87 protein-coding genes and 2 pseudogenes (2 of these 89 running past the window's edge) are annotated in these 115,343 nt (G+C 71.1%); 40 read left to right on the top strand and 49 right to left on the bottom strand.

Annotated features, from left to right (window positions below; all coding sequences use genetic code 11):
• A protein-coding gene (locus FHX81_RS34435) for a TRAFAC clade GTPase domain-containing protein (RefSeq protein ID WP_141982685.1) crosses the window boundary here: on the top strand, positions 1 to 1,024 show its 3' portion. It extends 371 nt beyond the left edge of the window; only the last 1,024 of its 1,395 coding nucleotides appear in the window; the start codon falls outside the window, past its left edge; its stop codon occupies positions 1,022 to 1,024.
• Positions 1,025 to 1,474: 450 nt separating this feature from the next.
• A complete protein-coding gene (locus FHX81_RS34430) occupies positions 1,475 to 3,445 on the top strand; it encodes an NB-ARC domain-containing protein (RefSeq protein ID WP_170232277.1) in 1,971 nt (656 codons plus the stop codon).
• Here FHX81_RS34430 and FHX81_RS34425 read toward each other — a convergent pair.
• The gene (locus FHX81_RS34425; protein WP_141982683.1) at positions 3,388 to 4,494 is read right to left on the bottom strand and encodes a HesA/MoeB/ThiF family protein; all 1,107 of its coding nucleotides are present in this window, start codon (positions 4,492 to 4,494) and stop codon (positions 3,388 to 3,390) included. The two genes, FHX81_RS34430 and FHX81_RS34425, sit on opposite strands and share 58 nt — an antisense overlap.
• A gap of 716 nt (positions 4,495 to 5,210) precedes the next feature.
• Between FHX81_RS34425 and FHX81_RS42720 the strand changes: the two genes are divergently transcribed.
• A complete protein-coding gene (locus FHX81_RS42720; protein WP_281291763.1) occupies positions 5,211 to 5,342 on the top strand; it encodes a hypothetical protein in 132 nt (43 codons plus the stop codon).
• A gap of 204 nt (positions 5,343 to 5,546) precedes the next feature.
• Here FHX81_RS42720 and FHX81_RS34420 read toward each other — a convergent pair whose 3' ends face one another.
• Genes FHX81_RS34420 through FHX81_RS34410 form a run of 3 tightly spaced genes read right to left on the bottom strand, consistent with a single transcriptional unit; the run spans position 5,547 to position 7,530 of the window.
• Positions 5,547 to 6,893 (bottom strand): ThiF family adenylyltransferase, encoded by a 1,347-nt coding sequence (locus tag FHX81_RS34420; RefSeq protein ID WP_246108114.1) that lies wholly within the window; start codon positions 6,891 to 6,893, stop codon positions 5,547 to 5,549.
• Positions 6,875 to 7,261, bottom strand: coding sequence for a hypothetical protein (locus FHX81_RS34415; protein WP_141982682.1), 387 nt, complete (start codon positions 7,259 to 7,261; stop codon positions 6,875 to 6,877). Before FHX81_RS34415 ends, FHX81_RS34420 begins: the two co-directional genes overlap by 19 nt.
• Positions 7,258 to 7,530, bottom strand: a complete 273-nt coding sequence (locus FHX81_RS34410; protein WP_141982681.1) for a multiubiquitin domain-containing protein — start codon at positions 7,528 to 7,530, stop codon at positions 7,258 to 7,260. Before FHX81_RS34410 ends, FHX81_RS34415 begins: the two co-directional genes overlap by 4 nt.
• Before the next feature lie 103 nt (positions 7,531 to 7,633).
• On the opposite strand from FHX81_RS34410, the gene FHX81_RS34405 reads away from it, so the two are divergent.
• On the top strand, positions 7,634 to 8,062 hold the full coding sequence (locus FHX81_RS34405) for a helix-turn-helix domain-containing protein (protein ID WP_211363637.1): 429 nt from the start codon (positions 7,634 to 7,636) through the stop codon (positions 8,060 to 8,062).
• Between the two features lie 37 nt (positions 8,063 to 8,099).
• Positions 8,100 to 8,651, top strand: a complete 552-nt coding sequence (locus tag FHX81_RS34400) for an ImmA/IrrE family metallo-endopeptidase (RefSeq protein ID WP_246108113.1) — start codon at positions 8,100 to 8,102, stop codon at positions 8,649 to 8,651.
• Between the two features lie 32 nt (positions 8,652 to 8,683).
• Here the strand turns inward: FHX81_RS34400 and FHX81_RS34395 are convergent, their stop codons facing one another.
• The 7 genes and pseudogenes from FHX81_RS34395 to FHX81_RS34370 all read right to left on the bottom strand — a co-directional run bounded on the left by FHX81_RS34395 (position 8,684) and on the right by FHX81_RS34370 (position 18,618).
• Positions 8,684 to 11,893: a P-loop domain-containing protein gene (locus FHX81_RS34395; protein ID WP_141982679.1), complete on the bottom strand. Its 3,210-nt coding sequence runs from the start codon at positions 11,891 to 11,893 to the stop codon at positions 8,684 to 8,686.
• A 475-nt stretch (positions 11,894 to 12,368) separates the two neighbouring features.
• The gene (locus FHX81_RS34390) at positions 12,369 to 13,310 is read right to left on the bottom strand and encodes a tyrosine-type recombinase/integrase (protein ID WP_211363636.1); all 942 of its coding nucleotides are present in this window, start codon (positions 13,308 to 13,310) and stop codon (positions 12,369 to 12,371) included.
• Positions 13,311 to 13,464: 154 nt separating this feature from the next.
• Positions 13,465 to 14,178, bottom strand: coding sequence for an IS3 family transposase (locus FHX81_RS34385; protein WP_246108333.1), 714 nt, complete (start codon positions 14,176 to 14,178; stop codon positions 13,465 to 13,467).
• A pseudogene (locus tag FHX81_RS42335) lies at positions 14,139 to 14,243 on the bottom strand (hypothetical protein); the annotation flags it as partial. The pseudogene FHX81_RS42335 and the gene FHX81_RS34385, both read right to left, overlap by 40 nt.
• A 484-nt stretch (positions 14,244 to 14,727) precedes the next feature.
• Positions 14,728 to 15,732: a pentapeptide repeat-containing protein gene (locus FHX81_RS34380; protein WP_141982677.1), complete on the bottom strand. Its 1,005-nt coding sequence runs from the start codon at positions 15,730 to 15,732 to the stop codon at positions 14,728 to 14,730.
• A gap of 620 nt (positions 15,733 to 16,352) precedes the next feature.
• Positions 16,353 to 17,858: an MFS transporter gene (locus FHX81_RS34375; protein WP_170232276.1), complete on the bottom strand. Its 1,506-nt coding sequence runs from the start codon at positions 17,856 to 17,858 to the stop codon at positions 16,353 to 16,355.
• Positions 17,848 to 18,618, bottom strand: coding sequence for a polyketide synthase dehydratase domain-containing protein (locus tag FHX81_RS34370; protein ID WP_170232275.1), 771 nt, complete (start codon positions 18,616 to 18,618; stop codon positions 17,848 to 17,850). The genes FHX81_RS34375 and FHX81_RS34370 overlap by 11 nt, the downstream gene beginning before the upstream one ends.
• Positions 18,619 to 18,864: 246 nt before the next feature.
• Between FHX81_RS34370 and FHX81_RS34365 the strand changes: the two genes are divergently transcribed.
• The 3 genes from FHX81_RS34365 to ahcY all read left to right on the top strand — a co-directional run bounded on the left by FHX81_RS34365 (position 18,865) and on the right by ahcY (position 22,400).
• Positions 18,865 to 19,602 (top strand): enoyl-CoA hydratase/isomerase family protein, encoded by a 738-nt coding sequence (locus tag FHX81_RS34365; RefSeq protein WP_141982674.1) that lies wholly within the window; start codon positions 18,865 to 18,867, stop codon positions 19,600 to 19,602.
• Positions 19,603 to 19,670: 68 nt separating this feature from the next.
• On the top strand, positions 19,671 to 20,870 hold the full coding sequence (metK, locus tag FHX81_RS34360; protein ID WP_141982673.1) for a methionine adenosyltransferase: 1,200 nt from the start codon (positions 19,671 to 19,673) through the stop codon (positions 20,868 to 20,870).
• A 57-nt stretch (positions 20,871 to 20,927) separates the two neighbouring features.
• On the top strand, positions 20,928 to 22,400 hold the full coding sequence (ahcY, locus tag FHX81_RS34355) for an adenosylhomocysteinase (protein ID WP_141982672.1): 1,473 nt from the start codon (positions 20,928 to 20,930) through the stop codon (positions 22,398 to 22,400).
• Positions 22,401 to 22,455: 55 nt separating this feature from the next.
• Here the strand turns inward: ahcY and FHX81_RS34350 are convergent, their stop codons facing one another.
• Positions 22,456 to 23,109, bottom strand: a complete 654-nt coding sequence (locus tag FHX81_RS34350; RefSeq protein WP_170232274.1) for a MerR family transcriptional regulator — start codon at positions 23,107 to 23,109, stop codon at positions 22,456 to 22,458.
• 86 nt (positions 23,110 to 23,195) lie between these two features.
• The gene (locus tag FHX81_RS34345) at positions 23,196 to 23,927 is read right to left on the bottom strand and encodes a class I SAM-dependent methyltransferase (RefSeq protein ID WP_141982670.1); all 732 of its coding nucleotides are present in this window, start codon (positions 23,925 to 23,927) and stop codon (positions 23,196 to 23,198) included.
• Positions 23,928 to 24,502: 575 nt separating this feature from the next.
• Between FHX81_RS34345 and FHX81_RS34340 the strand changes: the two genes are divergently transcribed.
• Positions 24,503 to 25,957 carry an APC family permease gene (locus tag FHX81_RS34340; RefSeq protein WP_141982669.1) on the top strand — a complete coding sequence of 485 codons (1,455 nt, stop codon included), beginning with the start codon at positions 24,503 to 24,505 and terminating at the stop codon, positions 25,955 to 25,957.
• A 55-nt stretch (positions 25,958 to 26,012) separates the two neighbouring features.
• Here the strand turns inward: FHX81_RS34340 and FHX81_RS34335 are convergent, their stop codons facing one another.
• Complete coding sequence (locus tag FHX81_RS34335) at positions 26,013 to 26,429, bottom strand: heavy metal-responsive transcriptional regulator (protein WP_211363635.1); 417 nt, start codon at positions 26,427 to 26,429, stop codon at positions 26,013 to 26,015.
• A gap of 180 nt (positions 26,430 to 26,609) precedes the next feature.
• Between FHX81_RS34335 and FHX81_RS34330 the strand changes: the two are divergent.
• Positions 26,610 to 26,930 (top strand): annotated as a pseudogene (locus tag FHX81_RS34330) (YnfA family protein); the annotation flags it as partial.
• 85 nt (positions 26,931 to 27,015) lie between these two features.
• Here the strand turns inward: FHX81_RS34330 and FHX81_RS34325 are convergent.
• The 3 genes from FHX81_RS34325 to fdxA form a co-directional block, all read right to left on the bottom strand.
• Positions 27,016 to 34,215: a type I polyketide synthase gene (locus FHX81_RS34325; protein WP_141982667.1), complete on the bottom strand. Its 7,200-nt coding sequence runs from the start codon at positions 34,213 to 34,215 to the stop codon at positions 27,016 to 27,018.
• Complete coding sequence (locus FHX81_RS34320) at positions 34,212 to 38,369, bottom strand: non-ribosomal peptide synthetase (protein ID WP_141982666.1); 4,158 nt, start codon at positions 38,367 to 38,369, stop codon at positions 34,212 to 34,214. The genes FHX81_RS34325 and FHX81_RS34320 overlap by 4 nt, the downstream gene beginning before the upstream one ends.
• A gap of 74 nt (positions 38,370 to 38,443) precedes the next feature.
• Entirely contained in the window at positions 38,444 to 38,770 is a 327-nt protein-coding gene (gene fdxA, locus FHX81_RS34315; protein ID WP_141982665.1) for a ferredoxin, read from the bottom strand.
• Between the two features lie 157 nt (positions 38,771 to 38,927).
• On the opposite strand from fdxA, the gene FHX81_RS34310 reads away from it, so the two are divergent.
• The 4 genes from FHX81_RS34310 (at position 38,928) to FHX81_RS34295 (ending at position 43,296) form a co-directional block, all read left to right on the top strand.
• The gene (locus FHX81_RS34310; RefSeq protein ID WP_141982664.1) at positions 38,928 to 41,387 is read left to right on the top strand and encodes a heavy metal translocating P-type ATPase; all 2,460 of its coding nucleotides are present in this window, start codon (positions 38,928 to 38,930) and stop codon (positions 41,385 to 41,387) included.
• 103 nt (positions 41,388 to 41,490) lie between these two features.
• Positions 41,491 to 41,916, top strand: a complete 426-nt coding sequence (locus FHX81_RS34305) for a carboxymuconolactone decarboxylase family protein (RefSeq protein ID WP_141982663.1) — start codon at positions 41,491 to 41,493, stop codon at positions 41,914 to 41,916.
• A 98-nt stretch (positions 41,917 to 42,014) separates the two neighbouring features.
• Positions 42,015 to 42,440 (top strand): hypothetical protein, encoded by a 426-nt coding sequence (locus tag FHX81_RS34300; protein WP_141982662.1) that lies wholly within the window; start codon positions 42,015 to 42,017, stop codon positions 42,438 to 42,440.
• A 337-nt stretch (positions 42,441 to 42,777) separates the two neighbouring features.
• The gene (locus FHX81_RS34295; RefSeq protein ID WP_170232273.1) at positions 42,778 to 43,296 is read left to right on the top strand and encodes a MerR family transcriptional regulator; all 519 of its coding nucleotides are present in this window, start codon (positions 42,778 to 42,780) and stop codon (positions 43,294 to 43,296) included.
• A gap of 13 nt (positions 43,297 to 43,309) precedes the next feature.
• Here the strand turns inward: FHX81_RS34295 and FHX81_RS34290 are convergent, their stop codons facing one another.
• Together FHX81_RS34290 and FHX81_RS34285 are read right to left on the bottom strand one after the other, a co-directional pair.
• Positions 43,310 to 43,711, bottom strand: coding sequence for a heavy metal-responsive transcriptional regulator (locus FHX81_RS34290; protein WP_141982660.1), 402 nt, complete (start codon positions 43,709 to 43,711; stop codon positions 43,310 to 43,312).
• 130 nt (positions 43,712 to 43,841) lie between these two features.
• Positions 43,842 to 45,356, bottom strand: a complete 1,515-nt coding sequence (locus FHX81_RS34285) for an MFS transporter (RefSeq protein ID WP_170232272.1) — start codon at positions 45,354 to 45,356, stop codon at positions 43,842 to 43,844.
• 410 nt (positions 45,357 to 45,766) lie between these two features.
• Between FHX81_RS34285 and FHX81_RS34280 the strand changes: the two genes are divergently transcribed.
• Positions 45,767 to 46,765: an arsenic resistance protein gene (locus tag FHX81_RS34280; RefSeq protein ID WP_141982658.1), complete on the top strand. Its 999-nt coding sequence runs from the start codon at positions 45,767 to 45,769 to the stop codon at positions 46,763 to 46,765.
• 4 nt (positions 46,766 to 46,769) lie between these two features.
• Here FHX81_RS34280 and FHX81_RS34275 read toward each other — a convergent pair whose 3' ends face one another.
• On the bottom strand, positions 46,770 to 48,665 hold the full coding sequence (locus tag FHX81_RS34275) for an ATP-dependent nuclease (protein WP_170232271.1): 1,896 nt from the start codon (positions 48,663 to 48,665) through the stop codon (positions 46,770 to 46,772).
• Between the two features lie 137 nt (positions 48,666 to 48,802).
• Here FHX81_RS34275 and FHX81_RS40930 point away from each other — a divergent pair, with 137 nt between their 5' ends.
• From FHX81_RS40930 to FHX81_RS34260, 4 genes are all read left to right on the top strand, one after another.
• A complete protein-coding gene (locus FHX81_RS40930) occupies positions 48,803 to 48,949 on the top strand; it encodes a hypothetical protein (protein WP_170232270.1) in 147 nt (48 codons plus the stop codon).
• Between the two features lie 218 nt (positions 48,950 to 49,167).
• Entirely contained in the window at positions 49,168 to 49,920 is a 753-nt protein-coding gene (locus FHX81_RS34270) for an alpha/beta hydrolase (RefSeq protein ID WP_342787241.1), read from the top strand.
• Positions 49,921 to 50,008: 88 nt separating this feature from the next.
• The gene (locus FHX81_RS34265) at positions 50,009 to 50,869 is read left to right on the top strand and encodes an alpha/beta fold hydrolase (protein WP_141982656.1); all 861 of its coding nucleotides are present in this window, start codon (positions 50,009 to 50,011) and stop codon (positions 50,867 to 50,869) included.
• A complete protein-coding gene (locus tag FHX81_RS34260; protein WP_141982655.1) occupies positions 50,866 to 51,660 on the top strand; it encodes an alpha/beta hydrolase in 795 nt (264 codons plus the stop codon). Before FHX81_RS34265 ends, FHX81_RS34260 begins: the two co-directional genes overlap by 4 nt.
• Positions 51,661 to 51,919: 259 nt before the next feature.
• Here FHX81_RS34260 and FHX81_RS40925 read toward each other — a convergent pair whose 3' ends face one another.
• Positions 51,920 to 52,549: an alpha/beta fold hydrolase gene (locus FHX81_RS40925; RefSeq protein WP_170232269.1), complete on the bottom strand. Its 630-nt coding sequence runs from the start codon at positions 52,547 to 52,549 to the stop codon at positions 51,920 to 51,922.
• Positions 52,550 to 52,715: 166 nt separating this feature from the next.
• Positions 52,716 to 55,325: an ATP-binding protein gene (locus FHX81_RS34250; RefSeq protein ID WP_170232268.1), complete on the bottom strand. Its 2,610-nt coding sequence runs from the start codon at positions 55,323 to 55,325 to the stop codon at positions 52,716 to 52,718.
• A gap of 65 nt (positions 55,326 to 55,390) precedes the next feature.
• On the opposite strand from FHX81_RS34250, the gene FHX81_RS34245 reads away from it, so the two are divergent.
• Positions 55,391 to 56,158 (top strand): alpha/beta fold hydrolase, encoded by a 768-nt coding sequence (locus tag FHX81_RS34245; protein ID WP_170232267.1) that lies wholly within the window; start codon positions 55,391 to 55,393, stop codon positions 56,156 to 56,158.
• Between the two features lie 144 nt (positions 56,159 to 56,302).
• Positions 56,303 to 57,238: a helix-turn-helix domain-containing protein gene (locus tag FHX81_RS34240; protein WP_141982652.1), complete on the top strand. Its 936-nt coding sequence runs from the start codon at positions 56,303 to 56,305 to the stop codon at positions 57,236 to 57,238.
• Positions 57,239 to 57,568: 330 nt separating this feature from the next.
• On the opposite strand, the gene FHX81_RS34235 is transcribed toward FHX81_RS34240, so the two are convergent.
• The 10 genes from FHX81_RS34235 to FHX81_RS34190 are packed head-to-tail and all read right to left on the bottom strand — an operon-like array spanning position 57,569 to position 76,450.
• Entirely contained in the window at positions 57,569 to 60,832 is a 3,264-nt protein-coding gene (locus tag FHX81_RS34235; protein WP_141982651.1) for a hypothetical protein, read from the bottom strand.
• Positions 60,829 to 61,812, bottom strand: a complete 984-nt coding sequence (locus tag FHX81_RS34230; protein WP_141982650.1) for a hypothetical protein — start codon at positions 61,810 to 61,812, stop codon at positions 60,829 to 60,831. Before FHX81_RS34230 ends, FHX81_RS34235 begins: the two co-directional genes overlap by 4 nt.
• A gap of 6 nt (positions 61,813 to 61,818) precedes the next feature.
• On the bottom strand, positions 61,819 to 62,736 hold the full coding sequence (locus FHX81_RS34225; protein ID WP_141982649.1) for an AAA family ATPase: 918 nt from the start codon (positions 62,734 to 62,736) through the stop codon (positions 61,819 to 61,821).
• Positions 62,733 to 64,004 carry a toll/interleukin-1 receptor domain-containing protein gene (locus tag FHX81_RS34220; protein WP_141982648.1) on the bottom strand — a complete coding sequence of 424 codons (1,272 nt, stop codon included), beginning with the start codon at positions 64,002 to 64,004 and terminating at the stop codon, positions 62,733 to 62,735. Before FHX81_RS34220 ends, FHX81_RS34225 begins: the two co-directional genes overlap by 4 nt.
• The gene (locus FHX81_RS34215) at positions 64,004 to 66,712 is read right to left on the bottom strand and encodes a DUF4231 domain-containing protein (protein WP_141982647.1); all 2,709 of its coding nucleotides are present in this window, start codon (positions 66,710 to 66,712) and stop codon (positions 64,004 to 64,006) included. Before FHX81_RS34215 ends, FHX81_RS34220 begins: the two co-directional genes overlap by 1 nt.
• Positions 66,709 to 67,794: a TRAFAC clade GTPase domain-containing protein gene (locus FHX81_RS34210; RefSeq protein ID WP_141982646.1), complete on the bottom strand. Its 1,086-nt coding sequence runs from the start codon at positions 67,792 to 67,794 to the stop codon at positions 66,709 to 66,711. The genes FHX81_RS34215 and FHX81_RS34210 overlap by 4 nt, the downstream gene beginning before the upstream one ends.
• Positions 67,794 to 68,837 (bottom strand): protein kinase family protein, encoded by a 1,044-nt coding sequence (locus FHX81_RS34205; protein WP_141982645.1) that lies wholly within the window; start codon positions 68,835 to 68,837, stop codon positions 67,794 to 67,796. The genes FHX81_RS34210 and FHX81_RS34205 overlap by 1 nt, the downstream gene beginning before the upstream one ends.
• Positions 68,834 to 71,014 (bottom strand): hypothetical protein, encoded by a 2,181-nt coding sequence (locus FHX81_RS34200; protein WP_141982644.1) that lies wholly within the window; start codon positions 71,012 to 71,014, stop codon positions 68,834 to 68,836. Before FHX81_RS34200 ends, FHX81_RS34205 begins: the two co-directional genes overlap by 4 nt.
• A complete protein-coding gene (locus FHX81_RS34195) occupies positions 71,011 to 74,169 on the bottom strand; it encodes a tubulin-like doman-containing protein (protein ID WP_141982643.1) in 3,159 nt (1,052 codons plus the stop codon). Before FHX81_RS34195 ends, FHX81_RS34200 begins: the two co-directional genes overlap by 4 nt.
• Before the next feature lie 25 nt (positions 74,170 to 74,194).
• Positions 74,195 to 76,450 carry a vWA domain-containing protein gene (locus FHX81_RS34190; RefSeq protein ID WP_170232266.1) on the bottom strand — a complete coding sequence of 752 codons (2,256 nt, stop codon included), beginning with the start codon at positions 76,448 to 76,450 and terminating at the stop codon, positions 74,195 to 74,197.
• A 247-nt stretch (positions 76,451 to 76,697) separates the two neighbouring features.
• On the opposite strand from FHX81_RS34190, the gene FHX81_RS34185 reads away from it, so the two are divergent.
• Together FHX81_RS34185 and FHX81_RS42330 are read left to right on the top strand one after the other, a co-directional pair.
• The gene (locus FHX81_RS34185; protein WP_141982641.1) at positions 76,698 to 77,777 is read left to right on the top strand and encodes a hypothetical protein; all 1,080 of its coding nucleotides are present in this window, start codon (positions 76,698 to 76,700) and stop codon (positions 77,775 to 77,777) included.
• A 523-nt stretch (positions 77,778 to 78,300) separates the two neighbouring features.
• Entirely contained in the window at positions 78,301 to 78,726 is a 426-nt protein-coding gene (locus FHX81_RS42330; RefSeq protein WP_141982640.1) for a ribonuclease domain-containing protein, read from the top strand.
• 66 nt (positions 78,727 to 78,792) lie between these two features.
• Here FHX81_RS42330 and FHX81_RS34175 read toward each other — a convergent pair whose 3' ends face one another.
• Together FHX81_RS34175 and FHX81_RS34170 are read right to left on the bottom strand one after the other, a co-directional pair.
• Positions 78,793 to 80,211, bottom strand: coding sequence for a flavin-containing monooxygenase (locus FHX81_RS34175; RefSeq protein WP_141982639.1), 1,419 nt, complete (start codon positions 80,209 to 80,211; stop codon positions 78,793 to 78,795).
• A complete protein-coding gene (locus FHX81_RS34170; protein WP_141982638.1) occupies positions 80,208 to 80,933 on the bottom strand; it encodes a hypothetical protein in 726 nt (241 codons plus the stop codon). Before FHX81_RS34170 ends, FHX81_RS34175 begins: the two co-directional genes overlap by 4 nt.
• A gap of 135 nt (positions 80,934 to 81,068) precedes the next feature.
• On the opposite strand from FHX81_RS34170, the gene FHX81_RS34165 reads away from it, so the two are divergent.
• Both FHX81_RS34165 and mtnK read left to right on the top strand, forming a co-directional pair.
• Complete coding sequence (locus FHX81_RS34165; protein WP_141982637.1) at positions 81,069 to 82,541, top strand: flavin monoamine oxidase family protein; 1,473 nt, start codon at positions 81,069 to 81,071, stop codon at positions 82,539 to 82,541.
• 28 nt (positions 82,542 to 82,569) lie between these two features.
• Positions 82,570 to 83,817 (top strand): S-methyl-5-thioribose kinase, encoded by a 1,248-nt coding sequence (gene mtnK / locus FHX81_RS34160; RefSeq protein WP_170232265.1) that lies wholly within the window; start codon positions 82,570 to 82,572, stop codon positions 83,815 to 83,817.
• A 118-nt stretch (positions 83,818 to 83,935) separates the two neighbouring features.
• Here mtnK and FHX81_RS34155 read toward each other — a convergent pair whose 3' ends face one another.
• Positions 83,936 to 86,059 (bottom strand): transglycosylase domain-containing protein, encoded by a 2,124-nt coding sequence (locus FHX81_RS34155; RefSeq protein WP_246108112.1) that lies wholly within the window; start codon positions 86,057 to 86,059, stop codon positions 83,936 to 83,938.
• Positions 86,056 to 86,541 carry an SPW repeat domain-containing protein gene (locus FHX81_RS34150; RefSeq protein ID WP_170232264.1) on the bottom strand — a complete coding sequence of 162 codons (486 nt, stop codon included), beginning with the start codon at positions 86,539 to 86,541 and terminating at the stop codon, positions 86,056 to 86,058. The genes FHX81_RS34155 and FHX81_RS34150 overlap by 4 nt, the downstream gene beginning before the upstream one ends.
• A gap of 361 nt (positions 86,542 to 86,902) precedes the next feature.
• Between FHX81_RS34150 and FHX81_RS34145 the strand changes: the two genes are divergently transcribed.
• The 5 genes from FHX81_RS34145 to FHX81_RS34125 all read left to right on the top strand — a co-directional run bounded on the left by FHX81_RS34145 (position 86,903) and on the right by FHX81_RS34125 (position 89,725).
• Positions 86,903 to 87,190, top strand: a complete 288-nt coding sequence (locus FHX81_RS34145) for a hypothetical protein (protein ID WP_141982633.1) — start codon at positions 86,903 to 86,905, stop codon at positions 87,188 to 87,190.
• 11 nt (positions 87,191 to 87,201) lie between these two features.
• A complete protein-coding gene (locus tag FHX81_RS34140; RefSeq protein WP_141982632.1) occupies positions 87,202 to 87,489 on the top strand; it encodes an iron-sulfur cluster biosynthesis protein in 288 nt (95 codons plus the stop codon).
• A 102-nt stretch (positions 87,490 to 87,591) separates the two neighbouring features.
• Complete coding sequence (locus tag FHX81_RS34135; RefSeq protein ID WP_141982631.1) at positions 87,592 to 88,140, top strand: response regulator transcription factor; 549 nt, start codon at positions 87,592 to 87,594, stop codon at positions 88,138 to 88,140.
• Complete coding sequence (locus tag FHX81_RS34130; RefSeq protein WP_141982630.1) at positions 88,140 to 89,507, top strand: sensor histidine kinase; 1,368 nt, start codon at positions 88,140 to 88,142, stop codon at positions 89,505 to 89,507. The genes FHX81_RS34135 and FHX81_RS34130 overlap by 1 nt, the downstream gene beginning before the upstream one ends.
• Positions 89,504 to 89,725: a hypothetical protein gene (locus tag FHX81_RS34125; RefSeq protein WP_141982629.1), complete on the top strand. Its 222-nt coding sequence runs from the start codon at positions 89,504 to 89,506 to the stop codon at positions 89,723 to 89,725. Before FHX81_RS34130 ends, FHX81_RS34125 begins: the two co-directional genes overlap by 4 nt.
• A 572-nt stretch (positions 89,726 to 90,297) precedes the next feature.
• Here FHX81_RS34125 and FHX81_RS34120 read toward each other — a convergent pair.
• The 3 genes from FHX81_RS34120 to FHX81_RS34110 all read right to left on the bottom strand — a co-directional run bounded on the left by FHX81_RS34120 (position 90,298) and on the right by FHX81_RS34110 (position 92,752).
• Positions 90,298 to 90,657 (bottom strand): hypothetical protein, encoded by a 360-nt coding sequence (locus FHX81_RS34120; RefSeq protein ID WP_141982628.1) that lies wholly within the window; start codon positions 90,655 to 90,657, stop codon positions 90,298 to 90,300.
• A 179-nt stretch (positions 90,658 to 90,836) separates the two neighbouring features.
• The gene (locus tag FHX81_RS34115; RefSeq protein ID WP_170232263.1) at positions 90,837 to 91,289 is read right to left on the bottom strand and encodes a copper chaperone PCu(A)C; all 453 of its coding nucleotides are present in this window, start codon (positions 91,287 to 91,289) and stop codon (positions 90,837 to 90,839) included.
• Positions 91,290 to 92,140: 851 nt separating this feature from the next.
• Entirely contained in the window at positions 92,141 to 92,752 is a 612-nt protein-coding gene (locus FHX81_RS34110) for a TetR/AcrR family transcriptional regulator (RefSeq protein WP_141982626.1), read from the bottom strand.
• A gap of 72 nt (positions 92,753 to 92,824) precedes the next feature.
• Between FHX81_RS34110 and FHX81_RS34105 the strand changes: the two genes are divergently transcribed.
• Positions 92,825 to 93,499, top strand: a complete 675-nt coding sequence (locus FHX81_RS34105; RefSeq protein WP_141982625.1) for a molybdopterin-dependent oxidoreductase — start codon at positions 92,825 to 92,827, stop codon at positions 93,497 to 93,499.
• Positions 93,500 to 93,677: 178 nt separating this feature from the next.
• Here the strand turns inward: FHX81_RS34105 and FHX81_RS34100 are convergent, their stop codons facing one another.
• Positions 93,678 to 95,255 carry an RICIN domain-containing protein gene (locus FHX81_RS34100; RefSeq protein WP_141982624.1) on the bottom strand — a complete coding sequence of 526 codons (1,578 nt, stop codon included), beginning with the start codon at positions 95,253 to 95,255 and terminating at the stop codon, positions 93,678 to 93,680.
• Positions 95,256 to 95,636: 381 nt separating this feature from the next.
• Positions 95,637 to 95,798: a hypothetical protein gene (locus FHX81_RS40920; RefSeq protein WP_170232262.1), complete on the bottom strand. Its 162-nt coding sequence runs from the start codon at positions 95,796 to 95,798 to the stop codon at positions 95,637 to 95,639.
• 154 nt (positions 95,799 to 95,952) lie between these two features.
• Between FHX81_RS40920 and FHX81_RS34095 the strand changes: the two genes are divergently transcribed.
• Positions 95,953 to 97,287 carry a GAF domain-containing protein gene (locus FHX81_RS34095; protein ID WP_141982623.1) on the top strand — a complete coding sequence of 445 codons (1,335 nt, stop codon included), beginning with the start codon at positions 95,953 to 95,955 and terminating at the stop codon, positions 97,285 to 97,287.
• 15 nt (positions 97,288 to 97,302) lie between these two features.
• Here the strand turns inward: FHX81_RS34095 and FHX81_RS34090 are convergent, their stop codons facing one another.
• Positions 97,303 to 98,247 (bottom strand): sensor histidine kinase, encoded by a 945-nt coding sequence (locus FHX81_RS34090; protein ID WP_141982622.1) that lies wholly within the window; start codon positions 98,245 to 98,247, stop codon positions 97,303 to 97,305.
• Positions 98,244 to 99,095, bottom strand: coding sequence for an MEDS domain-containing protein (locus FHX81_RS34085; protein WP_246108111.1), 852 nt, complete (start codon positions 99,093 to 99,095; stop codon positions 98,244 to 98,246). Before FHX81_RS34085 ends, FHX81_RS34090 begins: the two co-directional genes overlap by 4 nt.
• 464 nt (positions 99,096 to 99,559) lie before the next feature.
• Here FHX81_RS34085 and FHX81_RS34080 point away from each other — a divergent pair, with 464 nt between their 5' ends.
• Both FHX81_RS34080 and FHX81_RS34075 read left to right on the top strand, forming a co-directional pair.
• Positions 99,560 to 100,450, top strand: a complete 891-nt coding sequence (locus FHX81_RS34080; RefSeq protein WP_141982620.1) for an SDR family NAD(P)-dependent oxidoreductase — start codon at positions 99,560 to 99,562, stop codon at positions 100,448 to 100,450.
• A gap of 47 nt (positions 100,451 to 100,497) precedes the next feature.
• The gene (locus FHX81_RS34075) at positions 100,498 to 101,079 is read left to right on the top strand and encodes a TetR/AcrR family transcriptional regulator (protein ID WP_141982619.1); all 582 of its coding nucleotides are present in this window, start codon (positions 100,498 to 100,500) and stop codon (positions 101,077 to 101,079) included.
• 16 nt (positions 101,080 to 101,095) lie between these two features.
• Here FHX81_RS34075 and FHX81_RS34070 read toward each other — a convergent pair whose 3' ends face one another.
• A complete protein-coding gene (locus tag FHX81_RS34070; protein WP_170232261.1) occupies positions 101,096 to 101,551 on the bottom strand; it encodes a DUF1877 family protein in 456 nt (151 codons plus the stop codon).
• Positions 101,552 to 101,726: 175 nt separating this feature from the next.
• On the opposite strand from FHX81_RS34070, the gene FHX81_RS34065 reads away from it, so the two are divergent.
• The 5 genes from FHX81_RS34065 to FHX81_RS34045 all read left to right on the top strand — a co-directional run bounded on the left by FHX81_RS34065 (position 101,727) and on the right by FHX81_RS34045 (position 109,021).
• Entirely contained in the window at positions 101,727 to 102,545 is an 819-nt protein-coding gene (locus tag FHX81_RS34065; protein WP_141982617.1) for a lipase family protein, read from the top strand.
• A gap of 318 nt (positions 102,546 to 102,863) precedes the next feature.
• Positions 102,864 to 103,889, top strand: coding sequence for a hypothetical protein (locus tag FHX81_RS34060; RefSeq protein ID WP_141982616.1), 1,026 nt, complete (start codon positions 102,864 to 102,866; stop codon positions 103,887 to 103,889).
• A complete protein-coding gene (locus tag FHX81_RS34055; RefSeq protein WP_211363634.1) occupies positions 103,879 to 105,555 on the top strand; it encodes a polyprenyl synthetase family protein in 1,677 nt (558 codons plus the stop codon). The genes FHX81_RS34060 and FHX81_RS34055 overlap by 11 nt, the downstream gene beginning before the upstream one ends.
• Positions 105,552 to 108,251 carry a DUF11 domain-containing protein gene (locus FHX81_RS34050; protein ID WP_141982615.1) on the top strand — a complete coding sequence of 900 codons (2,700 nt, stop codon included), beginning with the start codon at positions 105,552 to 105,554 and terminating at the stop codon, positions 108,249 to 108,251. The genes FHX81_RS34055 and FHX81_RS34050 overlap by 4 nt, the downstream gene beginning before the upstream one ends.
• A gap of 197 nt (positions 108,252 to 108,448) precedes the next feature.
• Positions 108,449 to 109,021 carry a hypothetical protein gene (locus tag FHX81_RS34045; protein WP_141982614.1) on the top strand — a complete coding sequence of 191 codons (573 nt, stop codon included), beginning with the start codon at positions 108,449 to 108,451 and terminating at the stop codon, positions 109,019 to 109,021.
• Between the two features lie 14 nt (positions 109,022 to 109,035).
• Here FHX81_RS34045 and FHX81_RS34040 read toward each other — a convergent pair whose 3' ends face one another.
• From FHX81_RS34040 to FHX81_RS34020, 5 genes are all read right to left on the bottom strand, one after another.
• Positions 109,036 to 109,968 carry an RnfABCDGE type electron transport complex subunit D gene (locus tag FHX81_RS34040; protein WP_211363633.1) on the bottom strand — a complete coding sequence of 311 codons (933 nt, stop codon included), beginning with the start codon at positions 109,966 to 109,968 and terminating at the stop codon, positions 109,036 to 109,038.
• Positions 109,965 to 111,884, bottom strand: a complete 1,920-nt coding sequence (locus FHX81_RS34035) for a CRTAC1 family protein (protein WP_141982613.1) — start codon at positions 111,882 to 111,884, stop codon at positions 109,965 to 109,967. Before FHX81_RS34035 ends, FHX81_RS34040 begins: the two co-directional genes overlap by 4 nt.
• Entirely contained in the window at positions 111,881 to 113,155 is a 1,275-nt protein-coding gene (locus FHX81_RS34030; protein ID WP_141982612.1) for an ABC1 kinase family protein, read from the bottom strand. The genes FHX81_RS34035 and FHX81_RS34030 overlap by 4 nt, the downstream gene beginning before the upstream one ends.
• Before the next feature lie 476 nt (positions 113,156 to 113,631).
• Positions 113,632 to 114,483, bottom strand: a complete 852-nt coding sequence (locus tag FHX81_RS34025; protein ID WP_141982611.1) for a fibronectin type III domain-containing protein — start codon at positions 114,481 to 114,483, stop codon at positions 113,632 to 113,634.
• A gap of 223 nt (positions 114,484 to 114,706) precedes the next feature.
• On the bottom strand, positions 114,707 to 115,063 hold the full coding sequence (locus FHX81_RS34020; RefSeq protein ID WP_141982610.1) for an ArsR/SmtB family transcription factor: 357 nt from the start codon (positions 115,061 to 115,063) through the stop codon (positions 114,707 to 114,709).
• Positions 115,064 to 115,118: 55 nt separating this feature from the next.
• On the opposite strand from FHX81_RS34020, the gene FHX81_RS34015 reads away from it, so the two are divergent.
• Positions 115,119 to 115,343, top strand: the 5' end (the start) of a protein-coding gene (locus FHX81_RS34015) for an MFS transporter (protein WP_141984286.1). 1,110 nt of this gene lie beyond the right edge of the window; only the first 225 of its 1,335 coding nucleotides appear in the window; the start codon lies at positions 115,119 to 115,121; its stop codon lies off the right edge, out of view.

Below are 115,343 nucleotides of genomic sequence, written 5' to 3'. Positions count from 1 at the left end.
CACCGCCGCGGTAGCGGGTTTCCGACTTCTCGCCCTCGCCTTGTGGCTGTTCGAGTCCTTCTCCCTGATGTTGCGGGGAATCACGACGGAGTGCCCCCGCTGCCATGCCCGCCTCGCCCGCCCAGTGTTCGTCTGCCCCTGCGGGCGCGAGCATCGCGCGCTCATCCCGGGCGCGCAGGGCGCGTTCTTCCGCACCTGCCGCTGCGACCGGAGACTGCCCACACTGCTGATCGCCGGCAAGAGCGGTCTCTCACCGCGTTGCGGCGGCTGCGACGCCTCCCTGCCCTCCGCGACGCAGATGATGCCCACGCGCCACGTCCCGGTGGTCGGCGGCACCGGCGCCGGCAAGTCGGTGTTCCTGCACACCGCGGTCGCCCGCATGCGATCCGATCACGACGCCGTCCCCGCGGACCCGTTCACCGACAGCAGGCTGGCCGAAACCGGCGCACTCCTCGCCGACGGCCGGTTCCCACCGCGCACGCCGGTGAGCCAACCGGTCTCGCACACCCTTCAGGTGCGCAACCGGCTCCTCCACCTGTACGACGCGGCAGGCGAGATCGTGCAGGACGCCGACCGCATCGCCGACTCGGCCTTCCTCGCCCTCAGCGACGGCGTGGTCCTCGTCGTCGACCCGCTCGCCCTCCCAGCCGTCCGCGCCCGCGCCGACCCTGACGTCCTCGCCGGCACGCGCTCATCCGGCATCGACCCCAAGACCGTGCTCGACCTGCTCACCGAGACCCTCACCGAGCACCACACCGCCACGCCTCGCCGTATCGCCGTCGTGGTGACAAAGGGCGACACCCTCCCCTGCTCCACCCACCCCTACGCCACTCAGCCCCCGGACCGCCCGGCCGCAGTCCGCGCGTGGCTCATCACCCACGGCCATGCCGATCTCGTCCACTCCGCGGAACACCACTTCCCCCACGTCCACTACTTCGTGGTCACCTACCTCACCGCCTCCCACGACCCCCACGACGACCCCGCCGCTCCCATCCACTGGCTGCTGACAGGAACCACCCCATGACCTCATCGACCGACCGTGGCCGCGCTGTGGCCCGCGTACTCCTGCTCCTGTCCGCCATTGTTGCGATCGGCTTGTTAGCCCTCGCGGGCGCGGCTATCGTCTGACGACGAGGCCGCCGTCCGGACACCGCCAGGCTCGGCCCCACCAGGGCGAGCTCTAACTCTCTGGGTGATGTACCGGTTTAGCGGGCGCCGCTTCGTGGAAATGCAGCCATACTCAGGCCCCATGGCTGATGGTGGGGTCAGCAATGACATAGGCGGCGCGGTCCAGGGCACGGTGGTGCAGGCGGGCCGGATCGATCAGGTGGTACTGCCTGCTCCGGAAGTCGTAGTGGTGCCGCGACAGCTACCGGCCGCGGTACCCGATTTCTGCGGACGCCTCGCCCACGTCGCCACTCTCGACGCTCTGCTTGCGGCATCAGAGCGGAATCCCGGTGGCGGGGCGACGGTCGTGGCGTTGGACGGATCGGCGGGAGCGGGCAAGTCGACCTTGGCGGTGTGGTGGGCGCACCGCGTCCAGGACCGGTTCCCGGGTGGCACGTTGTTCGTGAACCTCCGCGGCTACGGCCCGAGCCGTCCGCTTCCCCCCCAAGTCGTGCTGACGGACTTCCTCACCGCCCTCGGTGTCGCGGAGCGGCGAATTCCCGAGGGCGTGGAGGCGCAGGGCGCGTTGTTCCGGTCGCTGGTAACGGTACGGCGGGCGCTGGTGGTGTTGGACAACGCCGGGTCCGCCGAGCAGGTGCGTCCGTTGTTGCCCGGTGCGACGGGTTCGCTGGCGTTGGTGACCAGCCGGGGCGCACTGTCGGAGTTGTTGGTGTCGGAGGCGGTTCGGCGGGTCGCGGTGGACGTCTTCGACGCCGTGGACGCCGTGCGTCTGGTGGAAAGCGTCGTGGGTGAGGACCGAACCGCTGCGGAGCCCGAAGCGGTGGAGGAGCTGGTGGAGGTGTGCGCGCGGTTGCCGTTGGCGGTGCGGGTGGCGGCGACGCGTGTGGCGTCGCGTCCGTTCCTGTCGGTGGCCGACGTGGTGGAGGAGATCCGGGAAGAACAGCGCGGCCTCATCGGCATGGACGGGCCGTGGCGCGGGTTGGGTGGGGTGCGGGCGGTGTTCGACTGGTCCTACGACCGGCTCGACCCGGTGCACGCACGGGTGTTCAGGTTGCTGGGGTTGCACCCGATGCCGGAGTTCGGCGCGCCTGCCGTAGCCGCTCTGGCCGCGCTCGACCTGCGCTCCGTGACGCATGTCCTGGAGGAGTTGGCGGAGCAGCACCTGGTCGAGCCGGTGGCTCGTCAGCGGTATCGGATGCACGACCTGTTGCACGACTACGCCGCCTACCGCGCCGACCTGGACGAGACACCGGTGGCGCGGGAGGAGGCGGTGACGCGCCTGCTGGGTTGGTACGCCGCAGTGGCGGACGCCGCGGATCGTTTCGTTTACCCGGTGTCGGCCCGAATACCCGTGGAACTTCCCGTTGTGCAGGCGCCGGTGCGCGACCGGGAGGAGGCGTTGGGGTGGTTGCGCTCGGAGCGGGCGGTGTTGTCCGCGGTGCAGCGCATGGCCCTCAAACAGGGCATGTACGAAGTGGTGATCGCATTGGCCTTGTCGTCGCGCCATCTGGGGCTGGGACCGCGGTCGTGGTGGCCGGAGGAGTTGGAGGCGAAGTCACGCGGGATCGAGGCGGCTCGGGTGTCGGGAGTCCGGGAGACCGAGGCGTTCCTCCGGGTCCTGCGTGGGCACAGTCACCGGAGTGCGGGTGACCAGGCGGCTGCGGAGGCCGACTTCCAGGACGTGGCGGAGTCAGCGGAGCGGTCCGGCGATCAAGTCCTGCGACGGCGGGCGTTGGCGGGCCTGGCGAGCCTGCGCGAGGCACAGCAGCGTTACGACGAAGCGGCGGAGTACCACCTGGCGGTGTGGGAGGCGACGAGGCAGGAGGGCGACTCCGCGGCCGAGGCCATCGCGTTGGGAAACCTGTGCCTGGTGAACGCGAAGCGTGGGCGGTTCGACGAGGCGTTGGGCTACGCGCAACGTGCTTGGGAGTTGCGCAGCCGCACCGGTGATCCGTTGATCACCGCCTACGCCGAGGACGACCTGGCACTCGCCCGGCAAGGGCTGGGCGAGCACGACACGGCCATCGGGTTGTGGGAGAAGGTCGTGGACATCTACGCACGGCACAGCGGCTCGGAATCGCATCTGGCTACAGCGCTGGAGGCGATGGCTGTCTCGCTGGTCGCCACCGGTCGGGACGACCGGGCCGTGCACGACCTGCGGCGGGCCGCCGCGATCCTCACGGACCTGGACGACCCGCGCGCCGATCTGGTCCGGCGACGTGCCGAGGATCTCGCCTCGGCACGCGCGAATGGGTCCGGTCAGTCGGCGGACCGCCCGCAGGCGGGGCAGTCCGGCTCCGGCTCCGACGATTCGTAGAACGTGCTGTGCTGCAGCGTGATGAGGTTGTACCCGATCTGGCGGTTCGTCGGCAGGCGGGGGATCCCGGTGATCAGGCTCATCACAGCGTGACCGGCCAGGTGCCCCGCGATCCCGGCTGACACGGCGTTGACCGCGTGCGTCCTGGTCGTCCCGCTCGTGCCCGGCCACGGGGTCGGCGGCGGTGCCGCGAGTTCTTCGCGCGCGGCGGCGGTGCGTGCGCAGTCGTAGCAGGGTCCGTTGCCGGGCACGAACAGCCCAACGCCCGCTCTGGGCCCGTGGTAGCCGCCGTGGACCCAAGCGGTGCCGGTGTCCAGGCATGCCCGGTTGGTCCACGACCGGATCTCGTGCGGGGTGTCGGCGGCCATCAGCAGCACATCGCACCCCGCCGCCAATCGCCGCAGCGTCCCCACGCCATCGACGATCGTCTCCTCGCCGGTGACCTCGACCTCGCCGTTGTGCCGGCGCAGCACCTCGACCGCGACGTCGGCCTTGGGGCGACCGAGGTCGTGCTCGGTGTAGAGGACCTGCCGGTTGAGGTTGGACAGCTCTACCAGGTCCGGTTCGACCAGGTGCAACCGCCCCACCCCGGACTGGACCAACGCGAGGGCCGCAGTGCTGCCGACCCCACCGACACCGACGACCGTGACCCGCGCCTGCCGCAGCGCCAACTGCGCGTGCCAACCGGTGGTGCGCGGGGCGGTGTCCATCCACCGCCACAACGCCCGACCACGCGCGAACCGCTCTCGCTGGGCCTCGGAGAGGGCCTCCGGTGGCGGCTCGTCGGCGTCCTCCAGATAGCCGGCGGCGGCCAGCGTGCCGATCGCCGTGTAGACCGTGTCGGGCGGCTCGTCGGGGTGGCGGTGGACCAGGTCGGCGACCACCTGGTCCACCGTGCGCGTCCCGTCGAGAAGTGTGAGCAGCGTCCACACCGTGCCGTCCGGGTCAGGGATCGTCGCGGCGACTCCCGGCAGGGAACCACCGATCTGCACGAGGTCGTCGCCGTGACGGACGGGCAGGTGCTCGTACTTGATACGTGGGCGGTGCATCACACACTTCTCCTGTCCACATCATGTCACGCTTCGTCCGATGTCTTCGGGTCGCACGGGAGCCGATCCACCGTGACCACGATGAACTTGATGACCATGCCCTCACCCCCTTCCCTGCCGGTCGAGGCGGAACAGGGCGGGGAAGGGCAAACACGGACGCGGCGGCTGCACCTCGTCCGGCGGTGGGACGTGGGACCTGAACGGGGTCATCCCTGGTCCTCCTCTCCTGTAGCGGCCGGCGGATGGCCGGCCGAGAAGAGGATGCGACGCACCCCGGGACAGAACCGGGGACAACTGGTGGGACAACACCGGGACAACAACTAACCCGAACGGGTGATCTTGTGTCCTGTGCCGCTCGGAAGTCATCGGCGCCGGAAGAGCGAGGCACCATCGTCTTCGGGAGCACGGCCGGGTGATCGTGTCCCTGCTGTACGAGGTGGCCCGGAGGTTGTTGTCCGCACCTGCGAACCGGTTCCGGTCCGCCGCCTTACCTGGGCTGGTTAATCGTCGCCGGTGGTGGGAAGTCTTCCGGTCACGCCGGGACTGGCGCGGTTTGGCCGCAAGACGAGGGGGTAGCAATCGGCCGAGAGGCGATCGCCCTGTGGGAGGTGCTCGCGGACGAGGACCCATCGAGGCACCTGACCGACCTGGCCGACGCGCGGCTCCTACTGGCCGCGGGGCAGGTGGCTCCCGGCGAACCGTCGTCCCACCTCCTAGTGGCGTTAGACGCCGCGATCGCCGCGCACGCCGTCTACCGGGAGCTCGCCGAGCGCGACCCGAGGCTGTTCAGCGAACCGCTGCTGCGAGCCCAGCGGCTGGTGGAGCAGATCCGCCAGGCCACTCGGTAGGACACGAACGCCAAACGTCCGAAAGGTTTCTGGGGCGCCCCCTCAATTCATAGGATTGCCCTGATCAGAAACTGACCTGCTAAAACGGCGTCAGCACTCTTCACGACGTGTCAGTTGATCGCAGTTCGGCACAGACAGGAACCGTTGCAGCACAACGAACTCTCCTCTCACCCACTCCTCCTCGCCTACTCCCCTTGACACGAATCAAGTGCGCTGACGGCACCTTGAGCACGTCGGGCACAGCGGGTTTCGTCGAGGGTTCTGCAGATCGCGGTCACGGCTTCGGGGGCGGTGGAGGACTGCCGCTTGGCCGGTGTCGTCGTGGTGCAGGTTGGTGACGGCGAGCATGAAGTGGTTGACGGCCTCGGCGGCGGCGAGGGTGTTGAGGGCGATCACGCTCGGTGCGGGTACACCGGCGACGTAGCGAGCCCGCTCGCGTTCAGCGTCGGGGAGCATGTCGATCGCTAGTTCGGTTGCGTCGATCAGCTCGTTGCACCACAGGCAGCCGCCATCGGGTGTGATCGGTCGGGTGACCGCATGGATCTGCCCGAGCGTGCCGTCGGCGTCCACCGGGATCTTGACCCCGATCTGCGTCGCCGGGATCAGGTGCTGGTGGACGGCTTCGTTGACCCAGTGGCGGGCGGCGTCGGTGTCCGCGGCGAGGAAGATCCAATCGCAGTAGGCGAGCGCGTCCCGCGCCCTTGGGGTCTGCACCTCCTGTTGGATCAAGGTCAGCATGACGTCGGGGTTGGCTTGCCGGGCGTTGCGCGCGGCCAGGCTGGTCTTCGGCCGGCCGACGTCGTCGTGTCGGGCGGCGATCAGGCGTGGCAGATTGGTGCGGGCCGCGTGGTCGGCGTCGATGAGGACCAGGTGTCCGACACCGAGCCGGGCGAGCAGCTCCACGACCACGCTGCCCACGCCGCCGAGCCCGACCACGGCCACGTGCAGTTGGCGCAACGTTTCCTGCCCTCGGTCCCCGAAGAGGCGGGACTGCCGGTCGTACTCGGGGTCTCGTGCCGCCGGTTCGGCGGGACGGGGTTGCAGTCGCAGGACGTTGTTGTCGGGAACGACGACTTCGGCCAGGGTGGTCCTGGTGCCGTCGGGCAGCCACAGGTCCCCGGCGGCGGCCTGCGAGGTGAATACCACGGCGCCGACGAGTTGCCTCGTGATCTGCCGCAAGGCCGGGTATCCCCGCTCGTGGCTGCTCAGGTCGACGATGGAGAAGCCGACCGTGGTGGTGCCGTAGTGGTTGTGGACAGCCAGGTAGGCGAGTCCTTCGTCGCGGGCGAGGACGGCGGCGTCGCGAACGAACTCGGCCCGCAGGGCGTGGTGCCCCGTGGTGCCCTCGACGTAATCGACGCCGTCTCCGGCGAGGATGAGTCTGCGGCCCAGCAGGCGAGGGCCTCGTGGGCCGCGGACGTGTTCGGCGAGGATCACGGCGCCGTGGCCCGCCCCGTCGGTGAACAGGTGGCGCGACAGGTCCGCCCACAGACCTGCGGGCAACGTGAGGCTCCACCCGTCCGCCGGCGGGTTCACTTCGCGGCGAACCACGTGATCACCTTCTCGGCTTTGAGCGCGGCGTTGTCGACCGCCGGGTTCCAGTGGTTGGACCGCCGGGACAGCTGCAGGGCGGGTCTGCCGCGCCACTCGGTATCGGTGACCGCTTCGCCCAGCGAACCCCCGTCGTGGCGGGCGATGCGCCCGATGTAGTGGGGGTACACGTCGGAGCGCGGGTAGGCCGCGTTGATCTGGAAGCCCAGCCAGGTCGTGGGCGGGGTGTACTGCCCACCGAGGTGCACCCCGTCGACGACGACGTACGCGCCGCCCGCGCCGTCCGGGACGACTTCGACCGGGTGGCCGGCGAAGTCGTCCCGGACGGCGTCGATGGCCGCCTGGACGGCCGGTGTCGGGGTGGTCACGAGTTGTCGTCCGGTGCCACGGCGAGGAACTCCAGACCCTCACGCACGGTGACCTCGTCGGTGTTGCCCACGACGTCGTAGTGCTTGCCCTGCTTCACCGAGAGCTGGAAGGTCTCGGTGATCGCGACACCCTGGGCGATCGCGGCGCGCTTGATCTCCAGCCCGGTCATCCGGCGGTCGTCCAGCATGACCTGCTGACCGTTCACCGTGACTTGCAGGTGGCGCGGCGGGCGGTGGGTGTCGCTGTTCTCCGCGGTGACGTCGGTCATGACCGACCTCCTGTTCTCCGCCGATCGACAGGACCGACGGGGCTTGTGCCGAGTTAGCAGCGGTGCTCGACATCTCGAACACCACGATCGGAGGATAGCATGAATGCTCGACTTGTCGAACACTGAGAAGAATCCGCTACACCTGAGGAGCGCCGTGCCCCGCACCAGCGTCGACGTGAACAGCCTCTACGCGGCCCTGGACGCCGCCCGAGAGGCCAAGAGCATGTCCTGGCGTCAACTGGCCAAGGAGATCGGCGTCAGCCCGTCCACGATGTCGAGGTTGGCCAACGACCTCAAGCCCGACGTCAACGCCTTCGCCGCCATGGTCACCTGGCTTGGCGTCCCTGCCGAGAGGTTCATGATCGATGAGGGCTCGGCGCAGCACCCCCGCCCAGAGGAACCACCCCTGATGGCTGAACTGGCGCCGCTGCTGCGTGCTCGGAGCGACCTGCGCCCCGAGGACGTTGAACACCTCGAGGAAATCATCAACTCGGCGGTGCGTCGCTTCGCCACCGAGCGCCCTGTTCAGTGACACTGGTCATGTGCACCGGCGGTGGACCCAGGCCCTGATGCGCGAAGTGGCCCAGGAGGAGCGCACTGCCCTCGACGTGCCCTCCAACGGCCCGCTCGACCCGTACCGGCTTGCCGCCGAGCACGGCATCCCCGTGTACCCGATCAACGAACTCACCGACGCTGGCTGCTCCGAGGCGGCAATCCGCCACTTCACAGAAATCAGCCCATCCGTGTGGTCAGCGGCCCTGCTCCCGGTCGGCCGTCGCCGCATCATCGTCGAGAACCCCGCTCACACCCTCGCCCGACGCCGGGCCAGCATCGCGCACGAGCTCGGGCATCACCTGCTCGAACACGTCTTCGACGAACTCCTGATCACCGACGACGGTTGCCGCCGCTTCGACCCCACGCAGGAGAAAGAGGCCAAGTTCATCTCCGCGGAGCTCCTCATCCCGGGCAAGGCCGCGCTCCGCGCAGCCTTCGCCGAGAAGACCAACGCACAGGTCGCCGGAGAGTTCGGAGTAAGCGAGCAGTTCGCCCAGATGTGCATGGCCGGGCCACGCATCGTGGCACGCCGCGCCCTCGCCAAGCAGAACCAGCTGAAAAGCTGAAAGGCGCGTTGAGAACATCTGCAGACCACACGTCAGATGCTATCAGGCTGAAGCCTTTCCAACTCAGAGACAATAGCAGCATAGACGCTGCTGTCCTCTTCTACGATTCGATCGACGACATCGATCCAACTGCCGATTGCGAGCGCTCTCGCGAGTTGTGTCCGAAACGACAGAGGGGACGAACCTGCCCACAATGGTGGTGCCCCGAAGCGCACTGCCGGCGCCGCTCCATCCATAGCCTCGATATCACGACGCGAATCTACTTTTTCGGCGAGCTCAGTGAGAGTTTCCATCCGTTCCGGGAGCACCACGTTACGCGTGTAACCACCGGCTTGGCGCACTTTCTCGGACAACTCATCCTGAATGGCGTGCACCCTTTTCAACAGGCGGCCCGATGCGGTCCGATCACCCATGTCAGCTGCGGTACGGAGTGCTGAACGAAGTATAATCGCCCGCTCTTCTGGATGCACTACATCGTCCGCCAGATCGATTACTTCGTCAAGCATTTGCCTATCATATGTGAACCTCGCTATGAAGTCGAGCGCCGTTGCACGCTGGACTGTGGAACTAGCCGCCCTGGCAAGTCTGACCGCTTCTCTTTTGTCACCACGAGCAAGAAGCACTCGGATCATTTCCATACGCGGTCGTCGTTGACGCGACGGTCGCGTTATCTCATTCAAGGCTGCTTCGAATCGACGGACGTCACCCGTCGCTGCAATCGCTTCAGCGAGCCGCTGCCAGGCCGCCGCACGAATTTCAACGTTTTGAAGCGAACGCACTACCGGCTCCGCGCGATTCACATCTCCGAAGTCAACCATGACATCGACCCATTGCAGCATTTTGTGTTCATCTGTGTCCGAAGATATTGAGCGGGCGGCCTGCTCGGTCGCTTCGATGAGTCGTTCGGCTCGTTTGGATTCCCCACGGCGCAGGAACGCAGCGGCCACTGACAGCACTCCGTCGAAGTCGCCTCCGGGAAGCAAATGCGCGAAGACTTTCTCTTCAGCCCGGTCGTAATGCCCAGTGTCTGCAGCGGCCACCGCAGTAGCGACAACCGCGAAACGCCGAAAATCGTCCGCACCAATGCCTTCGAGTATCGCTTCGGCGTCAACCCTAAGGCGATCGGCTCTCACAGGCTCACCGTCCCTGCCAGCGGCGACTGCGACAGCCGCGAGTCGCGCGCATCGGTGTTGCGCCGACTCGGCGGTTCGGGCAAGCGCTTCTGCCTCGTCGAGATCGCCGTTGTTCGACATCGCCTGCACGATGCATAGCAGCGCGTCTTCGCGATCCTCGATTTCGGTTCGAGCCTCAGCGACCGTCAGAGCGGCATCGACAAAACCGCCTCGCACCAAAATTCTCACTACCTCGCCTACGTCTCCCCGCGACCGCAGTTCGTAGGTCGACTTCGGATCAATGGCCGTAGCGACGAGTTTCGCCGCCTTTCGTTGATGCCCCAGAGCCGCTGCTGCGGCTGCCATCCTGGCGAAAACGCTAGCATCCTCTTTCGTATCAATTCCACCGAGCAGTGTGTCACGTGGAGGTCGCGACTCCAATGTTTCCTCGGCTTCAAGGTACCACTGCACGGCGCGTTCACGATCGAAGCTTGCCAAAGATGCACGAGCTGCCGAGGCACAAGCATCCGCTTTACCAACGGCGCTTTGGATACCGTCGATCACCCGACGTGCTCTTTCGTGGTCGCCGATTCGCACGGCCGCATGGACTAGCTCTCGATGCAACCACGTGCCCCAATACTGGTTGAACGTCGATGTCAACTGCTCGGCCGTATCGAGCATCCGAGCCGCCTGGTCCGGGTGGCCCGCAAAGTGCAACTCCAACGAAGTACCCATCAGTGCGCGGGTACGAGCAACGGGGTCGACGATCAATGTTAGAAGCGCTTGGGCGTGCTCGACTCGTCCTAACATGGCCCAGAACTGCGGCAGTAACACAGGGACCCAACCTCCGCTCCGCTGAAGGTTGGTCCGGTGCACGGCCAGCCGGGCCAAGACGACGAGGTCTGGTTCGTCATCGTCAAGAAACGTCGCCTGTGCGATCTCGATCTCGCGTATGGAGATGTGGTGATGACCGAATACTGTGTACGCGGCCTCGTGTCGGCGAGGGTCGATCACATGGTCGAGGAGACGTTGCCTGTCACCAGTCCCGGCCAACAGCGCGGTGTACCCCTGTAACAGGTACCGCGGTGTATTGGGTGGCCAGCCACGGGTGCGATATGTGATCGCCCACGCGTCGAGCTGCTCGTGATACGCATGCAACCGGGGGCCTAACATCTCCGACGCCAAGGTAGTCAGCTGTTCGTGTGCCAGGAGGTATACCGGCGGGTCGCCAGGACGGCGTGTGAAGCTGCGTCCAGCGGTGGTGCGTAGGTGGTCCTCCACCTGCCACGGGGATGCGCCCGTCAGTTCGGCCAGGTCTCGTACGGACAGCCCGCCGCCCGCGGCAGTTACGAAGCCGAGGAGGTCTTGCTGTACCTGACTGCCATGCAGCAGTAGTTTCAGATCCCTGATCATCACATCGCGCACGGCGCTGGCCTCCGGTGATGGGGACAGTTGTTCGACACGCGCAGAGATGCGCAGCGGATGGTCCATCGGCACGTCGTCGGGCAGGGTGGGGTCCGGTCGCCCAGCGACTATCACTCGCACCCCGTGGTGGGGGAGCAGCGCGGCGATGCTGTGAGCGTCGGGCGACCCGTCCACGCCGCGGTCCTCATCGAGTCCGTCGACCACCAACACGAGGTGTTCGCCCTGTTCGTGGACCTGTCGCGCCACGTCTACGAGCAGTCGCCGCAGGTATGGCTCGCGGGTGGCGTCGGTGAGATCGATGCGGGGAGGACGTTGGGCGAGGTCGTGCAGTTGGTCCAGCACGTTGTCCACAAAGCCGCGGCGGTCGTTCTGGCCCGGCAGCCGGGAGGTGATGAAGAACGACACCACATGTACGCCCGCGGGTGGGTGCAACACGAACCACGACAACAATGCGGACTTGCCCGACCATGCCTCGGCCTGCCACCACAGGTAGTTCTCAGCGGTCGACCTCGAGGAGCAGAACGCAGCCAAAGCGTTCAACTCGTCGTTCCTGCCTTCGATGCTGTTCGGTGCGAGTGCTTGGACCTGCGCTAAGTAGGCGGAACGTATCGGGCGCGCCGCATCCACACGGACGTCGCCCACCAGCACACCGACCTGCACCACGGGACCATCGACCCGGCCGGATACCTCGTTGGTCCACCCCACCCAGGGATCATCCCGCCGTCACCCGACCCGTGACAGAGACGTACGGGTGAGCTTCGATCCGACCACACCACGGCCTGATCTTCGACAACGCGCGGGTCAACGCTCGTTCAGGTGCATCTAGTTCGATCGCGCAGACATGATCTGACCTCGGACGTGCTCATGAGTCACCGACCTCGTCCGCTCAAGATCGAACGGCGATCTGGCGGTGACGGGAACGCGGTGCAATGCGCCGGAACTCGGTCTAATCGTGAGGAACGACCGGCTCTGACCTGCGCAACTCGAGAAACCGCAGGTCAGAGCCGGACACCTATGTCCTTGACACGGTAGGGGTCACTGGTTCAATCCCAGTATCGTCCACCAGCGATATACGCAGGTCAGATAGCCCGTCGGTGATCATCACCGACGGGCTATCCTGCTGTCGTGGGAGCAAATTGGGAGCAAACGATCTTGACGTGATCGTCGACACCGTATGTGGTCACCCCCGCCGGACCCGCAGGAGCGACCAGCGAACGCTCCCACCGACGCTGCAGTCCGTCAAGCATCGCGTCCACCATGACTTGGTCACATGCGAGTAGGTGCCCCGAACCCCTGCCATCCGATGCCCGAGCCGCTTGCACTGGAGGGTCTCCGGCACGCCGTCCTCGATGAGCCACGCCTTGTGCGTGTGACGTAGGTCATGGAAGTGCAGACCAGGGTGGATGGGTGCCCACCCTCGGGTCGGATCGCCGGTGACGAGGGGCAGCCAGACCCGCCGCTGGAAGTTCGGCCGGCGCAGCAGCCCTCCGTCCAGACCGGTGAAGACGTGGTCGTGCACCTGGCCGGCCCGGTGCTCGGTGAGCAGGTCCACCAGGAACGGCGGCAGGTGCACCGTGCGGATACCGGCCTTCGACTTCGGCGGCCCCAGCTCCAACCGGCCGCCTACCTCGTGCAGCGCACCCTTGTCCGGGTCGATCGTGATCACCCCGCGGGCCAGATCCACCCGACCCCATCGCAGCCCGGCCAGCTCACCCCGCCGCAGCCCCGTGTACGCCGCCGTGACCACCAACACGCCGTCCGCGGGTGAACACCGCTGCGCCATCGCCCGCACCTGCCACGGCGAAGCATGAGGCCGCTCGTCGTGATCACCCGTATTGATCCGCAACCGCCGACACGGGTTCGCCCCGATCAACCCCTCGTCGACCGCCTCGCCCGACAACATCGACAACATCGTTACGACATCGACCACGGTGCGCTCGGCCAGCGACCGCCGCAGCGTCTTGACCCAGCCCTTCACCGCGATCCGCGAGATCTCCTTCAACGGCACGTCACCGAACCGCGGCAACACGTGGTTGCGCAGGTGTGAGTCGTACTTCGCCCACGTCGTCGCACTCACATCGTGCGCGTCCGCCCACACCGGCACCCACTCCCCCAGCGGCATCACACCCACCGAAGGATCCACGAACGTCCCCCGACGCTGATCCGATTCGATGTCCCTTGCTCGGTCGACCGCCACCGACCGATCGGTGAACCCGGTCTCCAAACCCAGGGAACTGGGGTTGACCCGTTCTGACGGACAGGGTCGATGAGTGTGGTCAGGCTACCCGGTCCACCAGGTGGTGTCGGGTAACTTCGTAGGCGGCGGGGCTGAGGTAGCCGAGGCTGGAGTGCAGGCGGCGGGTGTTGTACCAGCCCTCGGTGTATTCGAAGATCACCTTGTGTGCCCTGGTTCTGGTGGACCAGGGCTGTCGGTCGAGCAGTTCGGCCTTGATGGTGGCGAAGAACGATTCCGCGACGGCGTTGTCCCAGCATTGGCCCCTGCGGCCGGTCGACAGTCGGACGCCCAGGTCGTCGGCGAGGGTGGCGAGCTGGGCGGATGTGTATTGACAGCCTCTGTCGGCATGGAAGATCACGCCGGGCTGGGGGCGCCGTTGGCGCACGGCGTTGTCGAGGGCCTGGGCGACGAGGTCGGTGCGCAGATGGTCGGCGGTGGCCCAGCCGACCACGCGTCGTGAGGCGATGTCGATGACGGTGGCCAGGTAGAGCCACCCCTCCCAAGTGTGGATGTAGGTGATGTCGCCGCACCATCGTGTGTCGATGTCCGTTGCGGCGCAGGAGAAGTCGCGGCGGATCAGGTCCGTGAGGACGGTCGCGGCGGGATCGGGGACGGTGGTGGTGCGCCACCTCTTCGGTGCACGTCCCGCACGTCCTTCCTGTCGTAGCAGCCGGGCGACGCGTTTGCGGGAATGCCGATGGCCTGGGCCCGCAGCTCGGTGTGCACCCTGGGTGCTCCGTAGGTGCCCTTGGATTCGTCGTGGATCGCAACGACCCGCGCGGCCAGGTCCGCGTCCTGTCGTGCGCGGTCGGTGGGCATGGCGGCGCGGTGGGCGTAGTAGGCGGACTGGGAGACCTTCAGCAGCGTGCACGCCCGATGGACGTTGCCGCCGCCCGCTTGCTCCGCCTCGATGAACGGGTAGACGTTCACCGGATCTCCTTGGCGAAGAAAGCCGTGGCGCGCTTGAGGATCTCCACGTCCTCGGTCAGGCGGCGGTTCTCCCGCCGCAGCCTCGCGAGCTCCTCCCGCTCGTCGGTGGTCAACCCGTCGCTCCGGGTGCCGGCGTCACGCTCGCCTGCACGACCCACTGCCGCACCGCGGTCCCGGTCAGGTCGAAGTCCTTCGCGACCTGACCCACCGACCGGTCACCCCGCCGGCACAGCTCCAAATCTCGGCCTTGAACTCCGGGGTGAACGACCGCCGAGGCCGCCGCTTCTTCCTGCCCATGGGCTCCATGACGGGACATCCCTCCGGGGACCCGCGTCCCCTGATCTCGGATGTCCGTCAGAACGGGTCAAGCCCTTCAGGAGACCTTCGCGGCGAGGCGTTCGAGCGCGGCGGCGATGTCGGCGAGTGCGAGTTCGACCGGTTTCGGTGGCACCTTGAAGTCGTGCCAAGGCTCGCTGCGCGGCCACGTCGTCGGATCGCTCGCGGTGACGTCTTCGAAGCCCGGATCGGTCCAGGCCGGCTTACGGCCTTCGTCTCGACGGTCGCCATCAAGGACGGTAACGCCGGCTTCTCGTGGGTCGAACCCGGCGGGCCACTTGGTTTTCTCGTTCGCGAAGGAGCCCGAGAGGTTGACGGCCGAGACAGCGGCTTGACGATTCGGGTCCAGATCGCGCGCCGCGAGAACAGCACCGGTGAGGTCCGCCCCATACAGCAAAGCGTTCGTCAACACCGCACCGAACAGCGGACTGCCGGCACACCGCCCGACGAGTCGCGCCCCGGTCAGATCGGCGTCGCTGAGATCCACGAGATTGAGATTGGTGTATCCCAGGTCCGCACCACGCAGGTCCGCCCTCCTCAGGTTCGCCAACTGCATCGACGAACCTCGCAAATCGGCCTCACGCAGGTCCGCACCGTCGAACACGGTGCCGTTGCCTTGACAGGCCGATAGCGTCGTTCCACGAAGGTCGGCCCCGGTGAAATCAGCCTGACTGACATCGCAGCTCAAGAACGCCGCTCTGCGCAGATCCGCTCCGGCGAACCGGGCACCGATCATACTTCTCGTACTGAACGTGACATCCTGCAGATCCTCACGCTCGAGCAGTACACCCGACAAGTCGTAGGTGGAGCCGATCCGACTCAACGTGTCCCGCCGACTTTCACGCTGAGCGGACCTCCTTTCGATGACCAGTATCGCGCCGGCGACGATAACCCCACCCATCAACGCCGTAGCGAGATCGGCCTGCTTGGTTTCGTCCCGCGCGTCGCTCCACAACAACACGGCTCCAACCAAGACGGAGAGCAGAAAGGGCACCATCACCACACCGGCACGGCCGGCGACGGCGCGAATCACGCGGTTCATCGAACCTTTTTATACCACGAGGCCGCCGCGAGCAAGAGCGTTACCATGAAGCCGGCAAGTCGTGAAGAACCGCCCGAGCGACCATTGCCCATCGTACCTCCATGAAAGGAGGGCAAGATGGAGTCACCCCGAAGACGCCATCTTCGGCATGTCTTGCACATGTTGTTGCATGATTGCAGTTCGTAGACAAGTTCCGCCGACAGCCGGCGCCCGATTAGTTGCGAAACTTGGTCGTGTCGGAACCTCGCTGTGCACGCCGCGTCGCCAGGCGACGAACGGCACCTGTGGACGGCCGAGCGGTTGTCGGTTCGTCAGTCCAGGTGAGGAGTGGCAGACCAGCCGGCACGCTTCCGCCCACTGCCCACGTCGTCTCCGGAAAAACCGAAAACCCCGCGCGAGCTGTACTCATACGACCACCCCGTTCGTTCTTGTCGTTGCGACCATCCGGCTTGTCCACACGTAGGACCAGAGATGCCGACCTGACAACCACGAGAACGACGGAGGCAAGCAAGAAGACGAGCCAATTCGGAATCGAACCGAAAACTCCGGCGAGGGGTGGAGACCACAACCCGCCGACTCTTGTTACTGGACTCGGTGTGCGACGTGACGAGGCCGCTGCATCACCGGGACGCGGCGGGGTCGTGCAGGGCACCGCGGTTGATGTAGGTGAAGGCGATCAGCGTGAAGATCGCACCTACTGTCAGGCAGACCACCGCAACGAAGCCCAGGGAGGCTGCGGACGCTTCGCGCACGATGCCGAACGCAGTGGCAGGCGTGTGCTCTGCGGTCAACTCCGCCACAGCGGTGGTGATGCCGCCTTGTTCGACGTACGTGAGGACGCGGTACTGGTAGAGGGCACCCAAGCCCGTGACACCCGCGGCGAGGCCGAGGTGGTGGCAGGTTTCGTTGATCCGGATCGCCACGCCTGCTTTCGACGGGGCGACCGAGCGGGTGGAGAGGTCGTAGCGGAGCGAAGTGCCCGTTCCCACGCCGGTGCCCAGCAGGATCATGCTGGGGAGGAGTGCCGGCCAGGTGCTGTCCGGGGTGACGAGGATGAGCAGCCCCGCGCCGAGGGTGACGAGCACGGCCGACATGCCGACGGCGACTCCGGGCGGAAGTTGTGTGACGAACTCACGGGTGAAGAGGCTCGTGCCGATCAGCGCGACAGTGAACGCCAGCAGGCATACGCCGGTAGCGAGAGATGAGTGTCCAAGCGTGGTCCGCAGGTGGTTGATCGCCAGGAACACGGTGCTCAGGCTGATGGCGCCGAACACGAACGTCGTCAGCGAGATGCCGAGGAAGGTGCGGTTGCCGAAGAGGGCCAGTTCGAGCACGGCACGATCGCCTCGGGCGCGCTGCGTCAGGAGGAACACGAACAGGAAGGCCGTCGCTGCGGTGAACATCGCCAGGACGGAGGTGCTGGTCCAACCGAGTGCCTGACCTCGGAGCAGACCGAGGACTACGAGAGCGACGCAGGCGCTGGACAAGGTGAACCCCAGCCAGTCCAGCGCAGCCGAGGCGGTCGGGCGGACTTCGCGCAGTCGGACTTTGCCGATGGCCTGCAGCAGCACCCCGGCGGGCAGGACGGACAGGAAGACCAGTCGCCAGTCGACCTCGGCTAGAAGACCTCCCACCGGTGGCCCGAGCGCCAAGCCCACGGCAGCGGCGGTGGACAGGAGACGGAGCGCCCTCGCGCGTGCCGGTCCGGGGAACCCGTGGGCCACGAGGGTCGAGGCCGTCGCGAGCAGGAAGGCGGAGCCGATGCCTTGGATCCCACGGGCGAGGGTGAGCACGAACAACGTCCCGGCGGCGCCTGCGGCCACCGCGCCTCCGGTGAACAACAGGGCTCCCAACCGGAACGCCGACCGGTGACCGAAGCGGTCCGCCAGTGCGCCGCCGGTCAACAGGAACGCAGCCGGCGGCACGGCATGGGCGGCGATGACCCACTGCTGTCCGCTGAAGTCGGCATTCAGTTCGGCACGCAGGTCGGGTAACACCGTCATCACCGCGGTGCTGTCGAGCATCACCAGGAAGGTGGCGGTGACCGCAGCGACCAGGGTCCACCTACGGGTGAGGTCCTGGGCGTCCAGTCCGGAGGTCCGTCTTGGAGTCGGCTCATCCGCCATCGCGCTCTCCCGTCGACCGTTTCCGGTTGGCGGCCCGCCCTGGCGTCTTGGCACCGGTCCGGTGGCGCCGCATGGTGGAGAGGTCACGGTTGGAGCTGACCACGCCGCGCAGTCGGACCAGGACCGTGCCGTCCGCGGTCGTCGCGGTGTACTGCTCGCCGTCTCTTGTGGAGTAGCGCCGAAGGTCGAGGTGCGCGCCCAGCAACCGTGCCAGCTCACGATCATCCGCTGGAACCGGGATGTCGATCGCCTGCACCGACGAGAGCGATTCCTGAGGACCCGCGGTGCGGAGCAGTGCTTCCAGTGCGTCGCCGGGGAGCAGGTAGCCGTTGAACCGGTTGTCCGCCGCGAGCTCCCGGTCGACGTCGTGCCAATCAGCCATTTCCGGCGTTTCGGGCACGCAGAGGTGGACGGACACCTGGGCGTACTCGACCGTCGGAACCGCGTTGACGGGCGGGCTGCCGATGGAGACGTCCACGTCGTCGCCTCTGCGCGTAGCGGTGACGTGGACGCGTCGCGGCCACCGTTCGGCCGGTGCGCGGAGCAGATGCGGTAACGAGAGGTTCGAGTAACGGACGGGTGCCAGGTCTCGGGCGAACGACGCAGCTGCCTCGGCCGCGATCTGCACCAACGACGCGGTGGGCGCGGTCGGTTGGCCCTTGACGAGGTGACGGCGGATGCCGTCGTGGCGGTCGAGGTCGATCTCGACGTGCCACAGCGCCGTGGTGCCGTCGTGCCGCTCGGGCTCCGGCAGGAACACGGCCGTCCTCGTCCACCGGTCTTCGTCGTGCGGAGTGGAGTGATTGGACATCGGGGCGTCCCGTCTCGGCGGGTCGGAGGGGAGGTGAGATGAAACCACGGATCGCTCTCCGCCGGAAACCGTGTGTCCACCCCCTTGCGCTCTCACGGGGTGTGCTTCGACCGATGAACTCCCTCCTCCTGTCGGCGGTACTCGCCGTTCCCGCCGGCTGTCAGGGTCGGGATCTCCGTCCCTTGAGGAGGTCCGATGCAGGCCACGCACGTCGAGGTGGGGCGGCACGATCGTGTCCGCGTGCTGCGGCTGAACCACGGCAAGGCCAACACGTTGACCCCCGAGGTCTGCCGGGAACTCACCGCCACGCTGGGAACCGCCGCGGCCGAAGGGGACGCGGTGGTGTTGACCGGTGCCGGGGCGATGTTCAGCGCGGGCATCGACCTGCACCACCTGTTGGCCGACACCGGCCGCATCGGCGAGTTCCGCACAGCACTGGTGGAGAGCTTCGCGGCGCTGTTCCACCATCCTCACCCGACGATCGCGGCGGTGAACGGCAACGCGGTAGGTGGTGGGGCGATCTACGCCGCAGCGTGCGACTACCGCATCATGGGCCGGGGCCGCGGCCGCATCGGCACGCCGGAGCTGCACGGGGGCATCCCGTTCCCCGACCTCGGCATTGAGATACTTCGGCATTCCGTAAGCCCCGGGGTGCTGGTCGAACTGGCCCTGCGAGGCGCTCTGTACAGCGCTGACCAGGCACGATCCATCGGTCTGGTCAACGAAGTGGTGGACCCGGACCAGCTGCTGGACGCCGCTCTCACGACGGCACGCGCGATGCGGCAAGCACCGGGCGCTCTGTACTCGTGGACCAAGCGGCAGTTGCGTGGTGACGCGGACCGGCCGGGTGTGACGGCGGTGTGGGACGACGACGCGGTCCTCGCGAGCATCACTTCCTACGTGGAAGGCCTGCGCTTCGGCGGCTTGACTTGAACTCGGCTTCAACGCCGAGACTGGCCGGAGTCCGGATGCCCCGCACGGTGTCGAACGCGAGGAGACGCATGCTCGAGCACGGCAGGCTGTTCACCAGTGAGTCGGTCACGGAGGGGCATCCGGACAAGATGTGCGACGCGATCAGCGATTCGATCCTCGACGCGTTGCTGGCCAAGGACCCGCGGTCGCGCGTCGCGGTGGAGACCATGGTCACCACGGGCCAGGTGCACGTGGCGGGCGAGGTCACGACCGAGGCCTACGCGGACATCCCGTCGATCGTGCGGGACAAGATCGTCGAGATCGGCTACGACTCGTCGGCCAAGGGCTTCGACGGTTACTCGTGCGGTGTGAACGTGGCGATCGGTTCGCAGTCGCCCGACATCGCGCAGGGTGTGGACACCGCGTTCGAGAAGCGGGTCGAGGGCGCCGAGGACGAGATCGCCAAGCAGGGCGCGGGTGACCAGGGCCTGATGTTCGGCTATGCCTGCACCGACACCCCCGAGCTGATGCCGTTGCCGATCGCGTTGGCGCACCGGTTGTCGCGCCGGTTGACCGCGGTGCGCAAGGATGGCACGGTGCCGTACCTGCGGCCGGACGGCAAGACGCAGGTGACGATCGAGTACGCGGGTGACCAGCCGGTGCGGTTGGACACGGTGGTGGTGTCGACGCAGCACGCGGACGGCATCGACCTGGAGAAGCTGCTGGGTGTGGACGTCCGGCGGCACGTGGTGGCGCCCGAGGTCGACGCGCTGGGTCTGGACACCACCGACGTGCGGTTGCTGGTCAACCCGACGGGTCGGTTCGTGATCGGTGGTCCGATGGGTGACGCGGGCCTGACCGGCCGCAAGATCATCGTGGACACCTACGGCGGTATGGCGCGGCACGGTGGTGGCGCGTTCTCGGGCAAGGACCCGTCGAAGGTGGACCGGTCGGCGGCGTACGCGATGCGCTGGGTGGCGAAGAACGCGGTGGCCGCGGGTCTGGCCACGCGGATCGAGGTGCAGGTGGCGTACGCGATCGGCAAGGCGGCTCCGGTGGGTCTGTTCGTGGAGACCTTCGGCACCGAGACCGTGGACCCGACGAAGATCCAGCAGGCGATCGGCGAGGTGTTCGACCTGCGTCCGGCCGCGATCATCCGCGACCTGGACCTGCTGCGCCCGATCTACGGCCCGACCGCCGCGTACGGCCACTTCGGCCGCACGGACGTCGAGCTGCCGTGGGAGAGCACCGACCGCGCCGACGCCCTGCGCGCCGACGCCGGCGCCTGAGCCATGGGCCTTCCACAGAGGACGGCCATCCACGCCGCCAACACCAGGGGGAACCGCGTGACCGAAGTGGCATCCGACAAGTTCACGACCCGCAACGGCATCGACTTCGCCGTGGCGGACCTCTCCCTGGCCGAGTTCGGCCGCAAAGAGATCCGGCTGGCCGAGCACGAGATGCCCGGACTGATGGCGCTGCGCCGCGAGTACTCGGAGGTCTACCCGCTCAAGGGCGCGCGGATCTCCGGCTCACTGCACATGACCGTGCAGACGGCCGTCCTGATCGAGACCCTGGTCGCCCTGGGCGCCGAGGTCCGCTGGGCGTCCTGCAACATCTTCTCCACCCAGGACCACGCCGCCGCCGCGGTCGTGGTCGGCCCGCACGGCACCCCCGAGGAGCCCAAGGGCATCCCGTGCTTCGCCTGGAAGGGCGAGACGCTGGAGGAGTACTGGTGGACCGCCGAGTCGATGCTGACCTGGCCCGACGGCGGCGGCCCGAACATGATCCTGGACGACGGCGGCGACGCGACGCTGCTGGTCCACAAGGGCGTGCAGTACGAGAAGGCCGGCGTCGTCCCGCAGCCCGAGGCCGACGACCCCGAGGAGTGGGTCCTGATCCTGGAGACGCTGCGCAAGTCGATCGCGGCCGACAACGGGAAGTGGACCAAGATCGCCGAGGGCATCCGCGGCGTCACCGAGGAGACCACCACCGGCGTCATGCGGCTGTACCAGCTGGCCGCGGCCGGTGAGCTGCTGTTCCCGGCGATCAACGTCAACGACGCGGTGACCAAGTCGAAGTTCGACAACCGCTACGGCATCCGGCACTCGCTGATCGACGGCATCAACCGCGGCACCGACGTGCTCATGGGCGGCAAGGTGGCCGTGATCTGCGGTTACGGTGACGTCGGCAAGGGCGCGGCGGACTCGCTGCGCGGCCAGGGCGCCCGCATCATCGTCACCGAGATCGACCCGATCTGCGCCCTGCAGGCCGCGATGGACGGCTACGAGGTGCAGACCCTCGAAGACGTGATCGGCAAGGCCGACATCGTCATCACCACGACCGGCAACAAGGACGTCGTGCGCATCGAGCACATGGCGGCCATGAAGCACCAGGCGATCGTGGGCAACATCGGCCACTTCGACAACGAGATCGACATGGCCGGCCTGGCCCGCTTCCCCGGCATCCGGCGGGTCAACATCAAGCCGCAGGTCGACGAGTGGGTGTTCCCCGACGGCCACTCGATCCTGGTGCTGTCCGAGGGCCGCCTGCTCAACCTGGGCAACGCCACCGGCCACCCCAGCTTCGTCATGTCCAACTCGTTCTCCAACCAGGTGATCGCGCAGGTCGAGCTGTTCACCAAGTTCCAGGAGTACGACAAGGAGGTGTACCGCCTGCCCAAGAAGCTGGACGAGAAGGTCGCGCGCATCCACCTGGAGGCGCTGGGCGGCAAGCTCACCAAGCTGACCAAGGACCAGGCCGAGTACATCGACGTCGACGTCGAGGGCCCCTACAAGCCCGAGCACTACCGCTACTAGCGACGGAGTCGGGGGCGAGGTCGCGCCATCGAAGCCGACCTCGCCCCCCGCTCGGCTACTCAACCGATGTCGACTCCCCTGACAAGTCGGCGATCAGCCGACGAGTCGCCTCTGCGGCGGCCACCTCCAGCACGGTGGTGTGGCCGGTGCAGCGCAGCAGGATCACCGCCGGTGCGCCACAACCGACCTCGTGTGCCACGAGGTCGGTCAGGACGGGCACCAGCGCCGGACCGCCCGGGAACGTGAAGGTGATCGAGTCATCACCGTGGCGGCGGGTGTGCGGGTGCGACAGCACCCGCGCCCAGTGCTCCCGGCACGTCGGTTCGACGGACACGCTGCCCGGCACGTGCTGCGAACGGACCGCCCACAACGTGCTCACGAGCTGTGCGGAGAACGTGGACAGCTCCGCGACCCGCTCGTTCACCTCGGTGATCCTCGTGCGAAGAGTGCCCAGCACCCGGCCGAGGTCCGCGGTGCCGAGGTCGTCGCCGCAGCTGTGGACCAGTTCGCGGATCTCGTCGAGCGCCAGGCCCATGTGCTTCCCGCGGGCGATGAACCGCAATCGGTCGACATCGCTGTCGTCGTAGACGCGATGGCCGCTGGACGTGCGGGACGCGGCGGGGAGCAGTCCCGTGTTCTCGTAGAACCGGATCGTGGCCGGGGTGAAGCCGGTGATCTCGGCGAGCCTGGTGATGCGGATCTTCGACACGGTGCCTCGACGCGTCCTTGGTCGAAGGTCTGGGGTGCGGTGCGGCGGGCCGCCCCGTGGGACGGCCCGCCGCAGTGCGAGTCAGGTCAGCAGTCGCAGTCCGCGTCCGCGTGCGCGTGGCCGTTGGAGGCGGTCGACACGGACAACGGCTTCGTGCCCGGGTTGAGCGGGCGCACCGCGCGGCCGATGACCATGGCCTCGATGAACTCCCACGCGCCCGGCATCTTGGTCTCCTGGAGGTCGGCGATCTCCAGCGACGAGTTCTGCAACGTCTGCACCGTCGGGCGGTTGCAGTGGCACTCGTTGCCGAACCAGTACCAACCCTTCTGGATGATGTCCTGCTTCCGCGCGACCTTCGGGTCCTTGTTGCGGACGTGCTCCAGGAACAGGTACTGCCCACCCGGCTTCAGCACGCGCTCGATCTCCCGCAACGCCGGCTGCGGATCGGGCACCGTGCACAGGATCATGGCCGCCGCGACCGTGTCGAAGTAGCCGTCCGGGTAGGGCAGCTTCTCCGCGCCCGCCACGACGAGCTGGATGCGCCGCGGGTCGTTGCGGGTCTTCTCCTCCAGCTTGGCCACCATGGGCGGGTACGGCTCGGTCAGGATCAACTCGTCGACGGTGTCCGGGTAGTGCGGCAGGTTCAACCCCGTGCCGGTGCCCAGCTCGATGGTCCGGCCGTACGCGGGCTTCAGGAACTCCGCGCGCTTCTCCGACAGCCCGTAGCCCTCCACCTTCGCCAGGAACTTGTCGTACATCCCGGCGAAGACGTACTTCCCCCACGTGGCGTCATAGGCCTTCTTCAGAAGGTTTGCCATGGCCAGCCTGCCCTCCAAGCTGTCGACGAGGCGCACTCCCCCAGTGGACGGGCGCGCGTGTTCGCGTCCGTTCGGTGACGAACGGAGGTGTCCGATGTGGTTCGCCGGTGGGTGTTCCTGCGGGACGTCCGCAGCGTCGTCCACCCGAGGCTGTGTCGGTTCCCGGTCGCGGCGGGAAACCGGTCAAGTCGTGTCGTGATCATCCGGGGTCACTTGCTGGTCGTAGTCTCGTAGTTGAACCCGGCTTCAAGTCAACCCCCGCCGCACGGCCGAACTCGCGGGTGGTGAGGCGCGGACGATCACCCTGGTGGAGCAGTCGCTGTGTCGTGATCGACGCTTTTCGGCTACAGAACCATTACAGGTGCCGCCGAACAAGTGAGTCCCGTGCCACAACGTTGCGGCGAGCGGGGGTTCGCCCTAGGTTCGCTACTCGACCGGAACCAGTCGCGGGTTTCGGCCACTGTGGACGTCCACGTCGTGCGCACGAGGTGACGACGCTCCACGAACGTGGGACATCCGGGGTTGTTGTGGCCGTCGATCGGCCTGCTCATCGCGCCCGCCCACGAGGAGGTCCCGTGTCCCGTGCACACGAAGGTTCGTTAACCGGCCGCACGACCATCGAACGGCCACGAGGTGGCACCGGCGTCGGCGAAGCGGTGTTCCCCGGCCGGAGCATGCTCCCGGTGACGGCGTCCTGGTGGACGTCGATCCTGGTCGCCGTCGGAGCGTCGCTCATGATCGCGGTGTCCATGGCCGAGATGGCCGCGGAGATCGGCAACGCGTCCATCTGGGTCTGGATCGGCACGGCGATCGTCGGCGCGTTGCAGTGCCTGCTGATCGCCGAGCTGGCGTCCAGGTTCACCGGACGCGCGGGCGGCACGGCGCAGTTCGCCTACCGCGCCACCGCCAAGGGGTCGCCGACGCTGGGGGCGCTGTCGTCCTGGGCGTACTGGTTCGCCTGGACCCCCGGCATCGCGGTCAACCTGATCCTGGCCGCGACCTACCTCAAGTCGCTGTTCTGGCCGAGCGGCAACGTCATCTTCTTGGCCGTCGTCATCGGCATCGCCCTGTACTGCGTCACCGCGCTCGGTTTGCGCTTGTCCACGATGGTCAACGCGGCGCTGGCGGTGGTCGCCCTCGGCGTCGTGTCCATTGTGGTTCTGACGCCGGTCTTCCACCCGGATTCCTTCGACGTGGCCCGGATCTTGCCGACCCGGCTGCCTGAGGACGCGCCGACCGGCGGGTGGGGTGTGGCCGGCATCGTGCTGAAGTGGATGTTCATCGCGACGTGGGCGGCCTACGCGGCGGAGATGGCGTCGACGGTGTGCGCGGAGATCAAGCGGCCCGAGCGGTACATGAAGCGCGTCATGTCGATCTCCGCGGGCATCGCGATCGCCGCCTTCACGCTGGTGCCGATCTCGATGTTCGGTGTCGTCGGCGTGGAAGGGCTGCAGCGCGACCCGTTCACGGTCTTCGCCGAGATCGGCGGGATCACCCTCGGCCCGGCCGGCGAGTACATCGTCGGGCTCGGCTTGGCGGCGGTCCTCGTGCTGGGCGCCGAGATCTTCATCATCGGGTCGTCCCGGACCATCCACCAGATGGCGCAGGACGGGAACCTGCCGAAGGTCTTCGGCCGGACGAACAAGCGGGGCGCGCCGGTCGGGTCCATCGCGTTCGACGCAGTGGTGATCATCATCATGCTGGTGGTCTTCGGGACCCGGGTGGTGAGCGTGGTGGCCGCGGCGACGTTCGGCTACTTGGTGGTGTTCGTCCTGCTGCCGATCGCCTACTTGACGCTGCGCCGGTTCCGGCGTGACGACGACGGAGGTTTCCGCCTGGGCAGGGCCTTCGTCGGGGTTGCCGTGGCGTTGTTCGCGTTCAACACCGTGCTGCTGGTGTTCGGTGGTCTCCAGTGGGGTGTCGACGTCATCATCGTCGGACTGGGCGTAACCCTGTCGGTGATCCCGATCTCGTACTTCACCCGCAAATCGCGGACCAAGGCGGCAGTGCGCGCCAGCGGAGAGGATTGATCACGTCAGGGGGCTCCGACCGGGTTCGGTCGGAGCCCCCTGAGGCATGTCCGGATCAGCCGGCGACTCGGACCGGTGGCCGCCACACACCCGGTTCGGGGTTCGGGCAGTCGGTGCTGGGGAGCTGACCGACCATCGCGGAGAGCTCGCTCTTCAGCGCCTGGAGGCGCTTCATCTCGTTGTCGATCTCTTCCATGCGCTCGCGCAGCAGGACCGCCGCGTCGCCGCAGGGGCACGTCCCGGTGTCGCGGATCGAGAGCAGGTCGTTGATCTCGCGCAGCCGGAGCCCCAGCCGTTGCGCCCCCTGGATGAACTGGAGCCGGTCGACGGCGTCCTCGCCGTACCGCCGGTAACCGGCTCCGGTGCGCGGCGGTTTCGGCAGCAGGCCGACACGTTCGTAATACCGGATGCTGTCGCTCGGAACCCCGGTGCGCCGGGACAATCCCGCGACCGTCATTTCTCCAGATTCCATGCCCTGATTCTACTCCACATCACCGCTGAATGAACGATCACGCGAGAGCACTTGGCGCATTGTCCCATTGTTCGAACGAAGGAACTCGGGCGCCCGATCGGAGCATGACACGGGCCACCTCGCACATCTCGAATACTGGGCGTGTCCGGCCGTCACTTCAGCGTGACCTATCATGGCGCCATGCCCATCAAGACCGTGGTCCTGTTCGCGCTGGCCGCGCTCGCCGAGATCGGTGGGACGTGGTTGATCTGGCAGGGCCTGCGGGAGCACCGCGGCCTGCTGTGGCTGGCGGGCGGTGTCGTGGTCCTCGGCTTCTACGGTTTCGTAGCCGCGCTGCAGCCGGACTCGAACTTCGGCCGGGTCCTCGCCGCTTACGGTGGCGTGTTCATCATCGGCGCGCTGATCTGGGGCGTGGTCGTGGACAAGTTCCGCCCGGACCGCTGGGACCTGATCGGTGTCGGGATCTGCCTGGTCGGCGTGCTCGTGATCATGTTCGGGCCCGATCGCCCGGTGGCCGATGCCCACGAGACCGAGCCCGCCCCGACTTCGGCGGACTCGCTCGTGGACACCGGTCACCGCTGATCGATCACAGTCGGACGACTTCCAGGTCGTCGGAGTCGGGGACTTCCTCCTCGCGCACGACAGCCTTCACCGCGATCTGCTTGCACAGGTCTTTCACGATGTCCCGGACGGTGCTGCCGTCGAAGAGCGCCTCGCCGGGCAGCGCGACCGACAGGCCGGTGAGCAACCGGTCTCGCAGTCGGACACCCATGAGGGAGTCCAGGCCGAGGTTGGTCAATCTGGTGTCGGCGAACCTCGCCCGCAGTTCCTCCCGGTCGACGGCGCTGAGCCCCAGCAGCACCGACGTTTCCCGGAGCAGGAGGTCGGTCACCTCGGCTTCCGCGCCTTCGGGGTCGGTCAGGACCAGTTCACTCACGTCCGGTGCCGTCGGCGTTGTCCGCTCAGTGGTCCCTCCGAGGGCCGAGAGCAGCGTGTTGTCGGCCGATCCGCCGTTGACGGCGAGGTAGCGGTCCCAGTCGACCTTGGCCAGACCGAGCCGGGTGTGGCCGCCGGCGAGCACCGCCGACAGCACGGACGCTCCTTCGTCGTCGCTGATGCCGTGCAGGCCGCCGCGGGCGAGTTTCTCCGCCAACCCTTCGCCGGTCGCGAGGCCACCGTCCGACCACGGCCCCCAGTTGACGCTGGTGCCGCGAAGCCCTTGTGCCTGCCGCACGTCCGCCAAGGCGTCCAGGAAGGCGTTGGCCACCACGTAGTTCGCCTGCCCGGCGGACCCGATCAACGAGGCGAACGACGAGAACACCACGAACAGGTCGAGCTGATCGCCCCGGGTGATCCGGTGCAGGTTCCACGCACCCCGGGCCTTGGCGGCCAGGACGTGCTCGAACCGGGACCAGTCGAGGTCGGCGAACGCCCCGTCGTCGGTGGTGCCCGCCGCGTGGACGACGCCGCGCAACGGCGGCATGTCCTCGGCGATCCTGGCCAGCGCGTTGTGCAGGTCGCCCTCATCGGTGACGTCGGCGGTCAGCAGCACGACCTCGGCCCGCTCGCGGAGTTCGACGACCCAGTCGGGGTCCGGCTCGGGCCTGCGCCTGCCCACCAGCGCGATGTGCCGCGCGCCGTGCTCGACCAGGTGCCGGGCGGTGACGCGGCCGAGCGCGCCCCAGCCACCGGTGATCATGAAGGTGCCGTCCGCGCGGAGTTGGAGGTCGACGGCGTCCGGCTCGGTGGCGCGCAACCGGGCTCGGAGCCACTCGCCGTCGCGCAGCGCGAGCCTGCCCGATCCGCCGAGGCCGGTGGCCCGGGACACCACGTCGGACGGCTCGGCGGTCCCGTCGTGGTCGACGTGGACCACCGGCAGGTCGGGGTACTCGGCGGTCAAGGCGGCGGCGACGCCGGCGAGCGCGGCACGCGCCACGCGCGGCACGTCGCCGGGAGTGCCGGCCGCGTGCTCGGTGCACAGGATGATCGTCGGACGCTGCGCGGCCAGTCCTGGCAGCACTTCCCTGAGGGGCAGGACGGCGCGCCGCGCGGACTCCTCGAACCCGGCCAGGTCGTCGCTGCGCGGTGTCGCCCCGATGACCACGATGCCGGTGACGTCGCCGGGCACATCGCGCCCTGTGTACCCGGATGCGGAGATGCCCTTGGCGCGCAGGCGCTCCTCCCAGTCCAGGGTGGTGTCGTCATCAGGTCCGACGAGCAGCCAACCCCCACCCGGGCGCGCGGGTTCGGGCAGCTCCGCCCGCACCCAGTCCACTGTGTACTGGCGCAGTGGTGCGTGGAGCGCGGTGCCGACAGGACGCAGGACGAGGCCGCGCAGCTCGGCGAGGACGGTGCCGGTGGTGGAGGTCAGCCGCACGTCGACGACGTGCTCGCCGGAGTCCCGCACGCCACGGGACTTGGCGTGGGACCACAGGTCGCCGGGCAGCGGGGCGTGCACCACGACCTGCTCGACCGCGACGGGCACCAGAGGGCTGGGCAGGTTGGGGATGAAGGCGGCGGCGACGTGCAGGCAGGCGTCGAGCACGACCGGGTGCAGGGTGTAGGACCTGTCTTCCGGGCGCCCGGTGTCCACGCTGATCCGCCCCACGGCCTCGTCACGCCCGAGCCACAGTTGCCTGACCCCGCGGAACGCGGGCCCGTAGGCCATTCCCGCGGCGGCGAAGCGTGAGTACAGCGCGTCCGGGTCTTGCCTGACCAGCTCCCACGCCAGTTCCTCCGCGGAACGGCCTGCTCCGGGCGCGACCGCACCGCGGCGCGCGGCACCGGCTCGCGCCCTGGGCGTCCAGCGGTCGTCGCCGTCGCGGCGGGCGTAGCAGTCGACCGCTCCCCCGGCCGGGTCGACGACCGCCTGGACGGTCGCGGTCCGACCGGGTTCGAGGGACAGTGCGCTGGTGAACCGGATGTCGTCGATGGTCCACGTGTCGCCGCCGAGCACGGCCTTCGCGGCGGCCGTGATCCACTCGGTCATCGCCGCGCCCGGCAGCAGGGCGGCTCCCCCGATCCGGTGCTGCTCGACGAACCACGGCCGGGTCGCGCCGATCTCGGCCGAGAACCACTCGCTGGGCGCGCCCGCGATGTCGACGCGATGACCGAGCAAGGGGTGACCGGGCGCTCGCCGGTCGCGGATCGCGCCGGGGGTGTACCAGTGGCGGTCCGCCCTCAAGGGGTGGCCCGGCAGTGCGGCCGGGTCGACGGGACCGTCGCCGGCCCGGGAGGCCACCGTGCCGCCGGAGCTGTGCCAGGCGGCCAGGGACAGCACCAGTCGCCGGTCGTCCTCGTCCTGTCGGTGGCCGCTGGTCAGCCAGGTCGCGTCGGGCACGCTGCGCGGCCCGAGCGGGGAGAGCACGGGTTCGGGGCTCATCTCGGCGAAGTGCCGGACGCCGAGCCGGCCGAGCGTCCTCAGGCCCTCGGCGAACCGGACGGGGCGGCGCAGTTGGTCGACCCAATGGGCACCGGTCGGCTCCGACGCGGGCAGCAGCTCGCCGCTGAGCGTCGAGACGATCGGGATGCGCGCTTCGTGGTGCCGGACGTGCCGCACCTGGTCGGCGAGGGCGTCGGCCACGGGTCCCATGAGCGGCGAGTGGAACGCTCGGTTGACGCTCAGCCTGGTCACCGTGGCACCGCGTTGCACCCAACGCGCCGCGCATTCCTCCGTCGCGCCTTCCGGGCCGGAGATCGTGATGTCCCCCGGGCTGTTGAACGCCGCGATCGCGACGTCACCGTCCTGGAGTTCATCCAGCAGTTCCTCGACGTGCTCGGTGCGCACGGCGTACATGGCGCCGGGCGGGGTCTGCTGCATGAGACGTGCGCGCAGCAGGACGAGGCCTGTGGCGTCTTCAAGGGTGAGCACGCCGGAGATCGCCGCGGCGGTGAACTCACCCAAGCTGTGACCGATGAGGTAATCGGGTTCGACGCCGAACTCACGCCACAACCGCGCCACGGCGTACTGGGTGGCGAACATGGCGGGCTGCCCGTAGCGGGTCTGCGCCAGGTCGACCAGCTCGCCTCCTTCGCCGGCGAGGGTCGGCAGCAGGGAGGCACCGAGGTCGGCCCGCACGATCGCGTCGACCTCGGCGAGGGCGTCGCGGAAGGCCTGGTGGCGCTGGTACAGCGGCCTGGCCATACCGGTGCGCGCGAACCCCTGGCCGGGGAACATCCAGGCGAGCGGTCCCGGTCCCGTGTCGGGCACGGTGCCGGTCAGGACGAACGCTGACGGTGTCCCGGACCGGTGCTCGCGCAGTGCTTCGAACGCTTCCGCGGCCGTGCGCGCGACGACGGTCGTGCGGTACGGGAAGCGGGTGCGCCGGTGAGCGACGCGGCACAGCGCGGCGAAGTCCGCGCCGCCTTCGGTCCGGTTGAGCACGTCGACCACGGCGTCGGTCAGTTCGGCCAGCGCGCGGTCGCTCTTGGCGTACAGCGGCAGCATCCGCCAGGTGCCCGAGTCGTCATCGGTCGGGCGGGGACGTTGTGGTGCCTGCCGGACGATCACGTGCGCGTTGGTGCCGCTGAAGCCGAACGAGCTGACGGCGGCCACGCGGGGACCTTCCTCGTCCGACCACGGTTGCGGTCGGGTCGGGATCCGGCACCGGGTGCCGTCCAGCGTGACGTGCGGGTTGAGCTGCTCGAAGTGCAGGTGGGGCGGCACGAGGCCGTGCTCGACCGCCAGGATCGCCTTGAGCAGGCCGGCGACACCGGCGGCGGCTTCCAGGTGGCCGAGGTTGGTCTTGGCCGATCCCACCCACAGCGGGCTCTTCGCCTCCGGCGCGCCGTAGACGGCGGCGATACCGGCCAGCTCGACGGGGTCACCGAGGCTCGTTCCCGTGCCGTGCGCCTCGACGTAGCCGACATCGCCCGGGGCCAGGCCGGAGTCGGCCAGCGCACGCCGCATGACCGCTTGCTGTGCCAGGGCGTTGGGCGCGGTGAGGGTGTTGCTGCGGCCGTCCTGGTTGACCGCCGAGCCCACGACCAGCGCCCGGATCCGGTCCTGGTCCCGTTCGGCGTCGGTCTGGCGCTTGAGCACGACCACGCCGCAGCCTTCGCCCCGCACGTACCCGTCGGCCGACGCGTCGAAAGTCTTGCAGCTCCCGGTCGGCGACATCATCCCGGCCTGGGAGAACGCCACCACGAGGTCGGGGTCGAGCAGCAGGTTGACGCCGCCGACGATCGCGGTGTCGCACTCACCCCGCCGCAGGCTCTCGCACGCGTTGTGCACGGCCACCAAAGACGACGAGCAGGCGGTGTCGGTGGACGCACTCGGCCCGGTGAGGTCGAGGAAGTAGGAGATGCGGCCCGCCGCGACGCTCAGCGAGGTCCCGGTGCCGGTGTAGGCGCCCGGTTCGACGTGGTCGCGGACCATGAGCCGGCTGTAGTCGGTGGTGCTGATGCCGGCGAAGACGCCCACGTTGGCACCCGCGATCGCGTCGGCCGGGACACCGGCGTCTTCGAGCGCCCGCCAAGCGGTGGTGAGGAGCAGTCGCTGCTGGGGGTCCATCGCCGCGGCCTCCTCGGTGGACACGCCGAAGAACCGCGCGTCGAACCCGGCGACGTCGGGCAGGAACCCTCCCCACTTGGTGGTGCTGTGTCCCGGGACCGGCGCTCCCTCGCGGTACCACGAGTCGGTGGACCAGCGGTCGGCCGGCACCTCGGTCACCGCGTCGCGTCCCTCGGACAACAATGACCAGTAGTCGTCGACCGAGTCCGCGCCGGGGAACGCGCAGGCCATGCCGACCACGGCGATCGACTCGGTCGACGCGACGGGTTCGGCGGTGGCGGGCGTCTTGACACCCGTGGTGAGCGCGACGGCCAAGCGGAGGATCGTCGGGTTGCCGTAGAGGGTCGCGGGGTCGACGGGCCGGCCGAGCCACGCGGCGAGGTCCCCGCTGAGGCCGAGGGCTTGAGCCGAGTCCAGCCCCAGGCCGCCGAAGGTCGCGTCCACCGGGACGTCGGCGGGCGTGAGGCCGGTCTTGGCCGCGACGCGGGCGCGCAGCCACTCGACGACGGACGCCGTGTCGCGGTCCGCGGTGGCCTCGGTGGGCGCAGCGGCCGTCACCGGACCGGAGGCGTGCTCGACCTTGAGCTCCCCGCGCAGGTAAGCCCGCTTGGTGAACTGCCTGCGGACCTTGCCGCTGGTGGTCACGGGCAGCGACGCGGGCCGGATGAACACGACGGTGTCGATGGCCACGTCGTGTTCTTCGGCGACGGCGCCGCGTACCTTCCGTGCGACTTCGGCCAGGTCGTGCTTGCCGCGTTCGGTGCGCTTGAGCTCCTGGACGACGACCAGGCGTTCCTCGCCGTCGACGTCGACGGAGAAGGCCACGCCGAGGCCGCGGTTGAGCGCGGGGTGGGCGTCGGTCATGGTCAGCTCGATGTCCTGCGGGTGGTGGTTGCGCCCCCGGATGATGATCAGGTCCTTGCGGCGGCTGGTGATGTAGGCCTCGCGGTCGATCAGCGTGCCGAGGTCACCGGTGCGCAGGTACGGGCCGGTGCCGTCGGCCAAGTGGGCGCCGAAGGTCTCGGCGGTGTCGTCCGGCCGGTTCCAGTAGCCGGCCGCGACCGTGCGACCGCCCAACCAGATCTCACCCTCGCGGCCCTCCGGCAAGGGTTCACGGGTTTCGGGGTCGACCACGATCATCCGGGTGTCGCCGAGGGACGGACCGTTGCTGAGCAGGCGCTGACGACGTGGTCCCGGCGTGCCGGCGGGGACGACGTCGACCCGTCCGTGCGCGAAGCCCTCGACGTCGACCTCGACGACCCTGAGCCCGTTGCGCGGTGGGTGCGTGGTGACCGCCAGCGTCGACTCGGCCATGCCGTAGGCGGTGCGGAACGAGTCGGGCCGGAACCCGCAGGAGGCGAACTCCTCGGCGAACCGGTCGACGGTGTCGGCCCGGATCGGCTCGGCACCCAGTGCGAGCACCCTCCAAGTGCTCAGGTCCAGCGTCGCCTTCTCCTCTTCGGTGATGCGCTCGCAGCACAGGTCCAAGGGGAAGTTCGGGCTGAACGACACCGTCGCTCGGTACTTGCTGACGGCGGCGAGCCAGCGCAGCGGTCGCTGCACGAACACCGGCGGCGGGATCATCACCGTGGTGGCGCCCAGCAGCAGTGGCATGAACAGCCCGGCGATCAGGCCGAAGTCGTGGAAGAGCGGCAGCCACGTGACGACGACTTCCCGCGAGTCCATGCCGAGGCCGGTGCTGAACAGCGCCGGCTGGTAGACGATGTTGTCGTGGGTGACCACCACACCGCGGGGCCGACTGGTGGATCCGGAGGTGTACTGCAGGTAGGCGACGTCGTCCGGGCTGGTCGCCGGAGGGCTCCAGTCATAGGCGGCGTACGCGGCGAGGTCTTCGACGGACCAGAGACTGCAGCCGTACTCCTCCGGCAGGTGCGCCATCGGCCCCTCGGTGGAGGCCACGATCGCCAACGCGGGTCGGCAGTCCTCCACGACGTGGTCGACGCGCTCGCGGTGGGTGCTCTTGGTGGGCGGGTTGAGCGGCACCGGCACCGCGCCCGCGTAAAGGCAGGCCAGCACGCTGACGACGTACTCGACGCTGGTGGGCAGCATGATGATCACCCGCTCGCCGGTCAGGCCGGTGTGCTGCATGCGTGCGGCGAGTTCGCGGACGCGGGCGTCGAGTTCGGCGTAGGTGAGCCGGGTGTGCTCGGTCTCGCCGTCGGCGAGCACGATCAGGGCGACGCCGTCGGCGCGCTTGACGGCGTGGTCGCGCAGCACGTCGACGAGCAGGGGGAAGTCGCGACTCACGATCATGCCTCCAGCACTGGTTCGAGGTGGTCGCGCACCGCGTCCGCGACGGGGATGACGTGCTGGTCGGTGAGCAGCGTGTAGTGGGTGCCCGGCAGGGCGACACCGGTCGCGGTGCCCGTGGTGAGGGTGCGCCACCCCCAGTCGGCGTCGGCGGCGTGCGGGTGGTCGGCGAACTCGCTCACCACGCCGTCGGCGGCTCGGACGACCAGCACGTCGGCGCCGATGACGGTGGGCTTGTGCCGTCGACAGGCGTGCACGACCCCGGTGAACACCGCGTACGTGTTGCGCAGGTGCGCCTCGTCGACCGCGACCGCGCGGCCGGTGCGGCGTTCGAGCATCTCCAGACCCGCGCGGAGCCGATCGTGCTCGGGAACGGCGAGCAGGGCGGCGCGTTCGTCCGCGGTCGCGTCGTCGGCGTGGAAACCCAGGTCGAGGTCTTCGAGGAACCACAGCAGCATCGACACCGGGTCGACCTCGGGCGCGGGCATCGGGGCGGGCGAGTCGAACACGAACAGGCGGCTCACGCGGTCGCCACCCAGTTCCAGCTTGTGCGCGACGTGCGCCGCGATCACCGCGCCTGACGACCAGCCGCCGAGGACGTAGGGCCCGTGCGGCTGTACGCGGCGGATCTCCTCCACGTAGCGGACGGCGAAGTCCTCCACCTCCACGGGCACCTCCTGGCCGGAGTCGGGCCCGGGCGCCTGCACGCCGTACCACTCGGCGTCGACGAGTTCGGCCAGCGGCCGGTAGGCCAGCACGCTGCCGCCGGCCGGGTGGACCAGGAAGACCCTGGGCGCGCCGGGGTTCTCGCGCAGCGGGACCAGCGTCGACCAGGTTCGGGCCTGGCTCAGGTGCTCGCACAGCGCCGCGACGGTGCGCCCGGACAGCAACGCACCCAACGACAGGCGCTTGCCGAGCTGCCGGGAGATCTGGCTGATCACCCGGAGGCCCGCGAAGGACTGGCCGCCGAGCTCGAAGAAGTCTTCGAACACACCGACCCGCGGCAACTCCAGCACCGATGCCCAGATGGCGGCCACCTCGGCTTCGAGGTCGGTGCGCGGCGCGACGTACTCCCGTGCGGGCTCGCTGTCGGCGGGGGCCAGTGCGTCGAGGGCACGTCGGTCGACTTTGCCGTTGGAGGTCAAGGGCAACCGGTCGAGGACGGTGACGTTGGCCGGCACCATGTACCTCGGCAGCCGCTCGGCCAGGAACTCGCGCACCTCCTCGCCGTCGACACCCGTCGCGGCGGCGAAGCCGACGAGCTGGCGGCCGGCGACGGTGTCGCGGACGGTGACCAGGGCCCTGGACACGGCCGGGTGCTGCGTCAGGACGTGCTCGATCTCGCCGAGTTCCACGCGGAAGCCCTGGATCTTGACCTGGAAGTCGGCGCGGCCGAGGAACTCGATCGTGCCGTCGGGCAGGTAGCGGCCCAGGTCGCCGGTCCGGTAGAGCCGCTCACCGGTCCGCGGGTGGGTGACGAAGGCGGCGTTGGTGCGCTCCTCGTCGTTGAAGTAACCGACGGCCACGCCGACGCCGCCGATGTGCAGGTGTCCGGGCACCCAGGTCGGCGCGTCGGCCCCACCCTCGTCCAGCACGTGCCAGGTCTGCCCGCCCAAGGGCTTGCCGTAGGGGACGCTGGTCCATGCCGGGTCGACCTCGTCGACGGGGTGGTGGATCGACCAGATCGACGCCTCCGTCGCGCCGCCCAGGCTGATGACGCGCGCGTTCGGCGCGACCCGGCGGATGCGGTCGGGCAGGTCGACGGGGATCCAGTCGCCGCTGAGCATGACCACCCGCAGCGATGGCATGGTCAGGCCGGTGGCCTCGGCCTCCTCGACCGCGAGTTGCATGAGCGCCGGGACCGAGTTCCACACCGTGACACCGGCCGACCTGATCGTGGACACCCAAGCGCGGGGATCGTGCAGCTCGGACGGGTCGGGCAGCACGAGCGTCGCGCCCGCCGCAACGGTGCCGAACACGTCGTAGACGGACAGGTCGAAGCACAGCGAGGAGATGCCGAAGACGACGTCCGCCGCGCCGATGCCGAACCGGTCGTTGATGTCGACGACGGTGTTCAGCGGTCCGCGGTGGTCGAGGGCGGCGCCCTTGGGCGTGCCGGTGGAACCAGAGGTGTAGATGACGTAGGCGAGGTCCAGCGGGTCCCGCCGGGGCACCGGCTCGACCGGAAGCTGGGTGACCTCCGTCCCGACCACGTGGACGGTCACGTCTCCGAGATCGGCGATGCGGTCGTGCAGGGCGTCGACGGTCACGACGTGCTCGGCTTCGCTCGCCTTGAACAGGTGCGCGATCCGATCGACCGGCCACTCGGGGTCGATGGGGACGTAGGCGCCGCCTGCCGACAGCACCCCCAGCACAGCGGCTGATTGCCGACACCCCTTCGGCAGCACGACCGGCACGAGCTGCCCAGGGGTCATACCCGCGTTCCGCAGTGACGCCGCCACGTGCGTGCTCTGCTCGTGCAACTCGCGGTACGTCACGGTGTTGGTCGGGGTGCGCACGGCGACTCGATCCGCCGAGTCGACGGCGCGCTCGGCCAGCGCGTCGTGCAGCAGGCCGTCAGGAACGTGGTGCGGCAGTTGATTGAGCGCGCGGCGCGCGGTGAGATCGCTGTCGGGGACGAGGTCGAAGGCGGTGCGCTGCCACCACGTGTCGTCACTCGCCAGGCCGACGACGAGCCGGTGGAAGGCGTCGAGCATGGCGTCGATGACGCCGTTCGGGAACATCGATTCGATGACGTCCCAGGCGATCCACATCGTGCCGTCGTCCTGCTCCCAGAACTGGCAGTCGAGCAGCACCTGCGGAGTTTCGAGGGTCGAGTAGGTGGGCCGGTCGAACTTGCCCATGAACAGGCCGCTGCTGATGACGAACGGGCACGCCGCCCGACCGGGGGTGCGACGGTGTTGGTTGAGCGCTTGGAGCACCTTCACGCCGCTCCAGTGCGTGTGCTGCATGTCCTGCAGCACTTGGGCGCGCAGCCGTCGTGCCTTGGCCTCGAAGGACTCGTCACCCCGCCAGTCGACCTCCAGCGGGTACAGCGAGGCGAAGTTGCCCATGATCTCGCCGATCTGCGGGTGCAGCGGCAGGCGGTGCGTGACCATGTTGTTGAGCAGGAAGTGCTTGGTACCGCTCCAGGTGGCCACGACCTCGGCGTAGGCCGCGTACATCACGTTGCTGTCGGTCAGGCCGTGGGCTCGGGCACGCCGCTTCAGCGCGGTCCACTGCTCGGCGGACAGCACGAGCTCGCGGCGGTTGAGCTCGGACCTGCCCTGTGCCTGCGCGCCGGTCGCCAGCGGGATCGAGGGCGCGTCGGGCCACTCCGGGATGCGGTCCCGCCAGTACTTCTCGGACTCCTGTCCGAGGGGGGACCGCTCGATCTCGGACAGCGTGACGATGCAGTCCCGGAAGCTGATCTCCAACTCGGGCAGCACGAGTGCCGGGTCCCGGTAGAGGCCGAACACGGCGTCCAGGAAGCGGCTGGTGCCCATGCCGTCGCTGAAGAAGTTGTTGTTGTTGTAGTGGATGCGGGCGTCCCGCTCGCCGTGCAGGCTGATCCGGATGTCCAGCCACGGCCACCGGTTCAGCGGCAGTTGCCGGCGGCGGACCCCTTCGCGGATCCGCAGCAGTTCACTCCGCACCTGCTCCTCGGGCATGCCCCGGAAGTCGTGGACCACCGGCTCCAGCGGCACGAACTCCGGTATGCGCCGAAGTCTCATGTCCTCGGTGACGGCGACCAGGTTGTCCCGCTGCCGCAGCAGGTTGCGGTTCACCGCGTCGACGAACCTCTCCACGTCCAGGTCGACCAGGTCGAACTCCATGTACTGGTGAGGCCGGACGTGGTACTCCAGCCCTTCGGCGGAGCCCACCAGGAACGAGGTCTGCAGGTCGGACAGGGGGAACGGCTCGTCGGCCGCCACCGGGTCCGGCACGACCTGCGGCAGGGCGTGCGCGGTGCGCGCGGCTCCCGACAGCCAGCGGATGATCGCCGGCTTGTCGGCGACGATGCGGTCGCGCAGGTGAGCCGTCAGCGCGCCGCGCGGCGCGCTGACCTCGAGCTCGTTGTTCCCGACGAGCCGGACCCTGATCTCCGTGCGTGCCAGCTCGCCGAGGATGGGCGGCATCGGATCGGTGATGGTCATGGTGTCCCCTCGTCTTCCGGATGCGCGTCGGAGGTGCCGCCGGGGTGGGCTGCCGGTCGTGCCGGTGAGGCGGCTCAGGCCGGGTCGCCCTGCGGGGGCAGGTCCCTGATCACCTGCGGGTCGGCCGAGACCTTGCCGACCTTCGAGGCACCCCCCGGCGACCCCAGTTCCGCGAAGAAGTCGGCGTTGGCCTTGGTGTAGTGCGCCCACTGCTCGGGCACGTCGTCCTCGTAGTAGATGGCCTCGACCGGGCAGACCGGCTCGCACGCACCGCAGTCGACGCACTCGTCGGGGTGGATGTAGAGCATGCGGTCGCCTTCGTAGATGCAGTCGACGGGGCACTCCTCGATGCACGCCTTGTCCATCACGTCGACGCAGGGTTCCGCGATCACGTAAGTCACCGATCTCCTCCTCACACGGTGGCAGCGGCTAGTCTCGAAGTTGAACTCGGCTTCAAGTCAAGCGGCGAGAACAGGGCTTGACCTTGGAGTGGGGTCCAACCTTTACCGTCGGTTCCGCTAGGTGGTCTTCCCTATGCGAACAGGCGGGTGACCTGCAGTGACCACACAACCCTTAACCAACGGGGCGGACGCTCCGGCGGAAGCGGGCCTGGAGATGCGGCGGTACCGCGTCCTCGCGGGCTGCGTCGAGTGCGCCAGCGACCTCACGCCGTTGCGCCGGGTCGAGGGCGTGCGCGACGTCAAGATGCTCTCCGCGTCCGGCGTGCTCGCGATCCAGGCGCCGAAGACGCTCAGCGACACCGTGCTCCTGCGCACCGCCGCCGCCTCCGGGTTGACCCTCGAACCGGAGAAGCCGGCGGTCGTGGACGAGGCGCCGCAGAAGAGGTCGCGCTGGTGGTTGCGTCCCGAGATGATCCTCTTGGGCATCGCCGCGTTGTTCATGGCCGCCGCGGACATCGTCACCAGGCGCGCGCCGGAGGCCACCACGCTGGCCAACACCCTGGCGGTCATCTCGATCGCCACCGGCATCATCCACCCCGGCCGCAACGCGCTGGTGATGCTGCGCAACAAGCGGTTCACGATCAACGTGCTGCTGGTCGTGGCGGTCATCGGCGCGATCCCGCTCGGCAAGTTCGTCGAGGCCGCGTGCGTCGTGGTGATCTTCTCCCTGGGCATCATCCTGGAGTCGTTCGTCGCCGACCGGGCCCGCAAGTCGATCCAGAAGCTGATGGACCTGGCACCGCGTCGGGCGGAGCGGTTCACCTTCGGCGGAGCCGTGGAGACGGTGCCGGTCGAGGACCTGGCAGTCGGCGACCTGGTGCTGGTGCGCCCCGGTGCCCGGCTGCCCACCGACGGCGAGGTCACCCAAGGGGCGTCCTGGGTCGACACCTCCGCCATCACCGGCGAGTCGATGCCGGTCGAGGTCGTGCCCGGCGAGGCCGTCTACGGCGGCACGCTCAACGGTGACGGCGCGCTGCGCGTCAAGGTCACCAAGCAGTACCAGGACACCGTCCTGGCCCGCGTCATCCGCGAGGTCGAGGAGGCACAGCAGAACCGCGGCCGCGCCCAGCGGTTCGCCGACAAGTTCGGCGCGATCTACACGCCGGCGATGATCGGCGTCGCGGTCCTCATGGTGGTCCTCGGGCCGCTGGTGTTCGGACTGTCCTTCACCGACGCGTTCTACCGGGCACTGGTCGTGCTGATCGTGTCCTGCTCCTGCGCGCTGGTGCTGTCCGTGCCGGTCAGCGTGGTGTCCGCGGTGGCCCGCGCCGCCCGTGACGGCGTGCTCATCAAGGGCGGCGCCTACCTGGAAGAACTCGGCCGGCTCAAAGCGGTCGCGTTCGACAAGACCGGCACCCTGACCCTGGGCCGCCCGGCCCTGGTGGCCGTGCACACCCTGGACGGCGACAACGACGACGAACTGCTGCGCCTGGCCGCCGCGGTCGAAGCCGCCGCCACCCACCCGATCGCCGAGGCGATCGTGCACGCCGCCCGTGACCGCGGCGTCGACGTCCGGCCCGCGGACGACGTGTCGATCGTGGCGGGCAAGGGCGCCGAGGCCACTGTCGACGGGCGCCGGATCGCGGTCGGCCGCGTCGCCGACTACAGCAAGGACGCCTCGGCCGCCGCCGCGCTGGCCGAGATCGAGCAGGCCGGCGCCACCCCGGTCGCCGTCACCGCGGACGGCGCCCTGATCGGCCTGCTGGGTGTGGCCGACGAGCTCCGCCCCGAGGCCAGGACCGCCATCACCGAGCTGCGCTCGCTCGGCGTCGCGCACACCACGATGCTCACCGGCGACCGCGAGCGCGTCGCCCGGTCGATCGCCGACCAGCTCGGCATCGAGAGCGTGCGGGCGCAGCTGATGCCCGCCGACAAGAGCGCCGCGATCACCGCCATGCGCGACGAGCACGGCACCGTCGCGATGGTCGGCGACGGCGTCAACGACGCGCCCGCGCTGGCGACGTCCAACGTCGCGGTGGTCATGGGCGCGGCGGGCACGGACGTGGCCATGGAGACCGCGGACGTCGCCCTGATGTCAGACGACCTGACCAAGCTGCCGTACACCGTGCGGTTGGCCCGGCGGGCGAACCGGATCATCGCGCAGAACGTCGCGATGTCGCTGATCGTCATCGCGGGCCTGGTCGTCGCGGCGCTGATCGGCGCGTTCAACCTGACCCAAGGGGTGCTGATCAACGAGGCATTTGCCCTGGTGATCATCGCCAACGGCCTGCGGCTGCTGCGCGGCGGCAAGAGCGGAAAGCAGAGGACGACCGTGACAGCTCAGACGAAGGCACGGGTCGAGCACTCGGCGACGTTGCCGAAGACCGCGTTCGAACTGCCGGTGGTCGAGTCGGTGTCCGCGGGCGGTGGCTGCGGTGACGACTGCGGCTGCGGTCCGAAGGCCGAGGTCGGAGCCCCCGAGGTCACGGCGCCGAAGATCGTCCCGCTGGAACGGCCCGTGGCCTCCGGTGGCGGTTGTGGCGACGACTGCGGATGCGGCTCCTCGTCGGACAAGACGGTGCAGCAAGTCGAGTTCGGGCGGCGCACCGGCGACTGACCGAAACAACCGCACCTGACTGCCGCTTGGCGGCGGTGTCACCGGGCTCCCCCCTCCCGGGTGACACCGCCGCCGTCCCCCATTTCCCCACGATGGAGAAACGATGCCCAAGCTCGACCCGTTCGCAGGCCCCGGCTTCGCCGCGATGAGCACGCTGTCCAAGGCGGTCGACGACGACGCCGAACTCCCCCTTGGCCTGGTGGAGCTGATCAAGCTCCGCTGCTCGCAGATCAACGGCTGCACCTACTGCGTGCGCATGCACATCGAGAAGGCCCTGCACGCGGGGGAAACGCAGGATCGCGTGGACAACGTCGCCGAGTGGGAGACGAACGTCGCGTTCACGGACCAGGAGCGCAGGATCTTCGCCTTGGCGGAGTCCGTCACCCTCGTCGCCGACACGCACGTCGATGAGGAGGTCCTCGACGCCGCCATCGCGGACCTGGGGCCGGCGCTCACCCAGCAGGTCGTCTGGGTGGTCGCCGTGATCAACGCCTTCAACCGCCTGGCCATCACCGCCCGCATCGAGTAGCCGGACCGGCTCGGAGGCTGCTGGGCCCGCCCGAAAGACGTCATCCCATCGGGTGCGCCGGACGGGCCCGCAGTCTTCTCCAGGGTTACCGTGGATCCATGACCGATGAAGTGGGCCGGCCGGCACCGCAGCCGTCCGAGCCGCACGGACGTCAGGTCCACGACCTCCGGCCCCCGGCACCCCTGCCCTCCGCCCGCTTGCTCGACCTCCGGCCGGTGTCGGGCGTGCCGATCGCCTGCACGTTGACGGGCGACGAGAAGGCGAAGCGGGTCGACGAGTGGCGCGCCCTGCTCGACGGCGCACGGCCCGAGGGCATCACCAACGGCCTGCGGTGGAGGCTTTCCACCGCGCGGGCAGGTGCCGCGGCAGAACTCGCCGCGGCCGAACAGCGTTGTTGCGCGTTCTTCGACTTCACCCTCCGCCTCACCGAGGGAGAGCTGGTCCTCGAGGCGTATGCGCCTGAGGACGCGGCAGAGCTGTTCCTGGACGTCTTCGGCACTCCGGCCGGCACCGTCGACATGTAGTCGGTGACCACTCCAACCCGCCCCCGACTTCGAACTTCGGGAATCCGCACCTTCGAGTCGGCGAACCGTCGACATGATCGACACGGCACAACACGGTGTTGTAGCTGTTGCGAACCCGCGCATCAGCTCACGGAGCCCGCCCCAACCGGGAGGTAAGTGGCCCACGTCACATCAATGATGGGGAATGTCGCGCGCGTCGTACGTCGACCCACCCCTACGGCGGAACGGCCTACTTCCGATCCGCCCCCGTACCGTTCAAGATGCATCCTGTACCGACAGATCGACGCTGCCGAGCCGCACGGCGGGACTGCCGGGCCGACCGACCTGGGGGACGATCATGACAGGAGACCTGCTGCCGATCGACCAAGTGGCGAGGTTGTCGGGTGTGGCGTCCTCGGCGCTGCGCTACTACGAGCGGGTCGGCCTGATCGAAGAAGGCCCCAAGATACGCGGCAAACGACACTACCCGCAGGGCGTGCTCGACCGCCTGTCCATGATTCGCACGTGCCAGAACATCGGCTTCAGCCTCACCGAGATCGCCTCGCTGCTGGACGAAGCCGAGGAATCCGGTGGCTCGTGGCAGGAGATCGCCGCACAGCGCCGCGCGTGCATCCAGCGCGAGATCGAGGAGCGCCAAGCCTGGCTGAACACGCTGAACTCGACGCTCGCTTGTGGCTGTCCGCAGTTGGTCAAGTGTCCCCAGGTGGCCGGTTGCCCGCTGATGGTCATGGCGAACCCTGGCGCGGACGCTGGCCAGGCGAGCAAGCCGCAGGCCCCGACCTCCTCCGCCGGTGCCGAGCGGCGCGCCGCCAGCGAGTCGGCACCCTCGTCCGTCGAGGCAGGTCTTCGCAGGTAGGCTGCCGCCGCAGTCAGCCACCGGTGATGACGACCGGTCGCCAGACGCCGGGTTCCGGGTTGGGGCACTCGGCGCTGGGCAGCTGCTCGACCATGGCCGACAACTCGGCCCGAAGCGCTTGCAACCGCTCCATCTCCTGGTCGAGTTCTTCCATCCGGTCGCGCAGCAGGACCGCCGCGTCACCGCACGGGCACTGGCCGGTGTCGCGGATCTGGAGCAACTCGGAGATCTCCCGCAGGCGCAGACCGAGTCGTTGCGCGCCCTGGATGAAGCGGAGCCGGTCGACGGCTTCCTCCCCATAACGCCGGTAGCCCGATCCGCTGCGCGGAGGTTCGGGCAGCAGACCGACTCGTTCGTAGTAGCGGATGCGGTCGCCGGTCACACCGGCACGCCGGGCCAGACCGGCGACCGTCATGTCCCCGGATGCCACGTGCCCCGTCCGCACGTCATCGGGGTGGCCCGAAGTCCTCACAGCAGGTCGATTCACGTCTTCGTCCCATCTTGAGCAGCCCGGGCCACCGCCGAGAGCCTTTCGCCGCGACTGGTCAGCGCGACACGTCCGCGTCCGCCTTCGAGGTGGTGGAGCGGCGCTCGCGCAGCAGCAACGCGATCACGACGAACACGACCGCGCACAGAGCCGCCATCGTCCAGAGCAAGCCGTGCAGACCGGACGCGAAGGCCTCGCCCGCAGCTCTCATGAACGCCTCGCGCTGGTCCTCGGGGATCGTCTCGGCCGCACGGGCGAGGTCACCCTGGTTGAGGGCGTTCGCCAGGCCGTTGGGGTCGTCGGAGTACGGACCGAACTGAGCCGCGCGCTCGCTGACCGCGTTCTGGGTGAAGCTGACGAGCAGAGCACCGGCCACCGCGATGGAGATCGTTTCGCCGGTCAGGCGCACGGTGTTGAACATGCCCGCCGCCATGCCGGCACGGGTGGCGTCGACGCTGCTGACCGCGGCCCCGTCCAACAGGCCGAACGAGATGCCCACCGCGATACCGATCAGAGCCAACGGCCCCAACAGGTTCAGGTAGCCGATGCCCGGCTCGATCACGGTCAGCCACGCCAGGCCGATCGCGGCCAGCGCCGCCGTCAGCGTGATCTGCACCCAAGCCGGAACCCACTTCACCGCCATGCCCGCAACGCCGGGGAACACGAGCGCCAACACGGTCAGCATCAGCATCACCGCGCCGATCTGCGCCGCCGCCAAGCCGTCCACGGAGGCCAGGTAGGACGGCAGGTAGATCACCAGCGGCGCAAAGCCGAACACGACCGGGATCGTCGCCAGCGATACGCCCAGGAACTTCGGCTGCTTGAGCAGGGCCAGGTCGAACATGGGCTGCTCCTGGCGGCGCTCCACGACCACGAACGCGATCAGTGCGGCCACCGTGCCAACGAGGGTGGCGATGATGACGGGGTCACCCCAACCCCACTGCGGCCCCTGGATGAGGCTGAAGATCAGCAGCAGGAGCGCGAGGGTGAACGTGGTCGTTCCCGCCCAGTCGACCCGGTTCGCCTGCGGGTTGCGCGACTCGCGCAGCACCCGGGTCAGCAGCAGCACGACGACGCCCACGACCGTCGGCAGCAGGAACACCGAGCGCCAGCCGAACGAACTGATCAGCACACCGGACACGCTGGGCCCGAAGACCAGACCGACGCCGACCGCCGTGCCGAACATGGCGAACGCCTTGGCTCGCGCAGGCCCCTCCTCGAACGTGTCGGCCAGGATGGCGCTACCGCTCGTCGTGGCGGCAGCGGCACCGATACCGGCCACCACGCGCGCCAGGTCGAGCAGCAGGATCCCCGGAGCGATCGTGGAGACCAGCGAACCGAGCACGAACAGCGACACACCGACGCGGAACACCCTGCGACGACCCAGCAGGTCGGCCAGCGAGCCGGTCGCCAGCATGAACGCCGCGTAGGTCAGGTTGTAGCCGTTGACCACCCATTGCCCGGCCGCCAGTGAGTTGTGGAACTCGCCGTTGATCGCGGGAAGCGCCACCGACGACCCGGTGATGGCCAACGGGAACAGCACGACCGTCAGGCACACCGTTAGCAGGGACAAGCCGGAACCACGACCGGCTTCCCTCTGATCACTTCTCGCCTTGGTGGACATCCGTTCCCCTCTGTGTCTCCGACCCGCAGCCGTCACCGCGCGACCCCGAACAGTCCGGTAGCAGGGGCGAAGGTAAGGGTTGGAGCGCACACCAAAGTCAACCCGCTTTGACGGTGACCTGAGTCACACGTAGTCGCCCGGCCAGTTCAGCTTCGAGTGACGACCGGCCCGTCATCCCATCGTGCGGTTGCAGCTTGCCTTGGAGCTGACTCCAAGGCTTACCGTTCATCCATGACCAATGGAGTGAGCCGAACGGGGCAGCCACCCGATGGGCCACTTGGCACGACTGGTGAACTGGCCCCAGCAGCACATATGGTCGTGGAGACGGGCGGACCTACTTCCGCGGAAGAGGCCGTTCGATGACCGCTGCGCACTGGGCTGGCGTCGCGGCGCTACTGGAACGACGGCAGGTGCCCATCTTCCTCGGCGCGCTGGCATTCGGCGTGCTCATGGGATGGACGGCACCCGATATCGTTCCCACCTTGGAGCACGCCATCTCTCCGGTCCTGGGTGCGCTGCTCTACGTCACGTTCCTCCAGGTGCCGCTGCGCGAGTTGACCCGGTCGTTCCGCGCGGGCAAGTTCCTGGCCGCCACCCTCGTGGCCAACTTCATCGCCGTACCCTTGGTCCTCGCAAGCACGTTCTGGCTCCTGCCAGACGACCACGCCGTCCGTCTCGGCGTCCTGCTCGTGCTGCTCACACCCTGCGTCGACTACGTGATCGTCTTCTCGGCCATGGCCGGAGGCAGCGGACAGCGCCTGCTCGCCGCAACGCCCCTCCTGCTCATCGCCCAGATGCTGCTCCTCCCCCTCTACCTGACCTTGTTCCTCGACGGACACTCCACCGCGTTGATCGAGCCCGGCCCGTTCGTCGAGGCGTTCCTGTTCCTCATCGCGCTACCGCTGACCCTCGCTTGGGCCACCCAGATCTGGGCCACCCGCAAACCAGCGGGTTACGCCTTCAGCCTCAAGACGAGCAGCGCCACGGTGCCTTTGATGGCGGCCACCCTCATCACCGTGGTGGCTTCGCAGGTGCCCGCCTTGGCCGGACACCTGGCCAAAATTGCCGCGGTCCTCCCCTTCTACGGCGCGTTCCTCGTCGTGATGGCTTTCGTCGGCTTGGCGGTCACGCGCTTGTTCCGCTTGGACGTGCCGGACAGCGGGGCGGTCATCTTCGCGGGCGCGGCCCGCAACTCGCTCGTCGTGCTGCCCTTCGCCTTGGCCCTGCCCGAGAGCTTCTCAGTCGCGGTGGCCGTGATCGTCGCGCAGACCCTCGTCGAGGTTATCGGCATGGTGATCTACATCCGCGCCGTTCCCCGGCTCACCGGACCTCGCCTGATCGTGAAGTCGAAGCCGTGAGGCGTCATCCGACCAGGCGGTGCACGCGGTGCAGAACGTCCTGAAGGAACTTCGGAGCCGGTGAGGTGATGCGGCGGGCCGCAACGAGGTAGAGCAGGGCGTTCTTCTTGTTGCCGGTCGCCAGTCCGGCTTCGACGACCAGGTCGAGTTGGTCGACCCAGCCGGCCCACTGCTTCTCCAGCAGCGGTTCGAGGGTGTCTTCGAGCACCGCGTACCGCGCGTGGGCGGCGGACTCGGGGAAGTCCTCCTCGTCGGCCTGCAGGTAGGCCAACATCTTGCGGTTGTCGGCCGCGTCCTTGCGAGACTGTGCAGTGACGTCTTTCTCTGAACGCCCGTTACGGCGCATCCGTGCGCTGTTGTCCTTGTCGCCGTCGAACATGGCGTAGCAGGGGATGCCCAGCTCGGACAGGACGGCGTGCCCGAGCATGACGCCGTACTTGCCGCCCATGTCGACGACGGTGATGCCGCTGCCGAGCAGAGAGGTCACTGAGGACTTCTCTGCCAGGCCTTCGAGCACGGCCTTGTCACTGGTGCCTTCGACCAGCACGGCGGCGTTGGAGAACAACGCCTCGGAGAGCCTGGTGGCGGTGACCGCGTCGAGTTGCGATCTGACGTTGTGGTGGTAGCCCGACAGTCGTTTCTCCACCTCCGCGATCGAGGTGGACCGCACCGACACCGTGGGCGCACGTCCGTCTATCGCTCGGGCTTCTCGCGTGATGCGTCGGACCTGGTCGAAGTTGCCGGCGTCAACGAAGTAAGGACTGTGGGTGGCGTAAACGATCTGGATGTTCTGGCCCGGGTCTTCGGCGAGCTTGCGCAGCACTGAAGCGAACGCACGGGCCTGCACGGGATGTTGGAACAGCTCGGGTTCCTCGATGGCCAGGCAGATGGAGCCCTCCCCCTTCCCCGCCATGCCGCGATCGGCGAGCAGGTGCAGCGCGGACACCAACAAGGTGCGCTGGAAGCCGTGCCCCTGCTTCTCCACCGGAGTGCCGATCTCGGAGTCCAGGACGGACAAGGTGAACTGCGTTCGCGGTGGCTTGATCTCCTGCTTGGCCGCCTGCACCACCACCGTCCTGCCCACCGTGAACTGGCTGACCGACGTGGACAGCGCGGCGGACAGGTCCTGCAACTGCCGCTTGAAGTTGCGGTCGAAGATCTCCTCCTGCCGCGCCTCCACCGACGCGGTCAGTTCCCGGATGTCCTCGTCAGCTGCGGACCGGTCCACGGTCCGCTCCAGGATCCTCCCGATCAGCGCCGTGCGACCGTCCCGTGACTCCTCGCTCGCCCGCATGTCGGCGCTGACGAAGACGTAGTCGAACAGACCGGACATCACGGCCTGACCGGCGAAGCCGAACAGGTTCGTCACGGTCACGGCCGAGTCCTCCAGCCTGTTCGTGTTCTCCAGTTCCCAGGTCTTCATCGCTTGCTCGCCGGCGGCCTTGCTCGTCCACGCGGGCAGACCCAGATCCGGGTCGGTCGCGCGAAGGTCCTGGTAGAGCCGCTTCATCTCGGTCGCGCTCGGGGCTTTGCGGATCGCGTCGAACCCGGGAAAGGTCCGCGCGTTGCCGCTCATCATCTCGGAGCCGTCGACGTCCCGGATCTTCCAGATGACGCACCTGTCGGAGTCGACCGTGACGTACTTGCCCAGCTCATCGCGGTCGGCCTCAGTGAGACGGTCGAACTCCACCTCCACCGACACCTTGCCGTCGGTGCCGTGGGTGCGATCGTCGTCGACGAGCTCGGATGCCCTTCCACCGTTGAAGAACCAGTCCAGTGCCCGCAGCACGGTCGACTTGCCCACGCCGTTCGGACCGATCAACGACGTCACGTCATCGAAGTGGACCTCGACGTCTTCCAGACAGCGGAAGTTCTTGATCCGAACCTTGGCGATCCTCACCGCGGGCGATCCCAACTCTCGTCACAGCCGACTGCCCGGGTCGTGATCAGGTCGGGCACGTTGTGGATCACATCGACGAGCAGCCGATCTTCGCTACGACGATCAGCAGCCTTCACCCGAACGGATGAAGAGCCGCCTTGCCAGAGCTACGTGAACGCAACCTGCGCAGACAGCGCCACCAGTCGGAACGGATCGACATCGCGGTGCAGCTCGGGCCGCGGGCGGGTGACGGCTGCGACAAGGGCAATCCGGATGACGTGAAGGGTTTCCGGTCGTTGCAGTAGCCGGCCGACCCGCAGCGAGCTCGTAGCGCACGGGTCACCTCGTACAGCGGGGGACGCGATCGCCGGGAACGCCCGCCGCGGGGGGCGGCTCGCCAGTCGGATGACGGCAGTCGTAAGCGGGGTGGTTGAGACGAGGTGCAGTCATTCGACCGAAGCAGGGCGGCCCCCCGGATTCCTACGGTGAGCGGGTGATCAGATCCGGTTCCGAAGGGGTTGCCATGTCGTCTCGTCCCGGTCTCGCCGCCGGCGTGCGCCGAGTTGTCACCGGACTCGCGGTGGTCCTGCTCGTCTTCACCGCCACACCGGCCTCGGGCTCCTCCGCGGGATCCGGGCACCGGCCCAAGCCCACCGTCGTGCTGGTGCACGGCGCCTTCGCGGACGCGTCCAGCTGGTCCGAGGTGGTGCCGCGGTTGCAGCGCAAGGGCTACCCGGTGCTGGCCCCGGCCAACCCGCTGCGGGGAGTGGACTCCGACTCCGCCTACCTCGCCAGCGTGCTGAGCACGATCAGCGGGCCGATCGTGCTGGTCGGGCACTCGTACGGCGGTGTTGTCATCACGAACGCCGCCACCGGGAACGCGAGCGTGAAGGCGCTGGTGTACGTGGCGGCCTTCGCACCCGACGCGGGTGACACGGTCGGCGGGTTGCAGGTGCGGTTCCCCGGCACCAAGCTCGGCCTGCCCGCGCTGGACGTGCGGGAGTTCCCGCTGGCAGGCGGTGGCGTCGGCCACGAGGGGTACGTCAAGCCCGCGTTGTTCCGCGACATCTTCGCCGGTGACCTGCCACCCGCCAAGGCCGCGCTCCTCGCGGCCACGCAGCGCCCCGCCGACGTGCAGACGCTCGGCCAGGTGTCCGGTGAACCGGCGTGGCGGACGATCCCGTCCTGGGCGCTGATCGCTCGCGACGACAACCTGATCCCGGCCGCCGCGCAGCGGTTCACCTCGACCGCGCGCACGCTCGCGCGGTCGAGGTGAACGCCTCCCACGTCGCGATGATCTCCAAGCCGTCCGCCACCGTCGACCTGATCGTCGACGCCGCCACCAACCGCTGAGAGGACCTGACATGGGCTACGTGACGACCGACGACGGCACGCGGATCTTCTACAAGGACTGGGGCTCCGGGCGTCCCGTGGTGCTCAGTCACGGCTGGCCGCTCAACGCCGACAGCTGGGACGCGCAGGCGCTGTTCCTCGCCTCCCGCGGCTACCGGGTCGTGGCGCACGACCGGCGCGGGCACGGCCGGTCCGACCAGACCTGGCACGGCAACGAGATGGACACCTACGCCGACGACCTCGCGGCCGTGCTCGACGCGCTCGACCTGCGGGAGGCGACCCTGGTCGGCTTCTCCACCGGCGGCGGCGAGGTGGTCCGCTACGTCGGCCGCCACGGCACGGACCGGGTCGCGCAGGTCGTGCTGGTGTCGGCGGTGCCGCCGTTCATGCTCCGCACCGACGACAACCCCGGCGGCGTCCCCGTCGAGGTGTTCGACGGCATCCGCGCCGGCTCCCTGGCCGACCGCTCCCAGCTCTACCAGGACCTCGCCGACGGCCCGTTCTTCGGCAACAACCGGCCCGGCGCGGACGTGTCGCAGAGCATCCGGGACGCTTTCTGGCTCCAGGGCATGCAGTCCGGCCACCGCAACGCCTACGAATGCGTCGCCGCCTTCTCCGCGACCGACTTCCGGGCCGACCTCGACGCGGTGGACGTGCCCGCGCTGGTCATCCACGGCGACGACGACCAGGTCGTGCCGTTCGACGTCGGCGGCAAGGCCTCCGCGGACCGGATCAAGGGCGCGACGCTCACCGTGTACCCCGGCGCGCCGCACGGCATCACCGACACCCACAAAGAACAGCTCGGCGACGACCTGCTGGCGTTCCTCCGCTCCCACGACTCCGACCGCGCCCCCACCGAGGAGAACCGATGACCCCCGACACGATCGTCCTCGTCCACGGTTTCTGGGTGACCGCGCGGAGCTGGGAGCACTGGAAGACCCACTACGAGAAGCAGGGCTACCGGGTGCTCGCGCCCAACTATCCCGGCTTCGAGGTCGAGGTCGAGTCGCTCAACGCCGACCCGTCGCCGATCGCGAACGTCACCGTGCCGCAGATCATCTCCCACTTCGAGGCGGTCATCGGCGAGCTGTCCTCGCCGCCGATCATCATCGGCCACTCGGCGGGCGGCGCGTTCACCCAGGTCCTGTTGGACCACGGCTTCGGCGCGGTGGGCGTGGCGATCAACTCCGCGCCCACCGAGGGCGTGGTGGTGGCCCCGCCGTCACAGCTCAGGTCGACGTTCCCGATCCTGCGCAACCCCGCGAACCGGCACAAGGCGGTCGGCTTCACGCACGAGCAGTGGCAGTACGCGTTCACCAACACGTTCACCGAGGAGGAGTCCCGCGCCCTCTACGAGCGCTACCACATCCCGGGCTCGGCCGGCATCCTCTGGAGCAGCCTGCTCGCGAACGTCCAGCCCGGTCACCAGGACGTGTGGGTCGACTACCGCAACGACAACCGCGCGCCGCTGCTGTTCGTCTCGGGCGGCGAGGACCACCTGATGCCTCCGAGCGTGCAGAAGTCCAACGCCAAGCACTACAAGTCCGACGCGGTGACCGAGATCCGCGAGTACGCCGGGTACGCGCACCTGCTGCCCGCGCAGGAGGGCTGGGAGCGGATCGCCGACGACGTCCTGGCCTGGGCCGTCGCCCATGCCCGTTGACGGACCTCGGGTCACGCACATCGGCGGCCCGACGACGCTGATCGAGCTCGACGGGCTGCGCGTGCTCACCGACCCGGCGTTCGACGCCCCCGGCCGGAGGTACGCCTTCGGCCGGGGGACCCGTTCGTGGAAGACCGCCGGGCCCGCCGTCACCGTGGACGAACTCCCCGCGCTCGACGCGGCGCCGCTCTCCCACGACCACCACGCGGACAACCTCGACGACGCGGGCCGGCGCTCCTCCCGTCCGCCGGGGTCGTCCTCACCACGGTCGCGGGCGCGCAGGCTCGGCGGCAACGCCGTCGGGTTCGCTCTGCGCCGCCCCGGCGCGGACCGGGTGGCGCTGTGGATCTCCGGGGACACCGTGCCGCACGGCGGGGTGCGGCGGTTCGCCGAGCGGGCAGGGGTGGACGTCGCGGTGCTGCACCTGGGCGCGGTCCGGTTCGACATCACCGGCCCGGTCAACCACACGATGACGGCGCAGCAGGCCGTCGAGCTGTGCGGCCTGCTGCGCCCCGGGGGCGTCGTTTCGGTGCGCTACGAGGGCTGGAGCCACCTCGGTGAACGGCGCGGGGCCGTCGAGCAGGCGTTCGAAGGCGCGCCGGCGGAGGTCAGATCGGCGCTGCGGTGCCACCTGTGCGGCGAGCCCGCCCAGCGACCAGCCGCCCAGCACCACCCGGCCCAGGTCGAGGGCGGTGATCGGGTCGGCCGCGTCGCCGGCCGGCGCGGCCGGATCGTAGGAGGGCGTCCCGGTGGACCGGCCGAGGCCGCTGTGGTCGAACGTGACGACCTGGAGGCCCTCAGTGGCAAGAGCGTCCACGAACAGCGGGTCCCAGGTATCGAGGGTGCCCCGGAAGCGGTTGCACAGCACCAGTGGCGTGCCCTCGCCCACTGTGCGGTAGGCGAGGGTGCGGTAGCAGAGGGTGCGGTCACCGGCGCGGACGGAGCGGGTGGGCTGACCCGCGCGCCGCGGTCGTTCGTCGTCATGCGAGCGACCCTGCTCGGTTCGGCGGTCGGCGAAATCGGTCACCTCACTGAACGCGGACGCGGGGGGTGCCTCAGTCGAGCACCGCCAGCGCGTCCCGCAACGCCGACCGGGACGTGATGCCCAGCTTCGGGAAGATCCGGTAGAGGTGGGCGCTGACCGTGCGCGGCGACAGGAACAGGCGCTCGCCGATCTCCTTGTTGCTCAGGCCGGAGGCGGCGAGGTGCGCCACCTCGAGCTGCTGCGCGGTCAGCTCCGCAGTGGACGACTTGGCAGTGGACGGCTTGGCGGCCACGGCCACCCCGGTCGCCCGGAGCTCCTGCTCGGCCCGGCGCAACCAGGTCGTCGCGCCGACTCGGCGGAAGGTGTCACCGGCCCGGCGGAGCTCGGGTCGGGCGTCACCGGGGCGGTGCCGCCTGCGGTGCAGTTCGCCGAGCATCAGCCTGATCCGGGCCTGCTCGAACGGCCAGCGCTCCACGCGCGGCAGGGCCAGCGCGGCGCGCAGGCCCGCCGCCGTGTCGGCGGCGTCGTCGGCGACCAGCGCGCGGGACGCGAACACGTGCAGCCGCAGCCGCGGCGTGCGGTCGGCGAACCCCGCCCGGTCCGCTGCGGCGACGCGGTCGCGCGCCTCCTCCAGGTGCCCGGCGCGCACCGCCGCCTCCACGGCGTCCAGGAGCGTCCACGGCGTGCCCGGGACCCGCGAGCTGTGGGCGTGGGCGGCTTCGTAGTCGCCCTCGCCCAGTGCCGCCAACGCCAGGTTCCGCGCGGATGCCGCCAGGTGCGCGACGCTGCCGCGCGGTTCCGCCCACTGCTCCACGGCGCGGCTGTACTCGCGGGTGGAGGCGCTGTCGCCGCGGGCCGCGGCCAGCCACCCCAGCGCGCACCGCAGGTCCTGCGCGGTCAGTGCCAGGTCGTGGCGGACGCACAGGTCCAAGCCCTCGTTCGCCTCCTGCTCCGCCTGCTCCCACTCCCCCGCCAGGAAGTGGTCGTGCGCGGAGAACCAGTAGCCGGTCGCGGCGTGCGTCACGGCGCCCTGGCCGACCTCGCGCCGCACCAGACCGCGGACGTGCTCCAGGTGCTCGTGCAGGACGTCCAGCCACGCGGCGGCGCGGCACAGCTCGGCGACACGGGCGGGCGCGGCGTCCGCGGGCAGCGCTCCGATCGCCGTCCGCAGCTCCTCCTCGCCCGCCGTGCCGTTGAACACGCCGTGCAGGAACCCGGTGTGCGGGGCGGCCGATGCCACGTCGTCGGTGAACGCCTCCCCGGTGTAGGTGGCGATGAACAGGCGGGTGAGCACCGCGCGGTCGTCGGTCGCGCCGTCCAGCAGGCGACGGGCCCCGCTGAAGTCACCGTCGCGCACCAGCGCGATGCGGGCGCGGGTGGTGGAGCTGCGGGTGGGATCGTCGAGCTGTCGTCGCGCTTCGCCCAGGAGGTCCTGGGCCAGCGTGAGCTGACCCGACTCCTCCGCCAGCTCCGCGGCCCGGTGCAGCCGACCCGCGGCGGCGGACGCGGTGGTGCTGACGGCTGCGGCCCGCCGCAGCGCGTTGACGGCCAGGCCACTGCCACCGCGCAGGCTCGCGCTCAGCGCGGCCCGCTCGATCTCGGCCGCCACCTCCTCGTCCGGACCGGCCGCTGCCGCCGCCAGGTGCCACACCCGGCGTTCCGGCGCGTCCCGGTACGCCTCGGCCAGCTCGGCGTGCGCCGCGCGCACCTCGTCCGGCGAGGCGGTGTGCGCGATCGCCGAACGCACCAGCGGGTGGCGGAACCGCAGCCCGGACGGCGTCGAGTCGCGGGTGACCAGGCCCAGGCGCTCCACCTCGACCAGGTCGAGCGGCGACAGGGCGCTCGGGCGCAGTGCGTCGTTCTCCAGCCGGTCGCCGTCCAGCGCGGTCTGGAGCAGCAGCGTGCGCACGCGTGTCGGCAGGGCCACGACGCGCGTCGCGTACGTCGACTCCAGCCGCGTGCGCAGGGACGCGCCGACGGGCAGCAGGTCCAGCGCGTCCGTGCCCACCACGTGCGGCAGCTCGGCCAGTGCCAGCGGGTTGCCCGCCGCCTCCAGCAGCACCCGCCTGCGGGCGGCGTCGGGCAGGCCGGGGTGCAGCTCGTCCAGCAGCGCGCCCGCGTCCTCGTCCGGCAGCGGCCCGACCTCCAGCATGGCGATGCCCGGCGTGACCCGTTCACTGCTGACCAGCGGGCGGCGGGCGAACAGCGCCCGGATGTCGTGCGGCGCGAGGCGGAGCAGCAGGAACATCATCACCTCGCGCGTCGGGTGGTCCACCCAGTGCGCGTCCTCGACCGCGATCAGCAGCGGGCCTTCCCGGGCGACCTCCACCAGCACCGCGAGCGAGGCCACCGAGATGGCGAGCCGGTCGGGCACCGGCCCCGGCTCGAAGCCCAGCACCCGGCGCAGCACCTGGCGGTGGAACGCGTCCACCCGGTCGAGGTGGCCGAGGACCGGCGCGAACAACTGGTGCAGCCCGGCGAACGCGAGCTGCGCCTCGCTCTCGTAGCCGGTGCCGCCGAGCACCCGGACGCCCTGCTCGCGGGCGTAGGCGACACCCGCGTCGAGCAGCACCGTCTTGCCGACGCCGGGGTCGCCGTGCAGCACCAGGTTCGGCGGGACGCCGGGGTCCCGGTCGACCGTGCGGCGCAGCCGCGCCAGCTCCTCCGCGCGCCCGATCACCGCGACCGGCCAGGTGCAGTCATCTGACCGATGGCCCCGGTCGCGCCACCGTGCACGCTGGGGCCGTGCCACGACTCGCGGTCGGAACGGAGAACGGCGCCGAGGTGAGCCTCTACTACGAGGACTACGGCTCCGGTCCCCCGGTCGTGCTCGTGGCGGGCTGGCCGCTGACGGCGCAGTCGTGGGAGTCGCAGGTGGCGGCGTTCGTCGAGGCGGGCTACCGGGTGGTCGGCTACGACCGGCGCGGCTTCGGCCGCTCCACCCGCGCCTGGGAGGGGTACGACCAGGACACCCTGGCCGACGACCTGCACCACCTGCTCGCGCACCTGGACCTCGGGGACGCGGCGCTGGTCGGGTTCTCCTCCGGCGCGGGTGACGTGGCCCGCTGCGTGGCCCGGTTCGGCGCCGACCGGGTGTCCCGACTCGTGCTCGCGGGTCCGCTCGCGGTGGACCACGGGCTGGTTCGGGACCTGCTGGCCGCGGCCGAGTGGCACCGGATCGCGATGCTGGACGACGTGCTCGGCAGGTTCTTCTCCGTGGACGGCGAGATCGCGCTGGACGAAGCCTCCCGTCAGCACCTGCTGCACGTCGCGGCGGACGCGTCGCCCAAGGCGACGGTGGACGTCATCCGCGCTTGGGCCGGCGCCGACCCCGAAGCCGACCTCGCCGACGTCGACGTGCCGGTGCTGGTCGTGCACGGCGAGCGCGACGCGTTCACCGAGCCGGGCCGCGGACGTGCGCCGACCACGATCATCCCCAAGGCACCGCACGGCGCGCCGATCACCCATCCCCAGCAGTGGAACGAACTCGTGCTGCGGTTCCTGTCGACCTGACATGCCCCTCCCCTCCTCGGGAAGCCTCTTTGCAGGCGGGATGCCGTGAGAAGTGCTGTGCGCGCACGTTGTCCGGCTGTCCGCGCACGCCGACTACCTCACCGCGCACGCCGGTGCGCCGTGCCCGCACCTAGACTCGGACGGGTGCTGCTCGACACCGACGACCTGGCCCCCGAGGACCGGGTGGAGGCCGTCCACGCCGCCTTCCAGGAGGCGTCGGCGCCCTGCCACGTGATCCACGAGCACCCCGATCGCCCGGTCCGCTTCCGGGTGGAGCTGTGGCGGCTGGGCACCGTGGAGGTCTTCGGCAACCGGTCGTCCGGGATGAGGCTGCTGCGCACGGAGCGGCAGGCCCGCGAGGACCCGGCGCCCGTGATCGCGCTGTCCGTGCAGCGGTCGGGGATCGGCCGCGCGGAGCAGTGGGGCGAGCGCCGACTGGTCCCCGCCGGGGAGATGCACCTGGTGGACCTGTCGTCCTCCTACGACTTCGGGTGGTCCGGCGAAGGCGCGGCGGGCTGCGTGCAGGTGCCCCTGGAGGTCCTGGACGTTCCCGTGGACACGATCCGCCGCGCGTCCGGCGCGTTGCACGGCAGCCCGCTCTACCGGCTGGTGGCCGACCACGTCGCGCATCTGGCGAGGGACGCCCGCTCACTGGCCACGTCCGCGGGGGCGCAACCGCTCGGCGACGCGACCCTGGACCTGGTGCGGGCGCTGCTGACGTCCGCCGCGCACGACGACCGCCACCTGGTCGAGGACACCCGGCTCACCCAGCTCCGCGCCTACGTCCGACAGCACCTGACCGAACCGGACCTGGGACCGGAGAGGATCGCCGCCGCGTTGAACGTGTCGGTGCGCCTGCTCTACAAGTTGTGCGGCCGAGCCGGCTTCAGCCTGGAGCAGTGGATCATCGGCCAGCGGCTGGAAGGCGCGCGTGCCGACCTGGCCACCGACACGTCCCCGATCGCCACCATCGCCCACCGCTGGGGTTTCGCCGATCCGACCCACTTCACCCGCAGGTTCCGGTCGACCTTCGGCTGCTCCCCGGGTGAGTGGCGTCGATCCCGCCTGCCGGACGTCTGACCGGGCGGTACGCGGCGTGAACCCGCCGGCGGAACCCGCCTTGAACAGCTTTCCGCCGACCTCCGGTGTGGAAGTCGAGCAGGCACACCGTGATCCTGGACGGGCCCGTCTCCGACTCGTACAACCCCAAGGTCGCCCGCAGCACCTGCACGGGTGAGGCGACCAGTCGCTCGTTCCCGAACCCACCACCGGTGACCCTCACGCCGTAGCAGGGGTTGGCCGGGATGATCTTCGCCCGAACACCGGCGTCGGGAATGAATGGTCCAGGTACGACCGGTGTACCCCGCACCTCCCGACGCCCTCACCACACGCCGACGTAACGAAGGACCACTAGGACCGGGGCGGGTGTCCCAGCAGGGCGGCGGCGCGGGCGAGTTGTTCGCGGGATGGGCCGATGCCTCCTGCGGAGGTCGCCCCGAACAGCGCGGCGGCGGCTTCAGCGGTGCGTTTGGCGTCCGGGTCGCCGAGGTGGTGCAGGAGCTCGGCGCGCAGCAGCAGGCTGTCCGCCAGGTCGGCCTGGAACCGCGCCGGGGAGGCGTCGGCCAGGGTGCGGAACACCTCCTCCGCGCGTTGCGCTTCGGGCAGCGCCTCCCCGGCGCGGTCGGACTCGAAGAGCCGGAGCGCGAGGCAGCGGTGGGCGGCGGCGAGCCGGTGCATGTGCGCCCACGGGCTCCGGTCGACCAGCGTGGACGCGAGGCCGACCGCTTCCCGCGCGGTCGCCTCCGCGGCGTCACGCACCGCGCGGTCCGCGAGGACGTGGCTGAACAGCAGGAGCCCGTCGAGCAGCTCGCCGCCGAAGTCCTGGGTGGACGTCTCGGTGAGGGCGCGCAGGGTGCGGACGGCGTTCTCGGCCTTCGCCAACGGCAGGTCGGCGCGCCGCTTGCGCAGGGTCTGGACCTGGAGGTTGGCCAGGGCGGCGCCGACGTTGGTCGCGTCGCGCTCGCCCAGCCGCCTGCCGTGCCCGGTGGCCTCCTCGGCGAGGTCGAGTGCGGGCCGGGTGCGGCCGAGGTCGCCGTTGATCCGGCTGGCCAGCACGAGGGCGGCGACGTACGCCGCGCCGTCACGGCCGGGGTTCGCGACGTAGAGCGCCCGGTAAGCCTCGACCGCCCGCTCGACCGCGTCCAGGGCACGCATCGGGTACCCCGCTCGGTGCGCGGCCTGCGCCAGCCGGAAGTGCAGGGCCGCGTGCCCGTCACCCCGAGCGGGGCGCTCCAGCGCGGACGCCGCCAGCGCCTCCTCGATCCGCAACGCGGCTTGGTCGAGCCCGATGTCGCGCTTCACGCCGGCCGCCAGCAGGTCGCCGATCGGCGCCAGTTCGGCCACCGCGAGCCACTTCGGCACCAGCGCGGTGACCGCTTCGAGCGCCGCGCCACCGGCGGAGACCCACAGCTCCGGGTCGGTGGCGACCAGGCCGAGCAGGAGCCGCCGCACGTCCTGCGCGCCGGGCGCCGCCGACGTCGCGAGCCCTGCCAGCACGACCAGCGCGTTGCCGACGCCGCGCCGCCGCACCTCCGGCGAGGCCACGTCGGACGGCCCGGCGATGAACGACGGCAGCCGCGTGACCACGCCGCGCGCCCACTCGGCCTGCCCGGCGGACCGCGGATCGGCCAGCAGGTCGGTCAGCATCCGGTCGCCCAGCTCGGGCGGGCCGACCGAGCCGAGGAAGCCCGCGTCGGCGGGGTAGAGGTACTGGTAGTGGTCGAGCAGTCCGATCCACTCCGCCGGGTCCTCGATGACGTGGTGCTCCAGGGCCAGGGCCTGGCCCAGGGTGTGGCTGCACGGTCGGGCCAGCGTGGCGAGGAACGCCAGCCGGGTGACCTTGTCCGTCTCGGCCTCCGCGCCGAGCACGCCGTACCGGTAGAAGTGCTCTTGGTCGAGGATCACCCGTGCCGCGCGGGTGACGTCGTGCACCGGCTTGCCGTGCAGCAGCGCGGCCACCACGACGATCGGGATGTCCTCGACCGCCAGGTCGTGCACCCGCAGGCCGCGGACCTGGTTGGGCAGCGGGCGCGGGTCGCGGTGGAAGTCCTGTGCCGTCAGCACCGTCCGCGCGCACGCTTCCAGCACGGCGGCGCGGGAGGAGCGCGACTGGTCGCGGCCCAACGCGATCCGGTCCCGCACGGAGACGCCGCTGCCGTCGAGGAACCGGCGGCACTCCTCCCACCAGTAGCCGATCCGGGCGCCGATGGCGAGCACGCGGACCACGTGCGAACCACCGGCCAGCCGCTCGACCAGCGCGGCGAGGTGCCGCGGGTGCCACCGGTCGGCGGCGTCCACGACGACCAGCACGCCGTTCGGGACCGCGCCGGGCAGCCGGTCCGTCAGCCAGGTGGCGTCCTCGGGGTCCTGCCGCGCCCGGTACACCCGCCAGCCCTGGCTGTCGCTCAGCTCGGCCAGGCCCTCCGCCTCGCGCACCCGGCGCAGGTCGTCGCCGCCGTGCAGGAGCAGCAGCGAGCAGCGGTTGTCCGAGTCGCGCCACCTCACCAGCTCGACCGGGTCGCCCTGCGCCGCCGCGACCGCGAGCCGCAGCAGCTCGACCGGCTGGAACACCGGCCGGCCGGAGGGCTTCGGGTACCGCACGGGTTGCAGCCACAGCCGCGCGGCCGCACCGCCGTCCCGCACGTGCACCGACACCAGCACGGGCGCGGCGCGGATCGTCATCGACTCGGCCGACGGCACCTCGTAGAGCCGGCCGTCGAGCGTCTTGACCCACACGCCCCGCCCGCCCGCGGGGTGGCTGCTCGTCCGTGCGCCGCCGACGTCGTACAGGGTTCCGCTCCGGCGCAGTCCGGGAAGGACCCGGACGATCATCGGCTCGGTCTTCGGCACGTCGATGTAGAGCGCTTCGGGGTGGCCGGGACCGCCGATGAGCAGGTGGTCGCCGCTCCAGCGCAACGGCACCTGCTCAGTCGGGTAGTACTTCGCGACCGGGCCGAGGAGCTCGGTGGTGCTCCCGCTGCGCACCTCCGTGAGCGCACCGCCCTCATCACCGATCAGGAGGTCGTCCCGCCGCGGCGTGGCGGTGATGTCGAACGACCGCAGTGGCTTGGCCCGCAGCGTGAGGTGCCAGGCGGGCACCTGCTTCAGCACCACGTCCGGCAGCCTGCCCCTGGCCCGGACCACCCAGTCCGCGATCGCGCCTTCCCGTCCCGGCTCGTCCATGGCCTTGAGCGGCAGGTACAGCAGCGTCGCGCCGCGGGCCGCACCGCGTTCCCCGTAGCGCACGGCCAGCCACGTCAGCATCTCCTCGATCCGCAACGCGGGCGCGAGGCCGCGGTGCTGCCGGTGCAGCAGCGGTCCGAGGCCGCGGACGGGCGAATCGGCCTCGTGCAGCCACTCCCCCAGCCGCTCCCACAGCGCCGGGCGCACGTCCGACCGGATGACCACGACACCCGGCTGCCGCCTGCCGATCCACTCGCTGAACCAGAAGTCCGACTCCGCGCCCACGTCCAACGTCGGGAACACCAGCAGCCGCACCGCGCGCACCAGCTCCGGCTCGACGCGCGCCGTCGTGCTGAGCGCCACGGCCAGCCGCACGTCCGGCGCGAGGTCGTCCTGGGCGAGCGCGTGTTTCACCCGGTCGACCGACGTCATCGCCGCGACCACCGGTCAAGCGCGGTCCGCACGGCGCCGACCGTGGTGGCGCGGTCCAGGCCGATCACCGGCATCACCCGCGTCAGCCACGGCGGGAAGCGGCGCGGTGGCAGCGGGCACAGGGCCACCGGTCGCACCCCGCGCGCCCGCCACCGGGCCACCGCGGCCTCCCAGTGCTCCACGCCGCCCGCCTCGTCGTAGGCGGGCGGACCGCCGAACGTGGACAGGATCAGCACGGTGCCGTGCGCGGTGTCGCGGTACGGCTGCCCGTCCAGGCCTTCGCGCGGGTCGCCGTCGAAGTGCCACTCGGACAGCGCGCCTTCGCCGACGAGCCGGGGCAGCTCTCGGCACAGCGACTCCACGTCGCGCCGGAACGGCTCCATGCCCCGCGCGTGGTCCACCAGGACCTCCACGCCGTGCCTCAGGGTGGGCCGGGGCTTGCGCGGCAGCACGACCAGCGGGCGCGCGGTGGCGAGCACCCTCGTCGCGGCCCGCACGTCCACCACGCCGTCCGCACCGGGCCTGGAAACCGCCGCGTGGAGCACACCGCGTGCAGCGCCCGGTCGCAGCAGCGGGAGGTGGCGTTGGCCGGCCTGGTCCGCCCGCATCGCGGGCAACGGCGGCGTGTCGCGCCACGGCGGCTTCGGGTGGTCCCAGTCGGATGGCTTCAGCCCGGCCAGCGCCGCCTGCCCGACCTGCCCGCCGTCCTGGTGGGACCGCGGGTCCGGGGGCGTGCCCGAACCGTCCTCGACGTGGACGAAGCCGCTGTCGGGGGCGCGGTGCGGCGTGTCGTGCGGCGGCTCGACCCGCGCGGGGCGGTCGGTGCGGGGCCGCGCGGGTGGGAGCGGTGCGGGGGCCGCGGAGCCGGGTCCCAGACCGAGCAGTGCCCGGATCCGGTCCTCGTCACCGGGTGCCGGCGAGCCCGCCAGCCGTTCCCGCGCCAGTACGAGGTCGGCGAGCCAGATCCGCGGCCTGACCAAGGGTGCTCACCTCCCGAACCGGGTGTCGTGCGCCTTCGCCAGCGTCATGCCGATCACCCGGCGCAGCTGCGGGCCCGTCACGTCGCCGATCTCCAGCCGCACGCACGCGTTCACGGCGTCGAGGAACTCGGCGGTGCTCGCCAGTCGGCGACCGCCGTGGCCCGCCTTGCGCCGCTCGGCCGCCAGCTCGTCGAGCAGGTGCCGCAGCAGCTCGTCGGACAGCTCGTGCCTGCGGTCGCCGAGGTGCCGGTCGACGATGTCCAGCAGGGCTTCGTCGTCGTGCAGCGGCAGGTGCGACACCACGCACCGGCGGACGAACGCCTCCGGCAGGTCGCGCTCCTCGTTCGACGTGATGATGATCAGGTTCGCGCCGAACGGCTGCTCGGCGACCTGCGGCTCGCCGTCGAGGTCGGTGACCTTGAACCGTCGGTCCGCCAACGGTCCCAGCAGCCCGTTCGGGGTGTCCGGGTCGGCCTTGTCGATCTCGTCGATCAGCACGACCGCGGGCTGGTCGGCCTTGGGCTCGTTCCACTCGCGGAACGGCTCGACCCGCCCGGTCTCCGCCAGCGCCACCTCCCGCTGGAACGCCCACCACAGCGGCCCGGGGGTGACGTACCTGCGGTCGTGCCCGTCGAGCGGCCCGACCTGGGCGTCGCTGAGCCTGCGGACGTGGTCGAAGGTCCACAGGAAGTCCTGCGGCTCGGTGCGCGCGGTCGTCACGTGCTCGTAGTAGCGCAGGCCGTGGGTGACCGCGACGTACGCGGCCAACGTCGACTTGCCCGAACCCGGCTCCCCGTACAGCAGCAGGGGCCGCCCGATGGCCCGTGCGACGCGGACGGCGAGCTCGAGGTCGTCGGACGGGACGTAACGGTTGCCGTCGGTGACGATCCGCAGCTCGTCACCGGTGCTGTCGGTCGAGGTCATGACGTCGCGTACCCCCTGGTGAGCGCGTAGGTGATTTCCTTCCGCCCCCTCGTGAACCGCGAGGCGCGCTCGTCGTCGACCGGCGGCACGGCCCGGTAGTCGCCACCGAGCAGGGCTCGGACGCCGTCCTCGCCGAGCTTGCGGTAGTCGTCGGGGCGGATCAGCAGCACCACGACGATCCACGGGCACCGGCGGTGGATCTCGTGGACGACCTCGACGGAGCCGGCCAGCGGCCCGTCGGGCTGCACGATCACGTGCTTCGGCGCGACCGGGCTGTGCACGCACGTCCCCTCGCCCGTCGCACCGCACGCGAGGTGGTCCTGGCCGAGCACCTGGTCGACCCAGTGCGAGGGCGGGTGCGGCTCGCCGTCGCTCTCCATCGCCAGGGGTATGAGGCTGCGCCACGTCGCCCGGCAGTGCTGAGCCCGGACGGCGTACTGCTCGGCGATGGCGATGTCGTCCGATTGCAGCACCGCGACGAGCGCGCGCTCCCGAGGGACCTCACCGTCCGTGCGCAACGCCTGCACCTCGGGCCAGGACAGCCAGCTCGACAGGATGATCGGCCGGACCTCGTTGACGTACGCGGGCCGCACCGGCACGAACCTGAGCGCGTCGAGCGCCGCGTCGCCGAGCTGGTCGGCCAGGATCAGCTGGGCCAGCAGCTCGTCCTGGAAGAACGGCATCCTCCGGTCCCACTGGGCCTCGCCCGGGAAGTGCTCCGCGATCCTCCTGGCGGCGTCCCGCTGGGTCAGCCCGTCGAACGACTGCGCGAGGCGCCGGATCAGCGGCAGGTCCTCGCCGCGGAGCCCGCCCACGGGGCGCGGCAGGCGTTCGCCGATCAGCTTGACGACCCGGTCCGCTTCCTCGTCCGCGTCCCGGGCCTGCTCGGGCTCGTCCGCGGTGATCGCCTGGATGTCGGTGAGCCGCATGAACGCCGCCAGCTTCCGGTCGCTCAGCCCGATCCCGATCAGGATCGGGACGAACTTCTCGTGGAAGAAGTCCGACTGCCCCATGGCGACCTCGTAGCGGACCCACTCACGGCCGATCGCCCGGTCGTCGAGCAGGGCGATGACCACGTGCGACCGGTACAGCGTCCTCCTGATCCAGGGCTTCCAGTGCACGCCTTCGTGGATCTCCATCCGATCCACGTGCACCAGGTAGCCGTTGCCGTCGTACTGCTCGTACAGCCGTTGGAGCACGCGGCTCGCCACGCCGTTCGTGCCCTTCGTGCCGTGGCTGATGAAGATCTCCCAGAAGTTCTCGGTCATCACGAGGCCCTCCGCTCGTCACCGGCGATCACCTGTTCGCACGCCACCACGAAGTCGTCCACGGTGGACGGGAGGTGGACTGGGACGACCAGCAGGTGCCTGAGGCGGTCGGCGATCCGCTCGGAGCGCGCGATGCGCTCATCCGAGCCGTTCGGCGCGGCGAGCAGGACGAAGGTGAGGATCGCGGTCGTCGCCACGCCGAACCAGGGCGCGGTCGGGCCGGTGGCCAGGAACACCAGCGCGAGGAAGCCGAACGCGGCCGTCATCGCGCAGATCTCGGCCGGCCGCCGCAACCAGTCCCCCTCGACGCGCCACTGCCCGGCCTGCACCTCGTGCGCGGAGATCTCGCGCTTGACCCGGAGGTGCAGGTAGTCGGTCAGGGTCGTGATCGACGGGGGCGCCGGCATCGGCACCCCGACCGGTTTGCGCCTGCCGGACACCCGTGAGGCCTCCCTGGTGGCGGCGTGGAGCAGCAGGTGCGGCTTGCGGTCGCGGAACCGCCCCACGCCGGCGACGTAGAGGAACACCATGGACCGCAACGACTCGGCCACGGCGCGCGTGGCCGACAGCCGGCGGATCGCCGTCGGCACCGCGTACCGGTGCAGCAGCACCCAGCCGATCAGCAGGAGGGCGGCTGCGACGCCGAACGCCTTGCCGTCGAGGGGCACCGCGGACCGCGCCGCGTAGCCCGACACCGCGCCCGCGGCGGCGGCGGGCAGGAGGAGGAACGGTGTGAGCCGGCGTGCGGTGTCGACGCGCTGTTCCAGGCGGTCCGCCGCCCGCCGCCAGGTCAGGTGCATGCGCCAGACCTCTTGGACGGAGCCGGCGTCCGAAGCGGGCACGGGCGGGAACCGCCAGTCGATGTGCTCGGGTGTGGCGGTGGCGGGGTCCGGTTGACGGTGCGGTGCCGTGCGGTCCCGGAGCCGTTCGGAGAAGGCGGGGCCGAGGTGCCGGTGCACCCAGTCGGCGACGGCCTCGGTGTCGACGCCGGCCGGGTGCGGCTCGGGGAGGCCGAGGAGGTCCAGCAGGGAGTCGAAGACGTCGTCCTGCTGGAGCGCGGCCACGGTGGTGGCGGCGGGGAGCTGTTCGGTGAGCCAGTGCCAGAGGGCGGGGCGCACGGCGGTGGGCAGGGCCCGGCGGCGTGCGCGGTTCAGCGCCTCCGCCAGGTCGTCCGGTCGCTTGGCCCAGAACAGGTCGAGCGGGGCGGGCGCGCCGGGTGTCGCTCCGGCTCGGGTGTCGGGCTGGGGTGGTGCGGAGGCTTCGGACCCGGTGTCGGGCTCGGCGGACTCCTCCGGCGTGCTCCCGTCGACGGGCTCGACGCTCGGCTTGACGAACCAACCGGCTTCGCGGCCGGTGGGCGGGAGGTCGGTCGGGCCGGCCTGGGCCGCGGGGTCGGGATGCTCGTCGGTGACGTCGGTGCCGGAGTGGTCAGGACCGGTGACGGAGGTGTGGCCGGGGGTCTCGTCGCTGTCCGGTCCGGCTTCGGCGGTGTCGGCCGGGTCCGGGAACCCGGGGTCGGGGTGGTGGGCCGCGTCCGCTCCGTCGGCCGGGTCGGTGGTGTCGGTGGTCGGGTGCTCGGCCGAGTCGGTGCCGCCGGCCGGGTCCGCGGAATCCGGGTGCTCGGCCCGGTCGGCATCGCCGGCCGGGTCCGTGACGTCGTCCTCGTCCGGCTCGGGGTCGGGTCGCTTGGCGTGTCGGCCGACGGTCCGATCCGTGTCGGAGGAGTCCGCCTGGGGTGGGTCCGCCTGGGGTGGGTCCGCCTGGGGTGGGTCCGCCTGGGGTGGGTCCGCGTGGTGGCTGCGCGCGTAGGCCTCGGCCCGGTCCTCCGGTTCCGGTCCGCCGGCTTGCGCACGCTGGTGGATGTCGTCGCTCACGGCGGCCCAGAGGCGGGTCCGCTCCTCCTCTTCGATCGCGTGCGCGACGTCCCAGGCGCGCAAGTAGTCCCGGTACAGCAGCTCGGCCCTCGCCCGCCACTTCGGCGGCACCGGGCCGTCGGCCAGGTCCAGCAGCACGGTCGGCACGCCGGACGCCTCGACGACCCCCGGGTTGTGCGGCATGAACACGAAGTCCAGCGCGTGCCGCTGCTTGGCGTCGGTCTCGTAGGTGGAGAACGTCCACGAGCGCGGCCGCCCGCCGAGCGCCTCGCTGATCGTGCGCACCGCCGCCAGCACCGGCGCCACGTGCGGCTCCGCCAGCCCTACCACGGTGAACCTCGCGTGCGGCGCCGCCAGCACGTGCGCCAGCAGTCCGGTCACCTGCTCCGGGGGCACGGTGGAGGCCGCCACCCGCAGGGTGACGATCTTGGCGGTGACCTTGGCGCTGAGCTGCTCGAACGAGCGCCGTTCCAGCGGGTCGCGGTCCTCCGGGTTGTACCACCCGCGCCACAGCGTCAGCGGCAGCGCGAGCCGGTCCAGTGCCTCCCACCCTCCCACGATGGCGTGCGCGAAGCTGCGCCCGGTCACCGAACCCGCCGACAGCCGCCGCAGCACCGCCGCCTCGCCGGTGTCCAAGCGGACGTAGGTGTACGCGCCGTCGTTCGGCGCCTGCGCGCCGTGGTTGAGCCGGAAGTACGGGCTGAGCTTGTCGTACCAGTAGTCCCGGATCGTCCTGCCCTCGGGCGTGCGGTTCTCGATGGTGCTGGCGGTGAGCGTCATGCCCTTGCCCTCGACCATCGAGAACAGGATGTCCTCCAGCCGGTCGCCGTTCATCGACCGATCCCCTCTGCCCCGGGACCGGTGATGAACCCGGTCATCGCCAGCAGTGCCACCAGCGGCTGGAGCACGCGCGACGGGCGGACACCGCGGGGGAAGTGCTCGGTGCCGTCGGACGGGCCGCCGGTGGCCGACACGAAGTGCATGGTGCGGCGCTCGAACTGCCGGTACACGTTCAGCATCGGCGTCGCCTGGTAACGCTGGAGCACGGCGAAGACGTCCCGGCTCTCCGCGCGGAACAGCTCCGGGTCCAGGGGGCCGGAGGCGTCGTCGCGGCGCAGCCAGTGGTCGACCGGGTACTCGTACCGCATGGTGTCGGCCTTGGTCAGCGCGATCGCGATCGGCAGCCGCTCCATGCGCTGCTGCGTGCGCAGCCGGTTCATCGCGCCGTCGAACGTCTCGTTGTGCCGCTGGGCCGCGCTGCGCTGCGCCGGTGACTTCGCGTGCGGTCGCCACGCGGGCAGGCCGAGGTCGGGGTCGTCCACGAACAGCAGCGCGTCGGCCTCCAGCAGGAAGCCCGCCCACTTGCTGTTGGTGAGGTTGACGTCGTTGAAGTCCTCGCCCGCGACGTCGAAGAAGATCAACGGCTTGGGTCGCCGGTCCTTCGCGCGCACCAGCAGGTAGCCGGCGAACGTGCGTAGCTGGTTGCCGGTCGCCTGGAGCAGCGCGCCGTCGCGGAGGCGTTCGATCTCCTCGGTCAGCCTGGCCTGCTGCACCTTGTCGGCGACCTCGAAGTACAGGCCGTGGCTGGACAGCGCACCGCGCAGCAACTCCGACAGCATCGTCACCAACAGGTGGGTCTTGCCGGACGCACCGCGCCCCACCAACCCGATGATGATCGGCCGGCCGTAGTCGTTGTGGATCGCGGGCAGGTAGTGCACCTCCGTGCCGTCCTGAGACGGGTTCGGGCACCGGACGAACGCCAGCCGGCGCTCGTACTCGCGCCGGTTCGGGTTGGTGTGGCGGGTCAGGTCCAGCTCCTCCCACACCACCGCGCCCTCGCGGACCTCCCGCTGGTAGAGGGTGTCCGGCCACACGATGTGGTCCATGCACACCGGGCAGAGCACCTGGTCGCCCATCACAGCACCTCCATCCACGACAGCACCCCGACCACCACCGCCGCGCCGAGCACCACCGCGCCGATCAGCGCCGGCAGCAGGAACCTCCTGCGCAGGCCGTGCCGGGCGACCGGCGGCGGTGGCGCGCTCGGCGGGGTCGGCGGGTCGGCACGGGGCGGCGGGACCGGTTGCGGCCGCGGGTGTTCCCGGTCGAACTGGTCCCACCCGGCTCGCAGCGCCTCGTCCACGTCCAACGGGTCGGGCAGCGGTGCGGTCGAGTTCAGCGCCGCCAGCACGACCACGGCGGTCGGACGGCGCGCGGGGTCGGGCTCGAACACGCCGTCCAGTCCGGGCAGCACGTCGTCCAGCGGACCGTCCTGGGTGGGCGGTCGGTTGCGCCGCCGCGCGCCGGTGATCATCTCGTGCACGGCTCGGCCCGCGTCGCGGACGTCGTCGGCCGGGTCGGCCTGCCGCTCGCGGTAGCCCACCGTGACCGGGCGGGACCGGGGCACCTCGCCCCTGCCGGACGAGTGCTCGAACCCCACGAGCTGGAACCGGTCGTCCGCCCAGCGGATGGAGGACAGCCTGATCGCGCCGTGCACGAGGTCCACCGCGTGCAGCGCCGCGAGTGCGCGGTACATGCCGAGCTGGAAGCGCCTGCGGTCCTGGGTGAGCAGGGTGCGCATCCGGTGCGCCTCGTCGCCGTTGTCCCCGGTCACCACCTCCATCAGCACGAACGGGTCCGACACGTCGAAGTTGTAGGCGATCAGGCGCGGCAGCTCGGCCGGGTAGTCGTTGGGGTAGCGGGTCGCCAGGCGCACCAGCGCCCGGATCTCGTTGTCCAGCTGCGCCTCGGCCAGCGCCCAGTCCGCCTCGCCGTGCACGCCCACCGGCAGGCGCTTCCGCTCGGCCCGGCGGTGGTCGGCCAGCTCGACCAGGTCGACCCGCAGCAGCGAGTCGGGGTTGGGGCGCGGCCCGAGCTCGCGCAGCCGCCAGGTGCCCAGCTCCCCGAGCGGGTTGAAGCCCTGGAACTCCGCGTACTCCGACGTCCCGTTCGTGGTCACGGTGCCTCCCCGTGGTCGATGAGCGGCCGCACGACACCGGGTCGCAGCGGCACCAGGCGCAGCACGCCGACCGCGTTGCCATTGGTCCGGATCAGTTCGTAGGAGGGGTTGACCGGCGGGTCGACGATGTCCGCGGAGGCGAAGAACACCATCGCCGACTCGCCCGAGCCGAGCAGCCGCAGGTCGGTCGGTCGGCACAGCTGCGGCAACGGCGACCGCGGTCCGCTGAGCAGGATCCGCTGCACCTTCGCCGACGCCTGCCAGATGCCGGTGGCCAGCGCGCCGCGCCCCTGGTCGGGCAGCCCCGGCGGCGGCACCCGGATGCCGCGGGTGTCCAGGTGGTGGTTGTACTCGGCCAACCTGGCCTGCGCGGCGAGGTAGAACGGCCTGCCCTCGCCGGTCAGCACCCCGTTCGAGGCGATCTCCACGAACACCGGCCGCAGCACCGAGCGCACCAGGTGCGCGAGGTCCTCCCGCAGCACGTGGTTGAGGTCGTTGGTGCTGTCGACGCCCGCGAACACCTCCGGCGGCCTGCCACCGCCGCCGAACGCCGAAGCGGTCTCGGTGAACGCCTGGTCCACCGCGTCCAGCGCCACGGCCACGTTCAGCAGCGAGTCGGCCAGGCGCGTGGTGCCCGCGGCGGGCAGCCACCGGGAGCGCACCAGCTCCGTCAGCGCCTGGGTGAGCCTGCGCTGCGCGCTGCCCGCCCGGTCCAGCTCCAACGCCGCGCTCCACCGCACGTGCACCCGCCACCAGATCACCGCGCAGACCGCCGGCGCCGCCACGCACCACCCGGCGGCCGTCGCCGCCACGCCCACCGGCGGCAGGTCCAGCGCCCACTCCGGCGCCACCGCGCGCAGGACGACGCCGGCCGCGGCGCCCACCAGGGCGGCCACGCCGGAACCGGCCACCACGAACGTCCGGCGGCGCACCGGGAACGCGCTCACCGCGCACAGGCGGTACACCGGCAGCAGCCACGCGATCGCGGCGGCGACACCACCCACCACGCCCGCCGTCATCGCCGCCGCGAAGCAGAACACCAGCGGCAGCAGCGGCAGCGGCGCCAGGTCCACCGGTCGCCGGTCGCCTCCGCGCAACGCCCGCAGCGCCGGCCCGACGTCGACGTCGGCCACCGGGTTGTCCCGGCCGACCGGTCCGGTGAGCCGGGTGGCGATCTGCCTCGCGCTGTCCGAGACGACCTTGAGCGGTCGGCCCAGCGCCAGCTCCTGGTCCACGGCGTCGGCCAGCACGTCCGCCACGCCCGCCACGTCGTGCGGCGGCTGCGGCGGCAGGCCCAGCTCCACGAGTCGCGCCTCGGGCGGGTCGCCGACGTCCACCGACCTCGCCACCCGCCGCTCGGTGTCCACGCACAGCGCCCGGTACTCCGCCAGCCGCTGGGCGGCGGTGCTCAACGCTTCCCCCGTGCCGGGGTTGCCGGTGAACAGCCCGAACGGGCGGCGGACCGCGTCGACCGCCGTGCCGGCCGCGGCCAAGGCGGCAGCCGCCACCTGGCGCGACCGGTCCAACGCGGATCCGCTGGCGATCGCCGCACGACCGTCGCCGGCACGCGTCGCCAACGTCCGCACGGCGGCCGCGAGCGGGCCGTCGGCGCGGTGCGCTTCACCGTCGTCGTCGGCGAAGTGCCGCAACGCCCGCAGCCGCAGGACCCGCAGCACGCTGTCGGGTACGGTCGCGTACTCGATCTCGATCGCCGGCGCGGCGGCCTGGTGCGGCACCTGGCTCACCGCCTTGTGCACCCGGTCGAACACCAGCGGCAGCTTCAGCGCGCTGATCAGGTCGTCCAGCGTCACGTCCGGCCGGGCCGCGACACCGCGCGAGGCGCCGCCGCTCCACTCCAGGCCGGCTTCCGCGCCGACCCACAGCGTCACGCCCAGGCCGGTCAGCGCGGTCGGCACGCCGAGCACGGCTTCGGCGTCCTCGGCGCGCAGCGAGCCGACCGCGACCAGCACGACCCCGCCCAGGTGCTGGACCTTGGCCAGCCGGGTGAGGTCGGGTGCGAGGTCGGCCAGCTCGCTGACGTTCGCGACCACGACCACGTACGAGGGCAGCAGCTCGCTGCCCGTGTCCGGGTCGAGCGAGGCCAGCGCGGTGCGGTCGTCGCCGAGCTCGCGCACGTCCAGCACCAGCACCGCCGTCTGCGAGGCGGGGGATGTCATCGTCGGTAACCCCCGAGCCGCTCGTCGTGGACCCACCGGTAGAGGTCCGCGAGGTTGTCCTGGATCGGTGTGTTGACGCCGCGGAACGGGAGGTTCAGGGCGTTGGGGAAGGTCTCGGCCCAGAACTCGCGCATCGCGTTGAGGCGGGCACGCCCGCCGCTGCCGGTGCGGTCCGCCAGCGTCGCGTCGATCTCGGCCAACTGGGCCGACGGCAGCTTCATCAGCCGCTCGAACAGCGGCGACGGCTGCCTCGGCGCCCGGTCCACCCCGTCCGGCACGCTGTTGATCAGCTGGGCGCACAGGTCGCGGCGGATCTGCTCGTCGTCGGTGAGCACCCACTCCTCGTACGCGGCCAGCACGCTCGCCCAGCTCGACAGCCTGCCGTAGGGCCGCAGCTCCAGCCGCATGGAGATGGCGGCGGGGGAAAGACCGACGGAAATGGCCGCGGGCGAGTCCGCGTCCTCGTCGCCGGAGACCCGCACGCTGCCGTTCCACACCGCGCACAGCAGGTGGTGCAGGATGCGCTCGCGGTGCTCGGCCGTGGTGGCGAGGTAGCCGAAGTCGTAGCCGATCCGCTGGCGCCACCGCAGGAAGTCCTGCTGCTGCTCCGCGCGCAGGGCGTCGGACCAGTGCTTGAGGACCTCTCGCACCTCGGGCACCTCGGTCAGGCCCATCGAGCTGCGGAACAGCACCACGGCGATCGTCTCGGCCGCGATGGGGCGGAACTCCACGATCGTGTCCGCGGTGCGCGGCAACTGGACGGCTTGACGCAGGTACTGCTCCAGCTCGTCGTCCTTGGTCGTGGACGGGTAGGAGAACAGGATGCGCAGCCGTCCCGTGCCGCTGGGCGCGAACCCACCGGGGACGAGGCCCGCGAGCTTCTCCCGGAACTGGGCGATGTCGTCCTCGGCGACCATCGTGCCCGCCCGGCCCGCCGCCGCCGCGAGCAGGTCCTGCAACGCGGGCAGCAGCGGTCGGTGCTCGCCGTCGCGGTGGTGGAACAGCACCTTCACGGCCTGCTTCACGCGATCACGCACGTACATGACGGCCGCGGCGGGGTCGCGCGAGGTGGTCATCGCCTCCCACGCCTGCCGCCAGCCCTGGTCGCCCAGGATCTCGCGCAGCAGGTCGCCCGCCGTGGCCGTCGGCCGCACCCGGCCCTGGGAGCTGTAGAGGTCGACGAACCGCCGGACCACCTCGTGGTAGAACGGCTCCATGTCACCCAGGCGCGGCAGCAGGTAGGTCACGCCCACCCGGTGCTGGTACAGGTCTCGGGCGCGGGCCTGGAACCGGCGCTGGTCGTCCATGGCGTGCTCGCGGAACGCGGACACCACCGCCGTCACGTCGTTGACGACGCCCTGCAGCTTGCCGTCCCACCGGTTGGACTGGGCGTTCCACGCCGCGTGCCACGCGCGCCGGGCCCGCCACTGGTGCCACTGGTCCTGGGCCTTGAGCGCCTGGCCGACCGCCGGGTCGGCCCACTTCGCCCGGCGCAGGAACCGGTCGCCGATCCCGACCGGGTTCGGCGGCGCGATCGACAGGCCCGCGGGTGCGGGCGGCTCACTGCGGCGGGACGCGACGACCTTGACGAACCCGAGCCTGCTGACCTCGTCGGCCAGCGCAGCGTCGCCGTTGACCACGCGGTGCAGCCGGAACGGGTCCACCTCGGCCAGCAGCGTCCGCACCGCCCGGTGCGCGTCGAAGTCCTGCACGAGGCCAGGTACCGCGCTGTCCAGCGTCTGCTCCAGCAACCGGACCGCCGACTCGATCCGGCGCGCCCGGGTGGCCAGCGCGTTGAGGATGTTCTCGGCCTTGTCGGTGGGCGCGGGCTCGGTGATCGGCAGTGGCGCCCGCAGCCGCAACGGGTCCAGGTTGGACTCGGTGAAGAACCGCTCCACCAGCCCGGTGTTGTCCTCCGCCGCGCCGGCCGGCGCCATCAGCTCGGTCACGCCGTGCGCGAGCAGCCGTGAGCTGATCATGTCGGCGATGTCGTCCACCGGCACGGTCATCGAGGCGACCGAGCTGGTCGACACGCCGCGGTTGCCGATGCCGGTCGCGGCGAGCGCCTCGCGCTCCACCGCGCTGTTGATGAAGCTGTCCGCGAACGACATGTAGGTGCGGCGGTCGCCGTAGCGCAGGGAGTTGCCCTCGCCGCCCATGTCGGTGCCGATCAGCGACAGGATCAGGGACACCACCGACCGGTGCAGGTCGTCCCGCTTCACGCCCGAGCCCATGCTGAACAGGAACCCGGTCTGCACGGTCGAGGCGCGCAACCGGATCTCGGCGCGGTCGGGGTAGCGGACCGAGAGCGTGCCGCTGACCCCCGCGGCGTCCAGCTCGGTGCCCGCCGCCTGCGCGTTCTGGTCGTCCACGAGCCGGAACAGGTCCAGCAGCGCACGGCCGGCGTTGAGCCGCGCGGGCCGCCCGCCGCCCAGCCCCTCGGTGAACGCCGACGGCATGAGCACCAGCGGGAAGATCCGGATCCGGTAGTCGTTGCGCGCGAAGGCGTCGCCGATCAGGTGCAGGTAGTCGTAGAACAGCCCGCTCCCGGTGCCGCCCGCGACCGAGAACGCCACGAACACGTCGCAGCCGAGCTGGCGGTTGCCGCCGCCCAGCACGGCCAGCTCGCCCAGTGAGTTGTTGATGTTGCCGATCGCCCGGGTCAGCGGACCCTGCACCGGGCCGAGGCCCGCGCGGAAGGTCTCGAAGAGCGCGGCCCGACCGATGGTCGGCAACTGGCCGGCGCCGCGCGAGAGGGGCCCGATGCGCGGCTCGCCGGCGGCCGGCGGCAGCCAGCCGTCCACGTACGGCCCGGCGGACAGCCGCAGGCTGCGGGCCACCTCGGGGAACGTGTCGTACTGCGGCACGAGGTCGCGCACCAGGTGCATGGTGCGTTCGGCGGCAGGCAGGTTCGACGGGTCCGGTACCACCCGCTGCTCCAGGTTGGCGAACTCGTCCTCGCTGAGGTCGGCGTAGACGAACTGCAGGCACGAGGGCAGCTGGTAGGGCTGGAAGTTCTTGCCCTGCATGACGTTGAGCAGAGCGGTGCCGTCGGGTCCGCACAACTCGTCGCGCAGCCTGCGCTCCAACTCCGCGCCGACCCGGCACCCGGTTCCGCCGAGCCCTACGAACATCATGGGTTGGTAGATCCGCATGGGGCGTCCTTCCGGTGGCGTGCGGTCACAGCAGGTCGTGGGTCACGGTGGTTCCGGCGCCCGGCGGCGCGGGCCCGCCCGGGTCGACGGGGTCGGCCGCGGCCGACCGCTCGTCGCGCACTTCGAGCACCACCCCGTCCGCTGTCGTGACCTGGTCCCCGGCCCGCAGCAGGTGCCGTCCGCCCTCCGGCGTCCGCAGGGTGAGCTGGTCGGACACCCTGGTCAGGTGGTGCGCCTCCGGATCGCCCGGACGGACGGACGGGTCGAGGTGGAAGGGCCCGTCCTCGTCGCGCCGCACGGCGAACAGGAACCTGGTCGACCGGACCTGGGGTGCGGCGACGTCGCCGTGCGGGCGACCGTTGACGTAGAGGTAGACGGCCAACCCCCGGACGTCGCGCGCCGCGCGGTGCGCACGTCGCCACCGCAACGCGGCCAGCAGCACGGCGAGCAGCGAGGGCGCCCCGATGTAGAGCCACCACGGTGTCGGCGGCGGAGGGTGGGCGACGATCACCGAGAGCGGGTAGTTCGCCAGCGTGTTCCCGGCCTCGTCCACCACCTTCAAGCGCAACGAGTTGCCGCCCGGTCGGGTGTCGGCCGCGAAGACGACGTCGAACCGGTACTCGGCGTTGCCCGCGGCCGGCACCTCGAACTCCGTCTGCTCGTCGGGCACCGACGCACGGGTGCCGGGTGACACCTCGTCGATCAGCACCCGCACCTTGGCCTTGAACCCACCGACGTTGTCCACGACCGCGGCCACCGCGACGGACCCTCCGGGCGCCACCGTGTCCGTCGGCGGCACGCGCAGTTGCGCGGCCAGCGCGCCCCGCCCCCGGGACACCGACGCCACCACGCTGCGGGTGTCGCCGGTGATGCCGATGCCGCTGACCGTGCCGACGACCCGCAGCTCGTCCACACCGGACTCCGGCACGGCCACCGCGCCGGTGTAGAGGCCGTCGCCCGCGCGGGTGTCACCGCCCTGCCCGCTGTCGTTGAGCGCGACCGGCGCCGGGCCGCCCTGACCGTCGACCACCACGGAGAAGTCGAGGGAGGACAGTTCTGCCGGGTCGCTGACCGCGCCGTTGCGCGTCTGGATGCCCAGCAGCACCTTCGCCTCCGTGCCGGCCTGCGGCGCGGGCGGGTCCACGGTCAACGTCGCGCGAACCGCGCCCTGCCAGATCGCCACGGCGGTGACGTCGAGCGCGGGCAGGTCGGCGGGTGAGGTCAGCCTGACCAGCCACGGGCCGGGAACCGGGTTGACGATCCGCAGCGCCTCGACCGGGCCGTTCGCGCCGCTGCCCTGGAACGTCGAGCCGAACGCGGCGCCCTCCTTCGGGACGACGCGGCCCTCGGGGTCGGTGAACTCGACGGCCACCCGCGGGTCGCGCTTGACCACGACGATCGAGCCGTCCGTGGCGATGCCCGGCACGCGGACGGTCATCTCCGACTCCCCGCCGGGTGACAGCGTGGCCCGCCGGATCTCGTCGCTGCCCGCGCAGCGGGCCGACCGGAAGGCCGCCAGCAGCACGTCCGCGACCGCGCCGGAATCCTCGATGACCGTTGCCGACGGTTTGGGGGCTTTCGCGCCGCACGAACCCTGCGCGCCCTTCTCGGCGAACCGGTCGAGTTGCGGGCGGTCGACGTCGCCGAATCCGAGCGGCCACACCTGCACCTGCTTCGCGGCCGCTTCCGCCAACGTGACGTCGATTCCGCGCAGAGCCGCATTATTGCGTTGGTCGCTCATGTTGTCAGGCCCGTAACGCGGGCTGTCGCTCACGTCGAGTCGGCCGTCGGTCAGCAGGAATATCGCTTTCGGCCGGTCGTCGTCGCCGAAGTACGTCATGGCCTGCTGGAGTGCGGCGTAGTGGTCGGTGCCGTCGCCTTCGCCCTGGCCGCGCTTGCGGAGCCTGCCCACGCAGTCGGCCAGCGTCTGCTGGTCCTGCCCGGTGCCGACGCGCACCGGTGGACACACCACGTCCACCGGTGACTGGCCGCCGTTGTCGCTGGCGAAGCCCACCACCGCGACCGTCGAGTCCGGCGCGAACTCACCCAGCGCGATCGTGGCCGCCGCCTCCCGCTCGCGCCGCAGATCGTCCTCGCTGATGGAGCCGGACTCGTCGACCAGGATCACGATGGAGATCGGCTCGACCTGCGGCGTGTCGTCCTGCGCGGTCGCGGAGGGCCACGTCCCGGCCGGCGTGGACAGCAGCACGATGAGTGCGAGCAGGACCGCGGGCCACCACGGCGTGGTCCGCGTCCGCCCGTCGACATGGCAACTCTCCACAGGAATCACTCCGCACCGTGCTGCTTTCACCGGCTTGATCTCACATGCGCTCGGTTCTCGCATCGAGACGTGCGGAGTTCGCGTTATCGGCCGTTGTGCAGTTGTGACGTTGCGTGGCGAATTGCTCGCGATCTCCGCTCAGCACCGCCGCGTTACTGCTCCCATCGGGTGACACATTCCGCGATGAATCGTCGCCTGATACGAAAAGTACGGAATGCGGAAATCGTCGAGGACTTAGGGTTCCGGCGTGCCTGGTCGCGAAGTGGTCATCATCGGCAGCGTCGACGCGAACCGCGAGTTCGACCCGCCCGTCCACCACCCCGAACTCGCCCGTGCGGCGTGCGAGCAGCTCGGCGCGGAGCTGGCCGCCGCCGACTGGGACATCGTCGTGTTCTCCGACGACCCCGGCTTCATCGAGCACTCCGTCGTGCGCGGGTACCTGGCCGGGGCCGAGAAGGGCAGGCGACGTCGTGGTCGGGTGATCATGCGCGCGCCGCGCCGCAAACTGCACCGGGCGTTCACCGAGGAGGGCATCGGCGCCCGGATCGAGTACCAGCCCGACACCAACGACGAGTGGGAGGTGTCGTTCTACCGGTCGCTGTTCTCCGCGGACGGCGTGCTGCTGGTGGGCGGTGGCCGGTCGACGCACATCGCCGGGATCCTCGCACTGACGCGGGGGATCCCCACCGTGCCGCTGGCGGCCTTCGGCGGCAGCGCGGGACTGGTCTGGTCGAAGATGAAGTCGCTGCGTGAGGACACCACCGACGAGGACATCGCCGTGCTGGGCAGCCCTTGGGGGCCCGGCTCGGCCCGGCAGGCCGTTGCCGTGCTCGACCGGCAGCACGAGCGCCGCGGCACGTCGCCCGGTCCCGCCGTCGCGGAGGAACGACGCCGACGCCGTGCGCACGTCCTCGGCAGCGTCACGGCCATCGCGGCACTGCTGCTGGCCGTCGCGACCCTTCCCCTGTCCTCGGCGTGGCGGTCACCGATGGCCGCGTTGTCGCTGCTGATGTCCGGACCGGTGCTCGGCGCGGTGGGCGGCGCACTGCTGCGCGACCGGGTGTCCAATCCGCTCGACCACCTGTGGGCGGTGGCACGGGGGCTGGGCGCCGGGCTGCTCTCCGCGCTGCTCTACGTCGCCTCGCAACTGCTGACCACACCGGACCTGTTCGACCGGCTCGACGCGACTCGGCTGCTCTGGTTCGTCATCCCGCTGGGCATCGCGGCGGGCCTGACGTCCGAGACGGTGTACGCGAAAGTGCGCAAGGCGCAGATCGTGGACGTCACGGCGCTGGGAGCGGCACCGCCGCCGACAGCGGGCGCGTGACCGGTCGTCCTCACACGGCCGCGGTCCACCGACCACGTCATTCCCACCCTCCGGGTGGTCGGGACGCCGCACTCGTCGACAGCGGCTGTGACCGGGCCGGCCACGGCGACGGCGTGGAGTCCGGCGGAGGTCGAGGCCTCGTCGCCCGTTGTGACAACCCCGTGTGGGGGACCCGGCGCGACTGGCGCCCCGAGTCGTGGGCGTTGCGTGCACGACGCCGACCCGCATGGATGGTGATCGGGGTGAACCGGTCGGCGCGGGCTTTCGGCCGCCGGGTCGCGGCAGGACAGTGGGGCGGACAGACCTGATCCGCCCGAGTCCGGCTCGATGAGCCCGCGAGAGGTGCCGACACGTGCAACCGGGAGACGGCCGACCGCGACGGCGAACGCCGACACCATCGGGCACAGGCGGTGTCGAGGAGACCGGGCCCTCGCACGACTCGAAGAGCGACCCCCCGTGGTCACAGCACATCCCGCGACGACGTCCCGCGCGTCACGGCACCGCGCCGCGAGAAAGGAACCCCGTGAAGATCCACATCGGACACCGCGTCCGCCGATCCCTGACCGTGCTCGCCGCGGTCGCACTCGGACTCACGTCGGCCACCGCCGCACCGCTGTCCGCCGCACCACGCCCGGCGACCACGGCGCAGGTCCGAGCGGTACCCCAGGACGCCTACGTCGCCTACGGACGCTGGATGGCCGAGGACTGGCCGCAGGAACGCAAGTGGTACACCATCGACGACAGGAACTGCTACGCCGGAGGCAGGTTCCGCAACTTCGAAGGCCACTTGCCCGCCGACGGCGACTACTACGAGTACGACATACACTGCTACACCACCGTTCCCCCGCCGGGCGGCCGAGGCCCGGAACGGATCGTCGTGGACATGGACTCCACACCACCCCGCGGCTACTACACCGGCGATCACTACCGCACGTTCGAACCCCTGTGACCTCCCGCCCGGCTCCGACCGACCGGTCCTGCGTGGTCGCGCACCGCCGGTCACCGCTCCGGCCGATCACGCCGGGTGGTGCGAACCCCGGTCGGATCCCTCCCGCCGGGGCGGGCGCGCGGCGCGCGCCGGGACGAACCCGGACCGGTCGACCTTCCCTGCCCGGGTCGCCCGTCGTGGGCCGGACCGGTCGCGGAGAGCGCGCAGGTAGCGGGGCACATCGATGTGGAGGGGGTCGGCGGGGCCGGTGCCGTGGAGGTGGGCGGTGCGGGCCAGGTGGGCGTCGATCTCGGCGGTCATCGCCGGGAGGTCCGGTGTCGTGGTCGCACCGCGGACGAGGTCGGCGATCCACCGCGCTTGCGCCTCGAAGACCGGGGTCAGCGCGCCGAGCGGGTGGACGACCCCGCGCACGAACCCGGCGAAGTAGAGGCCGGGGCGGTGTGGCGGGACGACCCGGAGGTACAGCGCGATCCGCCCGTCGGCCTGGCACAGCACCTCCTCGGGCACCACGGTCGTGTCCGGGCGGTAGCCGGTGCAGTAGACGACGGCGTCGAACTCACGGCTCGTCCCGTCCGCGAAGTGCACGGTCGCGTGGTCCACGCCGCGGACCGCCGGGGCGGCGGTGACGGCGCCTCGGGCGATGTGCTCCAGCAGGTCGTCGGAGACGACCAGGGGCTCGGTCAGCACCCGCTCCGCCGGTTCGGGCAGGCCGTACGCGGTCAGCGGGCCGCGTCGGGCGTGCAGGACGGCCTCCGCGAGCAGGCGCCGCGCCCCGAACGGCAGGACGGTCCACCACCACCGGTGGCGCAGTTCGTCCCAGGGCACTCCCAGCAGCCGGCGCGGGACCACGTGTGCGCCGCGTCGCGCCGACAGGACGGTGCTCGTCGCCACGCGGGAGACGTCGGCCGCGATGTCGCAGGCGGAGTTGCCCAGTCCCAGCACGAGCACGCGACGGCCCCGGTAGGGGTCCGCGCCGTGGTAGTCCAGGGTGTGGACCACCGGTCCGGGGAAGGAGTCGATGCCGGGGATCGGCGGCTCCGGCAGCCGCGGTGTCCAGTGGTGGCCCGCGGCGACCACGACGTGCGCGAAGCGCCGGACCCGCGTTGCGCCCCGGTGGTCGCGGGTGGTGACGTCCCAGGCGCCGGACCCGTGGGGGCGGACGTGCTCGACGGCGGTGCGCAGCTCGACCCGGTCGCGGAAGGGGCGGGCGCAGGCGTCGAGGTAGGCGGCGACCTGGTCGTGGCGCGGGTGCGTCGGGTAGGCCTCGGGCATGGGGGCCCAGCTGAACGCCGTGGGTCCTTTGGAGGTGTTCAGGCGCAACGACGGGTAGGCCGGGCCGGCCGAGTAGCTCCAGAGGCCGCCGATGCCCGTCCCGCGGTCCAGCCAGGTGAAGGGGACGCCCCGGACGTGCAGCTCGTGGGTGACGGCGAGCCCGGCGAAGCCCGCGCCGACCACGCACACCCCGGCGTCCCGGCCGCCGGTCATCGCGGTTGCGGCACGACCATGTCGAGCGCGGGCGCGTGGCCGTCGTGCCGCCGTTCGGCCGGGGCGTGGCGCAGTGCGGCGAACTTCTCGCCGATGGGCCGGATCACCCGTTGTTCCACCTGGTAGTAGCTGGTGAGGGTGGCCAGCGGCACGCGGCGCAGGAACCAGTGGCCGGTGAGGTTGCAGCCGATGGCGACGTGACTGCGGAAGTTGCCGGTGAGCCAGCCGTCGACCTCGGCCTCGAAGGTCCGTTCCAGCCGGAAGAAGTTGAACAGGCTCTGGGCGGTGACGTGGACGGTCTCGGTGTCGTCGTCCGGGTGCGGCTCGGCGACACCGAACCAGCACTCGGGCTGCGCGGCGTCCTCGACGTAGGCGTCGTTGAACCCCAGCCACGGCCAGACGAAGGCGATCAGCCGGGTTCGGGCGGTGAGCAGGTCGTCGGGTGCCTGCCCCTCGGGCACGTGGTCGGCGTCGACGTAGGACCGCCCGAGCCAGGTCGGGGTCCACAGGTAGTAGGGATAGGCGCTCTCGTCGGAGAGCAGGTAGCTGTTGGCGTTGGAGAACAGCTCGTTGCCCCCGACCGGGCGCAGTCGCACGCCGTACTCGGGCAGGGCGAACCGGACCGAGAGGACCTCGAAGAAGGCGCGGATGTCCCGGTAGTACTCGGTGAGCCGGTGGTAGCCGGCGGCGGCTTCGGCGAGCACGGCTTCACGGAAGATCACGGCGCCTCACTTCCGGCGTACCCGCCGATCGGGTCCTCCGGCAGGGGTCGCCCTCGTCCACCATTTGATCACTTCACGTGACGAGCACTGTACACCAAGTCACGGACTCGCACATGGCGTACAGTAACGACCCTGATGCGGAGCGTGCACGAGGGTGACGTGCTCGACGCGGCCGTGGTGGGAGCCGGCCCGGCGGGCTGCTACAGCGCGTACCGGCTCGCGGGCGCGGGCAGGTCGGTCGCCCTCTACGAGCGGTCCGACCGGATCGGCGGCCGGCTGTGGTCGGTCTCGCCCCGGCACGCCCCCGATCTCGTGGCCGACCTCGGCGCGATGCGGGTGCACCGCGGGCTGAGGCCGGTGCTCGGACTGCTCCACGCGCTGGGCCTCGACGGCGACCTGGTCCCGTTCTCGTTCTCCCGCCCGGAGAACCTGGTGCAGCGGCACGGTGTGGTCACCCGCGCGCGGGAGGTCCGCCCGGTCCCCGACGACCTGGTGGCGCAGGCCGCCGAACGCCTGGTCCCCGGGTTCGCGGACCTGCGCCGCCGCACGCACGAGGCCCGCGGCGACCGTGCGCGGGAGGACGTGCTGGCAACCTTCCGCCGCCGCCGGGACCGGGTCCGGCTCGCGGACCGGCCGCTGGGCCGGCTGACCTGGCCCCAGGCCCTCGACTTCGCGCTGGGCGCGAACGCGGTCGCGTTCCTCCACGACGTCGGCGGGTACGACCTCCGCCACAGCGGTGAGAGCGCCGCCGCCCGGCTGGACCTGCTCCTGCGCACCCCGCCCGACGCCGAGTACCTCACCCTGCGGCACGGGATGCAGAGCGTGACCGACGCCCTGCACGCCGGGTTCACCGCCGCCGGCGGCCACACGCGCACCGGCAGCGGGCTGCTGCGCCTGGACCGGGAGTCCGGTCACTACCGCTTGACCTTCGCCGGACTCCCGCCGGCCCGCGCCCGCGCGGTGGTCCTCGCACTCCCCCCGGAGGCCCTGCGCGACCTCGACCCGGACGGGCTGCCGGTCCCCCGGCGGCTGCACCGCGCGCTGGACGCGGTCGAGGCCGTGCCCGCCTTCAAGCTCTTCCTGCTCTACGCGCGACCGTGGTGGCGACGCCTGGCCATGACCGAAGGCCGCAGCACCACCGACACCGCGCTGCGGCAACTCTGGTACGGCGGCACCGGCCCGTCGACCGCCGCGGACGGCCCGGCACTGGTGCTGGCCGCCTATCCCAGTGGCCGGTGCACGCGCGCCTGGACGCCCTACCGGGACAGCCGGCCGCACCACGCCGCCGGACCCGCGCCGACCCCGGCCGCGGCGATGGTGGACCACGCGCACGCCTTGCTGGCCCGCATGCACCGCCTGCCCGACCTCGACCGTCCACTGGACGCCTGGTGGGCCGACTGGAGCGCCGCCTGGCACGTGTGGCGGCCCGGACACGACGCCCGCGACCACGCGCCCGTCGCCCGCCACCCCCTGGCCGGCGAACGGGTGCACGTCGTCAGCGACTGCTGGACCCCGGACCCGGGGTCGCTCGAAGGCACGCTCACCTCGGCCGAAGACGTCCTGCGCACGTGCTTCGGCCTGCCCGTCCCCTCGTGGTGGCGCCCGTGACCACCACGTCGACCGCGCGGAGGACACCGTGGGAACCGAGACCCCGCCGGATCTCGCGGACATCGCCGCCCGGGTCGCCGCCGTCCCCGTGCTCGCCGAGCGGCTCGGTGGCGACCCGGCACGCTGGGAGGTGCGGGAGATCGGCGACGGGAACGTCAACTCCGTGTTCTCCCTGCACGGCCCCGACGGCGCGGTCTGCGTGAAGCAGGCACCGCCGTTCGTGCGCGTCGCCGGACCGTCCTGGCCCCTGACCCCGCACCGCGCCCACTACGAGCACCGCGCGCTGCAGGAACACCGCCGCCACGCCCCCGACCACGTGCCCGAGCCCTTGCACCACGACCCGGGATCCCACCTGCAGGCCATCGAGTACCTCGACGGGCACGTCGTGCTCCGCCAGGCGCTCATCGCCGGCCCGCCACCCGACCGCCTCGGCCACCAGCTCGGCGACTACCTCGCCCGAACCCTCTTCCACACCAGCGACCTCGCGCTGCCCGCGCACCGCAAACGGGCGCTGGTGGCCGAGTTCGAGGGCAACACCGAGATGTGCGCGATCATGGAGCAGATGGTCTTCACCGAGATCTACCACCCGTTCCACCGCAACCGGTGGACCAGCCCCCACCTCGACGCCGACGTCCGGCGCCTGCGCGCCGACACCGCCGTGCTCATCGCGGTCGCCCGCCTCAAGGACCGCTACCTGACCAGCAGGCAGGCACTGCTGCACGGCGACCTGCACACCGGCTCGATCATGGTCTCCGACCACGCCACCCACGTCATCGACCAGGAGTTCGCCTGCTTCGGCCCCATGGGGTTCGACATCGGCAACCTGCTCGCCCACCTGCTCATCAACTACTTCGCCGCCACCCCACCGGCCCGGGGTGACGAAACCGCCGCCCAGACCCGGCTCCTGGAGACCGTCGGGACGGTGTGGACCGTGTTCGCCACCCGCTTCACCGACCTCTGGCGCACCACACCGACCGGCGACTCCTACCCCGCCGCGCTCTTCCCCGCCGGCACGGACACCTTGCACGCCGAACGCCTCCGCTACCTGGACGAGGTCTTCCGCGACACCACCGGCTTCTGCGCCGCGGAGATCGTGCGGCGCGTCATCGGCTTCGCCCGCCCCGCCGACTTCACCACGATCGAGGACGCCGCCCGTCGAGCCACGTGCGAGCGCGGTGCCCTGCGCCTGGCCCGCACTCTGCTGCTCGACGACCACCACGACATCCACGACGTCATCGAGGCCGCCCGCCGGTCCCGACACCACGCCGGCCGCTGACGGACCCGCACGGCGCCCGCCACATCACCCCCGGGCGTCCTGAGTTCTTCCTCCGACGTGCCCGTGGCCGGGCACCGGAAATCCCCGTCGTGCCCTCCACCTGGCCGCGAGGCGTGGCTCATCCGCCACCGGTGCTCGTCCGGTGGGTGCGCGGGAGCGGCGGGAGGGGAGTCGCGGGCAGGTCGCCGTGGATCTGCGTCATGGCGTCGAACCAGGTGTGGGCCGGGACGGTGCCCCCGTAGAGGTTGCCCCCGGCACACAACCTCGGCGCACCCACCCCGACGCAGACGGGGCGGGGCTGCGGGCTGTCGTTGAACGTCTGCACCGCGCCCGCGTGGTCCATCGTCGCGCCGAGGAACGCCGCCGACTTGTACTCCTCGGTGGTGCCGGTCTTGCCGATCATCGGCCGGGTCCACCCGTGCCGCCGGGCCGCCGGGGCGGCGGTGCCGCGGTCCTCGTCGTCGCTCAACGCCGTCGCCAAGGCGTCGGCCACCGGTTCGGGCACGGCCTGCTCGCACGGTGACGCCGGGAGGTCCACGACTTCCCCGTGCCGGTCGACGACCTCGACGACCGGTGTCGGTGCGCACCAGGTGCCGCCGCTGACGATCGTGGCGGCGACGTTGGCCAGCTCCAGGGTGCTCGACGGGGCGGGGCCGAGGGTGAAGGAGGCGTTCCGCCGGCCGGTGAAGAACTCGGCTTGGTCGACCCGCAGCTCGGCTCGGGGCGACCGCGGGTCGGGCACGGTGCCGGCGATGGTGCCGGCCAGGGTGCGGCGCATGCCGAGCCTGCGCGCCACGTCGACCACCGCGTCCAGGCCGACCTCCTCCTCCAGGATGACGAAGGCGGTGTTGGGCGAGGTGGCCAGCGCTCGGCGCAGCGTCATGCGCGGCGGGTAGTCGGCGTTGTGGTTGCGCAGGCAGTACCAGCGCGTGTCCGGCTCCCCTGTGGACGGACAGCCCGGCGCGCCACCCTTGAACACCCGGGAGGTGTAGGAGGTGGGCGAGTCGATGACCGAGTCGGGGCCGTAGCCCTGCTCCAGGGCCGCGGCGGCGGTGAAGACCTTGTAGACCGAGCCGGCGCCGAACGCGTTGGCCACCCCGGAGGGCAGGTCGAGCATGGTCTGGAACCGCCCGGCGTCCGGGCCGTGGTCGCGGTTGGCCACCAGCGCGGTCACCGCGTGCCGCTCACGACCGGGCTCCACCACGGCCATCGTGTTGGCGACACCGGGGGTGTCACGGGGGACCTGCGTCCGCACCGCCCGTTCGGCGGCGGCGCTGACCTCCCGGTCCAGGGTGGTGCGGACGGTGTAGCCGCCGGTCTCCAACCGCTCCGGGCCGAGGCCCTGGGCGATCAGGTGGTCGATCACGTAGGAGCAGAAGAAGCCGAGTCCCGGGTCGGCGCCCACGCACCCGTTGGGCAGGGGCCGCACCGGGGTTCGCACGCCCAGCGGTTCCCGCTTGGCCTGTTCCGCCACCTCCGGGACCAGCATGCGGTACCGCGCCATGAGGTCGATGACGAGGTCGCGGCGCCGCAGGGCCGCCTCGGGGTGGTGTTCGGGGTGCAGCGCCGCCGGGCTGTTGACCAAGGCCGCCAGCAGTGCGGCCTGCGGCACGGTCAGGCGGTCCGGTGTGGTGCCGAAGTAGGTCCGGGCCGCCGCCGCCACGCCGTAGGTCCCGGCCCCGAACGGCACCGTGTTGAGGTAGCGGGTCAGGATCTCGTCCTTGGACATACGCCGCTCCAAGGCCACGGCAGCACGGATCTCCCGGACCTTGCGCTCGGGGGTGCGCATCCGCGCCTGCGCCCGGCGCACCGGGTCGTGCCGGGCTTCCACGTGGACCAGGTGGTTCTTGACGTACTGCTGGGTCAGCGTCGACGCACCCTGCACCACCTGACCGGAGGCGTAGTTGCGCACCGCCGCCCGCGCGGTGGCCACCCAGTCCACACCGCGGTGCTCGTAGAACCGGTGGTCCTCCACGGCCACGACGGCGTCCTTCATCGCCTGCGAGATCTCCTCCGAGGCCACGAGCACGCGGTACTGGTCGTAGAGGTGGGCGAACGGCTCGCCGTCGGCGTCGACCAAGGTGGTCACCGTCGGCGGTTCGACGTCGGCGAACGGCGTGACCGGGCCCGTGAAGCGATCACCGGCCCGTGCGAGCAGCACGCCGGCCCCGCCCACGACCGGGAACAGCACCCCGGCCAGCAGGACACCCGCCACCAGGCACAGCCCCACGAGACGCGTCATCGTTCCCCTCTCCACCGACGCACCCGGCGGGGACGCGCACGACGCCGCTCCCACCGGGACGGCCTGGCCCGCGTCGGGCTGCGCGAGCACGACCGCTCCACTGCCACCGCCACACCGGCCGGCGACAGCACGACCACCACCAGGCCGACCACGACCTGGTTGGCCACCACCGAGCTGCCGGCGCCGTGGCCGAGCACGAACGGCGAGGCCACCTCCCACACGCCCAGCAACCCGGTCGTCCCGCCGGACCACGGCGCGATCCGGGGCACCGCCGCGCCGGTGATCGCGACGATCGCGACGACGGCGCCGACCACACCGTCGTTGACCACCGCACCGCCGTCGGGATACTCCAGGACCGAGGGCGCGAGCACCAGCCACACCCCTGCGGCCGCCACCACCGCGCCTGGTCCGGGTGCGCCCCGGCGGGTGGTCAACCGCGCGGCGCGCCGGCAGTCCGGTCCACCACTCGGGTATCGGCCCACGACGTCACCCGACCGCGCCCACCGACCGGAGGACCGCCGCAGGACTTCCGGACGCCGCCATCGGACCCGTCCGCACCGCCGTGCTGTCACCGCTCGTCATGGTCAGCCGGGTTCCCGGGACACCCGCCGGGAACCTTGCGACCACCTTGCGGCCGCCGACCGGCAGGTCCGACCCGCGTACCGGGTCCGACGGTGCCCGCACCGCCACCGGTCGCACCTGACGATCAGCTTGCGATTCCGGCGCCCGCCGAGCCCCGCGCCTGACGTTCTCCTTGCGGAGCAACGCAATTCCTCCTGTGAGCGGAGAGCTCGACCTAGTCTCGGCGCTGACCGCATCAGAGGGACGGAAGGAGATGGACCGGTGCTCGACATCGACACCACGGCCGTCCAGGCCATCGACGAGCTGACCACCGCCACCGGCGTGGGACGGCAGGGCGGCCTGCGGATCGCGGCGGCGGGCCGGACCCCGGACCGGGACTTCGACCTGTCGATCGAGCCGCACCCGGAGGTCGACGACGTGGTCGTCGCGCACGGCGACGCCCGCGTGTTCCTCGACCCCTGTGCCGCGCGGGCGTTGGCGGACAAGGTGCTCGACGTCCGCAAGCGCCACGCCGGGCGGTTCCACTTCGGCGTCTACCCCCAGGCTTGAGAGGAGTGCCCGTGCTGGACATCACCCACGCGGCCGGCGCGGTCATCGACGGGCTGGCCCCCGCCACGGACGACGGCCGCGGCGGCCTGCGGATCGGCTGGTCGGAGCGGGACGGGGTGCGGGCGATCACCCTGGCCGTCGCCGCCCGACCCGTGCCGCAGGACGAGGTGGTCACCGCGCCGACCGGCAGCCGGATCTTCCTCGCCCCACCCGCGGCGCGGTACTTGCGCGACAAGCTCCTGGACGTCCGCATGGACGTCGACGGCCGCTTCCGCTTCGCGTTCAGCCACAAGCACTGACGCGCGGCGGGTTCGGTGAGCGACCTCGCGATCAGCTCGCGCCGCCCGGCCCGCAGCTCCGGCCGGGCGGCGGATCCGGCACCGCGCGACGAGAATCGGACGATGACCCTCTCCGTGCTGCTGGTCGACGACGAGCACACCAGACAGGCGCTCGGCCTCGCGCTCGACGACGAGGGTCTCACCGTCACCGACGCCGTATCGCGGGAGGACGCCCTCGCGCTGCTGGGCACCACGACGTTCGACGTGGTGCTGCCCGCCCGCACCGACGCGTCCGACGTCACCGAACCGCTGACGGCCGGCGTGCTCGCGGCCCGCATCCGGGCACTGCTGCGCCGCACCAGCCGCCACGACGAAGCCCTCCGGCTCGGCGAGCCGGAGGTCCAGCCGCAGACGAGCACCGCGCTGCGCGCGGGCGAGCAGGTGCACCTCACCCGCACCGGGTTCCGGCTGCCGGTAGAGCCGGCCTCGGCGGACGGCCGGGCGGTCCGCCGCGAGCGGCTGCCCCAGCGCGGGTGGGGCTACGACCACGTCGGCGACGCCCGCCTGCTCGACGTCCACCTCCGACGCCCGCGCGGCAAGGTCGAGGCCGGCCCCGACGCCCCCGAGCCGGTCGTCACCGTGCGCGGGGTCGGCTGCCGGGTGGCCGGCTGATGCCCCGGCTGTCCCTGCGCTGGCGGGTCGCGGTGGTGCTGGGCATCGGCTCGCTGCTGCTCACCAGTGCGCTGGCCGTGCTGGTGTGGAACCTGACCTCGGGGTACATGCTCAGGCAGCGGGAGCAGAGCGCGATCAGGCAGGCACAGGTCAACGTCCGCCTGGTCGACGAGGCGCTGCGCACCGGCTCCGACGGGCTGGAGGACCTGCTGACCGGCCTGACCACCGGGCCGGACTCCACCGTCCTGCTCTACCGGACCGGCCAGGTGCTGACCAGCGGCAGGCAGGTCGACCCCCGCGTGCTGCCCGACGAGCTGGTGGAGCTCGGCCGCCACGACACGCCGGCCGGCCAACGGCTGGTCGTCGACGGCATCCCCGTGCTGGCGGTCAGCCTGCCCATCGACTCCACCGACGGCGCCTACGTCGAACTCGCGCCGCTCGTGCAGCTCGACCAGACGTTCCGCTTCCTCAGCATCCTGCTGATCACCGGCACCGTGGTCAACGGCCTGCTCAGCGTCGCGCTGGGTTCGTGGGCGAGCAGGCGCGCCCTGCGCCCGCTGACCACGCTGACGGCCGCCGCTTCGCGCATCGCGGGCGGCGACCTCAAGGCCCGCCTGCCCACGCAGACCGACCCCGACCTGACCCACCTGGCGACCACGTTCAACTCCACCGCCGACGCCTTGGAGCAGCGGGTGCTGCGCGACGCCCGGTTCGCCGGCGACGTCAGCCACGAGCTGCGCTCACCCCTGACCACCATGGTCAACGCCGCCGCCGTGCTGCGCCGCCGGCGCGCCGAGATCCCCGGCACCGCCGGCCGCGCGCTGGACCTGCTCACCTCCGAGGTCGACCGGTTCGCCGACATGGTGGTCGACCTGCTGGAGATCTCCCGCGCCGACCAGCAGGCCGACGACACCGACCTGGAGGTCATCGACCTCGCCTCCCTGGTCGACAACGTCCTCGACTCCCGTCCCGGCACCGAGGTCCCCGTCCGCACCGGACGACCCGACCCCCAGGTCCTGGTCCTGGGGGACCGCCGCCGCCTGGACCGGGTGGTGGACAACCTGCTCGACAACGCCGAGCGCCACGCCGGCGGCGCGGTGCGCGTCGCCGTCCTCACCCGGGACGGCCGCGCCAGGCTGGAGGTCGACGACGCGGGCCCCGGCGTGCCGCCCGGGCTGCGCGACCGCATCTTCCACCGCTTCGACCGCGGCACCCGCGCCGGCAGTCGCGGCACCGACACCGGCAGCGGCCTCGGCCTGGCCCTGGTCGCCCAGCACGTCCAGCGCCACGGCGGCTCGGTGTGGGTCGAGGAACGGCCCGGCGGCGGCGCCCGCTTCGTCGTGGAGATACCGGAGGCACGTCAGTGAAGACACCCGCGCTCCTGCTCGCCTGCCTGCTGCTCGCGGCCTGCGGCATCGCCACGCAGAGCGAACCACGACCGTTGACCACCCCTACAGCGCCCCCCGCCCCCACCCCGACCGTCACCCAGCGACCCGACCCGACGACCTCCAGCGCCACGACGACCACCGGTCGCACCGCGGAGCCGACACCGCTGTCCACGCGGAACGACCCGCGGCCCGGGTGAAGTCGGCCTCCGGCGATGCCGCGGCCGTACCGGACCGTGCGGCGGGTCGGCTGATCGCGGCCGGCGAGTCGGGGCGGGCGGTCTCGCGGGCACGGGACGCCTCGGCGCGATGCGGCGGTGCCGCGGAGGGGTGGCGGCCCGGTGGCGCCTGGTCACGCCGCGCAGTGGGCACAGCTGTGGGGTCCGATGGCGCGGTCCCGTCCGCACCAGCCCGTGCCGATCGCCTCCGTCCACAGGACGATCCAGGGCAGGCTCGTGTCACCTTCGTAGGCCCTGCCACAGCTGTCGCAGATCAAGAGCGTGGAGACGGGGTCCTGTGCGCTCGGGATGGCGGTCACGATCGGCGGTCGACATCGACGACAGCCCGGTGACCGGGTGCACGCCGCTCCGGACCACGACTCGCGCCGGGCAGCAGCGTTCCCGCGGACGTCAACGGCGTTCTCCTCTCCGCGTGTCGATGACGGCCGCACGCCGTTGTGCGGCCTGTTCCGATCGTGGCAGCGATCGGCGCGAGCGCACCTGACGCTTGGCTTGCGATCGGCCGCGCGGCGACGGTGTCGGACCGGACGACGTCACCTCGACGGCGTGGGCGCACCCTGCGTGGTCAACGCGCCCTTCCAGATGTGGTCCGCACGAAGGAACTCCTCGTCCGCGTACACGTCGTGGACGCCCTCGTCGAACACCCCGTGCTCCTCCGCGTGATCAGCCTGCACGAACCGCTCGACGTACCCGCTGACGTTGACGACGTCCCCCTCCTCGACATCCCCGATCCCGTCGGGCGTCAGCACGAGCAGCGACTCGTCCCCGTACTCGCTGCCGTCGAGCGCGAAGGACTTCCCACCGAGCACCCGCGTGACGACGGAGCTGACGACCACCTCGTCCCCCAGGAACCGGTCGGAGCCGAAGTACTCGTGCTGTGCGTCGGCCGCCACGGCGGTGGTTTGCCGAGCGGCGCCTTCCCCGGATGGGTCGTCCTCGGCACAACCGACCGCCGTGAAGGGCAGCAGCACCAGCGCAACGGCCACCACCACTGTCCCGAGCCGGGCCGGCTTCGTGCGATTCGAGTTCACGGTGAGCCTCCTCGATCCACGTTCGCGTCACGGCGACCACGTCACCGCGGTGTTCGGGGTCCACGGCGTTCCCCCTTCTTCGGGCAGTCCGCCCGAGGAGGGGGGACATCGCCGTCGTCACCGGCCTCCACCATCGCGTCGACGGTCACCTCCCCCGCGTCCCGGAAGGTGAAGACCAGCGGAACAGTCGTTCCGGCGAGGACTTCGCGGCGGAAGTCCACGATCCTGAGGTGGTAGGCGGAGTGGGGGCTGCCGGGCTCGTTCACCGCGCCCTCGGGCGGGACGACGATGCTCGACACCCGCTCGCGCTCACCGTCGCAGTCCGGGTCGGCGATCATCTCCACCCGTTGCGCGAGGTCGGTGCGCACGGACACCAGGGTGGCGGGGTCGTCGGCCTCGCTGAAGAGCTCCAGGCGCACGATCGCCTCGTCACCCGGGCCGTACCGGTACTCGATGTCGGGTGGGGCCTCGACGAAGACATTGCGCAGCTTCACGGTTCCGACTTCTTCGTTGGACCCCATGGTGCCGGCTCGATCCACATCGTCCGAACAGGACGTGAGCACCGACAGCGAGGCCACCGCCGCGGCCAGAAGGCGTGTTCGCTCCATAGCATCCGGCTACCCTCGTCCGCGCCGCCGATGACGGACGGGCGGGACCGTCACACAACCGCAAGACGCGTCCTCCGGGTACTTCCCGGGTAGCCGCCGGGTGCCCGTCCTACGACGGGGATCAGGAGTCGTCACGGCGTCGGAGCAACGGTGGCACCGACGAGTGCTGGATCGCGCTGACGGTCGTCCCTCGAAGTCCGGTTTCGCCCACACGCTCGTCATCACCTCGTCGGTGATCACTCCCCAGTGCGTCGACCGGCAGCAGGCCCGTCGGGGGCGACACGGGCGCGGTCCCGCGCAGTGGTCACCATCGCCTCCCCGAGCACGTCGAGGTCGAGTTCCAGGACGTAGGGCGTGTGGTCCGGCTCTCGTCGACGCCGCGCACCGAGCGGTTCCTCGACAGGCGGCCCGCGGGCGAGGTCGGCGTCTCGAACCCGCGGCGGCTCGACCCGGGCCGGGTCGCACCGCTTCGCCGGCCGCCACGCCGCCGGGTCGACGCGAATGTCGGCGATGCGTCAGGTTCGGGTCACGAGGTACTCGGCATGGTGGTGGGGCAACTCGCGGAGGGCGGTAACCGCCGCGAGTCGACCACACCGCGAACGCGGCGATGGCCGGGTCGGACAGCAGGAGCGGGTCGTTGGGCGCTCCGGGCGCGGCGATGTGCCCCGGGGCCACTGGAAGCGCACCCACCGACGCCGTCCACGACCCGGACCGGCCACAGTGGACGCGAGATCGCGTCACGCTCGCACGGCGGGGGATTCGACCAGGGCGCGGACCGTCGCCGCGATGAGGTCGCGGTGCGGTTCCGGGGAGGTGCCGCGGTGCAAGTGGCGGCGGACGACGGCGTAGGGCACGTCCACCACGGCGATCGACACCAGTTCGGCGTGCCGGGGCTCCGCCGTGCCGAACAGCCCGGTCGCCAGGTCGCGGATCAGCTCGGCCACGGGAACGTTGAGGTCGGTGAGCGCCTGCCGGGTCGCCGGCGGCAGGTCGGCCTCGGTGAGCAGCCGCGCCCGGTCGGCTTGGAGCAGCAGTCGGGCGTCGTCGGGGTGGCGGACCGCGAACTCGACGGTCCAGTCGGCCGCCGCGAGCACGCGCTCGAGCCCGGAGCCGGTGGTGGCGGCGGTGGCGGCGGCGAGCAAACCGGTCTGGAAACGGATGACGGTGCGCAGCCACACCTCGGCGAACAAACGCGTGCGTGAGCCGTACCGGTGGTAGATCGATCCCGTGGGCGCGCCGCTGAGCGCGCTGATCGCGCCCGTGGTCGCCGCGTCCGGACCTCCTCGCACCAGCAGGTCGCGGGTTGCGTCGAGGATCGCGTCCTCGCTGTGCAGCCGGCGCCTCGACATGCCCGCAGTCTAGAGCAGGTGTTCTAGAGCGTATATTCTAGAGCGAACATTCCAATAGAGGGCGAGGCGCTCATGGTCCCCGGCTCCGAGAACCCGCCGTTGCCGCCCGGTCAAGTGCCCGCTCCCCTGCGCCGGTTCGGGCTGCCCCGGTTCGCGCGGGTCCGCCCGCAGGAGCCGACCGGCACCGTCGTGACCGTCACCGGCTTCGTCGAACGCCCCGTCCAACGCTCCCTCGACGACCTGCTCGGCCCTCACCGACGACAGGCGCTGCGGGCCGACCTGCACTGCGTCACCACGTGGAGCGCACGGGACCTGCACTGGGAGGGCGTGCGGTTCCGCGCCGTGCACGAGGCGCTGGTCGACGACGTCGGGGTGACCCGGACGGCGGCCTGGGTCACGTTCGTCGGCGTGGACGGGTACCGGTCCTGCCTGCGCCTCGACGACGCCCTCGCCGATGACGTGCTGCTGGCCGACCGCCTCGGCGGGGCCGCGCTCACCCCCGACCACGGCGCTCCCGTCCGCCTGGTGGCGCCCGCCCACTACGGCTACAAGAGCGTCAAGCACGTGTGCGCCATCGAGTACTCCCCCACCTTCGACCCGGGCTCGGCCAAGTGGGCGGCCCACCCCCGCGGCCGCGTCGCGCGGGAGGAACGCAGCAGGTACCTGCCCGGCCCGCTCTGGCGCCCGATCTGGCGCGCACTGCTGCCCGGGGTTCGCCGCCGGTACGACGATCCCCCTGCGCCGTAGGGGATGCCCCGATGTTCAACGCCCGAGCGCCCGCCGGTCCGCCGATGACCACGCGGCGCGTCCTGCTTCGCCGCCGGTCCGGCTCGGGACGCCGGCCCGGATGTCCCGGCACTCCACCGGATCGCGGCCGTGCCCGTGCCCCGCGACGCGGTCCGCGAGGCACGGGCACGGCCACTCGTCAGCAGACCGCCCAGGTGCTGTTGACCATCGTGATGTTGCGGAACTCCGAGTTGCCCGCGCAGGGGCTCTCCCGGATCGTCTGGTTGGTGACGGTCAGGTTCTGCAGGTGGATCCGGTTGTTGTTGGGGAAGTCCGACCGCGCCGCGAGGCGGATCTCACCACCGCCGGACACCCAGCCGCCCTGGCTCGCGATCGTGACGCCGTAGCAGTTCTCGATGAGGATGGCGTTGTTGCCGGTGTTGGACAGCTCGACGCGGTCGATGACCAGGCCGCCGCTCTCCGACACGCAGAACACACCGCGCCCGCCGCCGGCGGCCTTGACCAGCCCGACCCGGATGTTGTCCGGGTAGGCGTCGTTGATGCGGCCGTTGCGGTTGGCCGTGCGGAACGCCGCGTAGCCGGTGCCGGTGCCCGCGTTCTGCGCGTCCACGGTGCCGACGGTGGCGTTGGTGGTCTCGTTGAGCAGCAGGCCGGACTCGCCGACGGAGCGGGCCACGACCGTGCCGATGGTGATGTTGTCGACCCCGTAGGTCTCCACGGCGTGCGACGAGGCACCGGAGACGAAGACGTAGCCGAGGTTGATGTTGCGGCTGCGCTGGCTGGTGTCGCCGCGGTTGTCGATGCGCACGCCCAGGCCGCGCGACAGCTTCATGTCCACGTGGCCGATGTTCACGTTGGTCACGTTGCGCATGAAGATGCCGTAGATCGGCGTGCCGGTGACGTAGAGGTGCTGGACGTCGACCTGCGTGGTCCCTCGCGAGTACACCGGCGCGTAGTCGCCCGAGGCCGAGCCGGAGACGTTGATCGTCCCGCACGAGTCCAGTGTGGTGTGGCTGGGCAGGGAGATCCGCTCGCCCGCGCCGATCGTGCCGCCCTGCCAGAGGACGACCCGCTCCTTCCACGTCCGGTTGGCCGTCAGGCTGCCGATCGCCGCCTGCGCCGCCGCGCGGAAGTCCGACCCGGAGTACACGACCGTGCCGCCCCGGCGGGCGGTCCACGTGCCGTTGTCGTTGAACGCCTCGGCGTGGAACGTGCCCGAACCGCACCCGGTGCCGCCACCGCTCACCTTCACCGGTTGCCACTGCTGGTTCGTGCCGCCGGTGTCGGGCCACTGGACGACCTCGGCCCCGTCCGCGGTGGAGAAGTTGAGCACGTCCACGGCCTTGTTGCTGGCCCGGTTGACCAGGCGGACGTGGCCGCTGCCCGAGTCGGCGAGGCGGAACTGCTGGTTGTGGCCGTTGTGGTCGGTCCACTGGGTGAGGCCGGCGAGGTCGCTCGTGGACGGGAAGTCCAGCACCTTGCCGCTGTGGCGGGACTTGAGCCGGTAGAAGCCGTTGCCGGAGTCGACGAACTGCCACTGCTGCCAGTTGCCGTCGTTGCGGGACCACTGGCCGATCCGCGCGCCGTCGGTCGTGGCCAGGTTGTAGACGTCGAGGGCCTTGCCGCTGTTCCGGTTGACCAGGACGTAGTAGGCGGAGGTGTCGACGGTGGCCGCGACGGCGTTCGGCGCGGTGACGGCCACTGCCGCCCCGCCGAGCAGGAGGGCCGCGGCGGCCACGACCTTGGTTCTCAGCATGCTTCACTCCCTGCGACAGTGCACGGAACGAACGAGGTCGGCGGCTTGTGCACGCTAACATCACCGGATCGCGCAACTCAACGCCGCGACCGGCCGTTCCGCATGCGTGAACGACTTGATCCGGTCGCGGCTCGCGGTGCCATGCCGTTCTTTCGCCCTGCCTCCCGAACGGGTGGTGTTAGCGCTAACATTCGGGCGGTGCGGTGGCCGGTCAGGGGGCCGCCGGCGGGGGCGGCTTCTTGCACGTCCCACAATCGGACGGTGTTGTCGTAGCTCGCCGTACCGTTGGTCGGACACACCGGTGGCCTGTCCGCCGCGGGGTGCTCGAAGTGGTGTTCGACCCCAGGGGGCGCTACGTCGCGACCGCTTCCGGTGACGGCGTCACCCGGTTGTCACCTTCGGGGAGCGCGTGCCGGGGTCGGCCGGCCACTGGCGCACGTCCTCCGGCTCGACCGGGATCGGCGGCCCGGTCCGCGGTGCCGCGGCGGGTGCCGGAACCCGGCTGTGGATCCGACCGGTGGCCAGCCCGATCAGGAACTCCACCGCCGTCCGTGCTCGTGGCCGGGGGTGGCGGGAGGCCTGGCGCGTGGGAGCGGGTTGGGCGGTGGTGCGGCCGCGTGGCGCGGGGCGAGGCCGTCACGCGTTCGGTGCGTCCCCGACATACCATGAGGGCCCCGGAGGAGGAACGGATCACACGATGACAGCGGCACCAGGCCGGCACCCCCTGGACGTCGAGCCGGCGGTCGTCGGGCACCCGGCACAGGAGGACCTGCAGGTCTTGTTCGGGCAGTCCATCGCCGTGTTCGCCTCGCTCACGGGGCCGTCGCACGTGGTGGAGACGGCGAACCCGGCGTTCTTCGCCACCATCGGTGAGCACCGGGCACGCGTCGGCGTCCCGCTGGCCGAGTTGATGCCCGAGCTGGCCGATCAGGGCTTCATCGCGCTGCTCGACGAGGTCTACCGCACGGGCGAACCCCACACCGGCCGTGACGTGCGGGTGGTGCTCGACACCGGTCCGCACGCGCGGGAGGCGTTCTTCGACTTCACCTACGAGGCGCGCCGCGACGGCGAGGGCACCGTCGTCGGCATCCGGGTGATCGGCGTCGAGACCACCCAGGTCAAGCACGCCCAGCAGCTGATGGCCGAGCACCGCGCCCTGCTCGAGCAGATCGCCCGGCAGGCGCCCCTGACCGAGGTCCTCGACGGGATGGCCCGCTGCATCGAGGACCTCGCACCGGGAGAGGTGCTCGTCTCCGTCCTGCTCGCCGATCCCGACGGCCGGCACCTGCACCACGGTGCCGCGCCCAGCCTGCCCGACTTCTACAACCAGGCCATCGACGGGATCGCCACCGGCGAGGGCGTCGGCTCGTGCGGCACGGCCGCCCACCGGCGGGAGCCGGTCGTCGTCACCGACATCGCCACGGACCCGTTCTGGGACGACTTCCGGGACCTGGCCGACCGGGCCGGGCTCGCGGCCTGCTGGTCCACGCCGATCCTGGCCCGCGACGGGAGCCTGCTGGGCACCTTCGCCATGTACCACCGGACCCCGCGCGCACCGAGGGAGTCCGACCTCGCCCTGGCCCGGGTCTTCGCCGGCACCGCGGCCCTGGCCATCGAGCGCCACCACGACGAGCAGGCGCGCCGCGACGCCGAGGCCCGCGCCGAAGCGGCCCGCGCCGAGCTGACCAAGGCGATGCGCGCGGAACGGGAACTGCGCGCCGAGGCCGAGCGGCGCGCCGAAGCCGCGGCGGAACTCGCCGACCGGATGCGTGCCGCCGAAACCGCGCAGGCCGCCGTACCGCACCCCGAGCAGTGCCGGCTCGGCGGTCCCGACGGGTGCACCGCGCCGGCCGAGCTCAAGATCGCCGACGCCTGGGGTGACGCGGCCTGGGGCTGCCACTCCCACGCCGAGGAAGCCCTGCTGACCGTGCGGTCGGCGTTCATCGCCAACGAGGAGCTCGGCGGCCTGGCCGCCTACATCAACCGCCGACCCGCCCGGACGCGACGCGCGGAGCGTCCCCTCACCGGCTGAGCGCCCCGGCGGCCTTCAGTCGCCCATGCGCAGGAAGACGTGCGTGGTCGTGCCCTTCGGGGTGGTGTGCACGCGCACCAGGTCGGCGAGTTGGTTGACCACCAGCAGCCCGCGGCCCCCGTCCTGGTCGACGGCGGCGGGACGGCGGCCGGCGAGGGGGTCGGCGAGGTGGCCGTCGTCCCGGACGGTGCAGACCAGGTGGGTGTCGTCCCGCCAGATGCTCAGCAGGCAGGTCCCGCCGGCGTGCCGGAGGCTGTTGACGACGAGTTCCGTGGTGATCAGCGCGAGGTCGGCGGTGCGGTCGTCGGACAGGCCCAACCGACCGGCCTGTCCGGTGGCGAAGCGGCGGGCGTCGCGGATGCCGGCGGACGTGGTCACCTCCAGCGTGACGGCGTCCGGGACGACGTCGAAGGGCTGGTTGTAGCGGTCGACCACGGCGTCGGGGGCGTAGTGGTCGCTGCCGTAGCGGCGATCGGTCTCCCACACCAGCGGGTGGGTCGCCAGCGCGTCGGCGACGACGTGCTCGTCGAGCGAGGCGGTGTCGTAGGGGCAGGCGATGGTGATGTCGCGGTCGGCGAAGGCGAGGTTGATCAGCGCTTCGTGCTGGGCGCAGGCCGGGTACTCGGCGTCGGTGCGCCCGGCCCAGATCGGCTCGCCGATGATGCGGACGTGCTCGCCGGGGTGGCGGTCGGCGAACCGGCGCAGCACCCCCGGGATGATCCGGCCGGGGTTGCGGCCCTCGACCTCCATGTCGAGCAGCAGCACGTCCTCGGCGGCGGCCCCGAGACCCTCGCGCAGCAGCCGCAACCGCCGGGCGGGCACGGAGGCGGCGACGGGGTGCCCCTGCTCCAGCCCGGCCACCACGAACGGCACGAGCAGGCTCAGGTACTCCTCCTCGGAGGCGTAGAACACCGCGGGATGGACGAAACGGCCCGGGGGCGGGAAGCCGGTGATCGTCATGCGGCACGCTCCACTCGGACGTTGGTCAGGTCGAGCAGGTCCACCAGGGTGGACGCGCCCGGCCAGGAGGTGCGCAGCACGACCGACGTGCCGCGGTCGGCGGCGTGCCGGGACAGGTGTAGCAGGTTGCGGTGGTCGATGAAGGTGAGGCCGGTGGCGTCGAGCACCACCTGCCCGCCGCGGGGGCCCAGGTCGGCGCGGTGCAGGGCCAGGGTGAACAGGTCCTCGTCCCACCGGTCGAGTTCGCCGGCCAAGGCGACGGCCCGATCGGCGGCGGCGTGCAACCGGAAGCCGGCGTAAGAGGCGTCGGAGGTGGGGTGCATGCACGCCACCTGCGCGAACGCGCGCTCGTCCACCTCGTCGGCGGCATAGGCGCACATCGCCGAGAACGGCCGGTCGACCATGTACCGGTCGATGCGGTGCTCGTAGCGGGAGAAGGCGTCGAGCTGTTCCGGGGTGCGCACCAGCGGCGTGCAGTCCGCCGCGACCCGCAGCCCGGCGTACCCGGCGGCCAGGGCCGCGTCCGTGGCCTCGCCGTAGGTCCGCACCTGCGCCGCGGGCTCGATCGCCGCACCCGGCGGGTAGGTGGTGTCCAGCGAGGTGACCTGCGCCGCCCCGGTCCTCAGCGCTTGCCCGATCCCGTCGATCCCGTCGAGGTCCCGGACCAGGGCGTCGGGACCACCGGCGCCGACGTAGCGGACGCGGTACCCGAGGCTCAGCCCCTCGGACAGGAACTCCCGGACCCGGTCGTGGAGGTCGTGCGCGTCGCGGTACCGCCAGCACACGTGGTCATGGGGACCGAAGTTCCGTCCGTGCTCGACGAACCCCGCCCTGCGACTGGGCGCCACCCCGACCACCTCTCGCCCGCGACCCGGCCACCGCCCTGCCCGGTGGCTCCACGCGAGGCGACAGCACATCCCCCCGGAAGCGGCGGGTACGTCGGCCCGAGCCCGGATCGAGTCGGGGTGCGTGTCTTCGACGCGTCTCGCGGTAGACGATACCCGCGACCGAGGACGCCCTCGAAGCGGAACACGCGTTCCACCCCTTGCGAGCGCTGATCCCGAGCACGGTGAACGCCACCGGCGCCACGGCCGACAGCAACGACATCTCCATGCTCATCGCGCTCCCGCGGTGCTCGCAGTGCGGCCAGGACGGCCCGCCGAGCGTGCCGCCGCCGGGCGCCGGCACATCCGAACGTGATGACCACTCCTCCGACCGCACTGCACGACATAAATGGATAGTTGATCCGCTACCGTGCTACGGTGACGACAAGCGGATCAACTATCCGCATCTGCGGAGGAGTGGGCGGATCATGAAGCGGACAGCTGTGGTGACGGCCGGCACGGCGGGCATCGGCCTGGAGACGGCGCTGGGCCTCGCCGCCGCCGGGTTCGCGGTCGTGGTGGTCGGGCGCGACGCCGATCGCGGTGCACGCGCGGTCGCCCGGATCGACGCGACCGGACCGGCGCACGCCGCCCGGTTCCTGCGCGCGGACCTCGCGTCGCTGGCCGAGGTCCGGTCGCTCGCCCACCGGATCGCCGCCGACCACGCCGCCTCGGGCGAGCCGTTGGCGGTGCTGGTCAACAACGTCGGGGCGATGTTCGCCGAGCCGCGGGAGCACGACGGCGTCGAGGCCTCGTTCGTCGTCAACCACCTCTCGCCGTACCTGCTCACCGAACTGCTGCGGCCCACCCTGGTCGCGAGCGCGCCGAGCCGGGTCGTGAACGTGACCTCGGGCGCGGTCGCCCTGGCGAAGCGGTCGTTCGACGCCGTCGAGCCGCCCGGTGGCTACTACGGCTTCCACTGGTACGGACGCGCCAAGCTCGCGAACCTCGCTTACACGCTCGACCTGGCCGCACGGCTGGACGGCACGGGTGTCACGGTGTTCGCCGCGGACCCCGGGGGCGCCGCCACCGACATGACGACCGGCACCATGGCGAACCCGGGAATCGTCTCGCCCGGCCTGCGGTTGCTGTGGCCACTGGTGCGCCGCAGGTTCGCGCGGTCGACCTCGGGGCCGGCGTCGGTGGCGGCCAGGCCTTCGATCGTGGCCGCCACCGACGAAGGACTGGCGGGTCGGACCGGCGTCGTCATCGGCGCCGGGGCGCGACCGGTGACGCCGTTCCGCCGGGCGACCGACCGCCGCGTCGCGGAGGCGGTGCGCCGGCTCAGCGAACGGCACGCGCCCCTCACCACCGCGTGACGCGCCACCGGGACGATCCGGATCGGCTATCCGATTAAGCTGTGCCCATGACGAGCAGGCCGCTGCGCAAGGACGCCGCCCACAACCGGGACCGGATCGTCTCGGTGGCCAAGGGGCTGGTGGACGAGGGCACGCCGTTGCAGCTCAACGACGTCGCCCGCCGTGCGGGCCTCGGTGTCGGCACCGTCTACCGGCACTTCCCCACCGCCGAGGCACTGCTGGAAACCATCGCCACCACCTGCCTGGAAACCCTCGTCGCGCACGGCGAGCGGGCGTTGACCGACCCCGACCCCCGGCGGGCGCTGGAGGACTTCCTGTTCCGCACCGTCGAAGCACAGCTCACCGACGCGTCCCTGCCCCCGGTCGCCGCCGCGCCCACCGACGCCCTGCCGCGCACCACGGAACTCAAGCGGTCGCTCTGGTCGACCGGCGCCACGCTGCTGGACCGGGCCCGGGCAGCCGGCCAGGTCCGGCCGGACCTGGCCGCCACCGACGTCGTCCCCCTGATGTGCGGCATCGCCTACGCCGCACAGCTGCACAGCGGCACCGCCGCCGACCGGACCACCACCGCCCACCGCTACCTGACCGCCCTCCTCGAAGGCGTGCGCACCACCGCACCGGACCACTGACGACCGCGGACCGCGATCAGGAGCTGGACTCCCGGATCGCGGCGCCGCCCACCGCGGCCGTCCCCTGGAAGGACCGCACCAGGTCGACGTAGTGGTACCGCAGGTAGTCGAGGTCGTCGGCGTCCCACAGGTGCCGCATCGGGTAGACCTCCTCCGCGCTGAGCTCCGCCGGGTCGTAGTGGCTCACCAGCACCTCGACCGGGGTGGCGCCGAGCGCCTTCGCGGTCCTGGCCACCCTGTCGCCGCTCCAGCCGAACCTCGTGGCCTCGTCGTCGATCGCATCGCCGTCCTCGTACAGGTCCACGTCCACATCGGCCGCGCGCAGCAGGAAACCGATGCCGGCCCACGACTTCTCCAGGAAGCAGTACGGCCGGCTCTCGTCCTCCGCGAACCCCTCCGCGAGATCGGGCTCCTCGAACGCCCGGTCCAACTCCTCCGGCGTGACCCGGGTGAACGACAACGTCATGCCCATGACGACTCCCCCATCGGCTGCTCCGACCGGGTGGCAGCTTGCCATGCCGGGGCGTGGGAGGTGACGAGCCTGCTCGGCGGGGTGAACGGCGGCGCGGCCGGTGGCGGTCCGGCTGTCGCGAAGGTAGGCACAGGAGGGCGGCGGGGAAGGTGAAGACCGACGTAAGGGACGGATGATGTCTGCACCGACGATGAACCACCTGGCCTCCGGGTACGACGCCCGTCAGGCGTACTGGATGGCGAAGGCGGCCGAACTGGCCTACGGGGGACGGGACGAGATCGAGGCCACCGCCGGTCAGTGGGGGTTCGACCGCGTACGCCACCATTACTCGACGTTCAAGCCGCCGTTCGCGATCGGCCACACCCAGGCGTACACGATGGCGAGCCCGACGATGGTCGTGACCGCGTTCCGCGGCACCGAGCCGCTCCAGTTGCGGGACTGGTTCTCCGACGTGACCGTTCCGCCGTGGCCGGGACCGGGCCGCACCGGTCTGGTCCACTACGGATTCGCCGAGGCGTTGCGGGCGGTGATCCCGTCCGTGGTGGCGGCCGTCGAGGAGCTGCGCGACGGTGAGCAGACCGTGTGGTTCACCGGGCACAGCCTCGGCGGCGCACTGGCGATGCTGGCCGCGGCGTGGCTGCACTTCGAGGAGCCGCGGCTGACCGCGCACGGCGTCTACACCTTCGGGCAGCCCCGGACGTGCGACAACGTCCTGGTCAAGGCCTACGACCGGGCGCTGGCCGGGCGGACGTTCCGGGTGGTCAACAACAACGACGTCGTCGCGAGGGTCCCACCCGGGCCGCTGTTCCGGCACGTCGCGGCACTGCGCTACATCGACTCCTCCGGCAAGGTCCGCGACTCCATGCCCGGGGTGGCCACGTTGCTGGACCGCGCCAAGGGGATGACCGCCGACCTGTTCGCCCCGGCCACCGACGGGATGCGCGACCACCTGATGAAGGCCTACGTGGCCGCCCTGGAGAAGAACCTCACCTGAAATCCCCCGACGCTCGCACCGGACGTGCACAGCCCGTCACTCCGGTCTGCCCCCCGACACCACTGATTCCCCGTTCCGGGTCAGGACGGAGGGCGTCGGGACGACGGGCCGGGATCGCACCCCTGTCGGGGGCATGACACCCGATGGGTGGTAGTTGCTCGCGCGGACTCGACCGGGTGCGGTATCTCTTGCTCGCCGGGGTGCGTGATCGTCAACGCGGACCGAGTCGCCGCCTGGTCACCCCTTCGCCCCGCGGTCCGGCGCGGGCGCGATGTCGAGACGAATCGGCTGCCGTGGCAGCACTACCAGGAGGGCTGGATGCTGGGCGTGCGAGGCCCTTTCCCCGAGTCGGAGTTGTGCCATCCGCTCGATCGCCAGTGGTTGCACTACGCGTTCCTGTCGTCGAACGGTGCGCACGCGGTGATCTCGAACCTGTCGGTGCTCGGCGCGGAACCGCCGGCGGACGGGTCGGCGGCCCGCCGGGACCCCCAGCGGATGGCCATCCTGCTGGTGCACGACCCCGCCCACGGGTGGTCGTCGACCCAGTTCAACGCGAACGCGCCCGACCCGGCGTGGTCGGCGTTCCGGTTGCCCCACCCGCACGCGTCGCCCGCCGCCTTCGAGGTCGCGGCCGTGGCGGGCCGGCCCGCGGTCGACCTGCGGCTGTCCCGGACCAGCAGGCCGTGCACGGCGCAGACCGCGCCGTTCGGGGACGACCAGTTCCTGCGGTGGCAGTCCGAACCCGGCGTGCGCGGCTCGGGGACGCTGCGGTCGCCGGGCGGTGACGCGCACTGCGAGCTGGTGGGCTACCACGAACGGGTCCGCGGCCGGTGGAGCTGGCCGGTGCTGGGCGGCTGGGTCTTCGGCTTCGCCAACGCGCCGTCCGACGACCCGGCGGCCCCGCCGCCGTGGTCGGTGGTGTTCACCCTCATCCAGCCCGAGTACCCGGAGGACGCCGCCAACGGCTCGGTGATGTTGTGGCGGGACGGTCGGATGGTGCGGCACTTCCCGCGACGCCGGCTGGAGGTCGCGGTGCACGGCGAGCTCGACCGCGACCGGGTGGTGCTGGTGCCGCCGCTGGCGGCCACCCTGGCCACCGCGCCCGCGCCGGTGGTGCCCGGCCGGTTGCTCATCACCGCGCGGCTGGGCGAGGACCGGCTCGTGCTGGACTTCAGGCCCACCACTGCCGCCCGGATCGCCAACCCGTCGGAGACGAGCCTGAAGCCGTTCAGCGTGCACGAACTGCTCGGCGGCTGCGTGATCGAGGGCGTGGTCTCCGGCCGGCGGTTCCGCTTCGAGACGCACGGCATCGTCGAGTTCGCCGGGGACGCCCGTGACGACTGAGACGCCCGTGCCGACGACCGCGTCGTACACCGGTGCGCGGCTGCTGACCGAGACCGTGGCCGCGTTGTCCGAACGCGCGCCCGCCATCGTGGCCGCCGCCGCCGAGGAGCTGCGGGAGATCCGCCTGGGGCTGCACTTCCACGACGGCAGCCGGGCGACCATGACCGCCCGCTACAGCCGCCTGCTGGTCGAACCGGACCTGGTGGGCGAACCGGACGTCGAGGTGGCCTTCGACGACCGGGCGATGAACCTGGTCTTCGACGCCCAGCGCCCTCCGGTCGAGCAGGTGCTGCCGCAGAGCCTGGACGTCCGCGGCCCCCGCGACCGGGTGCTGGCGGTGTGGCGCGCGTTCGTGCTGCTGTCCCAGCGCGCTTCCGGCCTGCGGTTCGTGCAGCAGCTGTGGCGTGACTACCGCGACCAGGTGCCCCGGCTCTGGGGCGTGGCCACCGGCGGCCCGGCGCCACGCCACTCCCCGCACGGCGACGCGCCGACCGGCTGGCACGCCGTCGACTTCCTCGCCGACCGCCGACCGCTCGAACCGGGCGACCAGGCGATCATCGGCGGCACCGCCGACTCCGCGCCCAGGCTGCTGTGGGACGGCCGCCGCAGCACCGGCTGGTGGGAGGTGCGGCCGGTCAACGACGCCGACCTGGTGCAGACCATGACGTCGTGCCGCGCCCGCGCCAACCGGGAGATCGACCGGCTGCTGCCCGACCGGGAGCCGAAAGTCGACCTGTACGACCTGATGCGCTCCTACCCGACGCGGCAGGGCAAGGGCCTGCGCCCCACGCTGGTGTTCGCCACGTGCGCGGCGTTCGGTGAGAAGCCCGAGAACGCGGTGCGGGCCGCCGCCGCGCTCGAGCTGTTCCACAACGGCTTCCTCGTGCACGACGACATCGCCGACGAGTCGACCCACCGCCGCGGCCTGCCCACGATGAACACCGAGTTCGGCAACGGGCTCGCGGTCAACACCGGCGACGGGCTCAACCTGCTCGCCGTCGACGCCGTGCTGGCCAACCTCGAAACGCTGGGACTCGCCCGCACGCTGGGCCTCATCCAGGAGGCCATGCACATGTGCCGGGAGTCCATCGAGGGCCAAGCCATGGAACTGGGGTGGATCCACCGCCGCGTGGTGCCGTCGCGGGACGAGGACTACTTCACCATGAGCACCAAGAAGACCGGCTGGTACACGTGCATCACCCCGTGCCGCATGGGCGCGGTCTGCGCCGGCGTGACCGACCCTGCCGTGCTGGGCCGCTTCGACGAGGCGTTCCGGCTGATCGGGATCGCCTTCCAGATCCAGGACGACATCCTCAACCTCGTCGGCGACGAAGCGCTCTACGGCAAGGAAGTCCTCGGCGACCTCCTGGAGGGCAAGCGCACCGTGATGCTGATCCACCTGTTCCGCCACGCGGGTGCCCGCGAGCGCGAACGGCTCGGCGAGCTCCTGCACCAACCGCGGGCCGACAAGTCGCAGGACAACGCCGACGAGCTGCTCGCCGCCATGCGGCGGCACGGCTCCATCGAGTACGCCACCGATCTCGCCGACCGGCTGGCCGCCGACGGCATCGCCCGGTTCGAGCGCGACCTGGCCGTCATCCCCGAGAACGAAGGAAAAGCGGTGCTGCGACAAATCGCCCACTACGTCACCACCCGACCGCTGTGACGGGCCCCGACTCCGCCCTGCGCGACGGCGACCGGGCCGCGCTGGACTTCGCCGGCGGGTTCAACGCCCGGCTGCGCGAGGTGTTGTGCACCCTGGCGCGCCGTGGTGCCGCGATCCGGCAGGACGAGCCGCGACGGGCACGGCAGATCCTCGACGCCCTGGCGCCCTGGCCGTTCTACAAGGGCGGCCAGTTCCTGTTCGACCTGCTCGAATGGGAGGACTTCATGATCGACGGCGAGCCGCCGGCGGTCCTGTCCCGCGCCACCTTCGGCGCGCTGCTGGACCTGCCGGCGGGCTGGGTGGACGCCACCTTCGCCGCGATCGACACCCACGCGCCCGAGTTCCTCCGACCGATCATCGCCAACCCGCCGGTCCGGTGGCTGGCCGCCACCGCGCAGTCGACCGTGCACGGGGTGGTGCGCGGTCTGGCCGGGCTCGTCGCCCCGCCGACCACCGCCGACGCCGACCGCGGTGCCGACGACGCGCTGCCACCGCTGCAAGGCGGCTTCTACCTCTACGAGGACGTCGTGCTCGGCCTGTTCGACCTCGTCGGCGCACGCCTGCCCTCCGTGGCCGGGCCCGGGCAGCCGGTCCGGGAGGACGCCGCCCAGGACGGTGAGGCACCTGACGGTGGAAGCACCCCCACCGGTTCGACCGCGGCACCGGAAGGCGCGCCCTCGACCGCGGTCTTCCCGATCGAGGAGACGTTCCGGGTCTCCCGGGTCGAAGACCTGGAGCACGACTGGACGTTGCGCGGCGACGCCACCCTCGCGGGTGACGACGGCCTGCAACTGACCCCGGCCGAGCGGGAGAAGGCGGGAACGGCGTTGCTGAACGTCCCGTTCCCCTCCACGGCCGGTGTCTCCGTCGACTTCGACTTCTCCTGCGCGGGCGGGAACGGCGACGGCTTCGCGGTCTTCCTCATCGACGGCGCTCACGACACCGACGTGGGCGGCTACGGCGCCGGTCTCGGGTACGGCCGCGGTCCCGACGGCAAGGGCGACGGCGTCACCAAGGGCTGGCTCGGCCTGGGCTTCGACAAGTGCGGCAACTTCTCCGGCAGCTTGGCCGGACCGTGCACCGAGGACGTCGGCCGGCCGAACCGGATCGTGCTGCGCGGCTCCGGTGACCGCGCCGAGGGGTTCCCCTTCATCACCGGCGTCCCCGCACCCGGCGGCCTGGACGCGGTCTGGGCGGACCGGGCCCACGTCCAGGTGCTGATCATCGACGCCGTGGTGACCGTGCACGTGACGCGCGGCGACACGACCACCACCGTGTTCGACGGCGTCGACCTCAAGCTCGTCGAGGGCCAGGCGCCGATGCCGGAGACGTTCAAGCTCGGCGTGTCCGCCAGCACCGGGTGGGAGGTGTCCCGGCACTGCCTGCGCGACCTCGTGGTCACCATGCCGACCGCGATGCCGCTGACCGTGGACGGCGCCGACCAGGCACCGGCGGGCGCCAGGACCGCCTTCACCGTCACCGCCCGCAACGACGGGCCGAACGACGCTCCCGACGCCGTGGTGACCGGTTCGACCGACCCGGCGCTGTCCGATGTGGACGTCGTCGTCTCCCGGACCACCGGCGGCGCAACGGCCACGGGTGCGGGCCGCACCGGGAACGGCACGTTCCGGCAGACGCTCGACCTCCCGGTCGGCGGCACCGCGACGATCACCGTCAGCGGCACCGTCGACCGGGCGGCCACGGGCGAGGTCTCCTGCTCGGCGAAGATCGAGTCGGTCACGTGCGGCAACACCTCCCCGGACGGGTCCGACTCGCACGACACCCCGCTGACCGAACCCGTCCCGAAGGCCGACCTGAAGGTCTGCCGGCACGCGGCGGTCTCGCTCGCACCGGGCGCGGAGGGGCACATCGCCGTCAGCGTCGAGAACCCGGACGACGACGCGATCGACCCGGCGGACGCCGAGCTGGTCTTCGACGCGCCGACCGGGTTCGAGTGGACCGGCACGGCGATGTTCACCTACTACCACGTCGACGGCCGGAGCGAAGGCAGCGGGGAGACGACGCTGACGCCGTCCCTGGAGGACGGCGACCGGCGCCTGCGGCTGACCGGGCTCCAACCGTTCCGGACCGACCAGGGCTTCGTGCTCACCTACGTCCTGGGCATCCGGGCGAAGGCCGACGCCCGGCCCGGCCGGTACACCGACGGCAAGGCCGTGCTCGCCGACTCACGACCACTGCGCCTGACGGCCACCGTGCAGGACGCCGCGCGACCGCGGGCGTTCACCAACAACGACGCCGCGCTGCCCGTCGTCCAACCCGCCCTGCCGGAGGTCGAGCCGGGCGGGACCGGGTTCCTGGCCGTCACCGTCGGCTTCGAGCAGGACACCGGCCAAGCCCTGAACAGCCTCACCCAGCAGTTCAACGCACCGTCCGGGTTCCGCTGGAGCGGCTTCGTCTCGTACTCCTACTACACCGGCGGGCGCACCACCCGGGGCGGCGAGGGCGACCTCGAATACAAGCTCAACAAAACCGGCACCATCCTGCGCATCACCGGCGCTCCCCCGCTCAAGGCGTCCAAGGGGTTGTACCTGACCTACGTCCTCGGTCTCACCGCGGACGAGAACGCGACGCCGGGACCGCGCGGCGACGGCAAGGCCAAGATCGGCAAAGCCGGCCAGCTCACCCTGCACGCGACCGTGGTGGACGCCGGCGACCCGTTCCGCTGCAACCGCTGAACCGGCGCACGAACACCAGGAGGTGCACCGCTCGGACGAGTGCCGGGGACGTCCGGTCGAACGACGCTTCCCACCGCCGTGGCCACTGCCCGTCACGTCGGCTGACACGATCTAGTCGACCTCGTCGCGGACCCGGCCGGCACCGCCGATCTGACCTAGATTCGAGCCGTCGCGGTGACGAGATCACGGAGGAACTCATGGTGGACCTGTTGCCCAAGATCGGTGTCGAGATCCCGTGCAGCTGTCTGGCCCTCAACACCCCGATGACCATCGGCACGAGCCTGTTCACCCTCGACTTCAAGGGCGGCATCAAGATCCGGGTCGAGGTCAACCCCAATGAACCGCTCAACTCGGTGCGCCTGCGGGTGGTCGGCCACAAGATCAGTGCCGAACTGCCCGCGGCGGACGGCGCGGACGCCACCACGGTCACGATCGAGCAGAAGGACCTCGACATCGACGCGAAGAGCGTGCTGCGGGTGCTCTCGGTGTTCCCGCCCAAGTTCGAGCAGCTCATGGTGCTGGACTTCACCATGACCATCGACAACCCCGAAGCGGTGCTGCGGAGCGCGGGGGTCGAGACGACCGTTCCGTCGGAGCCGCTGGTGCTGTCCACGAAGAACCCGGTGCAGTTGGCGAGCAAGCTCGCGAAGTTCCCGCCGAGGGGGGACATCTACAAGCTCCAGAACCCGATGGAGCTGGTGCTGCCGGACAACCCGGACACCACGATCGTGAAGATCGACTCGTTCCCCATCAAGGTCGGCGGTCTCTGACCGTCCGGTGGACCTCAGGACTCGCGCAGCGCGGCCGGGCGCTCGACGGTGGTCCGCTGCGGCGGCACCACCGGAGCCGGCCGCGGTGGGCGGGCCGCGACGACCACCAGGACGATCCCGCGCAGCACGCACACGACGACCAGTGCGAAGAACAGACCGAACACCACCCCGCACTGCACGAGCACGCCGTACACGGCGGCCGTGGCCAGTCCGAACAGGACCTGGTCGCGCGGCCGGGCGGGCGTCGTACCGGGATCGGTGATCATGTAGTTGGTGAACAGGATGAACGCCGTTCCGGTCAGCGGCAGCACCGCGGCGGCCAGGGAGATGTCGGTGACGCCCCAGCGCAGCACCGCCTGGGCGACGAACCCGCCCACCCAGCCGAGGATCAGCGGGATCTTGCCGGTCAACCGCGCGTTCACCGCGGTCCCGGCGACCAGCAGCAGAGCGGGGACGACCGCGTCCCACCACCCGGTGATCCACTCGGTGAACTCGTACGGCGGCGCGATGCCGACCCGGGGGAAGGCCAGCACCACCACGACGATGCCGAGGTTGCTCGGGTTGAGCACGTGCCGACGGCGTCCACCCACCGGCACCCTGATCACGTACTTGCCGGCCACCCCGACCACCGTGGCGAGCACCGTGGGCAGCAGGTCGTCGTTGGCGTACAACAACATCGCGCAGGCCATTCCGGTGATGTAGGCGGGCAGCAGGAAGTCCACCACCGCGCCCGGCCGGCCGAGCCAGCGCGGGCGGCGCCGCTCCGTCGCCGCCTCCACCGAGTCCAGCACGAGCTCCGCGGCGAGCCCGGCGAGGACCGCGACCACGGGCGTCACGTACGCCTGCTCGAAACCGAGCACGGTGTGCCCGAGCACCGTCAGCACGGTGATCGACAGCCCGAACCGGCGCAGCGCCGCCGAGCGGCGGTCACGAGCGGTCCTGGTCACCAGTCCTCCCGCACGCTGCCGTCGGGCCCCAGCCGGAGCACGTGCCAGCCGGGGGTCAGGGAGACCGATCCGGTGTGCCGGTGCCCGCACCCGTCCCGCCAGGTCAGCCGGACCGGCACCGCGGCGGCCGGGTGCGCGCCGAGGCCGAAGTGCAGGTCCGCGGCGTTCACCCCGTTGTGGCCGTTGGCCGGGTAGAGCTGCGCCACCCCGGCGCCGCCGTCCGGGGTCGAGACCTGAGCCTCCGCGCCGATCGCCGGCGTGGTCGGCCCGCCCGCGCCCGCGACGCACCGGTCCGCGCCGGTCGGCAGGCGCAGCCGCAGGCCGAGGAAGCTCCCCGCCGGCGAGGTGTTCCGGTACAGGGTCGACCGCGCCCACTGGTTGGCGACCACGAAGTCCAGCCGGCCGTCCGAGTCCACGTCCCCGACGGCGAACGCCCGGCTGACCGCGGAGCTGTCCACGCCGAGCCGACCGGCCACGTCCACGAACCGGCCGTCCGGACCGCGCACGAAGAACGTGTTGCGATCGTGGCCGGACAGGTCGACGCCGTCGGTGAAGGTCGGCCACAGCCCGGGGTGGCCGACCACGAGGTCGTTGGCCATGGCCAGCTCCTGCAACCGTGCCCAGCCGTTCTCCGTGCCGGCGACGAACCCGGTCGCGTGCATCACCTCGTCCGACCCGGTGTTGTCGAAGTCGGCGGCCTTGACGTCCCACGACCAGCCCGACCGGGACAGGCCGAGGCTTTCGCTGCGGTCGTCGTAGGGAGCCACCCCGTGGCGCAACCGGTCGGCCACGGCGGTCCTGGCCACGGTCGCGACGAAGGCGAAGTTGCTCTCCTGGAGGGCATACGGCTCGGTGATGTTGCTGACCAGGATGGCGGGCACGCCCGTGCCCAGCAGGTCGGTGAACGCCACGCCCATACCCTTGAACGAGTCGTCGCCCAGCACCTTCGACTTCGGTGTGGTCGCGTGCCGGACGCCACCGGCCGGCGTGAACGCGACACGCCCCGGTGCGGACCCGTTGACCAGCAACCGGTCCGAGCCGAAGTCGTTGGCCACGTACAGCTCCGGCAGCCCGTCGCCGTCGAGGTCCTGGGCGCCGAGCGCGAGGGTCCACCCGGTCCGGTCCGCCGGGGCGAAGGCGTCGCGCGCCTCGGTGAAGCGCCCGCCGCCCGCGGACCGGAACAGGCGCAGCGTGCCCCCGTTGGCCGCGTTCGAGAGCGAGTCGTTCATGACCGGCCCCGGGGATCCGGCGCTCGGGTCGAGCACGCGGACGCCGTCCGGGAAGTAGTTGCCGAACACCAGGTCGAGGTGGCCGTCGCCGTCGAAGTCACCCGTGGTGGCGGCGTTGGTGTTCCACACCTGCCGCGGGCTGACGAGTTCGCGCGCGGAGAACGCGGCTGCCGAGGGCGGCACGCCGGGGGTGCGCCGGAACAGCACGGGCGAGCGACCCCAGTAGTACACGACCACGTCCTGCCAGCCGTCCTCGTCGAAGTCGACCGGCAGGCACCCCATCGGCGCCGTGGACGGGGGCGGCTCGGCCCCGCCGGGGACGAGCGGGAACGCCGGGTAGCGCGCGCCGGTCGTGGGTGCGGGCGCCACGCTGACCGCGTCCGTGCGGGGATCGACCAGGCACAGGTCGTGCGAGGCGGTGCCGCCGTCCGCGGCGAACAGGCCGGCTCCGGCGCCGAGCGAGGAGATCCACGACCTGATGCGCTCGTAGGCTGGGGCGACGGAACGCAGGTGTCGGGCACCGGGTCGGTCGGCCGGGCCCACCGGGTGGTGGGTGAACGAGAACCGCCCGGCGAGCGCGTCGCGTTCCGCCGCCGACGGCTGGGGCTCGACGGTCGCGGCGAACACCGCGGCGCAGCCGAGCAGCGCGACCAGCCGGACGGCGTGCCGGCGCGGCAACGGCCTCACCGCGACGCTCCACCGCGCACCATCGCGCGCTCGAACAACGCTGCGACCAGCAGGGGCCTCGCCTCCCGCTGGAAGTCCACCTCCGGGTGGAACGCGCGCACGGTGCCCTCCAGGACCATCAACGACAGGATCGGGAAGACGAACTGCGGGTCGGCGTGGAAACCGTGCCGCCGCTGGATGTCGAACAGCGCGGTGGCGAACGAGAGGAGGTCGAACTCCCCCGCGCGCAAGCCGGAGTTCGCCTCCACCAGGGTCACCAGCCCGGCGCGGAAGCCGTCCGGGTCCGCGCCCGGCACCGCCGTGGCCGTCGAGGCCACGATGTCCGCGCACGCCGGTCCGTCGCCACGGCCCAGGCAGTAGAAGAACGCCGCGAACTTCTCGCGGGCCGAATCCGACAACCGGACGGTGAACCCGGCGTCCAGGACCACGATCGAGCCGTCCTCCCGGAAGTACAGGTTCCCGGGGTGCAGATCGCAGTGGACCACACCGTCGAGGAACAACATCCGGTACACGACGCGCAGCGCGGTCACCACCGCACGGCGCCGGTTCGCCACCGCGAGGTCCTCGGGGCGGAGGCGGACCAGGTCGGGGACGAACTCCATCACCAGCACGTCCCCGGTGGACAGCTCGCGGTCGACCGCCGGCACAGTCACCCCCGGGACGTCGGCCGTGGTCCTCCGGAAACCGTCGAGCAGCTCGGCCTCGCGGGTGAGGTCGAGCTGCGCCCGGATGCCGTCGGTGAGCTGCCGGGCGATGTCGACGACCGGCGCACCCCGCAGGACGGGCAACCTGGCCAGCAGCCCGGCGACCCCCTCGACCAGGGCCAGGTCCAGCGGCAACGTCCGCTCCACGTCCGGTCGGCGCACCTTGACGGCGACGTCCCGACCGTCGGCCAGCCGAACCCGGTGGACGCAGGCGATGCTGCCCGACCCGACGGGCGTCGCCGGCGAACCGGCCAACCCCGGTGGTGCCGCGAACGGGGCCGCGGCGTCCGGACGCACCCGGTCGTGGAGCCGGGCCAGGGCACGGCAGACCTCCGGCGGCAGCAGATCCGCCCGCGTGCTCAGCAACTGCGCCGCCTTCACGAACGCGGCACCGAGCTCGACCACCGTGCCCACCAGCCACGACTCCAGCGCGGGCCCGGCCCGGCGCCCGCGCAGCCGACCGGTCGCCGCCCACCAGGCCACCAGCGTCGAGCGCCTGCCGAGAACCACCAGGAGCCGTGCGAACCGGAGGACCACCGCGCCCGGACTGACATTCCCGACGGCCATCCGCAGCGCCTCCGAATCACGGGCACGACATCCCGTCGAGACGCTAGCAGCGATCATCCGGATGGGCAGGAACGCACTAGGAGAACGCGAACACCCGCCCGAGCGAATAACCTTCCGCCGATGCGGTGGGATTTCTTTCGCTCTACGAACCCAGCGTCAACCATGAACGCCATGGTGAGCGACAGCCGGTCCGCCTTGAGTGCCCGAAAAGGCGTCGAAAGCCTGACCGGAACCTTTTCGGCTACGGTGCGCACACACCACTTCAGTGGCTTTCGGCCTCGGTCAGCCGTTCGAGCCGGGCGGCACCGTGCCGGTTCACCGGCCGAGACACCCGGCGCGTGGCCGACTCCTCCACGAGCGTCGCACCCGACGACGACCCGCCCCTCGGCGCTCTTCACGCGGTGGCGGGCGAACCGCACCCGGTGGTGACACCGGGTCCGCCGCAACACGGACCCGGTGTCGGCGGTTCGCGGGGGTCAGGCCCGGGGGAGGGTGAAGATCAGGCCCTCGCTCGGGTTCGACCAGCTGTTCCGCACGTCGACGGTGACGACCTTCGCCCGGTGCTGCGTGTCCGGCGTCAGCCCGGTGATGGTCGTCTGCTTCTCCGTGGCGAAGACGACGTGCCCGCCGTCCAGGTACACGTTGTAGCCCGCGGTCGGGTTCCACCAGGAGCGGGCGTCCCAGGCCAGGGTCACGGACGTCGGGGTCGCCGAGACCACCCGCAGCGCGTCCGGGCGGATCGGCCGGTCGAAGTGGGCCGCCTGCGACTGGATGGTGCCCACCACGTCGTTCTGCGCCGGGTCGTGCGAGCAGGACGCGGTGATCGTGCCCAGGGGTGTGCCGTCGGCGCGTTCCGGGCGCAGTGTCAGCGCCAGGTCGTCCACGTGCAGGTCGTAAGCGCCCGGTGTGTTCAGGTACTGCGCCGGGAAGGCTCCCCTGGCCCGCACGGCGGCCGAGCGGGTGTCGGTGATCCAGGTGGGCGCGAGGGTGAACGCGGCCCGGGTGGTCCGGGTGCCGTCCGGGCCGGTGAGGTGCGCGTCGAGCGTGGCGGTGCTGTCGCCGTCCAGGCGGACCCCGCTGCCCACCGGCAGGGCCGGGCGCAGCTCGCGCAGGTCCAGGTCGACGTCGATGTAGGAGTAGCTGCTGTACGAGACGCTGTTCGGGCCCGCGCCGTCGTCGGGCAGGCCGCCGACGACCCACACGGTCAGCGCGACGGTCGGTCCGGCGGACGTCGTGCAGGTGTAGTCCATCCGCACCGCGCTCGTCTGCGCCGACGCCGGACCCGCCGCGCCCGTCGACAACCCGGCGGCCAGGAGGACCGATGCCAACGACAGACCGGTGATGCGAAATGTGCTCCGTGATTTGCGCAACTTTTACGTCCCCTCGTATCCGCTCGCCCACGGACAGTATTCCGTGAATCGCCGTTGGTTCGATTGGACCGTTCAGTCGCTCACTCGTACCGACGGCCGCGCGGAACGCCTTCGCCGCCGCGAGCACCCCGGTCTCGTCGCCGGTGAGTGCGGCCGCTTCGGCGCACAGTGCGAGGTCCGGTCAGTCGTGGTCGGGCCGGCCGGTCACCCGGTGGTCGGCCGCCTCGATCGCCTCGCCCAGCAACCGCCGCACGTGACCGCCGCGCACCCGGTAGACCGCGCGTCGTCCGTCGCGGCGCAGGGACACCAGGCCGGCCAGCTTCAACTTCGCCAGGTGCTGCGACACCGCCGGCCGCGCGACCCCCACCGCCCCGGCCAACGTGGTCACGTCGTACTCCGAGCCGCAGAGCAGCCACATCATCCGCAGCCGGGTCGGGTCGGCCAGCATCCGGAAGCCGTCCACCGCCGCGTCGACGTGGTCGCCGGAAGGAAGCTGTTGCCAGTCCTGCGTTGTTGCAACGTCATCGCGTGCGTACATGAGCACGTATGGTGTCACCGGACCGTCCACGACACCGGTCACCGGAGGCCGCGCCATGCTCTCCGTGCCGTCCAACCGCGCGTACCGCAGGGTGTTCACCGCGCAGGTGGTGGCCCTGGTCGGCACGGGTCTGGCCACCGTCGCGCTCGGCCTGCTCGCCTACGACCTGGCCGGACCCGACGCCGGAGCGGTTCTCGGCACCGCGCTGGCTATCAAGATGGTCGCCTACGTCGGCGTCGCGCCGATCGCCGGCGCGCTGACCGCGCGGGTACCGCGCAGG

It is taken from the genome of Saccharothrix saharensis, assembly GCF_006716745.1.
Taxonomy (GTDB): domain Bacteria; phylum Actinomycetota; class Actinomycetes; order Mycobacteriales; family Pseudonocardiaceae; genus Actinosynnema; species Actinosynnema saharense.
Note: the sequence above shows the minus strand (reverse complement) of the source record. Positions and strands in the feature narration are given on the sequence as shown.

Excerpts from the sequence above, each read along its gene's own strand:
- FHX81_RS34425 (WP_141982683.1), bottom strand. The coding sequence starts at position 4,494 with ATGCACCGCCCACGTATCAAGTACGAGCACCTGCCCGTCCGTCACGGC.
- FHX81_RS34410 (WP_141982681.1), bottom strand. The coding sequence starts at position 7,530 with ATGACCGACGTCACCGCGGAGAACAGCGACACCCACCGCCCGCCGCGC.
- FHX81_RS34405 (WP_211363637.1), top strand. The coding sequence starts at position 7,634 with ATGCTCGACTTGTCGAACACTGAGAAGAATCCGCTACACCTGAGGAGC.
- FHX81_RS34400 (WP_246108113.1), top strand. The coding sequence starts at position 8,100 with ATGCGCGAAGTGGCCCAGGAGGAGCGCACTGCCCTCGACGTGCCCTCC.
- FHX81_RS34390 (WP_211363636.1), bottom strand. The coding sequence starts at position 13,310 with ATGCCGCTGGGGGAGTGGGTGCCGGTGTGGGCGGACGCGCACGATGTG.
- FHX81_RS34380 (WP_141982677.1), bottom strand. The coding sequence starts at position 15,732 with ATGAACCGCGTGATTCGCGCCGTCGCCGGCCGTGCCGGTGTGGTGATG.
- FHX81_RS34375 (WP_170232276.1), bottom strand. The coding sequence starts at position 17,858 with ATGGCGGATGAGCCGACTCCAAGACGGACCTCCGGACTGGACGCCCAG.
- FHX81_RS34365 (WP_141982674.1), top strand. The coding sequence starts at position 18,865 with ATGCAGGCCACGCACGTCGAGGTGGGGCGGCACGATCGTGTCCGCGTG.
- metK (WP_141982673.1), top strand. The coding sequence starts at position 19,671 with ATGCTCGAGCACGGCAGGCTGTTCACCAGTGAGTCGGTCACGGAGGGG.
- FHX81_RS34345 (WP_141982670.1), bottom strand. The coding sequence starts at position 23,927 with ATGGCAAACCTTCTGAAGAAGGCCTATGACGCCACGTGGGGGAAGTAC.
- FHX81_RS34335 (WP_211363635.1), bottom strand. The coding sequence starts at position 26,429 with ATGGAATCTGGAGAAATGACGGTCGCGGGATTGTCCCGGCGCACCGGG.
- FHX81_RS34325 (WP_141982667.1), bottom strand. The coding sequence starts at position 34,215 with ATGATCGTGAGTCGCGACTTCCCCCTGCTCGTCGACGTGCTGCGCGAC.
- FHX81_RS34320 (WP_141982666.1), bottom strand. The coding sequence starts at position 38,369 with ATGACCATCACCGATCCGATGCCGCCCATCCTCGGCGAGCTGGCACGC.
- FHX81_RS34305 (WP_141982663.1), top strand. The coding sequence starts at position 41,491 with ATGCCCAAGCTCGACCCGTTCGCAGGCCCCGGCTTCGCCGCGATGAGC.
- FHX81_RS34300 (WP_141982662.1), top strand. The coding sequence starts at position 42,015 with ATGACCGATGAAGTGGGCCGGCCGGCACCGCAGCCGTCCGAGCCGCAC.
- FHX81_RS34295 (WP_170232273.1), top strand. The coding sequence starts at position 42,778 with ATGACAGGAGACCTGCTGCCGATCGACCAAGTGGCGAGGTTGTCGGGT.
- FHX81_RS34290 (WP_141982660.1), bottom strand. The coding sequence starts at position 43,711 with ATGACGGTCGCCGGTCTGGCCCGGCGTGCCGGTGTGACCGGCGACCGC.
- FHX81_RS34280 (WP_141982658.1), top strand. The coding sequence starts at position 45,767 with ATGACCGCTGCGCACTGGGCTGGCGTCGCGGCGCTACTGGAACGACGG.
- FHX81_RS34270 (WP_342787241.1), top strand. The coding sequence starts at position 49,168 with ATGTCGTCTCGTCCCGGTCTCGCCGCCGGCGTGCGCCGAGTTGTCACC.
- FHX81_RS34265 (WP_141982656.1), top strand. The coding sequence starts at position 50,009 with ATGGGCTACGTGACGACCGACGACGGCACGCGGATCTTCTACAAGGAC.
- FHX81_RS34260 (WP_141982655.1), top strand. The coding sequence starts at position 50,866 with ATGACCCCCGACACGATCGTCCTCGTCCACGGTTTCTGGGTGACCGCG.
- FHX81_RS34235 (WP_141982651.1), bottom strand. The coding sequence starts at position 60,832 with ATGACGTCGGTCGACCGGGTGAAACACGCGCTCGCCCAGGACGACCTC.
- FHX81_RS34225 (WP_141982649.1), bottom strand. The coding sequence starts at position 62,736 with ATGACCTCGACCGACAGCACCGGTGACGAGCTGCGGATCGTCACCGAC.
- FHX81_RS34220 (WP_141982648.1), bottom strand. The coding sequence starts at position 64,004 with ATGACCGAGAACTTCTGGGAGATCTTCATCAGCCACGGCACGAAGGGC.
- FHX81_RS34215 (WP_141982647.1), bottom strand. The coding sequence starts at position 66,712 with ATGAACGGCGACCGGCTGGAGGACATCCTGTTCTCGATGGTCGAGGGC.
- FHX81_RS34210 (WP_141982646.1), bottom strand. The coding sequence starts at position 67,794 with ATGGGCGACCAGGTGCTCTGCCCGGTGTGCATGGACCACATCGTGTGG.
- FHX81_RS34200 (WP_141982644.1), bottom strand. The coding sequence starts at position 71,014 with ATGACATCCCCCGCCTCGCAGACGGCGGTGCTGGTGCTGGACGTGCGC.
- FHX81_RS34195 (WP_141982643.1), bottom strand. The coding sequence starts at position 74,169 with ATGCGGATCTACCAACCCATGATGTTCGTAGGGCTCGGCGGAACCGGG.
- FHX81_RS34175 (WP_141982639.1), bottom strand. The coding sequence starts at position 80,211 with ATGACCGGCGGCCGGGACGCCGGGGTGTGCGTGGTCGGCGCGGGCTTC.
- FHX81_RS34165 (WP_141982637.1), top strand. The coding sequence starts at position 81,069 with ATGCGGAGCGTGCACGAGGGTGACGTGCTCGACGCGGCCGTGGTGGGA.
- FHX81_RS34155 (WP_246108112.1), bottom strand. The coding sequence starts at position 86,059 with ATGACGCGTCTCGTGGGGCTGTGCCTGGTGGCGGGTGTCCTGCTGGCC.
- FHX81_RS34135 (WP_141982631.1), top strand. The coding sequence starts at position 87,592 with ATGACCCTCTCCGTGCTGCTGGTCGACGACGAGCACACCAGACAGGCG.
- FHX81_RS34130 (WP_141982630.1), top strand. The coding sequence starts at position 88,140 with ATGCCCCGGCTGTCCCTGCGCTGGCGGGTCGCGGTGGTGCTGGGCATC.
- FHX81_RS34110 (WP_141982626.1), bottom strand. The coding sequence starts at position 92,752 with ATGTCGAGGCGCCGGCTGCACAGCGAGGACGCGATCCTCGACGCAACC.
- FHX81_RS34105 (WP_141982625.1), top strand. The coding sequence starts at position 92,825 with ATGGTCCCCGGCTCCGAGAACCCGCCGTTGCCGCCCGGTCAAGTGCCC.
- FHX81_RS34100 (WP_141982624.1), bottom strand. The coding sequence starts at position 95,255 with ATGCTGAGAACCAAGGTCGTGGCCGCCGCGGCCCTCCTGCTCGGCGGG.
- FHX81_RS34095 (WP_141982623.1), top strand. The coding sequence starts at position 95,953 with ATGACAGCGGCACCAGGCCGGCACCCCCTGGACGTCGAGCCGGCGGTC.
- FHX81_RS34090 (WP_141982622.1), bottom strand. The coding sequence starts at position 98,247 with ATGACGATCACCGGCTTCCCGCCCCCGGGCCGTTTCGTCCATCCCGCG.
- FHX81_RS34080 (WP_141982620.1), top strand. The coding sequence starts at position 99,560 with ATGAAGCGGACAGCTGTGGTGACGGCCGGCACGGCGGGCATCGGCCTG.
- FHX81_RS34075 (WP_141982619.1), top strand. The coding sequence starts at position 100,498 with ATGACGAGCAGGCCGCTGCGCAAGGACGCCGCCCACAACCGGGACCGG.
- FHX81_RS34070 (WP_170232261.1), bottom strand. The coding sequence starts at position 101,551 with ATGGGCATGACGTTGTCGTTCACCCGGGTCACGCCGGAGGAGTTGGAC.
- FHX81_RS34065 (WP_141982617.1), top strand. The coding sequence starts at position 101,727 with ATGTCTGCACCGACGATGAACCACCTGGCCTCCGGGTACGACGCCCGT.
- FHX81_RS34060 (WP_141982616.1), top strand. The coding sequence starts at position 102,864 with ATGCTGGGCGTGCGAGGCCCTTTCCCCGAGTCGGAGTTGTGCCATCCG.
- FHX81_RS34045 (WP_141982614.1), top strand. The coding sequence starts at position 108,449 with ATGGTGGACCTGTTGCCCAAGATCGGTGTCGAGATCCCGTGCAGCTGT.
- FHX81_RS34030 (WP_141982612.1), bottom strand. The coding sequence starts at position 113,155 with ATGGCCGTCGGGAATGTCAGTCCGGGCGCGGTGGTCCTCCGGTTCGCA.
- FHX81_RS34020 (WP_141982610.1), bottom strand. The coding sequence starts at position 115,063 with ATGTACGCACGCGATGACGTTGCAACAACGCAGGACTGGCAACAGCTT.